This window comes from Aquipseudomonas alcaligenes (assembly GCF_003205495.1).
Lineage (GTDB): Bacteria > Pseudomonadota > Gammaproteobacteria > Pseudomonadales > Pseudomonadaceae > Aquipseudomonas > Aquipseudomonas alcaligenes_B.
The window spans coordinates 186,764-299,148 of the sequence record NZ_QJRX01000004.1 but is presented as its reverse complement, the minus strand read 5'-3'; the positions used below and the strand labels follow the sequence as shown (position 1 = coordinate 299,148).

At 67.6% G+C, this 112,385-nt stretch carries 103 protein-coding genes, 5 tRNA genes and 3 riboswitches (1 of these 111 cut by a window edge); of the genes, 73 read left to right on the top strand and 35 right to left on the bottom strand.

Annotated elements, in window-relative coordinates:
- On the top strand, positions 1–988 hold the end of the coding sequence (locus DMO17_RS09355) for a molybdopterin oxidoreductase family protein (RefSeq protein ID WP_110682214.1). It extends 1,121 nt beyond the left edge of the window; the window shows 988 of its 2,109 coding nt (coding positions 1,122–2,109); the start codon falls outside the window, past its left edge; its stop codon occupies positions 986–988.
- Here the strand turns inward: DMO17_RS09355 and DMO17_RS09350 are convergent.
- A complete protein-coding gene (locus DMO17_RS09350; RefSeq protein ID WP_146224906.1) occupies positions 985–1,722 on the bottom strand; it encodes a substrate-binding periplasmic protein in 738 nt (245 codons plus the stop codon). The genes DMO17_RS09355 and DMO17_RS09350 overlap by 4 nt on opposite strands.
- Before the next feature lie 125 nt (positions 1,723–1,847).
- Here DMO17_RS09350 and grxD point away from each other — a divergent pair, with 125 nt between their 5' ends.
- Positions 1,848–2,177: a Grx4 family monothiol glutaredoxin gene (gene grxD / locus DMO17_RS09345; RefSeq protein ID WP_110682212.1), complete on the top strand. Its 330-nt coding sequence runs from the start codon at positions 1,848–1,850 to the stop codon at positions 2,175–2,177.
- 65 nt (positions 2,178–2,242) lie between these two features.
- Positions 2,243–2,731: a hypothetical protein gene (locus DMO17_RS09340; protein WP_181418758.1), complete on the top strand. Its 489-nt coding sequence runs from the start codon at positions 2,243–2,245 to the stop codon at positions 2,729–2,731.
- Positions 2,732–2,734: 3 nt separating this feature from the next.
- Here the strand turns inward: DMO17_RS09340 and DMO17_RS09335 are convergent, their stop codons facing one another.
- The 3 genes from DMO17_RS09335 to metR form a co-directional block, all read right to left on the bottom strand.
- Positions 2,735–5,851 carry a transglycosylase domain-containing protein gene (locus tag DMO17_RS09335; protein ID WP_110682210.1) on the bottom strand — a complete coding sequence of 1,039 codons (3,117 nt, stop codon included), beginning with the start codon at positions 5,849–5,851 and terminating at the stop codon, positions 2,735–2,737.
- An 85-nt stretch (positions 5,852–5,936) separates the two neighbouring features.
- On the bottom strand, positions 5,937–6,245 hold the full coding sequence (locus DMO17_RS09330; protein WP_146224904.1) for a hypothetical protein: 309 nt from the start codon (positions 6,243–6,245) through the stop codon (positions 5,937–5,939).
- A 60-nt stretch (positions 6,246–6,305) separates the two neighbouring features.
- Positions 6,306–7,226 (bottom strand): transcriptional regulator MetR, encoded by a 921-nt coding sequence (metR, locus tag DMO17_RS09325; RefSeq protein ID WP_110682208.1) that lies wholly within the window; start codon positions 7,224–7,226, stop codon positions 6,306–6,308.
- Positions 7,227–7,336: 110 nt separating this feature from the next.
- Between metR and metE the strand changes: the two genes are divergently transcribed.
- Positions 7,337–9,643 (top strand): 5-methyltetrahydropteroyltriglutamate--homocysteine S-methyltransferase, encoded by a 2,307-nt coding sequence (gene metE, locus DMO17_RS09320; protein WP_110682207.1) that lies wholly within the window; start codon positions 7,337–7,339, stop codon positions 9,641–9,643.
- A gap of 44 nt (positions 9,644–9,687) precedes the next feature.
- On the opposite strand, the gene DMO17_RS09315 is transcribed toward metE, so the two are convergent.
- From DMO17_RS09315 to DMO17_RS09305, 3 genes are all read right to left on the bottom strand, one after another.
- On the bottom strand, positions 9,688–10,296 hold the full coding sequence (locus DMO17_RS09315) for a SprT family zinc-dependent metalloprotease (protein ID WP_258371508.1): 609 nt from the start codon (positions 10,294–10,296) through the stop codon (positions 9,688–9,690).
- The gene (locus DMO17_RS09310) at positions 10,268–10,867 is read right to left on the bottom strand and encodes a Yip1 family protein (RefSeq protein WP_110682205.1); all 600 of its coding nucleotides are present in this window, start codon (positions 10,865–10,867) and stop codon (positions 10,268–10,270) included. The genes DMO17_RS09315 and DMO17_RS09310 overlap by 29 nt, the downstream gene beginning before the upstream one ends.
- A gap of 167 nt (positions 10,868–11,034) precedes the next feature.
- The gene (locus tag DMO17_RS09305; protein WP_110682204.1) at positions 11,035–11,628 is read right to left on the bottom strand and encodes a DNA-J related domain-containing protein; all 594 of its coding nucleotides are present in this window, start codon (positions 11,626–11,628) and stop codon (positions 11,035–11,037) included.
- Between the two features lie 86 nt (positions 11,629–11,714).
- On the opposite strand from DMO17_RS09305, the gene ttcA reads away from it, so the two are divergent.
- On the top strand, positions 11,715–12,542 hold the full coding sequence (gene ttcA, locus DMO17_RS09300; RefSeq protein WP_021699158.1) for a tRNA 2-thiocytidine(32) synthetase TtcA: 828 nt from the start codon (positions 11,715–11,717) through the stop codon (positions 12,540–12,542).
- A 109-nt stretch (positions 12,543–12,651) separates the two neighbouring features.
- On the opposite strand, the gene DMO17_RS09295 is transcribed toward ttcA, so the two are convergent.
- From DMO17_RS09295 to cbiE, 3 genes are read right to left on the bottom strand one after another with little or no spacing between them, the layout of a single operon-like run.
- Positions 12,652–13,365, bottom strand: coding sequence for a (2Fe-2S) ferredoxin domain-containing protein (locus tag DMO17_RS09295; RefSeq protein WP_110682203.1), 714 nt, complete (start codon positions 13,363–13,365; stop codon positions 12,652–12,654).
- Entirely contained in the window at positions 13,362–14,096 is a 735-nt protein-coding gene (locus DMO17_RS09290) for a cobalt-precorrin-6A reductase (RefSeq protein WP_110682202.1), read from the bottom strand. The genes DMO17_RS09295 and DMO17_RS09290 overlap by 4 nt, the downstream gene beginning before the upstream one ends.
- Positions 14,093–15,295 carry a precorrin-6y C5,15-methyltransferase (decarboxylating) subunit CbiE gene (gene cbiE / locus DMO17_RS09285; protein ID WP_110682201.1) on the bottom strand — a complete coding sequence of 401 codons (1,203 nt, stop codon included), beginning with the start codon at positions 15,293–15,295 and terminating at the stop codon, positions 14,093–14,095. The genes DMO17_RS09290 and cbiE overlap by 4 nt, the downstream gene beginning before the upstream one ends.
- A 53-nt stretch (positions 15,296–15,348) precedes the next feature.
- Positions 15,349–15,555, top strand: a riboswitch (cobalamin riboswitch).
- A gap of 96 nt (positions 15,556–15,651) precedes the next feature.
- Between cbiE and cobG the strand changes: the two genes are divergently transcribed.
- From cobG to cobJ, 4 genes are read left to right on the top strand one after another with little or no spacing between them, the layout of a single operon-like run.
- Positions 15,652–16,950: a precorrin-3B synthase gene (gene cobG, locus DMO17_RS09280; protein WP_110682200.1), complete on the top strand. Its 1,299-nt coding sequence runs from the start codon at positions 15,652–15,654 to the stop codon at positions 16,948–16,950.
- A complete protein-coding gene (locus DMO17_RS09275) occupies positions 16,947–17,573 on the top strand; it encodes a precorrin-8X methylmutase (protein ID WP_110682199.1) in 627 nt (208 codons plus the stop codon). Before cobG ends, DMO17_RS09275 begins: the two co-directional genes overlap by 4 nt.
- The gene (locus DMO17_RS09270; protein WP_110682198.1) at positions 17,573–18,313 is read left to right on the top strand and encodes a precorrin-2 C(20)-methyltransferase; all 741 of its coding nucleotides are present in this window, start codon (positions 17,573–17,575) and stop codon (positions 18,311–18,313) included. The genes DMO17_RS09275 and DMO17_RS09270 overlap by 1 nt, the downstream gene beginning before the upstream one ends.
- Positions 18,306–19,964, top strand: a complete 1,659-nt coding sequence (gene cobJ / locus DMO17_RS09265; RefSeq protein ID WP_258371506.1) for a precorrin-3B C(17)-methyltransferase — start codon at positions 18,306–18,308, stop codon at positions 19,962–19,964. Before DMO17_RS09270 ends, cobJ begins: the two co-directional genes overlap by 8 nt.
- 2 nt (positions 19,965–19,966) lie before the next feature.
- On the opposite strand, the gene DMO17_RS09260 is transcribed toward cobJ, so the two are convergent.
- A complete protein-coding gene (locus DMO17_RS09260; protein WP_110682197.1) occupies positions 19,967–20,941 on the bottom strand; it encodes a GlxA family transcriptional regulator in 975 nt (324 codons plus the stop codon).
- Positions 20,942–21,035: 94 nt separating this feature from the next.
- On the opposite strand from DMO17_RS09260, the gene DMO17_RS09255 reads away from it, so the two are divergent.
- Positions 21,036–21,647 (top strand): LysE family translocator, encoded by a 612-nt coding sequence (locus tag DMO17_RS09255; RefSeq protein ID WP_110682196.1) that lies wholly within the window; start codon positions 21,036–21,038, stop codon positions 21,645–21,647.
- A gap of 4 nt (positions 21,648–21,651) precedes the next feature.
- Here the strand turns inward: DMO17_RS09255 and DMO17_RS09250 are convergent, their stop codons facing one another.
- Positions 21,652–22,221 carry a flavin reductase family protein gene (locus tag DMO17_RS09250; RefSeq protein ID WP_110682195.1) on the bottom strand — a complete coding sequence of 190 codons (570 nt, stop codon included), beginning with the start codon at positions 22,219–22,221 and terminating at the stop codon, positions 21,652–21,654.
- A gap of 180 nt (positions 22,222–22,401) precedes the next feature.
- On the opposite strand from DMO17_RS09250, the gene DMO17_RS09245 reads away from it, so the two are divergent.
- Positions 22,402–23,829 carry a mechanosensitive ion channel family protein gene (locus DMO17_RS09245; RefSeq protein WP_110682194.1) on the top strand — a complete coding sequence of 476 codons (1,428 nt, stop codon included), beginning with the start codon at positions 22,402–22,404 and terminating at the stop codon, positions 23,827–23,829.
- Between the two features lie 101 nt (positions 23,830–23,930).
- On the opposite strand, the gene DMO17_RS09240 is transcribed toward DMO17_RS09245, so the two are convergent.
- Positions 23,931–24,440, bottom strand: coding sequence for a ProQ/FinO family protein (locus tag DMO17_RS09240; protein WP_110682193.1), 510 nt, complete (start codon positions 24,438–24,440; stop codon positions 23,931–23,933).
- 306 nt (positions 24,441–24,746) lie between these two features.
- Between DMO17_RS09240 and DMO17_RS09235 the strand changes: the two genes are divergently transcribed.
- Positions 24,747–26,510: a methyl-accepting chemotaxis protein gene (locus tag DMO17_RS09235; RefSeq protein ID WP_181418757.1), complete on the top strand. Its 1,764-nt coding sequence runs from the start codon at positions 24,747–24,749 to the stop codon at positions 26,508–26,510.
- A 156-nt stretch (positions 26,511–26,666) separates the two neighbouring features.
- Here the strand turns inward: DMO17_RS09235 and cobF are convergent, their stop codons facing one another.
- From cobF to cobW, 5 genes are all read right to left on the bottom strand, one after another.
- On the bottom strand, positions 26,667–27,434 hold the full coding sequence (gene cobF, locus DMO17_RS09230) for a precorrin-6A synthase (deacetylating) (protein ID WP_110682192.1): 768 nt from the start codon (positions 27,432–27,434) through the stop codon (positions 26,667–26,669).
- Complete coding sequence (locus DMO17_RS09225) at positions 27,431–28,195, bottom strand: vWA domain-containing protein (protein WP_110682191.1); 765 nt, start codon at positions 28,193–28,195, stop codon at positions 27,431–27,433. The genes cobF and DMO17_RS09225 overlap by 4 nt, the downstream gene beginning before the upstream one ends.
- Positions 28,120–29,121, bottom strand: coding sequence for an ATP-binding protein (locus tag DMO17_RS09220; RefSeq protein ID WP_110682190.1), 1,002 nt, complete (start codon positions 29,119–29,121; stop codon positions 28,120–28,122). Before DMO17_RS09220 ends, DMO17_RS09225 begins: the two co-directional genes overlap by 76 nt.
- 94 nt (positions 29,122–29,215) lie before the next feature.
- Positions 29,216–32,950 (bottom strand): cobaltochelatase subunit CobN, encoded by a 3,735-nt coding sequence (gene cobN / locus DMO17_RS09215; RefSeq protein WP_110682189.1) that lies wholly within the window; start codon positions 32,948–32,950, stop codon positions 29,216–29,218.
- A 1-nt stretch (position 32,951) separates the two neighbouring features.
- Positions 32,952–34,004: a cobalamin biosynthesis protein CobW gene (cobW, locus tag DMO17_RS09210; RefSeq protein ID WP_110682188.1), complete on the bottom strand. Its 1,053-nt coding sequence runs from the start codon at positions 34,002–34,004 to the stop codon at positions 32,952–32,954.
- 96 nt (positions 34,005–34,100) lie between these two features.
- Positions 34,101–34,337: riboswitch (cobalamin riboswitch) on the bottom strand.
- Between the two features lie 94 nt (positions 34,338–34,431).
- Between cobW and DMO17_RS09205 the strand changes: the two genes are divergently transcribed.
- The 19 genes from DMO17_RS09205 to DMO17_RS09115 all read left to right on the top strand — a co-directional run bounded on the left by DMO17_RS09205 (position 34,432) and on the right by DMO17_RS09115 (position 50,214).
- Positions 34,432–34,836, top strand: a complete 405-nt coding sequence (locus DMO17_RS09205; protein ID WP_110682187.1) for a cobalamin biosynthesis protein — start codon at positions 34,432–34,434, stop codon at positions 34,834–34,836.
- A complete protein-coding gene (gene cobM / locus DMO17_RS09200; RefSeq protein ID WP_110682186.1) occupies positions 34,833–35,582 on the top strand; it encodes a precorrin-4 C(11)-methyltransferase in 750 nt (249 codons plus the stop codon). The genes DMO17_RS09205 and cobM overlap by 4 nt, the downstream gene beginning before the upstream one ends.
- Before the next feature lie 46 nt (positions 35,583–35,628).
- Positions 35,629–36,300, top strand: a complete 672-nt coding sequence (locus DMO17_RS09195; protein WP_110682185.1) for a DNA-3-methyladenine glycosylase I — start codon at positions 35,629–35,631, stop codon at positions 36,298–36,300.
- Between the two features lie 32 nt (positions 36,301–36,332).
- Complete coding sequence (locus DMO17_RS09190) at positions 36,333–37,100, top strand: NAD-dependent deacylase (protein ID WP_110682184.1); 768 nt, start codon at positions 36,333–36,335, stop codon at positions 37,098–37,100.
- Positions 37,101–37,169: 69 nt separating this feature from the next.
- On the top strand, positions 37,170–37,781 hold the full coding sequence (locus DMO17_RS09185; protein ID WP_110682183.1) for a C40 family peptidase: 612 nt from the start codon (positions 37,170–37,172) through the stop codon (positions 37,779–37,781).
- 77 nt (positions 37,782–37,858) lie between these two features.
- The gene (locus DMO17_RS09180; protein ID WP_110682182.1) at positions 37,859–38,374 is read left to right on the top strand and encodes a C40 family peptidase; all 516 of its coding nucleotides are present in this window, start codon (positions 37,859–37,861) and stop codon (positions 38,372–38,374) included.
- Complete coding sequence (locus DMO17_RS09175) at positions 38,371–39,033, top strand: class I SAM-dependent methyltransferase (RefSeq protein WP_110682181.1); 663 nt, start codon at positions 38,371–38,373, stop codon at positions 39,031–39,033. Before DMO17_RS09180 ends, DMO17_RS09175 begins: the two co-directional genes overlap by 4 nt.
- A gap of 4 nt (positions 39,034–39,037) precedes the next feature.
- Positions 39,038–39,358 carry a hypothetical protein gene (locus tag DMO17_RS09170; RefSeq protein ID WP_110682180.1) on the top strand — a complete coding sequence of 107 codons (321 nt, stop codon included), beginning with the start codon at positions 39,038–39,040 and terminating at the stop codon, positions 39,356–39,358.
- 32 nt (positions 39,359–39,390) lie between these two features.
- Positions 39,391–39,597, top strand: a riboswitch (cobalamin riboswitch).
- A 109-nt stretch (positions 39,598–39,706) separates the two neighbouring features.
- The gene (cobO, locus tag DMO17_RS09165) at positions 39,707–40,318 is read left to right on the top strand and encodes a cob(I)yrinic acid a,c-diamide adenosyltransferase (protein WP_110682179.1); all 612 of its coding nucleotides are present in this window, start codon (positions 39,707–39,709) and stop codon (positions 40,316–40,318) included.
- Positions 40,319–40,433: 115 nt separating this feature from the next.
- Entirely contained in the window at positions 40,434–41,726 is a 1,293-nt protein-coding gene (locus DMO17_RS09160; protein ID WP_110682178.1) for a cobyrinate a,c-diamide synthase, read from the top strand.
- On the top strand, positions 41,723–42,373 hold the full coding sequence (gene bluB, locus DMO17_RS09155; RefSeq protein ID WP_110682177.1) for a 5,6-dimethylbenzimidazole synthase: 651 nt from the start codon (positions 41,723–41,725) through the stop codon (positions 42,371–42,373). The genes DMO17_RS09160 and bluB overlap by 4 nt, the downstream gene beginning before the upstream one ends.
- Positions 42,370–43,275, top strand: a complete 906-nt coding sequence (gene cbiB / locus DMO17_RS09150) for an adenosylcobinamide-phosphate synthase CbiB (protein WP_110682176.1) — start codon at positions 42,370–42,372, stop codon at positions 43,273–43,275. The genes bluB and cbiB overlap by 4 nt, the downstream gene beginning before the upstream one ends.
- Positions 43,268–44,263 (top strand): threonine-phosphate decarboxylase CobD, encoded by a 996-nt coding sequence (gene cobD / locus DMO17_RS09145; RefSeq protein ID WP_110682175.1) that lies wholly within the window; start codon positions 43,268–43,270, stop codon positions 44,261–44,263. The genes cbiB and cobD overlap by 8 nt, the downstream gene beginning before the upstream one ends.
- On the top strand, positions 44,251–45,702 hold the full coding sequence (locus tag DMO17_RS09140; RefSeq protein ID WP_110682174.1) for a cobyric acid synthase: 1,452 nt from the start codon (positions 44,251–44,253) through the stop codon (positions 45,700–45,702). Before cobD ends, DMO17_RS09140 begins: the two co-directional genes overlap by 13 nt.
- A 91-nt stretch (positions 45,703–45,793) precedes the next feature.
- Positions 45,794–46,315, top strand: a complete 522-nt coding sequence (gene cobU, locus DMO17_RS09135) for a bifunctional adenosylcobinamide kinase/adenosylcobinamide-phosphate guanylyltransferase (RefSeq protein ID WP_110682173.1) — start codon at positions 45,794–45,796, stop codon at positions 46,313–46,315.
- Positions 46,312–47,367 (top strand): nicotinate-nucleotide--dimethylbenzimidazole phosphoribosyltransferase, encoded by a 1,056-nt coding sequence (cobT, locus tag DMO17_RS09130; RefSeq protein ID WP_110682172.1) that lies wholly within the window; start codon positions 46,312–46,314, stop codon positions 47,365–47,367. Before cobU ends, cobT begins: the two co-directional genes overlap by 4 nt.
- Positions 47,364–47,936, top strand: coding sequence for an alpha-ribazole phosphatase family protein (cobC, locus tag DMO17_RS09125; RefSeq protein WP_110682171.1), 573 nt, complete (start codon positions 47,364–47,366; stop codon positions 47,934–47,936). Before cobT ends, cobC begins: the two co-directional genes overlap by 4 nt.
- Positions 47,936–48,673 (top strand): adenosylcobinamide-GDP ribazoletransferase, encoded by a 738-nt coding sequence (locus DMO17_RS09120; protein WP_110682170.1) that lies wholly within the window; start codon positions 47,936–47,938, stop codon positions 48,671–48,673. Before cobC ends, DMO17_RS09120 begins: the two co-directional genes overlap by 1 nt.
- A 152-nt stretch (positions 48,674–48,825) precedes the next feature.
- A complete protein-coding gene (locus DMO17_RS09115; RefSeq protein WP_110682362.1) occupies positions 48,826–50,214 on the top strand; it encodes an amino acid permease in 1,389 nt (462 codons plus the stop codon).
- A gap of 45 nt (positions 50,215–50,259) precedes the next feature.
- On the opposite strand, the gene DMO17_RS09110 is transcribed toward DMO17_RS09115, so the two are convergent.
- Entirely contained in the window at positions 50,260–51,303 is a 1,044-nt protein-coding gene (locus tag DMO17_RS09110) for a metal-dependent hydrolase (protein ID WP_110682169.1), read from the bottom strand.
- 134 nt (positions 51,304–51,437) lie between these two features.
- Between DMO17_RS09110 and edd the strand changes: the two genes are divergently transcribed.
- From edd to DMO17_RS09075, 7 genes are all read left to right on the top strand, one after another.
- Positions 51,438–53,261 (top strand): phosphogluconate dehydratase, encoded by a 1,824-nt coding sequence (gene edd, locus DMO17_RS09105; protein WP_110682168.1) that lies wholly within the window; start codon positions 51,438–51,440, stop codon positions 53,259–53,261.
- Positions 53,258–53,971 carry a 6-phosphogluconolactonase gene (gene pgl / locus DMO17_RS09100; RefSeq protein WP_110682167.1) on the top strand — a complete coding sequence of 238 codons (714 nt, stop codon included), beginning with the start codon at positions 53,258–53,260 and terminating at the stop codon, positions 53,969–53,971. The genes edd and pgl overlap by 4 nt, the downstream gene beginning before the upstream one ends.
- Positions 53,972–54,277: 306 nt before the next feature.
- Complete coding sequence (locus DMO17_RS09095) at positions 54,278–54,700, top strand: YciI family protein (RefSeq protein WP_110682166.1); 423 nt, start codon at positions 54,278–54,280, stop codon at positions 54,698–54,700.
- Positions 54,701–54,709: 9 nt separating this feature from the next.
- Positions 54,710–55,126, top strand: coding sequence for a VOC family protein (locus tag DMO17_RS09090; protein WP_110682165.1), 417 nt, complete (start codon positions 54,710–54,712; stop codon positions 55,124–55,126).
- A gap of 122 nt (positions 55,127–55,248) precedes the next feature.
- On the top strand, positions 55,249–55,677 hold the full coding sequence (locus tag DMO17_RS09085) for an acyl-CoA thioesterase (RefSeq protein WP_110682164.1): 429 nt from the start codon (positions 55,249–55,251) through the stop codon (positions 55,675–55,677).
- Between the two features lie 39 nt (positions 55,678–55,716).
- Complete coding sequence (gene arfB, locus DMO17_RS09080) at positions 55,717–56,130, top strand: alternative ribosome rescue aminoacyl-tRNA hydrolase ArfB (RefSeq protein WP_110682163.1); 414 nt, start codon at positions 55,717–55,719, stop codon at positions 56,128–56,130.
- Between the two features lie 55 nt (positions 56,131–56,185).
- Entirely contained in the window at positions 56,186–57,160 is a 975-nt protein-coding gene (locus DMO17_RS09075) for a sensor domain-containing diguanylate cyclase (RefSeq protein WP_110682162.1), read from the top strand.
- A gap of 190 nt (positions 57,161–57,350) precedes the next feature.
- Here the strand turns inward: DMO17_RS09075 and phnE are convergent, their stop codons facing one another.
- Genes phnE through DMO17_RS09055 form a run of 4 tightly spaced genes read right to left on the bottom strand, consistent with a single transcriptional unit; the run spans position 57,351 to position 60,581 of the window.
- The gene (phnE, locus tag DMO17_RS09070) at positions 57,351–58,118 is read right to left on the bottom strand and encodes a phosphonate ABC transporter, permease protein PhnE (RefSeq protein WP_110682161.1); all 768 of its coding nucleotides are present in this window, start codon (positions 58,116–58,118) and stop codon (positions 57,351–57,353) included.
- A complete protein-coding gene (locus tag DMO17_RS09065) occupies positions 58,115–58,942 on the bottom strand; it encodes a PhnE/PtxC family ABC transporter permease (RefSeq protein ID WP_110682160.1) in 828 nt (275 codons plus the stop codon). Before DMO17_RS09065 ends, phnE begins: the two co-directional genes overlap by 4 nt.
- Positions 58,936–59,733, bottom strand: a complete 798-nt coding sequence (locus DMO17_RS09060) for a phosphonate ABC transporter ATP-binding protein (protein WP_110682159.1) — start codon at positions 59,731–59,733, stop codon at positions 58,936–58,938. Before DMO17_RS09060 ends, DMO17_RS09065 begins: the two co-directional genes overlap by 7 nt.
- Positions 59,730–60,581, bottom strand: a complete 852-nt coding sequence (locus DMO17_RS09055; protein ID WP_110682158.1) for a putative selenate ABC transporter substrate-binding protein — start codon at positions 60,579–60,581, stop codon at positions 59,730–59,732. The genes DMO17_RS09060 and DMO17_RS09055 overlap by 4 nt, the downstream gene beginning before the upstream one ends.
- 163 nt (positions 60,582–60,744) lie before the next feature.
- On the opposite strand from DMO17_RS09055, the gene selD reads away from it, so the two are divergent.
- From selD to DMO17_RS09040, 3 genes are read left to right on the top strand one after another with little or no spacing between them, the layout of a single operon-like run.
- Complete coding sequence (selD, locus tag DMO17_RS09050; RefSeq protein WP_110682157.1) at positions 60,745–61,779, top strand: selenide, water dikinase SelD; 1,035 nt, start codon at positions 60,745–60,747, stop codon at positions 61,777–61,779.
- Complete coding sequence (mnmH, locus tag DMO17_RS09045) at positions 61,779–62,885, top strand: tRNA 2-selenouridine(34) synthase MnmH (RefSeq protein WP_110682156.1); 1,107 nt, start codon at positions 61,779–61,781, stop codon at positions 62,883–62,885. The genes selD and mnmH overlap by 1 nt, the downstream gene beginning before the upstream one ends.
- Positions 62,882–63,238, top strand: coding sequence for a hypothetical protein (locus DMO17_RS09040; RefSeq protein WP_110682155.1), 357 nt, complete (start codon positions 62,882–62,884; stop codon positions 63,236–63,238). Before mnmH ends, DMO17_RS09040 begins: the two co-directional genes overlap by 4 nt.
- Positions 63,239–63,283: 45 nt before the next feature.
- On the opposite strand, the gene DMO17_RS09035 is transcribed toward DMO17_RS09040, so the two are convergent.
- The 3 genes from DMO17_RS09035 to phhA form a co-directional block, all read right to left on the bottom strand.
- The gene (locus DMO17_RS09035) at positions 63,284–64,483 is read right to left on the bottom strand and encodes an amino acid aminotransferase (RefSeq protein ID WP_110682154.1); all 1,200 of its coding nucleotides are present in this window, start codon (positions 64,481–64,483) and stop codon (positions 63,284–63,286) included.
- The gene (locus DMO17_RS09030; protein WP_110682153.1) at positions 64,480–64,836 is read right to left on the bottom strand and encodes a 4a-hydroxytetrahydrobiopterin dehydratase; all 357 of its coding nucleotides are present in this window, start codon (positions 64,834–64,836) and stop codon (positions 64,480–64,482) included. The genes DMO17_RS09035 and DMO17_RS09030 overlap by 4 nt, the downstream gene beginning before the upstream one ends.
- A gap of 174 nt (positions 64,837–65,010) precedes the next feature.
- On the bottom strand, positions 65,011–65,835 hold the full coding sequence (gene phhA / locus DMO17_RS09025; protein WP_258371505.1) for a phenylalanine 4-monooxygenase: 825 nt from the start codon (positions 65,833–65,835) through the stop codon (positions 65,011–65,013).
- A gap of 218 nt (positions 65,836–66,053) precedes the next feature.
- Here phhA and DMO17_RS09020 point away from each other — a divergent pair, with 218 nt between their 5' ends.
- The 21 genes from DMO17_RS09020 to DMO17_RS08915 all read left to right on the top strand — a co-directional run bounded on the left by DMO17_RS09020 (position 66,054) and on the right by DMO17_RS08915 (position 89,201).
- Complete coding sequence (locus tag DMO17_RS09020; protein ID WP_110682151.1) at positions 66,054–67,607, top strand: sigma-54-dependent transcriptional regulator; 1,554 nt, start codon at positions 66,054–66,056, stop codon at positions 67,605–67,607.
- Positions 67,608–67,929: 322 nt separating this feature from the next.
- Positions 67,930–69,885 (top strand): acetate--CoA ligase, encoded by a 1,956-nt coding sequence (gene acs / locus DMO17_RS09010; RefSeq protein ID WP_110682149.1) that lies wholly within the window; start codon positions 67,930–67,932, stop codon positions 69,883–69,885.
- A 477-nt stretch (positions 69,886–70,362) separates the two neighbouring features.
- On the top strand, positions 70,363–71,139 hold the full coding sequence (locus DMO17_RS09005) for an ABC transporter substrate-binding protein (RefSeq protein ID WP_110682148.1): 777 nt from the start codon (positions 70,363–70,365) through the stop codon (positions 71,137–71,139).
- Between the two features lie 114 nt (positions 71,140–71,253).
- Positions 71,254–71,943 carry an ABC transporter permease gene (locus tag DMO17_RS09000; RefSeq protein WP_110682147.1) on the top strand — a complete coding sequence of 230 codons (690 nt, stop codon included), beginning with the start codon at positions 71,254–71,256 and terminating at the stop codon, positions 71,941–71,943.
- Between the two features lie 10 nt (positions 71,944–71,953).
- Positions 71,954–72,652 (top strand): ABC transporter permease, encoded by a 699-nt coding sequence (locus DMO17_RS08995; protein ID WP_110682146.1) that lies wholly within the window; start codon positions 71,954–71,956, stop codon positions 72,650–72,652.
- 13 nt (positions 72,653–72,665) lie between these two features.
- Positions 72,666–73,778, top strand: a complete 1,113-nt coding sequence (locus DMO17_RS08990; protein ID WP_110682145.1) for a succinylglutamate desuccinylase/aspartoacylase family protein — start codon at positions 72,666–72,668, stop codon at positions 73,776–73,778.
- 19 nt (positions 73,779–73,797) lie between these two features.
- Positions 73,798–74,562, top strand: a complete 765-nt coding sequence (gene aotP / locus DMO17_RS08985) for an arginine/ornithine transport ATP-binding protein AotP (RefSeq protein ID WP_110682144.1) — start codon at positions 73,798–73,800, stop codon at positions 74,560–74,562.
- Between the two features lie 16 nt (positions 74,563–74,578).
- On the top strand, positions 74,579–75,565 hold the full coding sequence (gene argR / locus DMO17_RS08980) for a transcriptional regulator ArgR (protein WP_110682143.1): 987 nt from the start codon (positions 74,579–74,581) through the stop codon (positions 75,563–75,565).
- 1,047 nt (positions 75,566–76,612) lie between these two features.
- On the top strand, positions 76,613–77,833 hold the full coding sequence (locus tag DMO17_RS08975; RefSeq protein WP_110682142.1) for an aspartate aminotransferase family protein: 1,221 nt from the start codon (positions 76,613–76,615) through the stop codon (positions 77,831–77,833).
- 151 nt (positions 77,834–77,984) lie between these two features.
- Positions 77,985–79,001: an arginine/ornithine succinyltransferase subunit alpha gene (gene aruF / locus DMO17_RS08970; protein WP_110682141.1), complete on the top strand. Its 1,017-nt coding sequence runs from the start codon at positions 77,985–77,987 to the stop codon at positions 78,999–79,001.
- An 87-nt stretch (positions 79,002–79,088) separates the two neighbouring features.
- Positions 79,089–80,114, top strand: a complete 1,026-nt coding sequence (astA, locus tag DMO17_RS08965; RefSeq protein ID WP_110682140.1) for an arginine N-succinyltransferase — start codon at positions 79,089–79,091, stop codon at positions 80,112–80,114.
- Positions 80,111–81,574, top strand: a complete 1,464-nt coding sequence (gene astD / locus DMO17_RS08960; protein ID WP_110682139.1) for a succinylglutamate-semialdehyde dehydrogenase — start codon at positions 80,111–80,113, stop codon at positions 81,572–81,574. The genes astA and astD overlap by 4 nt, the downstream gene beginning before the upstream one ends.
- Positions 81,574–82,920: an N-succinylarginine dihydrolase gene (gene astB / locus DMO17_RS08955; RefSeq protein ID WP_110682138.1), complete on the top strand. Its 1,347-nt coding sequence runs from the start codon at positions 81,574–81,576 to the stop codon at positions 82,918–82,920. The genes astD and astB overlap by 1 nt, the downstream gene beginning before the upstream one ends.
- Positions 82,921–82,931: 11 nt before the next feature.
- The gene (locus DMO17_RS08950) at positions 82,932–83,216 is read left to right on the top strand and encodes a topoisomerase II (protein WP_110682137.1); all 285 of its coding nucleotides are present in this window, start codon (positions 82,932–82,934) and stop codon (positions 83,214–83,216) included.
- 19 nt (positions 83,217–83,235) lie between these two features.
- Positions 83,236–84,228, top strand: coding sequence for a succinylglutamate desuccinylase (gene astE, locus DMO17_RS08945; protein ID WP_110682136.1), 993 nt, complete (start codon positions 83,236–83,238; stop codon positions 84,226–84,228).
- Between the two features lie 154 nt (positions 84,229–84,382).
- The gene (gene alaS, locus DMO17_RS08940; RefSeq protein WP_110682135.1) at positions 84,383–87,007 is read left to right on the top strand and encodes an alanine--tRNA ligase; all 2,625 of its coding nucleotides are present in this window, start codon (positions 84,383–84,385) and stop codon (positions 87,005–87,007) included.
- 102 nt (positions 87,008–87,109) lie between these two features.
- A complete protein-coding gene (locus DMO17_RS08935) occupies positions 87,110–88,348 on the top strand; it encodes an aspartate kinase (RefSeq protein WP_110682134.1) in 1,239 nt (412 codons plus the stop codon).
- A gap of 184 nt (positions 88,349–88,532) precedes the next feature.
- Complete coding sequence (csrA, locus tag DMO17_RS08930) at positions 88,533–88,718, top strand: carbon storage regulator CsrA (RefSeq protein ID WP_003244478.1); 186 nt, start codon at positions 88,533–88,535, stop codon at positions 88,716–88,718.
- 62 nt (positions 88,719–88,780) lie between these two features.
- A tRNA-Ser gene (locus tag DMO17_RS08925) sits at positions 88,781–88,871 on the top strand.
- Positions 88,872–88,975: 104 nt separating this feature from the next.
- Positions 88,976–89,052 (top strand) — tRNA-Arg (locus DMO17_RS08920).
- Between the two features lie 72 nt (positions 89,053–89,124).
- Positions 89,125–89,201, top strand: a tRNA-Arg gene (locus DMO17_RS08915).
- Between the two features lie 40 nt (positions 89,202–89,241).
- Here the strand turns inward: DMO17_RS08915 and DMO17_RS08910 are convergent.
- Positions 89,242–89,736, bottom strand: coding sequence for a DUF4124 domain-containing protein (locus tag DMO17_RS08910; protein ID WP_110682133.1), 495 nt, complete (start codon positions 89,734–89,736; stop codon positions 89,242–89,244).
- 312 nt (positions 89,737–90,048) lie between these two features.
- Between DMO17_RS08910 and mgtE the strand changes: the two genes are divergently transcribed.
- Positions 90,049–91,491: a magnesium transporter gene (gene mgtE, locus DMO17_RS08905; RefSeq protein ID WP_110682132.1), complete on the top strand. Its 1,443-nt coding sequence runs from the start codon at positions 90,049–90,051 to the stop codon at positions 91,489–91,491.
- Between the two features lie 57 nt (positions 91,492–91,548).
- Here the strand turns inward: mgtE and DMO17_RS08900 are convergent, their stop codons facing one another.
- Positions 91,549–91,875: an Arc family DNA-binding protein gene (locus tag DMO17_RS08900; protein WP_110682131.1), complete on the bottom strand. Its 327-nt coding sequence runs from the start codon at positions 91,873–91,875 to the stop codon at positions 91,549–91,551.
- A gap of 400 nt (positions 91,876–92,275) precedes the next feature.
- Between DMO17_RS08900 and DMO17_RS08895 the strand changes: the two genes are divergently transcribed.
- Positions 92,276–92,352, top strand: a tRNA-Arg gene (locus DMO17_RS08895).
- 113 nt (positions 92,353–92,465) lie between these two features.
- Here the strand turns inward: DMO17_RS08895 and DMO17_RS08890 are convergent.
- From DMO17_RS08890 to mobA, 3 genes are all read right to left on the bottom strand, one after another.
- Positions 92,466–92,542, bottom strand: a tRNA-Pro gene (locus DMO17_RS08890).
- Between the two features lie 90 nt (positions 92,543–92,632).
- Positions 92,633–92,854: a YgdI/YgdR family lipoprotein gene (locus DMO17_RS08885; protein WP_110682130.1), complete on the bottom strand. Its 222-nt coding sequence runs from the start codon at positions 92,852–92,854 to the stop codon at positions 92,633–92,635.
- A gap of 60 nt (positions 92,855–92,914) precedes the next feature.
- Positions 92,915–93,508 (bottom strand): molybdenum cofactor guanylyltransferase MobA, encoded by a 594-nt coding sequence (mobA, locus tag DMO17_RS08880; protein ID WP_110682129.1) that lies wholly within the window; start codon positions 93,506–93,508, stop codon positions 92,915–92,917.
- 67 nt (positions 93,509–93,575) lie between these two features.
- Between mobA and moaB the strand changes: the two genes are divergently transcribed.
- Positions 93,576–94,115: a molybdenum cofactor biosynthesis protein B gene (gene moaB, locus DMO17_RS08875; RefSeq protein ID WP_110682361.1), complete on the top strand. Its 540-nt coding sequence runs from the start codon at positions 93,576–93,578 to the stop codon at positions 94,113–94,115.
- The gene (locus tag DMO17_RS08870) at positions 94,112–95,308 is read left to right on the top strand and encodes a molybdopterin molybdotransferase MoeA (RefSeq protein ID WP_110682128.1); all 1,197 of its coding nucleotides are present in this window, start codon (positions 94,112–94,114) and stop codon (positions 95,306–95,308) included. Before moaB ends, DMO17_RS08870 begins: the two co-directional genes overlap by 4 nt.
- Positions 95,309–95,383: 75 nt before the next feature.
- Here the strand turns inward: DMO17_RS08870 and gliR are convergent, their stop codons facing one another.
- Positions 95,384–96,412: an AraC family transcriptional regulator GliR gene (gene gliR / locus DMO17_RS08865; RefSeq protein ID WP_110682127.1), complete on the bottom strand. Its 1,029-nt coding sequence runs from the start codon at positions 96,410–96,412 to the stop codon at positions 95,384–95,386.
- A gap of 124 nt (positions 96,413–96,536) precedes the next feature.
- Between gliR and DMO17_RS08860 the strand changes: the two genes are divergently transcribed.
- The 6 genes from DMO17_RS08860 to DMO17_RS08835 all read left to right on the top strand — a co-directional run bounded on the left by DMO17_RS08860 (position 96,537) and on the right by DMO17_RS08835 (position 104,146).
- The gene (locus tag DMO17_RS08860) at positions 96,537–98,135 is read left to right on the top strand and encodes an FAD-binding oxidoreductase (RefSeq protein WP_110682126.1); all 1,599 of its coding nucleotides are present in this window, start codon (positions 96,537–96,539) and stop codon (positions 98,133–98,135) included.
- A 1-nt stretch (position 98,136) separates the two neighbouring features.
- A complete protein-coding gene (locus tag DMO17_RS08855) occupies positions 98,137–99,723 on the top strand; it encodes a glycerol-3-phosphate dehydrogenase/oxidase (protein ID WP_110682125.1) in 1,587 nt (528 codons plus the stop codon).
- Entirely contained in the window at positions 99,720–101,279 is a 1,560-nt protein-coding gene (locus tag DMO17_RS08850) for an FGGY-family carbohydrate kinase (RefSeq protein WP_110682124.1), read from the top strand. Before DMO17_RS08855 ends, DMO17_RS08850 begins: the two co-directional genes overlap by 4 nt.
- Positions 101,280–101,339: 60 nt before the next feature.
- Entirely contained in the window at positions 101,340–102,233 is an 894-nt protein-coding gene (gene yegS, locus DMO17_RS08845; RefSeq protein WP_110682123.1) for a lipid kinase YegS, read from the top strand.
- A 114-nt stretch (positions 102,234–102,347) separates the two neighbouring features.
- Positions 102,348–103,274, top strand: coding sequence for a chemotaxis protein CheV (locus DMO17_RS08840; protein ID WP_110682122.1), 927 nt, complete (start codon positions 102,348–102,350; stop codon positions 103,272–103,274).
- Between the two features lie 68 nt (positions 103,275–103,342).
- Positions 103,343–104,146, top strand: coding sequence for an MOSC domain-containing protein (locus DMO17_RS08835; RefSeq protein WP_110682121.1), 804 nt, complete (start codon positions 103,343–103,345; stop codon positions 104,144–104,146).
- A 27-nt stretch (positions 104,147–104,173) separates the two neighbouring features.
- Here the strand turns inward: DMO17_RS08835 and DMO17_RS08830 are convergent, their stop codons facing one another.
- From DMO17_RS08830 to DMO17_RS08820, 3 genes are all read right to left on the bottom strand, one after another.
- Positions 104,174–105,532, bottom strand: a complete 1,359-nt coding sequence (locus tag DMO17_RS08830) for an HlyD family type I secretion periplasmic adaptor subunit (RefSeq protein WP_110682120.1) — start codon at positions 105,530–105,532, stop codon at positions 104,174–104,176.
- A 12-nt stretch (positions 105,533–105,544) separates the two neighbouring features.
- Positions 105,545–107,692, bottom strand: a complete 2,148-nt coding sequence (locus DMO17_RS08825; protein WP_110682360.1) for a type I secretion system permease/ATPase — start codon at positions 107,690–107,692, stop codon at positions 105,545–105,547.
- Positions 107,693–107,762: 70 nt separating this feature from the next.
- Positions 107,763–109,118 (bottom strand): TolC family outer membrane protein, encoded by a 1,356-nt coding sequence (locus DMO17_RS08820; protein WP_110682119.1) that lies wholly within the window; start codon positions 109,116–109,118, stop codon positions 107,763–107,765.
- A 460-nt stretch (positions 109,119–109,578) separates the two neighbouring features.
- Between DMO17_RS08820 and DMO17_RS19530 the strand changes: the two genes are divergently transcribed.
- Positions 109,579–112,385: retention module-containing protein (locus DMO17_RS19530; protein WP_220034071.1), on the top strand; the 2,807-nt coding region annotated here is incomplete at its 3' end.

Below are 112,385 nucleotides of genomic sequence, written 5' to 3'. Positions count from 1 at the left end.
CGAGGAGATGCTCACCCCCGGCGAGGGGCAGATCCGCGCGCTGATAACGGTGGCCGGCAACCCGGTGCTGTCCACCCCCAACGGCCGCCAGCTGGAGCAGGCCCTGGAGGGGCTGGACTTCATGGTCGCGGTGGACCTCTACATCAACGAGACCACCCGTCACGCCGACCTGATCCTGCCGCCCACCGCGCCGCTGGAGCACGACCACTACGACACCACCTTCAACATGTTTGCCGTGCGCAACGTCACCCGCTTCAACGAGGCGGTGCTGGCCAAGCCTGCAGGTGCGTTGGACGACTGGGAGATCTTCGTCGGCCTGGCCCAGGCCTTCGCCGCGAAGAACGGCACCGAGCTGAAGCCGACGATGCCGCCGCAGCAGATGATCGACATGGGCCTGCGCTTCGGCCCCTATGGCGACAAGTCCGAGCACAAGCTCAGCCTGGCGGCGCTGCGCGACGCGCCACATGGCATCGACCTGGGCCCGCTCAAGCCGAACCTGGCGGCGCGCCTTAAGACCGAATCCAAGGCCATCGAGGCCGCTCCCGAGCTGCTGGTCGCGGACCTCGCGCGCTTTGCCGCCGAGCCGCAACCGGCGGCCGGCGAGCTGCTGCTGATCGGCCGCCGCCATGTGCGCAGCAACAACTCCTGGATGCACAACTACCAGCGCCTGGTGAAGGGCAAGCCGCGCCACCAGCTGCTGATGCACCCCGACGATATGGCCGGCAGAGGCCTGAGTGACGGTCAGCGCGTGCGCGTGCAGTCGCGGGTTGGGGTGATCGAGGTGGAGGCACTGGCCAGCGACGAGATGATGCCCGGTGTGGTCAGCCTGCCGCACGGCTGGGGGCATGCCCGGCCCGGCGTGCAGATGGCGATTGCCAGCGCCCAGCCGGGTGCCAGCGCCAACGACCTGACCGATGAGCGCCAGCTCGACGCGGTATCCGGCAACGCGGCGCTCAATGGCGTGCCGGTGCGCGTGGAGGCTGCCTAGAGATCCACTCCGTAGGCGGCGTAGATCCTCTCGATGGTGCCGTTCTGCTTGAGCCGCGCGAGCGCGGCATCCAGCTTGTCCACCCAGGCCGCGTGCCTGGGCTGGATGCGCATGCTGACATCGTAGGAACTGATCACGTCGCCTATTTCCAGCCGCCGGTATTCCACGATCTTGAGCTGGTGATACTGGGCAATGGCCTTGTTGACGATGATCTGGTCGAAGCGTGACTTGGCCAGCATGCTCAGCAGCTGTTGCTCGCTCAGGCCGTTGCGCCGGTCCAACTGCCCGGAAGCGATCAGCGGAGCCAGCTCGGGGTAGGCGTAGCCACGCACCATGCCCACCGACTTGCCGCGCAGGTCCTCGGGATGCCTTACCGGGAAAGCCTTGCCCGGCGCGAAGACCAGGCTGTCGACCACCTTGCCGAAGGGCAGCGAGAAGATTCCCGGGATCTTCTGGTCCTTCACCCAGCCGGGGTAGACGCCGGGCTCGATATCGAGCTTGCCCTCGTTGAACAGCAGGCCGATGCGCGGATAGGGGTAGTACTGCACGTTGAAGCGATCGCCGGTGATCCTCGCCAGCTCGTCGAAGATGTCCTGGTAGATGCCGCGCCTGCCATCCTCGATCATCATCGGCGGGTAGTCGTAGAAACCCACCTCGAAGGTTGCGGCATCCGCAGCCTGCAGGGAGCAGCTTAGGCACAGCGCAGTCAGCGCCTCGATCAACCGCTTCGGCACGGCGCCCGATCCTCCTTCCGGTTTCTCCTCAGCTTAGCCATCCCCGACCCAGGCGCTGGGTCTTTCGTGTACAATCGCGCCACCGCGCCCGGCACAGGTCCGGGAAAGTTCAGACGAGGTGAGTCGTGGATATTATCGATACCATCAAAGAGCAGATCGCCAACAACACCATCCTGCTGTACATGAAAGGCTCGCCGAACGCGCCGCAGTGCGGCTTCTCCGCTCGCGCCGCGCAGGTGGTGATGGCCTGCGGCGAGAAGTTCGCCTACGTGGACATCCTGCAGAACCCGGAAATCCGCGCCAACCTGCCCAAGTACGCCAACTGGCCGACCTTCCCCCAGCTGTGGGTGGCCGGCGAGCTGGTCGGCGGCAGCGACATCATGACCGAGATGTTCGAGAAGGGTGAGCTGCAGACCCTGATCAAGGAAGCCGCCGAGAAGGCCAAGGCCGAGTAAGGCGCTGCGTTGTTTCCGAAAGCCGATGCCTGTGCATCGGCTTTTTTGTGTCCGAGGATTCATGGATGAACAGATTTCTGCTGCTGGGCCTGGCCCTGCTGAGCGCCAGCGCCCAGGCCGACTGCGGCTACCGCCCGCTGGCCATCGCGCCGGAGACGGCCGCGCTTTATGTCGGCGTCGGCGAGCGGGTGCGGGTGGAGTTCGATAACTACAAGCTGGACGGCGAGGTGGACAGCTTTCCCGAGCCGCCGCTGCGTATCCGCCGGGACGCCGCCCTGTGCCAGGTCGACGGTGGCATCTGGCGGCGTGACGGCGTGTATCTGGATCGCGCCGAGCGGCGCCTGCTGGTGCAGAGTTTCAGCGGCTCGGGTGGCGAGCTGACGATCTTCGACACGGCCAGCTGCGCCGAACTGGCGCGCCTCGAGCTACCGGAAGCCAGCTGGGCCCTGCAGGGCGACAGCCTGGTCGTCGGGCGCCAATGCCGCGAGGCGGTGCTGGAACATTGCTCCCTGCGCGAGGTGCATGCCCTGGATGCCGAGTGTCTTCCCGATTGAGGACTACAACAGGCGTACCTGCGTCGCGCCGGGAGGCTGGCTGCAACCGGTCTGCGCAGTCGGCTCCAGATAGGGTGTAAGGAGCGGCGCCATGCCCTTGAGCACCTGCACCGGTAGCGCCGAGGTGAAGCGGAAACCTTCCGCCGCCTGGCCCGGTACGAAGGCGGTGAGGGTGCCGAAGTGGCGCGGCCCCAGGTAGAAGACGAAGGTGGCGGTGCGGTTCATCGCCCGCGAACTCAGCACATGGCCGCCGCGGGTGGTGCTCTCGATGCGGTTGTCGCCGGTGCCGGTCTTGCCGCCGAGCACCAGCGGCGTGCCGTCGGCCAACTGGAAGCTGCCGTGCAGGCGCCGCGCGGTACCGGCTTCGACCACCTGGGAGAGGGCACCGCGCAGGGCCGCTGCTACTTCCGAGGGCAGCACCCGCTGGCCACGCTGGCTGTCCTGCTGCAGTCGCGTTTCATAGGGCGTCCCGGCGGCGAAGTGCAGGCTGTCGATGCGCACGCTGGGCTGGCGGATGCCGTCGTTCTGAATGATGCCCATCAGCTCGGCCAGCGCCGCCGGCCTGTCGCCGGAGCTGCCGATGGCGGTGGCCAGCGACGGCACCAGGTGCTCGAAGGGGTAGCCCAGGCGCTTCCAGCGCTGGTGGATGTCGAGGAAGGCCTCGACCTCCAGCAGGGTGCGGATGCGGCTGTCGCGGGCGCTCTTGTGGCGGGTCTTGAACAGCCAGCCGTAGACCTCCTGGCGCTCCTCGGCGCTGGCCGCCACGGCGTCCTTGAAGCTGGCCTGCGGATTTTCGATCAGGTAGCCGAGCAGCCACAGCTCCAGCGGGTGCACGCGGGCGATGTAGCCCTGGTCCGGCAGGCTCCAGGCGCCGGGGCCATAGTCCAGGTACAGGGCCTGGAGCTTCTTGTCGGTGAGTTTCTCGGTCTTGTCGTTGGCGTGGGCGCGGATGAAGGTGGCGAAGGTCGCCTGGTCCACCTCCGGCATCAGGTAGCGGTGCACCGCGGCCAGGCGCACGGCGGTGGGGCGCAGGCCTTCGAGGAAGGTGTCCAGGCGCTGCTGGGCGCTCTGCCCCTGGTACTTGCGCCAGAAGCGCAGGAGGAAGGTGGTGCCCTCGCGGTCGGCGAAGCGCTTGAGGTAGCCCTCGCGCAGTGGATGCTTGTCGTCCTGCAGCAGCGCCGCGCTGTTGCTGGCGCCGTGGTAGGTGCTGTAGCGCACCAGGTCGCGCAGCAGGCGGATGAAGGGCAGGTTGATCGACTCCTGCAGGGCCACGCGCAGTGTGGGGATGCGTGCGTTGTCCTCGCGCTTGAAGTTGCTGAAGCTGTGCGCGCCGCCGCCGGTGAAGAAGGTCTCGTAGGGGCTGGCCGAATACTTGCGCTCCAGCGCCGCCTCCAGGGTGTCGCGCAGGTTCTGCTCGGGCTTGGCGATCAGCTGGTCGAGCACCCAGCGGCTCAGGTGATCCTGCGCCGCCACCTCGACCTTGCGCAGCGCGTCCACGCTCTGCCCGGCATAGCGCGCATGCAGCTCGGCGATCACTTCCAGGTAGGTGGTCAGCACCCGCAGCTTGGCGGTGGAGCCCAGTTCCAGCTTGCTGCCCTCGTTGAGGTCGAAGGGCTGGTCGGTGCTGTCGGTCTGCACCCGCACCCGCGCGCCATCCGGGCTGCGTTCGAACAGGGTGAAGCTGTAGCGCACCTCGGCGGTCTTCTCCGGCGACAGCAGGCGTTCGCCGAACAGGCCGATCTGCCCGGCGAACTCCGGGTTGGCCAGCTGGCGCAGGTAGGCGCTGGCCTGCTGCTGCAGCTCGGTGTTGAGGGTGCTGGTGGCGGCCAGATCGAGGCGGTCGAGGTCGTACAACGGCAGGTTGAGCAGGCCGGACAGCCGCGAGCGGGCCACGCTGATGCCCTTGTTGCCCTGCACCGGCTGGATCGCCGGGTACTGCTCCAGGTCGCGGAACTGCAGGCGCTGCGCCAGCGCCGCGTCGCGCAGCGCCCAGTCGATCACGCCGCCGCCGGCCAGCACGCGGATATGGCTGTCGGTCAGCGTCTCCAGCTCCTTGCGCCCCTGGGCCAGGTAGTAGGAGGGGCGGCGCTGGGCGATCATCAGGGCCAGCACCTGGCGCAGCGCCAGGCCGCGCTCGGTGCGGCTGGCCAGCGGCGTGCGGGCCGGGTCGAGGAGGGCGTTGACCCGCGCGAAGTCGGCACCGAACCACACGCGCAGGCCGTCGGCCAGGCCGTGCACCTCGCCGTGGCCGGGGGCGGCGGAGAGCGGCACGCTGTTGAGGTAGTCGCGCACGATGCGCTGGCGCGTGGCTAAGGTTTCCGGGCCCTGCTGGTAGGCGCGCACGCTGGCGGACACCATCTGCCGCAGCTTTTCCATGGCCGAGAGGGTCAGGCCGTCGGGCGAGTGGCGGTACTTCTCCAGCTGGGTGGCCAGGGTGCTGCCACCGGCCGACTGTTCCTGCAGGGCGAAGCTCTTGCCGACCTGCGACAGCGCCGCCCTGGCGAAGCGCGGCCAGTCCACCGCCGGGTTGGCCAGTGGCTGGTCGGCAGCGAGCAGGTGGCGGTTCTCGATGAACAGCAGGCTGCTGACCACCAGCGGCGGGATGTCTCTGAACTGCGGGTAGAGCTGCTGCGGGTAGCGGAACAGGTACAGCGGATCGCCGCGGCAGTCGCTGATGGCCAGGCCGGCCTGCATCTTCTCGGCGAAGGGCGGGAAGAAACCGTGGCCGGCGTAGGCGCGCAGGGCATCGGACTGGCGCGCCTGGGCGGTAATCAGGAATTGCCGTTGCTGCAGGCGCTCCAGCAGCAGCGGCAGGTGCGCGTAGCCCAGGCGCTTGTCAAAGGGGCCGTCGCTGGGAAACAGGATGGCCGGGCTCGGGCCGGGCTCGACCCGGTAGCTCAGGCTGGCGGCGTAGCGGCTGAACTCGCGGGCCTGCAGGCGCGCGGTGGTGAGCTCGCGGTAGGCGACTATGCCCAGGGCGATCAGCAGGAGCACCAGCAGTGGCCAGGTCAGGCGGCTCCAGGTGCGTTTGCGGCGGGGCTTTTTCGACGATAACAGCGGCTCAGGGTCGCTCAGGGGGAGCGCGGTCTGGGGTGTTTCTGACTGCCACAGTGAGCCCATGTTCGACTGGCCTGGCTGCTCAGGATCGGTGCTCTTGATCCAAGCTTAGTCGGCGCCGAGGGGGAGGCGGGCTTTTTGTCGTCGACTAGTCGTCATCGCACTCCACCTCTTCCTTGTACTCGTCGAACTTGGCTTCGCGCTTGACCTTGCAGGCGCCGACGCGAAATTCCTCCTTCCACTCGCCGCGCCAGTGCGCGCCGTGGCCGTGTCGGCACTTGATCTCGACCTCGTAGCCATCGTCCTCGAACTCTTCCTTGACCCGGCAGGGGCCGTCGCGGTACTCGGCCTCCCAGTCCCGCTGGCCCTGGGGCCAGCCGCCACGCGCATGATCGGCGAGGGTGGGCAGGCTCAGCAGCAGGCAGGCGGTGCACAGCAGGGGCGGGAAGAGCTTCATGGCGCGGGAACCGGTGGGGGCGTCATGCATTCGACGCCGGCACCGGGAAAAGGTGCCGGCTCAGCCGCGTGCCGCGCTGACCCCCTCGAGGGTGGCGAAGGAGGTGTCCTTGGCGGTGAGCAGGAAGTCGCGCATGAAGGGCGCATCCAGCATGTCGGCGCGGATGCCGGCGTAGAGCGTGGCGAACAGGCCCTTGTCGCCCAGGCGCTTGGCGGTGACGTAGCCGCGCGAGCTGTACTCGTGCAGCGCCCAGTTGGGCAGCCCGCAGACGCCGCGGCCGCTGGCCACCAGCTGCATCATCATCACGGTCAGCTCGGAGGTGCGCACCTGCGCCGGCTCGATGTCGGCCGGTTCGAGGAAGCGGGTGAAGATGTCCAGGCGGTCGCGCTCCACCGGGTAGGTGATCAGCGTCTCGCGCTCCAGGTCCTCGGGCTGGATGTAGGGCCGGCTCGCCAGCGGGTGCTGGTTGGCCACCGCCAGCAGCGCCTCGTAGGTGAACAGCGGCACGTAGGTGATGCCGGGCAGCTCCACCGGGTCGGAGGTCACCACCAGGTCGAGGTCGCCGCGGGCCAGCGCCGGCAGCGGGGCGAAGGAGAAGCCCGAGGCCAGGTCCAGTTCCACTTCCGGCCAGGCGTCGCGGAACTGGTCGATGGTCGGCATCAGCCACTGGAAGCAGCTGTGGCACTCGATGGCCATGTGCAGGCGGCCCGCGGTACCGCCGGCCAGGCGCGCCAGGTCGCGCTCGGCGGCGCGCAGCTGCGGTAGCAGGCTGTCGGCCAGCTGCAACAGGCGCAGGCCGGCGCTGGTGAAGCGCACCGGTTTGGTCTTGCGCACGAACAGCTGCATGCCCAGGCGCTCCTCCAGCTCCTTGAACTGGTGGGACAGCGCCGACTGGGTCAGGTGCAGGCGCTCGGCGGCTTCCACCAGGCTGTCGGCTTCGCGCAGGGCGTGCAGGGTCTTGAGGTGGCGCAATTCCAGCATGAGCGAATCTCAATGAATGAAATTTGTGATGATCAAGAATATGTTGAGTTTGTCTCATGGAGTGGTCGCTGTCGAGAATGTGCGCCATTGACCTGCAAGGAGACAGACAGATGGCACTGGCCCACAACCTCGGCTTTCCCCGCATCGGCCGCGACCGCGAACTGAAGAAGGCCCTGGAAGCCCATTGGCAGGGCGAGCTCGACGAAGCCGGCCTGCGCGCCGTCGGCCGCGAGCTGCGCGCCGCGCACTGGCAGCTGCAGAAGGACGCCGGCATCGAGCTGCTGCCGGTGGGCGACTTCGCCTGGTACGACCAGGTGCTGACCCACTCGCTGATGTTCGGCGTGATCCCCGAGCGCTTCCGGCGGCACGGCGCCCAGCCGACCCTCGACACCCTGTTCGGCATGGCCCGTGGGGTTTCTCGGAACAAGAGCAGCCAGAACAGCTGCTGCGGCGGTGTCCACGCCCAAGAGCTCACCAAGTGGTTCGACAGCAACTACCACTACCTGGTCCCCGAATTCTCCGCCGATCAGCAGTTCAGCCTGAGCTGGGAGCAGCTGTTCGAGGAAGTGGAGGAGGGCCTGGCCCTGGGGCACGCCCTCAAGCCGGCGCTGATCGGCCCGCTGACCTACCTGTGGCTGGGCAAGTGCAAGGGCGGCGAGTTCGACCGCCTCGAGCTGCTCGAACGCCTGGTTCCGGTCTACGGCGAGATTCTCCAGCGCCTGGCCGGGCTGGGCATCGACTGGGTGCAGATCGACGAACCGATCCTGGCGCTGGACCTGCCGCAGACCTGGAAGAACGCCTTCGAGCGCACCTACAACCTGCTGCAGCGCGAGCCGTGCCGCAAGCTGATCGCCACCTACTTCGCCGGCCTGGAGGACAACCTCGGCCTGGCCGCCGGCCTGCCGGTGGACGGACTGCACATCGACCTGGTGCGCGCCCCGGAGCAGTTCCCAGCCATCCTCGACCGCCTGCCGGCCTACAAGGTGCTGTCGCTGGGCGTGGTCGACGGTCGCAACATCTGGCGCAGCGACCTCGACCAGGCCCTGGGGCTGCTGCGCGAAGCCCACGAACGCCTCGGTGCACGCCTGTGGTTGGCGCCCAGCTGCTCGCTGCTGCACGTGCCGGTCGATCTGCGCCGCGAGGACCGGCTGGATGCCGAGCTGAAAAGCTGGCTGGCCTTCGCCGTGCAGAAATGCGCGGAAGTCGCCGTGCTGGCCCGCGCCCTGCGCGAGCCGCAGGATCCCGAGGTGCGTGCCGCGCTACTCGCCAGTCGCGCGGCACGGGGCAGCCGCGCCTCCTCGTCGCGCATCCACAAGCCGGCGGTGCAGGAGCGCCTGGCGGCGATTCGTCCCGAACACAGCCGGCGCCCGTCGCCTTTCGCCGAGCGCAGCGTGCGGCAGCGTGCACGGCTCAGGCTGCCGCTGTTTCCCACCACCACCATCGGCTCCTTCCCGCAGACTCCGGCCATCCGCCTGGCGCGCCAGGCGTTCAGGGCCGGCAAGCTGTCGGTAGCCGCGTACACCGAGGCCATGCACAGCGAAATACGCCATGCAGTGACGCTGCAGGAGCAGCTGGGACTGGACGTGCTGGTGCACGGCGAGGCCGAGCGCAACGACATGGTCGAGTACTTCGCCGAACAGCTCGACGGCTACGCCTTCACCCGCTTCGGCTGGGTGCAGAGCTACGGCTCGCGCTGCGTGAAGCCGGCGCTGATCTATGGCGACCTGTCGCGCCCGCGACCGATGACGGTGGACTGGATTCGCTACGCGCAGGGCTGCACCGACAAGCCGATGAAGGGCATGCTGACCGGCCCGGTGACCATGCTGATGTGGTCCTTCGCGCGCGACGACATCCCCCGCGAGCAGCAGGCGCGCCAGCTGGCCCTAGCCATCCGCGACGAGGTAGTGGACCTGGAGGCGGCCGGCATCAGGGTCATCCAGATCGACGAGGCGGCCTTCCGCGAGGGCCTGCCGCTGCGCAAGGCCGGTTGGCAGCACTACCTGGACTGGGCCACCGAGGCGTTCCGCCTGTGCGCCTCGGGGGTGCGCGACGAGACGCAGATCCATACCCACATGTGCTACAGCGAGTTCAACGACGTGATCGAGTCCATCGCGGCGATGGACGCCGACGTCATTACCATCGAGACCTCGCGCTCGGATATGCAGTTGCTGGAGGCCTTCGAGCGCTTTGACTACCCCAACGAGATCGGCCCCGGCGTCTACGACATCCACTCGCCGCGGGTGCCGGACCGCGCCGAGATGGTGCGCCTGATGAAGAAGGCCGCCCGACGGGTGCCGGCTGAGCGCCTGTGGGTCAACCCGGACTGCGGCCTGAAGACCCGTGGCTGGGCGGAGACCGAGGCGGCGCTGGTCAACATGGTGGCGGCGGCCAGGCAGCTGCGCGCCGAGTTGGCCTGAGCGCCGACAGCCGAGCGAGGCCGCTTCGCGGGTGGCGGCGGGGACTACTCGATGCGCTGCTCGCCGCTGAACACCAGGGTCGTCCGGCAGCGCCGGCAGAAGTAGCGGCGCCCCTGGGCCACCAGGCGATGGCGCTGGCTGGAGAAGGGGAACTCGCCGTCCGGGCACTGGCACAGGTAGAGGTAGCGGGTGCTCTTGCGCCGGCCCACCTCGTAGTGGTGGCAGCGCTCCGGCGGCAGCTCGTAGACCCCGCGCATGATCAGCTGCCATTCCTCGCCATGTGGCTGGATGCGCGGGCCGAACAGCTGGTACGCGACCAGATGGGCGACTTCGTGGGCCACCGTCTGCTTGAGGAAGTGCTCGCGGTTTTCCGCATAGAGCTTGGGGTTGAAGCGCAGCAGGTTTTCCTGCAGGTGGGCGACGCCGGCCTTCTGCCCGCGCAGCTTGAAGCTGACTTCGGGGCGTGGGAAGCGGCGCTTGAAGAAGTCTTCGGCCAGCTGGTAGCAGGCTTCGACGCGTGCGTGGAGAAGTTCGGGCATGGCGTGATTATGCCGGGCCGAGGCGCGGCATAAAACACGAAGCCGCCCGAAGGCGGCTCCCTGTGGCGGCAGGCCGGGTTTCCAATCAGCTGGTGTAGACAGGCCCCACGCCAAAGCCCCAGAGGATCACCGAGCAGGCGATCATCGCCACCAGCACCACCAGGCCCACGGCCAACACCGAGCTGGAGAACATGAAGCCCTCGTCTTCGGGGATGCCCATGAAGGTGGGGATACCGGCATACAGCAGGTAGACTGTGTAGCAGATGGCCGCGGTGCCGACGAACATGCCCAGCCACAGGCTCGGGTAGAGCGCGGCGACCCCGCCGATGAACAGCGGCGTGGCGGTGTAGGCGGCGAAGACCACGCACTGGGTCAGGGTCGGGTTGGAGTCGTAGGTGCGCGCCATCCAGTGGATGAAGGCGCCCATCACGGCCACGCCGGCGAGCATCGCCAGGTAGGACATGATGGTCATCTGCAGCGCGCTGGCCGCGGTGAGCTTGACCGGGTCGCCATCGCCGACCGTCCAGCCCACCTCGGTGGTGCCGAAGTAGGCGCAGATCGCCGGTATGGCCGCGAGAATCAGGACGTGGGTCAGGTACATGTGGCTGATGGTTTCTTCCTCGCCACGGATTTCCTGCCACTCTTGGTCGGGATGGGTGAAGAGCCCCCAAACATGGTGGATCATGCAGACACCTCCTCTTTTTATTGTCGATCGCCCCCGAGCGTAACGCCCGGTACGCGTGCTCAGCGTCACCGGGTGCAGGCCGAACTTACTGCGACCGTATGCCGCAGTATAGGAGAAGGGCGCAGCCCGCGTGAGCCGCGGCTTTAGAGCGAATCGCTCTCTAAGAGTCAGCCGTAATAGCGCTGCAGTATTTCCATCGCCAGGTTGATCGACTGCAGGCGCTCGGTGCTGCCGCCGCGGTCCGGGTGGTGCTGGCTCACCAGCTGGCGGTAGCGCAGCTTGATGCTGGCGAGGTCGAGCGGCCGGTCGCCGTCCAGTTCGAACAGCTCCAGAGCCGCGCGTTTCTCGTCACCGCCCTGCATGCGCGTCCAGAAGCTGGCCAGCAGCTTCTCCACGTCGCGCTCGGTGGTGTCGCGCAGGTGCTGCAGGTCGAGGTAGTAGTCGCGCAGCGGATCGTGCTCGGCCAGTGCCACGCTGCCGGGGCGCCAGGGCTGTAGCTGCACGCACAGCGGGCTGATGTGCAGGTGGGCCTCCTGGCGGCCCCAGAGGTGCTCGCGCAACCGGTACAGGGCGTTGAACAGCAGGAAATGGGTGCGGAACAGCACCAGCTTGTCGGCCAGTTCCAGGTGCGGGATATGCGTGGAGCGGCGCGCCTTGAGCTGCTGGATCAGCTGGAACTCGCTGATGCCGGCGGGCGCGGCGCGCAGCAGTTCGTGCAGTTGCTCGGCAAGGTCGAGGGCGGGGTCGAGGTCGTTGTTCATCGGCTGAGCCTAACACGGGCTGCCGCGAGCCGGCTTTGTGCGTAAAATAGCCAGCTTTTCGCCTTCACCCCGGATTCTCCAGCACCATGCCCAGCACCCTCTCGGTCAACCAGAACAAACTGCAGAAGCGCCTGCGCCGCCAGGTCGGCGAGGCCATTGCCGACTTCAACATGATCGAGGACGGCGACAAGGTGATGGTCTGCCTGTCCGGCGGCAAGGACAGCTACACCATGCTCGACGTGCTGCTGTACCTGCAGAAGGTGGCGCCGATCCAGTTCGAGATCGTCGCGGTGAACATGGACCAGAAGCAGCCTGGCTTCCCCGAGCACGTGCTGCCGGCCTATCTGGAGTCCATCGGCGTGCCGTACCACATCATCGAGAAGGACACCTACTCGGTGGTGAAGGAGAAGATCCCGGAGGGCAAGACCACCTGCTCACTGTGCTCGCGCCTGCGCCGCGGCACCCTGTACACCTACGCCGACGAGATCGGCGCGACCAAGATGGCGCTCGGTCACCACCGCGACGACATCCTCGAGACCTTCTTCCTCAACATGTTCTACGGCGGCACGCTGAAGGCCATGCCGCCCAAGCTGCTGTCCGACGATGGGCGCAACGTGGTGATCCGCCCGCTGGCCTACTGCAGCGAGAAGGACATCGAGGCCTACTCGGTGATGAAGGAATTCCCGATCATCCCGTGCAACCTGTGCGGCTCGCAGGAAAACCTGCAGCGCCAGGTGGTCAAGGAAATGCTCACCGAGTGGGAGCGCAAGAGCCCGGGCCGCACCGAGATCATGTTCCGCGCCCTGCAGAACGTGGTGCCGTCGCAGCTGGCCGACCGCAACCTGTTCGACTTCCAGAGCCTGAAGATCGACGACAGCGCCACGCCGCGCTTCCTCGATGTGATGAACCTGTGAGTGTGCGCCCTCTCCCATTTATGGGAGAGGGCGCTGTCTCCCCGCGTGGGTCGTCCCATAGGTAGGGCGGGTGAAACCCGCGTAACCCACACGCCGGTTTCACCCAAGATCATGCGCGCATGATCAGCTCGGGTACCGCGCGCTCCTCGACGAAGCGCTGCTGCACCAGGCACCTCACCTCGGCCGCATCGCGGATGCGGTACCACTCGCCGCTCGGGTAGACACTCAGGGTCGGCCCCTGGTCGCAGGGGAACTGGCACTGGGTGCGGGTGATATGCACGCCGTCCACGGTTTCCAGCCGACCGGCCGCCTTCAGCTCCTCGCGCAGCAGCTTCCATAGCGGCAGGGCGCCGCGCCGGGTGCAGCGCGGGCCGTTGCACAGCAGCACGCGGTAGCGGTGCGGCGGGATGCACGACCAGCTGTGACTGGCCGGCAGCTGCGGCACCTCCACGCAGCCCAGATGCTTGTCCGGCTGCTGGATCAGTTTGGCCAGCGCCACCACGTCCTCGTTATTGCCTGCGCAGGCGAACAGCTGATCGGCACGCTCGCCGGCCAGGGCCTGCAGCTCGCCGCGCAGCCAGTCCAACTGCGGGCTGCTGCCTAACGGGTCGAGATCGACGAGCAATAGTGGCAGCTCGTTAGCGTTCAGGCATTCGCGCACCCGCGCCCAGAGCTCGTCGTAGCCAGCGCCGGTATCGAACAGATCCTCCAGCACGGCAGCGCCGAATTGTTCGCTGAACTGGCGGCGGGTCAGCTCGGCGAAGCTGCCATGCTTGAGGTCGGGGCCGGCGAACAGCACGCGGGCGTAGATTGCGGTCTTCATCGGAAATCTCGGAGCAGCGGCTGCAGGGCCTGCCACAGGGTGTCGGGATCGGCGAAGCTGCGCTCCACCTCAGGCAGTTCGGGGCGTGCCAGCAGCAGTACCGGCAGGCCGCGCTCGCGGGCGACCTGCAGCTTGGCCTCGGTGGCATGGCCACCGCTGTTCTTGCTCACCAGCACATCGAAGCCCTCGGTGGCGAACAGCGCGCGTTCGTCCTCGAGGGTGAAGGGGCCGCGCGCGGCAATGCAGCGGGCACGTGGGTGTTCGAGCTGGGCGTCGAGCAGGCGCAGGGTCCAGTGCTGGTGCGCGGGAATCTCGTCGAGATGCGCCAGCGGCTCGCGGCCGAGGGTGAAGAAGGGCTTGGCGAAGGGTTCCAGCGCCTGGATCAGCGCGGCCCAGTCGGCCACCACGCGCCAGTCGTCGCCAGGCTGCGGCTGCCAGCCTGGACGGCGCAGCGCCCAGCAGGGCACGCCGGCCAGGCGCGCGGCCGCAGCGGCATTGGCGCTGATTTGCGCGGCATAGGGGTGGGTGACGTCCAGCAGCAGGTCGAAACCTTCGCTGCGAATAAAGTCGGCCAACCCTTCGGCACCGCCAAAGCCACCGACGCGCACCCGGCAGCTCAGATCCTCCGGCACCTTGCCCAGCCCGGCCAGGCTGTACAGGTGCTCGGGGCCCAGGCGGCGGGCCAGGCGCAGTGCATCGCCGACGCCGCCGAGCAGCAGCACGCGGGTCATGGCTTGTGCACGTGCAGCAGGGTGATCGGCAGGGCGCTGCGCCAGGTTTCGAAGTCGCCCAACGGCTGGGCCTGGGCCACGGCGATGCGGGTCAGCTCGCCGCCGTGCCGCTCGCGGAAGGCCACCAGAGCCGCCTCGCTCTGCAGGGTCACGGCATTGGCGACCAGCCGGCCGCCCGGTTTCAGCATCTGCCAGCACTGCTCCAGCACGCCGGGCACGGTGACGCCGCCGCCGATGAAGATGGCATCGGGGAATTCCAGGCCGGCCAGGGCCTGCGGCGCCTCGCCGGCCACCAGTTGCAGCTGCGGCACGCCGAGGGCATCGCGGTTATGGGCGATCAGCTGCTGGCGGCCGGCATCGGCTTCGATGGCGATGGCGCGGCAGCGCGGGTGGCTGCGCAGCCACTCGATGCCGATCGAGCCGCAGCCGGCGCCGACATCCCACAGCAGCTCGCCGGGGCGCGGCGCCAGGCGGGCCAGGGTGATGGCGCGCACGTCGCGCTTGGTCAGCTGGCCGTCGTGGCGATAGGCATCGTCAGGCAGGCCGATGGTCAACGGTAGCGGCTGCACGCCGGTGTCGGCCCTGCACTCGACGGCCAGTAGATTGAGTGCGGCCACTTCCTCCAGGCTCCAGCTTGCTGCCAGGCCATCGATACGCCGCTCGTGCGGGCCGCCCAGGTGTTCCAGCACGCTCAGGCGGCTGGCGCCGAAGCCGCGTTCGCGCAGCAGGGCGGCGATGGCACCCGGGCTGCTGCCGTCATTGCACAGGATCAGCAGACGCTGGCCGTCGTGCAGATGGCGGGCGACGGCGGGCAGCGGGCGCGCCACCACCGACAGCAGGGGCACGTCCTGCAGCGGCCAGCCCAGGCGGGCAGCGGCCAGGGAATAGGAGGAGGGCGCCGGCAGCACCCGCATCTCGCCTCCATCGACCTGCCGCGCCAGGCTGGCGCCGATGCCGAACAGCATGGGGTCGCCGCTGGCCAGTACGCAGGTCGGTGTGCCGCGTCGCTGCAGCACGGGTTCGAGGCTGAAGGGGCTGGGCCAGGTCTGGCGCGGGGCGCGGATGCACGACGGCAGCAGGTCGAGCTGGCGCGGCGCGCCGACAATGCATTCGGCCTCCAGCAGCGCGCGCCGCGCCGCCTTGCCCAGGCCGGCGTAGCCGTCTTCGCCAATGCCCACCACTGTCAGCCAGGCCGTCATGCAGCTCTCCTTGCGGTGACGCGCGGGCTTGGCCCGGCGCCGGAAAAAGCGGGCATAATAGCGCCTTCGTCGGTGCCCGGCCCCTCCAGGGGAGCCAATGGGCCTAAGAGGGAACATGGGTGAGCCTCCGCTCCAACCATGGCTGCCCCCGCAACTGTAAGCAGCGAGTCGCTCCGCACACACGCCACTGAGCAATCGGGAAGGCCGCGCCGCGATGATGACCTGCCAGCCAGGAGACCTGCCGACGACGCAGTCGCGAGTGCCAACATCGGGCGGGGTGTACCGATGCCAAGGAATCGCCCTGCCCGGGTGATGCCTCCGGTTTGGTCGCCGCGTCGTTTGTTGTCGGTGACCGCATGCAGCCAGTTGCTCCTGCCGCGTCTTTGTTGCGTCCCTCGGCTTGCCCGGGGTTATGGCGTGTCGTGCCCGCACGTGATGGCGGCATCTGCCGCGTCAAGCTGCCCGGCGGGCTGCTGACCAGCGCCCAGGCCCGCGCCGTGGCCGAGGCCGCGCGGCTCTACGGCAGTGGTGTGCTGGAGCTGACCAACCGCAGCAACCTGCAGCTGCGCGGTGTGCCCGAGGAGTGCCAGGCACCGCTGGTGCAGCACCTGCTGGCCGCCGGCCTCGGTCCGCGCAACCCGGCCGCCGACGACGTGCGCAACCTGCTGCTCAGCCCGGCGGCCGGGCGCGATCGCAGCGCACACCTCGATACCCGCCCGTTGGCCGCACGCCTGCTGGCGCTGCTGGAAAATACGCCTGAGTTTCACGGCCTGTCCGCCAAGTTCGCCCTCCAGCTGGACGGCGGCGAGGCCCTGGCGATGCTCGACCATCCCCACGACCTGTGGCTCAGCGCCCTGCCCGGCGGTACGCACCTGGCCTTCGGCCTGGCGGGTTGCCCGGGCGACGCCGCCCTGGGCGTGATTTCGCTGGCACAGGCGGAGCCGCTGGTGGATGCCGTGCTGCGGCTGTTCCTGCAATTGGCCGGCGGGCACACCCGGATGCGCCAGCTGCTGGCCGAGCTGCCGGTGGAGCAGTTCCTCACGCGCTTGCCGTTTGCCCCGGAGCGCGCGCTGCCGCCCTTGGCGCGCACCCGCCACGAGGGCCCGCCGCTGGGCGTGCATGTCCAGGCGCAGCACGGGCTGGTCATGCTGCTGGCCGGCGCGCCGCTGGGCCGGCTGGAAGCCGTCCAGCTGTGGGCCCTGGCCGACTTGGCCGACACCGAGGGCAGCGGTGAGCTGCACCTCACGCCCTGGCAGGGCGTGCTGCTGCCGGATGTGCCCGTTGCCCGCCAGGCCATCGTGGCGCAAGCCTTGAATGACATCGGCCTGCTGCTGGATGACCGCGCGCCGCTGGCGCGGATGCTCGCCTGCAGCGGCAGCGCCGGCTGCGCCAAGGCCGGCGCGGACACCAAGGCCGATGCCCAGCGTCTGGCCGAGCGCCTTGGCCCCAATGGACCGGCCCAGGTGCACCTGAGCGGCTGCCCGCGCAGTTGCGCCGCCGCCCATGTCGCGCCCTACACGCTGCTGGCCCAGCCCGGCGGCCGCTATGACCTCTATTGCCGCGAGCAGGGCCAGGCCGGATTCGGCCGCCTGCTGGCGACGTCCCTCGATATCGACCAAGCCGGCGAGTGCCTCGCCGCAGGAAATTCCGAATGATCGATTACATCCGCGATGGTCAGGAGATCTATCGCCAGTCCTTCGCCACCATCCGCGCCGAGGCCGATCTCGCGGCCATCCCGGCCGACCTGGAAAAGCTCGCGGTACGGCTGATCCACGCCTGCGGCATGGTCGACGTGGTGCAGGACCTGCGCTTCTCGCCCGGTGCCGGCGCCGCCGGCCGCGCGGCCTTGGCCAATGGGGCGCCGATCCTCTGCGACGCGCGCATGGTCGCCGAGGGCATCACCCGCGCGCGCTTGCCGGCGAACAACCCGGTGATCTGCACCCTGAACGAGGCGGACGTGCCGCAGCTGGCCCGTGACCTCGGCAACACCCGTTCGGCGGCGGCGCTGGAGCACTGGCGCGAGCATCTGGACGGCAGCGTGGTGGTAATCGGCAATGCGCCGACCGCGCTGTTCTACCTGCTGGAAATGCTCGACGCCGGCGCGCCGAAGCCGGCGCTGATCCTCGGCATGCCGGTGGGCTTTATCGGCGCCGCCGAATCCAAGGACATGCTGGCCGCCGACAGCCGCGGCGTGCCCTACGTGATCGTGCGTGGCCGCCGCGGCGGCAGCGCCATGGCCGCCGCCGCCGTCAACGCCCTGGCCACGGAGGTGGAGTGATGAGGGGACGTCTGCTCGGCCTTGGCGTCGGCCCCGGCGATCCGGAGCTGATCACCTTGAAAGCCCTGCGCCTGCTGCAGTCGGCGCCGGTGGTGGGCTACTTCGTGGCCAAGGCCAAGGCCAGCAAGGGCCAGGGCGGCAACGCCTTCGGCATCATCGAACAGCACCTCACCGACGCTCAGCGCCGCCTGCCGCTGGTCTACCCGGTGACCACCGAGAAGCTGGAGCCGCCGCTGACCTACGAGGATGTGATCGCCGACTTCTACGACACCTGCGCTGTGCAGATCGCCGCCGAGCTGGATGCCGGCCGCGACGTGGCGGTGATCTGCGAGGGCGACCCGTTCTTCTACGGCTCCTACATGTACCTGCACGACCGCCTGGCCGAGCGCTATGAGGCCGAGGTGGTGCCCGGCGTGTGCTCGATGCTCGGCTGCGCCTCGGTGCTGGGCACGCCGCTGGTGTATCGCAACCAGAGCTTGAGCGTGCTCTCCGGCGTGCTGCCGGAGGAGGAACTGGAGCAGCGCCTGCGCACTGCCGAGGCCGCCGTGGTGATGAAGCTCGGCCGCAACTTCGACAAGGTGCGCCGCGTGCTGCAACGCCTCGGCCTGGCCGAGCGTGCGCACTACGTGGAGCGCGCGACCATGGACAACCAGCAGATAGTGCCGCTGGAGCAGGTCGACCCGCTGGCCTCGCCGTACTTCTCGATGATCCTGGTGCCGGGGGAGAAGTGGCGTGGCTGAGTTCGTGAATCCCGCCGCCATCGTGATCCTCGGCGCCTCGGCTCTAGAGACCGCGCGCCGCGTGCAGCAGCGTTATCCTGCGGCGCGCATCCACGGCCTGGCCGGGCGGGTGGAGGCGGTCGACGAGCCCTACCGCGAATTCGCCGAACACCTGCGCGGCCTTTACCGCGCCGGCACGCCGATCATCGCCCTGTGCGCCGCCGGCATCGTGATCCGCAGCCTGGCTTCGGCCCTGGTGGAGAAGGGCATGGAGCCACCGGTGCTGGCCCTGGCCGAAGACGGCAGCGCCGTGGTGCCGCTGCTCGGCGGCCTGGCCGGGGTCAACCGCCTGGCCCGCGAGCTGGGCGACTGGCTGGCGGTGGCGCCGGCAATCACCACCAGTGGCGAGCTGCGCTTCGGCACCTGCCTGCTCGACCCGCCAGTTGGGTATGCCCTGGCCGATCTGGAACAGGGCAAGCGCCTGGTCAGCGACCTGCTCGGCGGCGCGCGCCTGCGCGTCGAGGGCGAGGCGCCCTGGCTGGTGCAGGCCGACCTGCCGCTGCATACCGAGGGCGAGCGCTGCCTGCGCATCGATGTGGCCGCCGCCAGCGACGACGATGCGCTGCTGATTCATCCGCGGCGGGTGCTGGCGCGTTGTGCCGAGCCTTCCGCCAAGGGTGTTCGCGCCGCCCTGGCCGACGCCGGCCTGGCCGAGGCTGCTCTGGCCGCGCTGCTGGTCGAGGGAGAAGGGCGCGCGTTGCCCAGCGCCGAGCAGGCCGCCGCCGAGCTGAAAGTACCGCTGCGCTTTATCGACTCGACGGCCGCACTGCCGCCGGCCTGCTACGAAGCGCCGGGGCTGAGTCTGCATCTGGCCGCGAGTCCCGAGTCCGCTGCCGACTTGGGCCGCCCACGTGGCCGCCTCAGCGTGGTCGGTATCGGCCCCGGCTGCGCCGAGCTGCTGGCCCCGGTCGTGCGCCGCGTGCTGGATGAGGCCGAGGATGTGCTCGGCTACGAGACCTACGTGACCATGGCCGGCCCCTATCGCGAAGACCAGCGCCTGCACGCCAGTGACAACCGCGAGGAGCTGCAGCGCGCCGCCCATGCCTTCGAGCTGGCCGCGCAGGGGCGCCGCGTGGTGATGGTGTCCTCCGGCGACCCCGGCGTATTCGCCATGGCTGCCGCGGTGATGGAGGCGCTGGAGGCTTCCGGCGATGCGCGCTGGCAGGGCGTGGAGCTGGAAGTGCTGCCTGGCATTTCCGCCGCGCTGGCCACCGCCGCCCGCGCCGGCGCGCCGCTGGGCCATGACTTCTGCCTGATCTCCCTGTCCGACAACCTCAAGCCCTGGGCGGTGATCGAGAAGCGCCTGCAACACGCCGCTGCCGCCGACCTGGCCATGGCCTTCTACAACCCGATCTCCAAGGCCCGCCCCTGGCAGCTCGGCCGCGCCCTCGACCTGCTGCGCCAGCACCGCGAACCGCAGACCCTGGTGGTGCTCGGCCGCGACATCGGTCGCCCGGCCGAGGCCCTGCGTGTGCTCACCCTTGGCGAGCTGACCCCGCAGCTGGTGGACATGCGCACCCTGGTGATCATCGGCTCCAGCCAGACGCGCCGCTTCCCGCGCCAGGGCGGCGGCGAGTGGGTGTACACGCCGCGCTGGTATCCGCAGGCCTGAGATCAGGCCTCGGCGGCGCGTGCCTGGCGTCGGAACGCCGCCGGGCTGCTGCCGAAGCGCTGGCGGAACAGGCGACCCAGGTGACTGGCATCGCTGGCGCCGATCTCGTCGGCGAGCAGCGCCAGGCCGTGGCTGGAGTTGAGCAGGCGCCAGCGCACGTGCTGCAGGCGTAGCTCCTGCCAGTATTCATGCGCGGTCATGCCTTGGCTGGCGCGGAACAACCGGTCCAGCTGGCGCCGGCTGAGGCCGATGCCGGCGGCCAGCTGCTCGACGCTACCGCCGGCCAGGCCATGGCGCATCAGGGCGATGGCGCGGTCGACATGGCGTGCGCTGGCCAGGGTGGTGTCCAGCGAGCGCAGCGAGTGTTCGCCACTGCGTGTCTCGTCCACCAGCATGTCGGCCAGTCCCTTGAGCGCCCGCGTGCGCCCGCTGCCGCGGGCCAGCAGCTCCACCGCCAGGTCGATGGCGGCGGTGCCGCCGGCGCAGGAGATGCGCGCGCCGTCCAGGCAGTACAGGCGCTCGCGGGCCAGGCTCACGCGCGGGAAGGCGGCGCGGAACTCCGCCGCGTGGCGCCAGTGCACGGCCACCCGGTGGCCGTCGAGCAGGCCACAGGCGGCCAGGAGGAACACGGCATTGTCGATCGCCACCAGCTTCACCCCGGCGCGCACGGCCTGCTGCAACAGCGGGCGGTACAGCGGTGCCAGCGCGGCGGTGGCCTCGGCGGCGCGCCCGCCGAACAGCACCAGGTAGTCATGCTCGGCCAGCTGCACGTCGGCCGGCGTGGCCTCGATGCGCACGGCCGCGCCGCTGCTGGAGGTGACATGGCCGGGGGCCAGGCCGAGCAGGGTCCAGGCGCAGTAGCGCTGGCGGCTGTAGTCCTCGTCGTCGGCACTGAAGCGCAGCTTGTCGAGGAAGCCGCCGAAGGGCAGCAGGGCGAACTCCGGCAGCGGCAGGAGGAGGAAGCGCAGGTCGGGCATGGGGTTGTCCAGATTGATCCGCCAGATGTCCAGAATCTACCGCAGTCTGGCCAGCTGGTCTGCCTAGACTGGCCGCGTTTCCCGGAGATTCACCATGGCTTTCGACCTCTGGCTGATCTATCTCGTCGCCACCCTCGGCCTGGCCCTGACGCCCGGCCCCAACAGCCTGCTGGCGCTGACCCACGGCGGCCTGTACGGCGCCCGCCATGCCCTGGCCACCATCCTCGGCGGGGTAGTCGGTTTCAGCCTGCTGATCGCCCTGGCCATGTTCGGCCTCAGCGCGCTGCTCAAGGCCGCGCCGGCCGCGCTGCTGGCGCTCAAGTGGCTGGGCGGCGCCTACCTGGTGTGGCTCGGCGTGCAGCTGTGGCGAACCCCGGCGCTGCTGCCCGGGCTGGCGGTCGAGGCACCGCTGCCACCCGCCCATGCGCTGTTTCGCCAGGGCCTGCTGTCGGCCCTGTCCAACCCCAAGGTGATCCTGTTCTACGGCGCCTTCCTGCCGCAGTTCCTCGATCCGCAGCGCGGCCTGCTCGGCCAGTTCGTGGTGATGGCGGCGACCTTCGCCGTGGTGGAGTTCCTGGTCGAGCTGGCCCTGGCCCTGCTGGCTTTCCGCGTGCGTCCCTGGCTGCAGCGTGGCGGGCGCGCCTTCAACCGCTGCTGCGGCCTGCTGTTCGTGCTGCTCGGCCTGGCCCTGCCGCTGGCCCGCTGAGCCCTCAGGCCTTGAGCGCCTCGCCGATGGCGTAGAAGTGCCCGCCGGCCACATGGTGCAGGCTGCGCCAGGCCGGGTCGGCCTCCTCGAAGTGCCAGCGGCCGTCGCGGAACACTCGCTCGTCTGCCCAGGCGCCGACTATCTCGCCGATGAACAGGTCGTAGGCATTCTGGTTGTGTGGTTCGGCGATCAGCTGGCAGGCCATCCAGGCCGAGCAGCCGGCGACGAAGGGCAGGTCGTGGCCGGGCATCTCGAACAGCTCGACGCCGGCCTTGGCCAGCTTGTCCGGGTCGTCCCTGAGGCTGTGGTTACCGACCGCGTTGGTCAGCTGCAGCTGGGCGGCGGTCGGCACCTGGATGACGAAGCGGCCGCTGCGTTCGAGCAGTTCGCGGGTGCGGGTGGCCTTGTCCAGCACCACGGTGAGCTTGGCTGGGGAGAAGTCGAGGACGCAGGCCCAGGCGGCGGCCATGACGTTGTCGACGCCTGCGTGGCGGGCGGAGACCAGGACGGTGGGGCCGTGGTTGAGGAGGCGATAGGCCTTGGCGAGGTCGACCGGTTTTTGCTGGGGATTCATGTCTGTTGCTCCGAACTGCGGGATGGGGCGATGCTCGCCTGCCGAGCCAGGGTTCGGCAATGGCCTGCGTGGTGCAACCTGTGTGCGCGAGCATGATCGGTAGGCCAGGCAGTCCATTCATCTTTGCCGGCAATCCAGTCATGCTTACGGCATTGTCCCTTTCCCGCGGTGGAGCCCTCCATGCTTGCACTGATCGCCCAACACCCCCTCACCATCGGCGTCGGCCTGCTGCTCGCCGACCTTGCGTGCTGGCGCCTGCTACCGGCCGAGGCCAAGGTCTTGCGGGTGCTGCTGCGCCTTGCAATCTTCATCGCTTACAGTCTGGTGATTATCGGCGCCGGGATGAGCCCGCTGCAGCCGCCGCCGTGGAGCGAGCCGGCGCTGAACATGCTCGGCTCGGTATTGGGCATCGCCTGGTGGCTGCTCTGTGCACGCACCCTGGCCGTGGTGCTCGGCGTGTTGCTGATGCCACGCAGCGGCCACACCGGGCGCCTGCTGCAGGACGTACTGGGGGCGGTGATCTTCCTCGCGGCCATAGTCGCGGCGGCGGCCTACATCATGCAGCTGCCGGTCAAGGGCCTGCTGGCCACCTCCGGGGTGGTCGCCATCGTCATCGGCCTGGCCCTGCAGAACACCCTGGGCGACGTGTTCTCCGGCATCGTGCTGAACACCACCAAGCCCTACCGCCTGGATGACTGGGTGTCGATCGACGGCATCGAAGGCAAGGTGATCGAGATCGACTGGCGGGCCACCCATCTGCGCACCAGCCAGGGCAGCACCGTGGTGATCCCCAACTCGGTGGCGGCCAAGACCAAGGTGCTCAACCTCAATCGCTCCACCGATATCGATAACGTCAGGCTGAGCATCAGCGTGCCGGCCCAGGTGCGGCCACGCCTGGTGCTCGACGCCCTCGATCGCACCCTGCAGGGTGTCAGCGCGCTGCTGCAGACGCCCAAGCCGAAGGTGTCGATCAAGAGTTCCGACCTGACCACGGTGGAGTACGAAATCAGCGCCTTCGTCGGCGCCGGCAGCAGCTCGAGCGAGGTGCGCAACCAGCTTTTCGACCTCGCCCACCGACACCTGCAGGCCGCTGGCATCCTGCGTGGTGCGTTGCTTGCCGATGTACCGCGCAGCCGCCAGCGCGCCTTGCTCGACGACGTGAAGATCTTCCGTACGCTGAGTGCCGAGGACAAGGACCGACTGGCCGAGCTGCTGGTGGAGCAGACCTTCAGCAAGGGGCAGGTGGTGCTGGAAGTCGGCGAAGTCAGCGAGCAGCTGCTGCTGATCGGTACCGGTGTCATCTCGGCAGCCGTGCCCAATGGCAGCGAATTGATCGAGGCTGGCCGCATGGGGCCTGGCGAGGTCATGGGTGAACAGGGCGCCACCTTCGGCACGCCGTCGGAGGCGCGTTTCACTGCGCTCAGTTCGGGAGTGCTCTACTGCCTCGGCAAGGAATCGCTGCAGGCCTGCCTGGAGCAGCGCAGCGAGGTGGGCAATGCGCTGGCCAAGTTGCAACGCTTCCGCCAGCAGGCCAGTGCCTCGCTGCTGGAGCAGAAGCCCGTGACGATCAAGAAGGGCAAATTTCTCAGCTGGCTGCACCGCTCTTGACGGCAGGCTCCAAGCCGCTACGCCGGCCCCGCAGATCGCGCCCCTACCGCCTCAGGAGCTGGCTTGCAGTCACTCGCGCGCCTTGCCTGTGACGGAGATCGTTAATCCACGACCTGTTCCGCAGCGGTATCGGCGGCGGGGGCCTGGGTATGCTCTTTCGGCTTGGACTGCGCACGTCGCGCCTGTCCGCGCTGGCGCTTTACCTGCTGCTTCGCATGCAGCGCCTGGGCGGCCGTGACGGCACCGGCTACCTGGCCGTGCAAATCCAGGCGTGGCGCATTCTCCGTCATGCTTGCCCAGTAGCGACTTCCCCGGCACCAGGTGGCGAGGCCCAGCTTGAGCTGTTCGCTGGAGATGCCGAGGAGTTCAAGGTGTTGCTCGGCATCCTTGAGGATGCCTTCCTTGAGCGGAACCTTGGGGGCCGGATTGACCGGGAAGGCCAAGGGAAAGTGCTTCTGCAAGCGCCAGATCGCTTCTACCGCAGGATCTTGCTCACGAGGCTTGGCTTGCGGGGAAGACTTCCGCTTGTCCTGCTTCTTGTTATCAGTGGTTATCTGTGCCTTTTCAGCCCGCAAGCGATCGCGTAGCTCAGCTAGTTGCTCAAAACCCATTGTTCAGTTCGCCGCCTCGAGGTTGATTCGTGGCGCAAGGTTACCCTATGGCGTCTTTTGGCACAGCCTGATGGCTCATGGTATTTGACCGTTGCGGGCTGATAGGGGGGTAGGCGGCCTCTGGCCGGATAACGACGCCCGAGGATTGGCAGGGGCGATAGTCATCGGCCGATGGCTCGTGCTCGCGGCAGCCCCTCAGCCAAGTGCTGCCGACGAGAACATCTAGACTTGGCAGACGGGGCTTATGTTCGCCTCCGGCTTGCCGTTAAACAAAAAGCAGAATTATCCGGATGGTTAGGAACCTAGATGCTCAATCTATTTCGTAAAAGATCTGCCTTGGATGTGATGGATGCTATCGAGCAGACGCAGGGGGTCATCGAGTTCGATCTTGACGGCAAAATAATTCGAGCCAACCAGAAGTTTCTGGGCTTGTTGGGCTATTCGCTCGACGAAGTGCGTGGCCGCCATCACAGCATCTTCGCCACCCCCGAATACGCCCGGAGCCCGGAGTACCGCGCCTTCTGGCAGGATCTGCGGGAAGGCAGGCCTCAGACTGGAGAGTTCAAGCGGCTCAGCAAAAGCGGGGAGCCTGTTTGGATTCAGGCAACCTACACCCCGATTATTCGTGGCGGCAGGGTCCAGCGGATCATCAAGTTTGCCACCGACGTTACCGCCCAGGTGATCGAGGGCGCCCGCATTCGCGCGCAGATGGAGGCCATCAATCGCTCACAGGCGGTTATCGAGTTCGGCCCTGACGGCACGATTCTCGAAGCCAACGAAAACTTCCTCAATCTGATGGGCTATTCCCTGGCAGAGATTCGCGGCAAGAAGCACCAGATTTTCGTCCGTGAGTCCGAGCGCACATCCAGGTCTTACGCCGAATTCTGGAACAAGCTGCGTGCCGGCAACTTCGAGACAGCCGAGTACGAGAGGATCACCAAGAGTGGCCGCCCCGTCTGGATTCATGCCACCTACAACCCCATTTGCAACTCCGATGGCGAGGTTGTGCGAGTCATCAAATTCGCCAATGACATCACCGCCGAGGTTTTGCGCAATCAGGAGTTCAAGCTGCTCTCCCTGGTCGCCAACGAGACCGACAACTCCATCGTCATCACCAACAAGGATGGCTTCATCCAGTATGTGAACCAGGGTTTCACCAAGCTAACCGGCTACAGCCTGGATGAAGTGGTGGGGAAGAAACCGGGTAACTTCCTGCAGGGGCCGGCCACTGACATGCAAACCGTCGCGCAGATCAGGGATGATCTGCGTAACAACCGGCCCATTTATAACGAGATCCTGAACTACGGGAAAACGGGCGAGCATTACTGGATTTCGCTGGCGATCAATCCCATTTTCAACGCTGCAGGTGAGGTTGAGCAGTACATCTCAATCCAGGCCAATATCACCCAAACCAAGGAGCTGTCCCTTGAGTCGGAAAAGCGCTTTGAAGCTATCAGCGTCACCAATGCTGTAGCCGAATGGGGAACTGATGGCTTGATGTACTCGGCCAACGGTTACCTGGTGCAGCACCTGGGTTTCCAGCAGGCATCGGAGCTGCTGCGCCTCAAGCTCAACCTGCGCGATATCCTGGGCGGCGAAGTCTTTTCGAGACTGCTCAAGGGTGAGCAATACGCTGGCGGTTATACGATCCCGGGCAAGGATGGGCGCTCCATCCAATTCAGCGGGGCCGTCTGCCCAATCACCGATTCGGTTGGCAGGATTCAGCGCCTGGTCAGCTACGGCATCGACGAGCAGGCCAAGCATGATGCCTCGCTGGTCACGGATCGCGAGATGCGCCTTGTACAGGAGTCGAGCACCCAGATCGCCAACATCATCGCAACGATCAACTCGATCACCCAGAGAACCAACCTCCTGGCCTTGAATGCCGCCATTGAGGCGGCCAGGGCCGGTGAATCCGGACGCGGCTTCGCCGTGGTCGCCGATGAGGTTCGCAAGCTCGCCCAGCAGTCCGCCGATTCGGCAACAGAGATCACCCAGCTGGTTACCGAAAGCACCGAGCGGATCGACCGCTTGAGCGCCTCCCTGAATGCCTTGCTGTCCTCATCGTAGAGGCTGGCTCTTGCGCCTATGTGCCTATCGCCTCATCTGGCTTCTGATCTGGCCGCGGCGACCAACTGAATCGCACAAGCTTTGGTAGCCATTGGATGGTTGCTTCTGGCCTTACCGCTCTAGGAACGGCGCTGTCGGCAGTCGTGCTAGGGCCGTTCACGCCTGCGCGGGTCCGCTCCTACGCAGCAGGTAGCTATCCATGATCCACCCATTGCGCTCCCGCGCCTGCGCGCGCGTCGCCGCAATCCGCTCCGCCACCTCATCCAGCGCCCCGGCAATCAGGATCTCGTCCGCCGTACCAACGTACGCCCCCCAGTAGATCTGCAGGCCTTGGCCGACGAAGTGCAGGTAGGTGTCCTTGGCGTCGAGCATCACCGCCACGCTGTCCACGCCCAACGGCCAGCCCTCGGCGAGCAGGCGGCCGGTGGTGATTTCCACGGCGCGGCCGATCTGGTTCAGCGGTATGCGGTGGCGGGCGGTGAGGGCCTGCAGGCTGGTGATGCCGGGGATCACATCGAAGCTCAGGTCGCTGCGCGCGCTAGCGATGGCCTCGACGATGCGGATGCTGCTGTCGTACAGCGAAGGGTCGCCCCAGACCATGAAGGCGGCCGTCTCGCCATCGCTCATCTGCTCGTCGATCAGCTGCTCGAACACCGCCTGCTTGTCGCGGTTCAGCTCGTCCACGCTGGCGCGGTAGTCGGCGGCGTCGCGCTCGCGTTCCGGTTGTTGGCCTTCGGCGAAGCGTGGGCTGTGGCCACCCAGGAAGCGCTCGCAGATTTCCCGGCGCAGGGCGTTGAGCTTGTGTTTGGCCGGGCCCTTGTCCATCAGGAAGATCACATCGCTGCGGCGCAGGGCCTTGAGCGCCTGTTGGGTGATGTAGTCCGGGTCGCCGGCGCCGATGCCGACCAGCAGCAGTTCTTTCATGGTCTGTTCCAGATAGGCGCGCGGCTCGGCGCCAGTTCGTCGATATGGTGGTAGTCGGCGCCCAGCGCGTCGGCCAGCTGGCGGGCGCTGCCGAGGCGGATGGGCGCGCGCTCGATGTCCAGCAGCAGGGCGGGGCAGGGTAGCGCGGTAAGTTTCGGCCAGTCGCGCAGGCGGCCGTCGGTGAGCAGCAGCAGACGCTGCTGTTCGCCCGGCTTGTGGCGCTGGCGGCGCGCTAGCCAGGGCGTGGCCAGTTGCAGGGCCTCGATGATTGGGGTGCCGCCGCCGGCGCCGAGCTGGTGCAGCCAGGCGTGCAGCTCAGGCGATGCCTTCTGCCCTTGCCACAGCCAGCGGGCCTCGGCGCCGCCGGCTTCGAGCACGGCCAGGCGCGCGCGCTGGCGGTAGGCGCTGGCGAACAGCTCGGCTAGCAGGCCCTTGGCCTGGGCCAGGGCGCCATGGCGGCGGGTGCTGGCCGAGGCGTCGACGATCACCAGCCATAGTTCGCCTGGGCGCAGGCGGCGGGCATGCCAGTGCAGGTCGGCGCGGTGGCGCGGGCGGCCGTGAGCGAGGGTCGCCGGCCAGTCGATGCGCGTGGGCGTGCCGCTGCCGCGTGCACCGTTGCGTCCGCCTTGGGCCTGGCCGGGTAGGGGGAGGGCATCCGCGCCTGGGGCCTGGCGCGGGCGGATGCTCAGGGCTTTTTTGGCCAGGTTGGCGGCTCGCGCCGTTCGCTGACGGCCACGGCCTGCGGCGGCAACGCACCCCATTGGCCTTTGCCCTGCTGCTGTTCAGCGGGTTGCTGGGCCTGGTTCGATGCCGGCGGCTGGCTGGCGGCCGGCGGCGTGTGTTCGCGGCGGCGATGGGCGAGGACGAAGGGCTCCAGGGCGTCGATGTCCTGCGCCTCGATCTGGTTGGCGCCGCGCCAGGCGGCGTGGGCACGGGCGCCGCGCAGCCACACCAGGTCGGCGCGCAGGCCGTCCACGGCGGCGGCGAAGCAGCGCTGGGCGATGGCGTCCAGGCTGGCGTCGTCCAGCGGGATATCGCGCAGGCGTTGGCGGGCATCCCTACAGCGCTGGCGCAGGGCGTCCTGCTCGTTCTGCCACTGGGCGAGGAAGGTTTCGGGGGCGTCGTCGAAGGCCAGGCGGCGGCGGATGATCTCGGCGCGCTGGGCCGGCTCGGGCGTGCCGCCGAGCTGCACCTTGAGGCCGAAGCGGTCGAGCAGCTGCGGGCGCAGCTCGCCTTCCTCGGGGTTCATGGTGCCGATCAGCACGAAGCGCGCCGGGTGGCTGTGCGACAGGCCATCGCGCTCGATGTGGTTGATGCCGCTGGACGCGACATCGAGCAGCAGGTCCACCAGGTGGTCGGGCAGCAGGTTGACCTCGTCGACGTAGAGCACGCCGCCGTGGGCATTGGCCAGCACGCCGGGGGAGAAGCGCACGCGGCCCTCGCCGAGCGCGGCATCCAGGTCGATGCTGCCGACGATGCGTTCCTCGCTGGCGCCCAGCGGCAGGGTGACGAAGCGCCCGCCGTCGAGCAGGTCGGCCACTCCGCGCGCCAGGGTGGACTTGGCCATGCCGCGCGGGCCTTCGATCAGCACGCCGCCCAAGGCGGGATCGATGGCGGCCAGACACAGGGCCAGCTTGAGCGCGTCGGCGCCGACGATGGCGGCGAGAGGGAAATGGGGTGCGGTCATGGCAGGTAGCCCTTGGACAGAGAAGCTCGATGTGGGCCGGATAAAATCCGGGTGGTGCAATCCCGGATTGCATCCGGGCCACGGGGTGGAAGACTCATGATTCCTCCGCATCCAGCAGCAGGTTTTCCAGCTGCGCCCGGTACTCGCCGGTCTGCTGCCAGAGGCCGCGCTGCTGGGCCTCCAGCAGGCGTTCGAGCATGTCCTGCAGGGCGCCGGGGTTGTGCTGCTGGATGAAATCGCGGGTGTCCCTGTCCAGCAGGTAGGCATCGGCCAGCAGGACGTACTGGTGATCGTCGACCAGCTCGCTGGTGGCGTCGAAACCGAACAGGTAGTCGACCGTGGCGGCCAGCTCGAAGGCGCCCTTGTAGCCGTGGCGCTTCATCCCGGCGATCCACTTGGGATTGACCGCGCGGGCGCGTACCACGCGGTTCAGTTCTTCCTTGAGGGTGCGGATGCGCGGGTTGTCCGGCTGGCTGCTGTCGCCGAAGTAGCTGGCCGCCTTGGCCCCGCGCAGGGTCTCGACCGCCGCCAGCATGCCGCCCTGGAACTGGTAGTAGTCGTTGGAATCGAGAATGTCGTGCTCGCGGTTGTCCTGGTTGTGCAGCACCGCCTGCAGCTGCTGCAGGCGCTCGGCGAACTGCGCACGGGCGGGCAGGCCCTCGGCGCCCTGGCCGTAGGCGTAGCCGCCCCAGTTCAGGTAGACCTCGGCCAGATCTGCGCGGGTCTGCCACAGGCGTTCTTCCACCGCGTTCTGGATGCCGGCGCCATAGGCTCCCGGCTTGGCGCCAAAGATGCGCCAACCGGCCTGGCGGCGTGCCTCGACCGGGTCCAGGCCCTGGTCCTGATGGCTCAGGGTTTCCTGCCAGACGCGGGCGGCCAGCGGGTTCATGTCCTCCGGCTCGTCCAGTTCGGCCACGGCCTGCACGGCCTGATCGAACAGGCGGATTAGGTTGGCGAAGGCGTCGCGGAAGAAGCCGGACACGCGCAGGGTCACGTCCACCCGTGGGCGGCCGAGCTGTTCCAGCGGCAGCACCTCGATGCGCTCGACCCGCTGGCTGCCGGCCTGCCACACCGGGCGCACGCCGAGCAGGGCCAGGGCCTGGGCGATGTCATCGCCGCCAGTGCGCATGGTCGCCGTGCCCCATACCGACAGGCCCAGGCGCTGCAGATGCTCGCCCTCGTCCTGCAGATGGCGCTCGAGCAGGCGCTCGGCGCTCTGCACGCCGATGCGCCAGGCGGTGGGGGTGGGCAGGTGGCGCACGTCCACCGAATAGAAGTTGCGTCCGGTCGGCAGCACGTCCAGGCGCCCGCGACTGGGTGCGCCGCTTGGCCCCGGCGGTACGAAGCGGCCCTGTAGCGCGGCGAGCAGGCCGTTCATCTCTGCATCGCCGCAGGCGTCCAGCAGCGGGGCTATATGGTCGCGCAGCTCGTTCAGCACTGCGGCGCTGGCCGGGCCGGGCGCGGGCGAATCGGGCTGCTCGATCAGTTGCAGGGCGAGCAGTTCCAGGCGCTCGCGGGTGTCGCCGCGGCTGCGCCAGGGCTCATCGCTCAGCGCCTGCAGACAATCCGGGCGTGGGCCGTTCCAGGGTTCGGCCGGCTCGCCACCCAGCGGGTCGAAGTCCAGAGCCAGGTCCTGGGCCAACGCGCGCAACAGGCTGGCATGCCGGCCCTGGCCGTCGCCACGGGGGATGCGCACCAGGGAGAGCAGGGTGTCGCGGCGCAGGCACCCGCTCGGCGACTCGCCGAAACAGTGCAGGCCGTCGCGGATCTGCGATTCCTTGAGGTCGCACAGGTAGGCGTCCAGCTGCGGCAGCCAGCTCTCCGGGTCGTCGTTGACCTGCAGGCCCAGCTCGCGGTCGAGGCTGGCCTCGCGCACCTTGCGCTGGATCTCGCTGCGCAGCTCCACGGCGCGGCGCGGGTCGAGCTGGCTGGCCTCGTAGTACTCGTCGGCCAGGCGCTCCAGGTCGCGCAGCGGGCCGTAGCTCTCGGCGCGGGTCAGCGGCGGCATCAGGTGATCGAGAATCACCGCCTGGGTGCGGCGCTTGGCCTGGGCGCCTTCGCCGGGGTCGTTGACGATGAATGGGTAGAGATTGGGCAAGGGACCCAGGATCGCGCTCGGCCAGCAGGCCTCGGACAGGCCGACGCTCTTGCCCGGCAGCCACTCCAGGTTGCCGTGCTTGCCGACATGGATCAGCGCGTCGACGGCGAACGCCATGCGCAGCCAGCAATAGAAGGCCAGATAGCCGTGCGGCGGCACCAGGTCCGGGTCGTGGTACACCGCCGCGGCGTCCAGCTGATATCCGCGCGCCGGCTGGATGCCGACGAAGGTCAGGCCGAAGCGCAGGCCGGCGACCATCAGGCGGCCGCTGCGGTACATCGGGTCCTGTTCGGGCGGGCCCCAGCGCTCCAGCACGGCGCGCTGGTTGGCCGCGGGCAGGCTGGCGAACCAGCGCTGGTAGTCGTCCAGCGCCAGGCTCTGGGCGCAGGGGCGCAGGTCGAGGTTGTCGAGGTCGTTGGTCACGCCGCCGAGCAACTGGTGGATCAGCGCGGTGCCGTCGGCGGGCAGGCCTTCGACCGGATAACCCTGCTGCTGCAGGGCACGCAGGATATTCAGCGCGGCGGCCGGGGTGTCCAGGCCGACGCCATTGCCGATGCGGCCGTCGCGAGTCGGGTAGTTGGCCAGGATCAGGGCGATGTGCTTGTCGGCGTTGGCCTTGGCGGCGAGGCGGGTCCAGCGCAGCGCCAGCTCGGCGACGAAGTCCATGCCCGGCAGGTGCGGGCGGTAGCGCACCACGTCGCTCTGGCTGCGCTCGCTGCGCGCTGCCACCCCCTTGAAGGTGATCGGACGGGTGATCAGGCGGCCGTCCAGTTCGGGCAGGGCGATATGCATGGCCAGGTCGCGCGAGCCCAGGCCCTGGGCGCTGGCCTGCCACTGCTCCTCGCTGTCCAGGGCGCAGAGCGCCTGCAGCACCGGCACGTCACGCCTGAACGGTCGCGCTTGTGGCGCTTCCGGGTTGGATTGGGCGAAGCCGGTGGTGTTGAGGATCACCTCCGCATCGGTCTCATCCAGCCAGGCCTCGACCTGGACCAGGCATTCGGCTTCCTTGAGGCTGGCCACGGCAATCGGCAGCGGGTTGAGCCCCTGGGCCTGCAGGCGCTGGCAGAAGACGTCGACGAAGGCGGTGTTCCCGGCCTGCACCTGGGCGCGGTAGAACAGCAACGCCGCCACCGGCCGGCCGGGCTGCCAGTCGGCGCGCCAGTGATCCAGGGTTGTCTCAGCATGGCGCGGGTGATGGATCAGCGTGCGCGGCAGGGCGCGCGGCTCGCTCCACGGGTAGTCGCGCTGCAGCCAGCGGCTGGCGATGCAGTGCAGCAGATGGCGGGCATTGTCCGCACCGCCCTGGCGCAGGTACTGCCACAGGCGCTGGCTGTCCTCGCTCGGCACGTTGCTCAGTTCGCTCAGCTCGGGATCGGCGCGGTCGTCGCCCGGCACCAGGATGATGGTGGCGCCCAGGCGGCCCAGCTCGACCACACGTTCGATGCCGTAGCGCCAGTAGCTGACGCCGCCGTGCACCGAGATCAGGATGACCCTGGCGTGGCGCAGCACCTGCTCGACGTAGAAATCCACCGAAGCATGGTTGGGCAGCTGCGCCGGGCTGGCCAGACGCAGGCTGGGGAAATCCGCGGGCAGCTCGCGCGCCACCTCGGCCAGCAAGGAGAGGTGCGAGTCACCGGTGCAGAGGATCACCAGCTCGGCCGGGGTCTGGCCGAGGTCGGCGATGCTGTCGGCTGGCAGGGTGACGCCGGCCTGGGCGCGCAGCAGGTGCATGTCAGCCGGCCAGGGCGGCCTTCAACTCCGCCTCAATGGCGGTGCGATCGAGGCTCTGGCCGATCAGCACCAGGCGGCTCTGCCGCGCTTCATCGGCGCCCCAGGCACGGTCGAAGTGGCGGTCGAAGCGCTGGCCGACGCCCTGCACTAGCAGGCGCATGTCCTTGCCGGGAATGGCTGCGAAGCCCTTGACGCGCAGGATGCCGTGCTTGGCCACGGCCTCCTTCAGGGCGGCCAGCAGGCGCGCTTCCTCGGCTTCCGGCAGCACCAGGTCGAAGGCGTCGAATTCGTCGTGGTCGTGGTCCTCGTCTTCCTCGTCGTGATGAGTGCGCCGGCTGTCGATATGCAGCTCGGTCTCGCAGTTCAGGCCCAGCAGCACCTCCAGCGGCAGCTCACCGCCCTGGGCCTCGATCACCTTGACCGCTGGCGGCAGCTCCTCGGCCACTTCGGCGCGCACGGCGGCCAATGCATCGGCATCCAGCAGGTCGGTCTTGTTCAGCAGCACCAGGTCAGCGCTGGCCAGCTGGTCGGCGAACAGCTCGTGCAGCGGCGATTCGTGGTCCAGGTTCGGGTCCTGCTTGCGCTGGGCGTCCACCTCCTCGGGGAAGGCGGCGAAGGTGCCGGCGGCCACGGCCGGGCTGTCGACCACGGTGATCACCGCATCCACGGTGCAGGCGGTGCGGATTTCCGGCCAGTTGAAGGCCTGTACCAGCGGCTTGGGCAACGCGAGTCCCGAAGTCTCGATCAGGATATGGTCCAGCTCGCCGCGGCGTGCCACCAGCTCGCGCATCACTGGGAAGAACTCTTCCTGCACGGTGCAGCACAGGCAGCCGTTGGCCAGCTCGAAGATGCGGCCCTCGGCTTCTTCCTCGCTGCAGCCGATGGAGCACTGCTTGAGGATGGCGCCGTCGATGCCCAGCTCGCCGAACTCGTTGACGATCACCGCGATGCGCCGCCCGCCCGCGTGGCTCAGCAGATGACGCAGCAGGGTGGTTTTGCCGGCACCGAGAAAGCCGGTGACGATGGTGACGGGGAGTTTGGCGAGAGTGTGCATGGCGGCCCTGCTGCGTCGGGAAAATGGACGGATGGGCAGGGCGGGGCTCCCGCAGGCGAGCGAGGGCCGAACACCACCGGATCACCCCGCCCGGTTGTCGAACACTTTCACGAGGCAGGTCTCCTGGCTCACGGCGTGAGCCCGAAAGCCTCCTGCGATCTCTGGCGAGATCATAGGGGGCTCGGGCTCTATCCTTCGCCTTCCCACCCGTCAGGGCAGTGGCATGTCGAAGGACGTCATCCGTTCACAGTTGCGGGGGCAGCCAGGGCATGAACCCTGTTCCCTCTTAGCTTCTTCGCCGGGCGAAGAAGAACCTCGGAAAGGGCGCAAGGCTACGCAGCGACCGGGAAGCGGTCAACCGCGCGGTTGACCGGCGTGGGCTTGCGTGCTGAGCTACGCGGCCTTTTGGCTCGCAGCGGGAGTGCCCATGCCGATTCGCCTGATCGCCGGGTTCGGCTGCCGGCGCGGTTGTCCGGTGGACGAACTGCAGGCGCTGCTGCTGCAGTCCCTGGCCGCCCACGGCCGGCAGCTGGACGAACTGGTCGGGCTGGCCAGCAGCGCGCACAAGCGTGGCGAGCCTGGCCTGCAGGCCCTGGCCGAACGCCTGGGACTGCCGCTGGAGCATGTAGCGGCCGAGGCACTGCAGGCATTCGCCGGGCAGGCCGAGGCCAAGCCGCTGACCCAGCAAGTGGCCGGCAGCCCGGCGGTGGCCGAGCCCAGCGCCCTGGCCGCCGCTACGCGCCTGGGGCGGGCGCAGCTGCTCGGCCCGCGCCTGCGCAGCGCCAATGCCACCTGCGCCCTGGCGCGCATCGATTCGGAGCCCTGTGCATGACCGTCTATTTCATCGGCGCCGGCCCCGGCGACCCCGAGCTGATCACCGTCAAGGGCCAGCGCCTGATCCGCAGCTGCCCGGTGATCCTCTATGCCGGCTCGCTGGTGCCGGCGGCCGTGCTCGATGGCCACCAGGCCGAGCGGGTGGTGAATACCGCCGAACTGCACCTGTCGCAGATCATCGCGCTGCTGGCCGAGGCCCATGCGCGAGGCCAGGATGTGGCCCGCGTGCATTCCGGCGACCCCTCGCTGTATGGCGCTATTGGCGAGCAGATTCGCGAGCTGCGCGCGCTTAATATTCCGTTCGAAATCGTCCCCGGCGTGACCGCGACCGCCGCCTGCGCGGCGCTGTTGGAGGCCGAGCTGACCCTGCCGGAGGTGGCGCAGACGGTGATCCTCACCCGCTACGGGCACAATTCGCCGATGCCGGCGGGGGAGGAGCTGGGCGCCCTGGCCAGCCACCGCGCGACCCTGGCAATCCACCTCGGCGTGCAGCACCTGCCGCGCATCATCGACGAGTTGCTGCCGTACTACGGCGCCGATTGCCCGATCGCCGTGGTGCATCGCGCCAGCTGGCCCGACCAGGACTGGGTGCGCGGCACCCTGGCGGACATCGAGGCGCGGGTGGCGGTGAAAGGCTTTCGCCGCACCGCGCTGATTCTGGTCGGGCGGGTCCTGGCCACGGACGATTTCGCCCAGTCGGCGCTGTATGCCGAGGCAACGCGCCATCTCTATCGCCTGGACTGAGCCCGCGTGCGTCGGGCAACCTTCACGGCTGCAAGGGAGATCAAGCATGCGTGACTATCAATGGCTCCACGAATACTGCCTCAACCGCTTCGGCTCGGCCGCGGCGCTGGAGGCGCGCCTGCCGCAGCCCCGCTCCGACGCCGAGCTGCGTGCACTGAGTGATGATCGCTACCTGTCGCTGCTGGCGCTGCGGGTGTTCCGCGCCGGCCTCAAGCACAGCCTGGTCGACGCCAAATGGCCGGCCTTCGAGCAGGTGTTCTTCGGCTTCGATCCGGAGAAGGTGGTGCTGATGGGCGCCGAGCATCTGGAACGGCTGATGCAGGATGCGCGGTTGATTCGTCACCTGGGCAAGCTCAAGAGTGTGCCGCGCAATGCCCAGTTCATCCTCGATGTGCGCCAGGAAAAAGGCAGCTTCGGCGCGCTGATCGCCGACTGGCCGGTGACCGATATCGTCGGCCTGTGGAAGTACCTGGCCAAGCATGGCAACCAGCTCGGCGGCCTGTCGGCGCCGCGCTTCCTGCGCATGGTCGGCAAGGACACCTTCATCCCGACCGACGACATGGTCGCCGCGCTCAAGGCCCAGCAGATCATCGACAAGGCGCCGACCAGCCAGAAGGACCTGGCCCTGGTGCAGGCCGCCTTCAACCAGTGGCACGCGCAGAGCGGCCGGCCACTGTGTCAGTTGTCGGTGATGCTGGCGCATACGGTCAACCACTGACAAAGCCGCTTTGTGACCCGACGAGGCAACCCATGCAACAGGACATTCTCCGCGTCGCCCAGGCCATCCAGAACGCCGAGCGCATCCTGGTCATCAGCGGTGCCGGTCTCTCGGCCGACTCCGGGCTGCCGACCTATCGCGGCCTCGGCGGGCTGTACAACGGTCTGACTGCCGAGGGCCTGCCGATCGAGGCGGCGCTGTCCGGGCCGATGCTGCAGCGCGATCCGGCGCTGTGCTGGAAGTACCTGGCACAGCTGGGCGAAGCCTGCCTGGGTGCGGCGCCGAATGCCGGGCATGCCGCCATCGCCGAGCTGCAGCGGCGCAAGCCCGGTTGCTGGGTGCTGACGCAGAACATCGACGGCTATCACCGTGCCGCGGGTTCGCCGGTGGAGCGCCTGATCGAGATCCACGGCGAACTGGCGCCGCTGTACTGCCAGTCCTGCGGGGCCGAGGACCCGCAGCTGGCCGAGCACCTGCGCCGTCCGTTGCCGCCGCGCTGTGCACAATGCGGGGGCGTGCTGCGCCCGCCGGTGGTGCTGTTCGAGGAGATGCTGCCCGAGGATGCCATTGGTCGGCTTTATGGCCAGGTGCGCCAGGGCTTCGAGGTGGTGATCGCGGTGGGCACCACGGCAAGCTTCCCCTATATCGTCGAGCCGGTGCTGGAAGCCCGCAGGAACAAGGGTTTCACCGTGGAAGTGAATCCGCAGCACACCGATATCAGCCGCCTGGTGGATGTCCGTTTGTCGGGAAGGGCGTCAGACGTTTTGCCGGAACTACTGAGTCACATTTCCGGGCATTGAATTTGCAAATCACGTCGACAGACGGCATAGTCGCCCACCAATAAAAACCAGACAGACACGGTCGTGCCCATGCTCAAGCGCTTCGCACCCCTCGTGCCCATTGCACTCACAGCCCTGCTGGCGGCCTGCGCCAACCAGGCGCCGCAGTCCCAGATGGATCTGGCCCAACAGGAGCCACAGCCGCCGGTCGAGTACATGACCGACGAGCAGATGGCCGACTTCACGGACGATCAGCCCTACGAACTGCCCTCGCTGGCGGACAGCATCCTCAGCCAGGGGCTGTCGCTGGTCGGCACCAAGTACCGTTTCGGTGGCACGTCGATCAAGACCGGCTTCGACTGCAGCGGCTTCATCGGCTACCTGTTCAGGGAAGAGGCCGGCCTGCAGCTGCCGCGCTCGACCCGCGAGATGATCAACCTCGACGCACCGCTGGTCTCGCGTGACGAGCTGGAACCGGGCGACCTGATCTTCTTCAACAACCGTGGTCGCGGCCGCGTCAGCCACGCCGGCATCTACCTGGGCGATGACCAGTTCATCCATTCCAGCAGCAGCCGCAGCGGCGGCGTGCGCATCGACAGCCTGGAAGACAGCTACTGGAAGCGCAGCTACATGGAAGCCAAGCGCGTGCTGGCCCTGGCTCCGGAGCAGTCGGGCGCCGCCCCCGCAGCGCTGCATCGCTGATCCGCCATGGGCGTGGGCCTTGCGCCCACGCCCATGAGCCGGCAGAGTAGGGCGCATCCCGGCCAGGACGCCCGCCCATGCATTTCAAGGCTCGCCTTTCCCTGCTAGCCCTCGCCGCGCTGCTCACCGCCTGCGCCGGCAACCCTCCCGCCGAAGAACCCAGCAACCCCTTCCCGATCGTGGATGGCAGTGCCGACGACGTGCTGATCAGCGCCATCGGCCTGGTCGGCACGCCGTATCGCTACGGCGGCAATACCCCGGAGAGCGGCTTCGACTGCAGTGGCCTGATCGGCTACGTCTACCGCAACTCGGCCGGCATCGCCCTGCCGCGCTCGACCCGCGAGATGATCCATGTGCGCGCGCCCAGCGTCGGGCGTGACCAGCTGCAGAGCGGCGATCTGGTGTTCTTCGCCACCAATGGCGGTGGCCAGGTCAGCCATGCCGGCATCTACGTCGGCGAGGGGCGCTTCGTGCATGCGCCGTCCAGCGGCGGCACCGTGCGCCTGGACTACCTGAGCCAGGCCTACTGGCAGAAGAGCTACCTGGGCGCCAAGCGGGTGCTGGCCGCCCGTCAGCTGGCGCGCCAGCCATGACCAACCGCACGCTGAATCTCGACGACGCCCTCTACCAGTACCTGCTGGACGTCTCCCTGCGCGAGTCGCCGCTGCTCAAGCGCCTGCGCGAGGAAACCGCGCAGCTGCCCATGGCGCTCTGGCAGATCGCCCCCGAGCAGGGCCAGTTCATGGCCCTGCTGGTGCAGCTGACCGGCGCCCGCCGGATTCTCGAGATCGGCACCTTCACCGGCTACAGCGCGCTGTGCATGGCCCAGGCCCTGCCGGCGGACGGTCGCCTGATCTGCTGTGACCTGCCCGGCGAGTACAACGCCATCGCCGAGCGCTACTGGTACGAGGCGGGCGTGGCCGAGCGCATCGAGCTGCGTCTGGCGCCGGCGCTGGAGACCCTCAATGCGCTGGAGCGCGGCGGCCAGGCCGAGAGCTTCGACCTGATCTTCATCGATGCCGACAAGGCCAACTATCCGGTGTACCTGGAACATGCCCTGGTGCTGGTGCGCCAGGGCGGGCTGATCCTGTTCGACAACGTGCTGTGGAGCGGCCGGGTGCTGGAGCCGAACCCGGAAAGCCAGGACACCCGCGCCATCCAGGCGCTCAACCGCGGCCTGCGCCGCGACACGCGCATCGACCTCAGCCTGCTGCCGCTGGGCGATGGCCTGACCCTCTGCCGCAAGCGCTGAGGCCATGGCCGAGACGATCCGCCTGCCGCCACAGCCGGAGGCCTGCGAGCTGTGTGCCCGCCGGCTGCCGCTGACCCGCCATCACCTGATTCCCAAGGCCCTGCACGACAAGCCCTATGTGCAGAAGCGCTTCGCCAAGGCCGAGCGCATCACCGCCACCCTGTGGGTCTGCCGCGCCTGCCACAACCAGATCCACCGGCTGTTCGACGAAAAGGAGCTGGCGCTGACCTTCAACAGCCGCGAGGCCCTGCTGGCCGACGAGCGCCTGCGCACCTTCGTCGCCTGGCTGGCGAGCAAGCCGGCCGGTTTCACCCCGCGCTTCTGAGCGCGCGTTGACGCTCCCGCCCCCAGCCTCTACCCTGCGCGCCTGCAACAGGTGCCCCCGCCATGCGTGGCCGAGGGGTGAAACAGGGAAGCCGGTCCATTCAAGCCGGCGCTGCCCCCGCAACGGTAGGTGAGACAAGGGTCGCCTACGCCACTGTGCTGCGGCACGGGAAGGCGCGACCCGCAGGCCGCATGGCCTGGCTCACGAGCCCGGAGACCGGCCTGTCGCGCTTCCACGGCATTGCGGCGGGCTTTGCGGGTGGGCAGGGCCCGTGGCCCTTCCTGCGTGCGTCCGTCTTCTGCCTTTCGACACCCAATGCCTGGCCCCGGGGCCGGACAGGAGAGCGGCATGGCCGAATCGGCAGAACGCGACGCCCGCCACCAGGCGCGCATGCAGCGCAAGAAAGCCCTGATCGACGCGAAGATCGCCCAGGCCCAGGATGAATACGGCCTGCTGCTGGTGCACGCCGGCAACGGCAAGGGCAAGAGCAGCTCGGCGTTCGGCATGGTCGCCCGCGCCCTCGGCCACGGCATGAAGGTCGGCGTGGTGCAGTTCATCAAGGGTGCCGCCAGCACCGGCGAGGAGGCCTTCTTCCGCCGCTTTCCCGATGAGGTGCAGTGGTTCGTGATGGGCGAGGGCTTCACCTGGGAGACCCAGGACCGCCAGCGCGACATCGCCATGGCCGGCGAAGCCTGGCAGGTGGCGCAGCGCCTGCTGGCCGATGACAGTATCGGCCTGGTGGTGCTGGACGAGCTGAACATCGCCCTCAAGTACGGTTACCTGCAGCTCGACCCGGTGCTCGCCGACATCGAGGCGCGGCCGCTGCTGCAGCACGTGGTGGTGACCGGGCGCGGCGCCCTGCCTGAGCTGGTCGAGGCGGCGGACACGGTGACCGACATGACGCTGGTCAAGCATGCCTTCAAGGCCGGAGTGAAGGCGCAGAAGGGGGTCGAGTTTTGAATTACTACCCTCTCCCCAGCCCTCTCCCGCACGCGGGAGAGGGAGATACGAACCTCAAGCTTTCGCGTACTACTCCCCTCTCCCATTTATGGGAGAGGGGCCGGGGGAGAGGGCAATGACCACTCGCAGTTGCCCGGCCCTGCTGATCGCCGCGCCCGCCTCCGGCCAGGGCAAGACCACCGTCACCGCCGCCCTGGCGCGCCTGCACCGCCGTGCCGGTCGCCGCGTGCGGGTGTTCAAATGCGGCCCGGACTTCCTCGATCCAATGATCCTCGCCCGCGCCAGCGGCGCGCCGGTGTACCAGCTGGACCTGTGGATGGTCGGCGAGGACGAGTGCCGGCGTCTGCTCGGGCAGGCGGCGCAGGAGGCCGACCTGATCCTCATCGAAGGCGTCATGGGCCTGTTCGACGGCCAGCCCTCGGCCGCCGACCTGGCGCGCCGCTTCTGCGTGCCGGTGCTCGGGGTGATCGACGCCGGCGCCATGGCACAGACCTTTGCCGCTCTGGCCTACGGCCTGGCGCATTTCCAGCACAGCCTGCCGTTCGCCGGGGTGCTGGCCAACCGCACCGGCAGCGAGCGCCACAACGGCATCCTGCAGGCCAGCCTGCCGGCCTCGATCCCCTGGTTCGGCGGCCTGCCGCGCTCGGCGGCGCTGGAGCTGCCACGCCGCCACCTGGGGCTGATCCAGGCCGAGGAGCTGGCCGACCTCGATACGCGCCTGGACGCCGCTGCCGATGCCCTGCTGGCCAGCGCCGGTGAGGTGCTGCCCGAGCCGGTGAGCTTCGCCGCCGCGGACGACCCGTGCATCGAGCCGCTGTTGGCTGGCGTGCGCATCGGCGTGGCGCGCGACACCAGCTTCGCTTTCCTCTACCAGGCCAACCTCGACCTGTTGCGCGCGCTGGGCGCCGAGCTGTGCTTCTTCTCGCCGCTGACCGACGCGGCGCTGCCGGCCGTCGACAGCCTCTACCTGCCCGGTGGCTATCCCGAGCTGCACCTGCAGGCGCTGGCCGGCAACCGGCCGATGCTGCAGGCCATTCGCGCGCACCATGACGCCGGCAAGCCGAGCCTCGCCGAGTGCGGCGGCATGCTCTACCTGCTCGAGGCCCTGGCCGACAAACAGGGCGCCAGCGCCGAGCTGCTCGGCCTGCTGCCCGGCAGCGCGCGCCTGCAGCCGCGCCTGGTCGCGCTGGCCCTGCAGCAGGTGGAGCTGCCGGAAGGGACCTTGCGCGGGCATACTTACCACCATTCCGTGCTGGACTGCGCCCTGGCGCCGCTGGCCCGGGGCGTTTGCCCGAATGGCAAGCCGGTGGCCGAGGCGGTTTATCGCCTGGGGCGCCTGACCGCCTCCTACATCCACTTCTACCTGCCGTCCAACCCACGGGCGGCGGCCGAGCTGTTGCTGCCATGACCGATCACGCCTTCAGCCCCGAGGAACGCGCCGCGGTGTACCGCGCTATTGCCGAGCGCCGCGACATGCGCCATTTCGCCGGCGGCGAGGTGGCCCCGGAGCTGCTGACCCGGCTGCTGCAGGCGGCGCACCAGGCACCGAGCGTCGGCCTGATGCAGCCCTGGCGCTTTATCCGCATCACCCGGCCCGAACTTCGGGACGCCATCCATGGCCTGGTCGAGGCCGAGCGGGTGCGCACCGCCGAGGCCCTGGGCGAGCGCAGCGACGAGTTCATGCGGCTCAAGGTCGAGGGTATCCGCGACTGTGCCGAACTGCTGGTGGCGGCCCTGATGGACGGGCGCGAGGCCCATGTGTTCGGCCGTCGCACCCTGCCGCAGATGGACCTGGCCTCGCTCGCCTGCGCCCTGCAGAACCTCTGGCTGGCGGCGCGCGCCGAGGGCCTGGGGATGGGCTGGGTGTCGCTGTTCGATCCACTCGAACTGGCGCAGTTGCTGGGCATGCCGGCGGGTAGCCAACCGGTGGCGGTGCTCTGCCTGGGCTCGGTGAGCGAGTTCTACGACAAGCCGATGCTGGTGCAGGAAGGCTGGGCCCGCGAGCAGGCGCTGGACGAGCTGGTGTTCAGCGACCAGTGGGGGCAGCGCTCGTGAGTGTCGCACTGTCCGCCCTGGCCGGCGTCGGCCTGGATGCCTGGCTCGGCGAGCCGCGGCGCTGGCACCCGCTGGTGGGCTTCGGTCACCTGGCGCAGCGCATCGAGCAGCGCCTCAATTCGGGCGGGCGCGGCTGGCGCAGCCACGGTGTCAGCGGCTGGTGCCTGGCGGTGCTGCCGCCGGTGCTACTGGTCTGGCTGTTGAGCCTGAGCAGCCTGGGCTGGCTGGTCGACATCCTGATGCTGTATTTCGCCCTCGGTCTCAAGAGCCTCGCCCAGCATGCGCTGCCGGTGGCGCAGGCGCTGCGCCTGGGCAATCTCGACGAGGCGCGGCGCCGCGTCGGCTACCTGGTCAGCCGCCGCACCGCCGAGCTGGATGCCTGCGGCGTGGCCCGCGCCGGCACCGAGTCGGTGCTGGAGAATGGTGCCGACGCGGTGTTCTCTTCGCTGTTCTGGTTTGCCGTGCTGGGCGCGCCGGGCGTGCTGCTGCACCGCCTGAGCAATACCCTGGACGCCATGTGGGGCTATCGCAACGAGCGCTTCGAGCGCTTCGGCTGGGCTGCGGCAAAGATCGACGATGTTCTGAACTATATGCCGGCGCGTCTGGTGGCTCTGACCTACGCGCTGCTGGGCCGTACCGCTACGGCCCTGCGCTGCTGGCGGCGCCAGGCACCGCAGTGGGACAGCCCCAATGCCGGCCCGGTGATGGCCGCCGGCGCCGGCGCCTTGCAGGTGCAGCTGGGCGGCGCGGCCATCTACCACGGCGTCGAGGAGCTACGCCCGCAGCTGGGCGAGGGGGCGCCGGCGCGGGCGCGCGATATCGAGCGCGCGCTCAATCTGGTCTACCTCGGTGTGCTGCTGTGGCTGGTCGGGCTGGTCATTGGGGAGTTGTACCTTGCTTGAGCATGGCGGACGGCTGCGCGCCGCGGCGCAGCGCTACGGCATTGCCGTGGCGGACTGGCTTGACCTGTCCACCGGCATCGCGCCCTATGGCTGGCCGCTGCCGCCGATCCCGGCCGACGCCTGGCAGCGCCTGCCGGAGCAGGACGATGGCCTGGAAGCGCTGGCCCGCGATTACTACGGCGCCGCCGCGCTGCTGCCGGTGGCCGGCTCGCAGGCGGCGATCCAGGCCCTGCCGCGCCTGCGCCGCCCCGGCCTGCGCGTCGGCGTGGTGTCGCCGGCCTATGCCGAGCACGCACTGGCCTGGCGCCGCGAGGGGCACCTGGTGCAGGAGCTGAGCGAGGGCGCGGTGGAGCGTTCGCTGGAGCGCTTCGACGTGCTGCTGGTGATCAACCCGAACAACCCCAGCGGGCGGCTGATCGAGCGCGAGCGCCTGCTCCGCTGGCATGCGCGCCTGGCCGAGCGCGGTGGCTGGCTGCTGGTGGACGAGGCGTTCATGGACTGCACGCCCGAGCACAGCCTGGCCGCCGAGAGCCAGCGGCCGGGGTTGATCGTATTGCGCTCGTTCGGCAAGTTCTTCGGCCTGGCCGGCATCCGCCTGGGCTTCGTTCTGGCCGAACAGGCGCTGCTCGATCACCTCGGCGAGCAGCTTGGCCCCTGGACCGTCAGCGGCCCGGCTCGTGCGGTGGCCAGTGCCTTGCTGGCCGACGGCCAGGGCCAGCAGCGCCAGCGTGAGCGTCTGTCTGGCGACGGCCTGCGCCTGGCCGTGCTGCTCAGTGCTCATGGTCTGGCGCCGGCTGGTGGCACGGCACTGTTCCAGCTGGTCGGCCACCCGCACGCCGTCGGGCTGCACGGCTACTTCGCCCGCCGCGGCATCCTGCTGCGCCTGTTTGCCGAGAGCCGCTGCCTGCGTTTCGGCCTGCCGGCCGACGAGGCCGGCTGGCAGCGCCTGGAGCAGGCGCTGCAGGAGAGACCCGCATGGCCACTCTGATGATCCAGGGCACCACCTCGGATGCCGGCAAGAGCACCCTGGTGACCGCCCTGTGCCGCTGGCTCAAACGCCAGGGCGTCAGCGTGGTGCCGTTCAAGCCGCAGAACATGGCGCTGAACAGTGCGGTGACCGCCGACGGCGGCGAGATCGGCCGCGCCCAGGCGGTGCAGGCCCAGGCCGCGGGCCTGGCGCCGCACACCGACATGAACCCGGTGCTGCTCAAGCCCAACTCCGATACCGGCGCCCAGGTGATCATCCAGGGCCGCGCCATCGGCAACATGCACGCGGTGGCCTACCACGACTACAAGCAGGTCGCCCGCGCGGCGGTGCTCGAATCCCATGCGCGCCTCGCCGCGCAGTACCCGGTGGTGATGGTGGAGGGCGCCGGTTCGCCGGCCGAGATCAACCTCAGGGCCGGCGACATCGCCAACATGGGCTTCGCCGAGGCGGTGGACTGCCCGGTGCTGCTGATCGCCGATATCGACAAGGGCGGGGTGTTCGCCCACCTGGTCGGCACCCTGGAGCTGCTCTCGCCGAGCGAACAGGCGCGGGTCAAGGGCTTCGTGATCAACCGCTTCCGCGGCGACATCGCCCTGTTGCAGCCGGGGCTCGACTGGCTGGAAGCGCGTACCGGCAAGCCGGTGCTCGGCGTGCTGCCGTACCTGCTGGACTTCCACCTGGAGGCCGAGGACGCGGTGCAGGTGCTGCAGCCGGACAAGGACCGCGAAGTGTTGCGCGTGGCGGTACCGGTGCTGCCGCGCATCAGCAACCACACCGACTTCGACCCGCTGCGCCTACACCCGCAGGTGGACCTGCAGTTCATCGGCCCCGGTCAGGCGATACCACCGGCCGACCTGATCATCCTGCCCGGCTCGAAGAGCGTGCGCGCCGATCTGGCGCGCCTGCGCGAGCACGGCTGGGACGCCGCCATCGCCCGCCACCTGCGCTACGGTGGCAAGGTCCTCGGCATCTGTGGCGGGCTGCAGATGCTCGGCACGCGCATCGACGATCCCCAAGGCCTGGAAGGCCCGGCCGGCAGCAGTGCGGGTCTCGGCCTGCTCGACTACGCCACCGTGCTGGAGCCGGAAAAGCAGCTGCGCAATGTGCGTGGCCGCCTGAGTCTGGGCGAGCTGGACGTCAGCGGCTACGAGATCCATGCCGGAGTCAGCTCCGGCCCGGCGCTGGCTACGCCCGCCGTGCGCCTGGACGATGGCCGCAGCGACGGGGCCCTCAGCGCCGACGGCCAGGTCATGGCCACCTATCTGCACGGTCTGTTCGAGGCGCCTGCCGCCTGCGCCGCGCTGCTCGCCTGGGCGGGCCTGCGCGAGGCGCGGCAAGTGGATTACCATGCGCGCCGCGAACGTGACATCGAGCGCCTGGCCGACCTGGTCGAGGCGCATCTGGATACCCAAAGGCTCCGCGCATTGTGCGGGCTTTAGTTGTTGTGGGAGCGGCCTTGGCCGCGATGGGGTCGACTGCAAAGCATCGCGACCAAGGTCGCTCCCACTGGCTCTCCAATAGGATTTTCCTATGCTCGAACTGATCCTCGGCGGCGCCCGCTCCGGCAAGAGCCGCCTGGCCGAGCGGCTGGCCGCGGGCAGCGGCCTGGCCGTGACCTACATCGCCACCAGCCAGGCGCTGGACGGCGAGATGAGCGCGCGCATCCACCACCACCGCCAGCGTCGTCCGGCCGACTGGGGCCTGGTGGAGGAACCCCTCGAACTGGCCCGCGCCCTGCGCGACAATGCTGCCCCCGGCCGCTGCCTGCTGGTCGACTGCCTGACCCTGTGGCTGACCAACCTGCTGATGCTGGACGACGACACGCGCCTGGCCATGCAGCGCGATGCCTTTCTCGAGGTGCTGGCCGAGCTGCCCGGGCGCATCATCCTGGTCAGCAACGAGACCGGGCTGGGCGTGGTGCCGCTGGGCGAACTGACCCGGCGCTATGTCGATGAGGCTGGCTGGCTGCACCAGGCCGTGGCCGAACGCGCCGAGCGGGTGCTGTTCACCGTCGCCGGCCTGCCCATGCTGCTCAAAGGAGAGCCGCTATGACCGCTTCACCCTGGTGGCAGCAGACCTGCCGCCAGCCCGACGCCGCCGCCGAGGCCGCTGCCCTGGCACGCCAGGCGCAGCTGACCAAACCGCGCGGCGCCCTCGGCGCGCTGGAGGCGCTGGCCGTGCGCCTGGCCGCCCTGCAAGGGCGCGAGAGGCCGGCCATCGAGCGGCCGCAGCTGGCGCTGTTTGCCGGCGATCACGGCGTGGTCGCCGAAGGCGTGTCCGCCTACCCGCAGGCGGTGACCGCGCAGATGCTCGGCAATTTCGTCGCCGGCGGCGCGGCGATCAGCGTGCTGGCCCGCGAGCAGGGCGTGCCGCTGCGCCTGGTCGACCTCGGCACTATCGATACGTCGCTCGAGTTGCCCGGCGTGCGCCACCTGCGCCTGGGCGCCGGCACCGCCAACTTCGCGCTGCAGCCGGCGATGACGGTGGCGCAGTGTGCGGCTGCCCTGCAGGCCGGTCGCGACACCCTGCAGCAGGTGCTGGCCGAGGGCTGCGACCTGTTCCTGGCCGGCGAGATGGGTATCGGCAACACCAGCGCCGCCACGGCCCTGGCCTGTGCCCTGAGCGATCTGCAGCCGGCGCAGCTGACCGGCCCCGGTACCGGCCTGGACGGCGCCGGCGTGGGCCGCAAGCTGGCCGTGATCGAACGTGCCCTGGCCCTGCACCGGGAGCACCTTACGGACCCCGCAGAGGCCCTGCGCCGGGTCGGCGGCTTCGAGCTGGCGGCGCTGGCCGGTGCCTACCTGGCCTGTGCCCAGGCCGGCGTGCCGGCGCTGGTCGACGGCTTTATCTGCACGGCCGCCGCGCTGTGCGCCGTGCGCCTGAACCCCGGCGTGCAGCCCTGGCTGCTGTTCGCCCATGCCGGCGCCGAGCCGGGCCACGCCGCGCTGCTGGCTGAACTGGAGGCCGTCCCGCTGCTCGACCTCGGCCTGCGCCTGGGCGAGGGCAGCGGCGCGGCGCTGGCGCTACCCCTGATCAAACTGGCCTGCGCGCTACATGGCGGCATGGCTACCTTTTCTGAAGCCCTGGTTGAGGACAAACAATGACGCTTTCCCTGGACATGTTGCGCCACGGCGTAACCGATGGCGGCCCCGGTTTCCGTGGCAGCAGTGACGACGCCCTGACCGAGCAGGGCCGCCAGCAGATGCGGCTGGCCCTGGCCGGCAAAGGCGGCTGGGACCTGGTGATCAGCTCGCCACTGCAGCGCTGCGAGAGCTTCGCCCGCGAGTTTGCCGAGGCCAATGGCCTGCCGCTGCGCATCGAGGACGACCTGCGCGAGCTGCACTTCGGCGCCTGGGAAGGGCGCAACTCGGCGCAGGTGCTGCTCGAGGACCCGGAGGCGCTCGGCCAGTTCTGGAACGATCCCTATCACTTCACCCCGCCCGAAGCAGAGCCGGTACGCGACTTCGCCGCACGCGTGCTCGGCGCCGTCGAGCGCCTGCAGGCCGAGCTGGACGGCCAGCGCGTGCTGCTGGTGACCCATGGCGGCGTGATGCGCCTGCTGCTGGCGCGCGCGCGCCAGCTGCCGGAAAACCAGCTGCTGCAGGTGGAAGTGGGCTACGGCGCAATGCACGGCCTGCAGGTCGAGCCGGGTCTGCAACTGACCGAAGCCTGATGCTGCCAACGCCCGCGCTGATCGCCCTGCAGTTCCTGACCCGCCTGCCGGTGCGCCTGCCCGGCATGCCGGAGCCCGAGCAGATCGGCCGCTCGCTGCTCTGGTATCCGCTGGTCGGGGTGCTGCTCGGCGGCCTGCTGCTGGCGCTGCACGGGCTGCTGGGTGATACGCCGGCACTGCTCCAGGCGGCCATCCTGCTGGCCGTCTGGGTTGGCTTGTCCGGTGGCCTGCACCTGGACGGCCTGGCCGATACGGCCGATGCCTGGATCGGCGGGCATGGCGATCGCCAGCGCACGCTGGACATCATGAAGGACCCGCGCAGCGGGCCGATCGCCGTGGTCGTGCTCCTGCTGGTGCTGCTGCTCAAGTTCGCCGCCCTGGTGGTGGTGCTGGGGCAGGGCGCCTGGGCCGGTCTGTTGCTGGCGCCCTGGCTGGGCCGGGCGCTGCTGCCACTGCTGCTGCTGACTACCCCTTACGTGCGTGCCGGTGGCCTGGGCGCTGCGCTGGCCGAGCATCTGCCGCGCCAGCCACTGCCGTGGGTATTGGCTGTACATGCTCTGGCCATGCTGCTGCTGGGCTGGAGCGCAGTGCTGGCACTGGGCGCCGCCGTGCTGGTGTTCTGGCTGCTGCGCCGCGCATTCGTTGTGCGCCTGGGCGGCACCACCGGCGACACGGCCGGGGCCCTGGTCGAGCTGGGCGAGTGCGCGGTGCTGCTGGGCCTGGCGCTGCTCGGCTAGGCGGTCGCCGCCGGCCGGGGTGTATACTGCGCGGCGCCCGCCGCACGGTGGGCGGCAGTTTCCGCGGGATCACGAGTCCGGCGGCTCTTTCGACAGACAGGTGACCCCATGCCTTGCACTTGCCTTGCCCTCCGCCAGCCCCGGAGCCTTCGCTGATGTCCGAACATCTGCACACCGGCCCGCTCAAGCGCGGCCTGAAGAATCGCCATATCCAGCTGATCGCCCTCGGCGGCGCCATCGGCACCGGCCTGTTCCTCGGCTCGGCCGGGGTGCTGCAGAGCGCCGGGCCGTCGATGATCCTCGGCTACGCCATCGGCGGCTTCATCGCCTTCCTGATCATGCGCCAGCTCGGCGAGATGATCGTCGAGGAGCCGGTGGCCGGCTCCTTCAGTCACTTCGCCCATAGCTACTGGGGGCCGTTCGCCGGCTTCCTCTCCGGCTGGAACTACTGGGTGCTCTACGTGCTGGTGGGCATGGCCGAACTCACGGCGGTGGGCAAGTACGTGCAGTACTGGTACCCGGAGATTCCCACCTGGGCCACGGCCGCAGCCTTCTTCGTGCTGATCAACCTGATCAACCTGGTCAACGTCAAGGCCTTCGGTGAGACCGAGTTCTGGTTCGCCATCATCAAGGTGGTGGCCATCGTCGGCATGATCCTGCTTGGCGGCTACCTGCTGCTCAGCGGCGCCGGCGGCGAGCAGGCCAGCGTCAGCAACCTGTGGAGCCATGGCGGCTTCTTCCCCAACGGGGTGTCCGGACTGGTGATGATGATGGCCATCATCATGTTCAGCTTCGGTGGCCTGGAACTGGTCGGCATCACCGCCGCCGAGGCCGACCAGCCGAAGACGGTGATCCCCAAGGCGATCAACCAGGTGGTCTACCGCATCCTGATCTTCTATATCGGCGCGCTGACCATCCTGCTGTCCCTGTACCCCTGGGATGACCTGGTCAAGACCCTGACCAGCGGCGGCGATGCCTACGGCAGCAGCCCCTTCGTGCAGATCTTCTCGCTGATCGGCGAGGACACCGCCGCCCACGTGCTCAACTTAGTGGTGCTGACCGCCGCGCTGTCGGTCTACAACAGCGGCGTGTACTGCAACAGCCGCATGCTCTACGGCCTGGCCGAGCAGGGCGATGCGCCCAGGGCGCTGATGAAGGTCAACGCCCGTGGCGTGCCGGTGCTGGCCATCGGCCTGTCGGCGGCGGTGACTCTGCTCTGCGTGCTGGTCAACTACCTGGCGCCGCAGAGCGCGCTGGAACTGCTGATGTCGCTGGTGGTGGCCTCGCTGGTGATCAACTGGGCGATGATCAGCTACTCGCACCTGAAATTCCGTAAGGCCATGCGTGCCAAGGGCGTGGAACCGAGCTTCAAGGCCTTCTGGTTCCCCTTCGCCAACTACCTGTGCCTGGCCTTCGTGCTGTTCATCCTCGGCGTGATGCTGATGATCCCGGGCATCCAGGTGTCGGTGTACGCCATCCCGTTCTGGATCCTGTTCATCTGGGGCTGCTACCGCATCAAGCTGGCGGCGGCCAGGGGCTGAGCGGATCAGCTGGAAAAAAGCCCGGCACTGCCGGGCTTTTTGCATTCAGGGCTGCTGGCTCAGGGTGTTGGCCCAGCTCAGCAGCTGGATCGGCTCGCCCTCGTCCCAGATGCGTTGCCAGAGGGTCAGCAGGTGCTGGGGTTCGCCACGGCTGAAGGGCAGGCGCTCGACCTGCGGCAGCGGTTGCCAGCGGCCGTCGCGGCGCTCGGCGAAGACGAAGCGGAAGGGGTGGAAGCCGGTCATGCCCAGGCGCAGGTCGGTCACGATCAGCCGGTCGCCGATCTGGTCGTAGCGCAGCACGCCGTGGGTGAACCACTGCAGGCGCTGGTGCTGCGGCGAGTGGCGCAGCACCCTGGCCAGCTCGGCGCCGCGGGGAATGCGCTCCAGGCGCGGCGGCGCGTCGTCCAGCCAGCCGACCAGGGCCTCGTGGTAGTCGTTGCCCTCTATGACGATGACCCGCCACAGCAGGCTGTTGAACGGGGTCGGCGTGCTGAACAGGGCCTCGGCCTGGATGCCGCGCTGGGCCAGCACCTGCTCCACGCGCTGCTCGGCCATCCACTTGCCGGCGACGCTGAAGCCCAGGTACAGGCTGGACAGGCACAGTGCCGAGATCGCCAGCCACTGCGGCCGATCGCGCAGGCCGCGCCACATGCCGACGCCCACCGCCACCAGCAGCGGCAGGGTGTACAGCGGATCGATGATGAACACCGAGGACCAGGCCACCGGCGGCGGGGTGAAGGGCCACAGCAGCTGGGTACCGTAGCTGGTGAATGAGTCCAGCAAGGGATGGGTGATCAACACCAGCCACAGGGTCAGGAACAGTCGTCGCGCCGAATAGCCGGGGTTGGGACGCAGCTTGCGGATCAGCAGGGTCAGGACCAGGGCCAGGGCGCTGAGCACCAGCAGCGAGTGGCTGAAGCCGCGGTGGTAGGTCATGTCGGCCACGGCGTCGCCGTAGTCGATGACCACATCGAGGTCCGGCAGGGTGCCGAGCATGGCGCCGTAGAGCAGGGCGCGGCGGCCCTGCCAACGGCCGAGCAGGGCGCCCTGGAGGCTGGCGCCGAGTACTGCCTGGGTGATCGAGTCCATGTCGTCGCTCGCGGGGGGAAGTCCAGGCGGCTAACTTAGCGCCGCCTGCGGCGGGCGGCAGCCGGGAAATTCCGACGAAAGATTTCAGCCGCCTGCGGGGGTAAAGTGTGCGTATGCAACAGAGGAGCCTTGCGATGCATCCCCGCGTACTGGAAGTCACCCAGCGCCTGATCGAGCGCAGCCGCGCCACCCGCCAGCACTACCTGGCGCTGATCGCTGCGGCCGCTGCCCAGGGGCCGCAGCGCGGCAAGCTGCAATGCGCCAACTTCGCCCACGGCGTGGCCGGTTGCAGCAGCCACGACAAGCAGACCCTGCGCCTGCCCGATGCGGCCAACGTGGCCATCGTGACCGCCTACAACGACATGTTGTCGGCGCACCAGCCCTACGAGCGCTTTCCCGCGCTGATCAAGCAGGCGCTGCACGAGGTTGGCTCGGTCGGCCAGGTGGCGGGCGGGGTGCCGGCCATGTGCGACGGCGTGACCCAGGGCGAGGCGGGCATGGAGCTGAGCCTGGCCAGCCGCGAGGTGATCGCCATGAGCACCGCCGTGGCGCTGTCGCACAACATGTTCGATGCCGCGCTGTGCCTGGGCGTGTGCGACAAGATCGTCCCCGGCCTGCTGATCGGCGCGCTGCGCTTCGGCCACCTGCCGACCCTGTTCGTGCCGGCCGGGCCTATGCCCTCCGGGCTGTCGAACAAGGAAAAGGCTGCCGTGCGCGAGCGCTTCGCCGAGGGCAAGGCCAGTCGCGACGAACTGCTCGAGTCCGAGATGAAGGCTTATCACGGCCCCGGCACCTGCACCTTCTACGGCACCGCCAACACCAACCAGATGCTGATGGAAGTGATGGGCCTGCACCTGCCCGGCGCTTCCTTCGTCAACCCCGGCACGCCGCTGCGCGACGCCCTGACCCGCGCGGCAGCGCAGCAGGCGGCGCGTCTGACGCGCCAGGGTGGGCACTACCTGCCGCTGGGGCAGCTGGTCGACGAGCGTTGCCTGGTCAATGCGGTGGTGGCACTGCACGCCACCGGTGGCTCGACCAACCATAGCCTGCACCTGCCGGCCATCGCCCAGGCCGCCGGCATCCAGCTGACCTGGCAGGACATGGCCGAGCTGTCCGAGGTGGTGCCGACCCTGGCCCACGTCTATCCCAACGGCAAGGCCGACATCAACCACTTCCACGCCGCCGGCGGCACCGCGCTGCTGATCCGCGAGCTGCTCGACGCCGGCCTGCTGCACGAGGATGTCGCCACCGTGGCCGGTCCCGGCCTGCGTCGTTACACCGAGGAACCCTTCCTTGACGGCGAGCGCCTGGTCTGGCGCGCGGGCGCCACGGCCAGCCTGGACGAGAGCATCCTGCGCCCGGCGGCACGGCCGTTCTCGCCCGAGGGCGGCTTGCGCCTGCTCCAGGGCAACCTGGGGCGCGCAGTGATGAAGGTCTCCGCCGTGGCTGTGGAGCATCAGGTGGTGGAGGCGCCGGCGCGGGTGTTCCACGACCAGGCCGAACTGGCCGCTGCCTTCCAGGCCGGCGAGCTGGACCGCGACCTTGTCGCCGTGGTGCGCTTCCAGGGCCCGCGCTGCAACGGCATGCCCGAGCTGCACAAGCTCACGCCGTTCCTCGGCGTGCTGCAGGAGCGTGGCTATAAGGTCGCGCTGGTCACCGACGGGCGCATGTCCGGCGCCTCGGGCAAGGTCCCTGCGGCCATCCACGTCTGCCCCGAGGCTTGCGATGGTGGCCCGCTGGCGCGCGTGCGCGACGGTGACCCGATCCGCGTCGACGGGCGCACCGGTGAGCTTCGCGTGCTGGTCGATGCCGCCGAGTTCGCCGCCCGCGAACTTGTAGCGCCGCCGCCGCCGGCCAGCGGCAGCGGTCGCGAGCTGTTCGCCTTCATGCGCGCCGGGTTCAGCAGTGCGGAGCAGGGCGCCAGCGTGTTCTCCGCCAGCCTGGCGACGCTGCAATGAGCCTGGCATCGCTGCAGATACCGCTCGGCGTGCCGGGCTACCAGTACGACAGCGCCGCGCAGATGGCCGAGGCCCTGGCGCAGCGCATCGCCGAGGCCCTGCGCCAGGCGCTGGGCGAGCGGGGGCGGGCGCTGTTGCTGGTCTCGGGCGGGCGTAGCCCCGTCGCCCTGTTCGAGCGCCTGGCGCGCGAGCCGCTGCCCTGGAAGCAGGTGCTGGTGAGCCTGGTCGATGAACGCTGGGTGGCACCCTCACATCCCGACAGCAACGAGGCGTTGGTGCGCCGTCACCTGCTGCAGGGGCCGGCGGCCGAGGCCTGTTTCGTCAGTCTGTACCAGCCTGCGGCGAGCCATGCGCAGGCCGCCGAACTGGCCGAGGCCCGTCTGGCCGGGCTGCCGTCGGCCGACGTGTTGCTGCTGGGCATGGGCGACGACGGGCATAGCGCCTCGCTGTTTCCCGCCAGCCCCAACCTTGCCGAGGCCCTGCGCGAGGACTGCCCGCATCGGCTGCTGCCGATGCGCGCGCCGAGCGCGCCGGTCGAGCGCCTGAGCCTGACCCTGCCCCCCCTGCGCGCCGCGCGTCTGGCGCTGCTGGCCATTCAGGGCCAGCCCAAGCTGACGACGCTGGCCCGCGCCCTGCAACCGGGGCCGGCCGAGGAGCTGCCGATCCGCGCACTGCTGCGTCCGCCGTTGCAGATCCACTGGTGCCCGTAGCCCGGATGCAGTCCGGGGAAGCTGGTGACTCCGTCCCCGGATTGCATCCGGGCTACAGGGTTCGCCGGGTATCCCCTCTCCCGTTTACGGGAGAGGGTCAGGGAGAGGGGCTCTTTGTCAGCGATCACCCTCTCCCCCGGCTCCTCTCCCATGGCTGGGAGAGGGGAGCCAGTGGCCCGGATGCAATCTGCGATGGGTTGACCATTCGGTTGAAATTTTTTTCGTCCCCCTGTCGATCTGCTTGACTGTCGTTCGACCAATGGACAGACCCGCCACTGTGGCGGGCGCCAATCAGGGAGAAAGACGATGCGATTCATGGTGATAGTCAAGGCCACCGAGGACTCCGAAAACGGCGTGATGCCCAGCGAGGAGCTGCTGGCGGCCATGGGCAGGTACAACGAGGAGCTGGTCGCGGCCGGCATCATGAAGGCCGGCGAGGGCCTGCACCCGAGCAGCCGCGGCGTGCGCGTGCGCTTCTCCGGCGCCAACCGCAGCGTGATCGACGGTCCCTTCGCCGAGACCAAGGAGCTGATCGCCGGTTTCTGGCTGTGGGAAGTGGCTTCCCTGGCCGAGTGCATCGAGTGGGTCAAGCGTTGCCCCAATCCCATGCCGGGCGACTCGGAGATCGAGATCCGCCAGATCTTCGAGGCCGAGGACTTCGGTGCCGAGTTCACTCCCGAGCTGCGTGAGCAGGAAGAACGCCTGCGTGCCCGCATCGCCGCGGAATAGGAGAGCGCGATGAACATCCATGCCTACCTGATCTTCGACGGCCAGTGTGCCGAGGCCTTCCGCTTCTACGCCGAGGCCATCGGCGGCGAGCTGCAGCTGATGTCCTTCGCTGACAGCCCGGTCTGCGCTGACGTGCCGCCCGAGCACCGCGAGCGCACCATGCACGCCTGCCTGAGCCGCGACGGCCAGCTGCTGATGGGCTCCGACACCATGCCGGGACAGCCCTACGAGGGCATCAAGGGTTGCCACATCTCGCTGCAGGCCGAGGACATGGCCCTGGCCGAGCGCCTGTTCCAGGCCCTGGCGGCCGGTGGCCAGGTGCAGATGCCGCTGCAGCGCACCTTCTGGGCCGAGGGCTTTGCCATGCTCAGCGACCGCTTCGGCGTGCCCTGGATGATCAACTGCAGCGGCGATTGCCAGGTCTGAGCAAAGGCGGGGCGGCTTGCCGTCCCGCCGCGTCTGCGCCGCTTTTTTGCGCCGCATCTGCTGCTTTCGCCAGGGGGAGCGCGGCGCCTAGGCTTGTTCCAGCCACCACGAGGAGCCGCGCCATGACCCGCTTCGATTTCCAGGTGACCTGGGCCGACCTGGACCCCAATGCCCACCTGAAGAACTCGCGCTACCAGGACTACGCCGCCCAGGCCCGCTTCCTGTTCCTGGCCGGCGCCGGCTTCACCCCGCAGGCCTTCGCCGAGGCGAGGATCGGCCCGGTGGTGTTCGAGGACCGCATCGAGTACCGCAAGGAGTTGCGTCTGCTGCAGCCCTTCAGCGTGTCGGTACAGGTCGGTGCGCTGTCCGCGGACGGCAGCAAGTTCACCATGCTCAGCGAGGTGAACAACGCCAAGGGCGAGCTGTGTGCCCGCCTGACCACCAGCGGCGCCTGGTTCAGCCTGGAGACGCGCCGCGTCAGCGTGCCGCCGCCGGCGCTCAAGGCGGCCATGGAGGCGGCCGAGCGCAGCGAGGATTTCCGCTGGCTTTGACGCTATGCTGGGTGCCCATCCCTCGCGGCGCCCGTAGCCATGCTGGTGATTTCCAACTCAGTCCACCTGCCCGATGACGAGATCGAGCTGAGCTTTATCCGCGCCCAGGGTGCCGGCGGGCAGAACGTGAATAAAGTCTCCAGCGCCGTGCACCTGCGTTTCGACAGCCAGGCCTCTTCCTTGCCGCCGTTCTACAAGGAGCGCCTGCTGCAGCTGCGCGACAGCCGTATCACCGAAGGTGGCGTGGTGATCATCAAGGCCCAGCAGTACCGCACCCAGGAGCAGAACCGGCTTGACGCCCTGGAGCGCCTGGCCGAGCTGATCCGCAGCGCCGGCAAGAGCGAGAAGGCGCGCCGCCCGACCAAGCCGACTCTGGGCTCGAAGAAACGCCGCCTGGAGGGCAAGGCCAAGCGCGGGGCGATCAAGGCCGGGCGCGGCAAGGTGGACTTCTAGGGCCGCTCCGGCATAGCCTCGCAGCTAACTCCATCTCGCGAGCGAAAGGCCGGTCATGAGCGATCCCCTTCAGGCGGCGCAAGCCGACAGTGCCGTATACAAGACCCTGCTGGAGTCGACCCGGGCCATTCCCTGGAAGATCGACTGGCAGACCATGACCTTCGCCTACATCGGCCCGCAGATCGAGCAGCTGCTCGGCTGGCCGCAGCACAGCTGGATCAGCGCCAACGACTGGGCCGAGCGCATCCACGAGGAAGATCGCGACAAGGTGGTCAACTTCTGCATCGCCCAGTCGCAGTCGGGCATCGACCACGAGGCCGACTACCGCGCGCTGACCCGCGACGGCGACTACGTGTGGATCCGCGACGTGGTGCATGTGGTGCGCAACGCCGCCGGCGAGCCCGAGGCGCTGATCGGCTTCATGTTCGACATCAGCGAGCGCAAGCGCACCGAGGAGCAGCTGCTGGCGCTGCAGAAGCAGCTGGAGGAGTTCTCCTACAAGGACGGCCTGACCGGTATCAACAACCGACGCATGTTCGACTCGATCATGGAGATCGAGTGGAGCAACGCCCAACGCACCCGCCGGCCGCTGTCGCTGATCCTGCTGGATATCGACTTCTTCAAGCAGTTCAACGACCACTACGGGCATATCCAGGGCGACGACTGCCTGCGCCGCGTGGCCCTGACCCTCGGCCAGGCGGCGACCCGCCCGCGCGACTGCGTGGCGCGCTATGGCGGCGAGGAGTTCGTCCTGGTGCTGCCGGAAACCGATGCCCACTCGGCACAGAAGGTGGCCGAGCGCTGCCGTCGGCTGATCGGCCAGCTGCAGATTCCCCACGAGCAGTCCAACGTCGCCCCCCTGCTGACCATCAGCCTGGGCGTCGGCACCATAGTGCCGGAGGCGCAGGACTCGCCGCTGGCCTTCATCGAGGCGGTGGACCGCCTGCTCTACCAGGCCAAGCAGCAGGGCCGCGACCGCCTGCTGCATGGCCACTGTGGCAGCGGCGAGGCGGGGGCCTGCCAGGTGTAGGGTGGGTTAGTCGCCTGGCGGTGCGGCGGGTTGTGGCGATGGAGGCCGGCCTGCAGGCTCAGAGTAGCCCGGATGCAATCCGGGACCGCAGCGGCCTGTTTCCCGGATTGCATCCGGGCTACGGCCATGTGCCTGCGTAGGGCTTTTGCTCCCTCTCCCGTTTACGGGAGAGGGGCGGGGAGGGGTGCGTTCAGGCCCGCACCCAGCGTTGCCGCGTCCAGCCGCTCAGGGCGTCGACCGCGAACACCAGCACCAGCATGGCCAGGATCACCGTGCTGGCCTGCGCTTCCTGGAACAGGCTGAGGCTGACGTAGAGCATCTGCCCCAGGCCGCCGGCGCCGACGAAGCCGAGCACGCTGGCCATGCGGATGTTGTTCTCCCAGCGGTACAGCGAGTAGGCCAGCAGCTGCGGGAACAGGTTGGGCAGGGTGCCGTAGCAGAAGGCCGCGAGCTGGCTGCCCCCCTGCAGGCGGATCGCCTCGGCCGGTGCCTTCGGGGTGTTTTCCAGGGCCTCGGCGAACAGCCGCCCGAGTACCCCCGCCGTATGCAGGGCCAGGGCCAGGGTGCCGGCATTCGGGCCGAGGCCGGCGGCCAGCACCATCAGCGCCGCCCACACCAGTTCCGGAATCGCCCGCAGGCCGTTGAGCAGCAGGCGCGTGACGCTCTGCGCCAGCAGGCCGAAGCGCCCGGCCGCCGGCAGCGCCAGGAGCAGGCCGAGGGCGGCGGCGAGCAGGGTGCCGAGGGCCGACATGGCCAGGGTCTCCAGGGCGCCGCGGCCGATGGCGGCCAGGTGCCCGGCGCTCAGGTCCGGCTGCAGGAAGCGCACCACGTACTCGCCCATGTGCGCCAGGCTGCCGGCGCCGAACAGGGCGCCGAGGTCGAGCCCCAGGTAGGCGAAGGAGGCGATCACCGCCAGCACAATGGTGGCGACCAGCGCCAGGTTGACCAGCCGGCTCATGCCAGCCTCCCGCGCAGCAGGCGGCTGAGGCCATCGGCCAGCAGCACCAGCAGGAGGAAGGTCAGCAGCATGCTGGCCACCTCGCCGCCGGCGAACATGCGCAGCGACAGGTCGATCTGCTGGCCCAGGCCGCCGGCGCCGACGAAGCCCATCACCACCGAGGCGCGGATCGCGCATTCCCAGCGGTACACGGTATAGGACACCAGCTCCGAGGCGGCATTGGGCAGGATGCCGTAGACGAAGGCGGCCAGCCGGCCGCTGCCGCCCTGCAGCAGGGCGTGCATGGGGCGCTGGTCGACCGACTCGAAGATTTCCGCATAGACCTTGCCGAGCATGCCGGCGTAGGTGATGGCGATGGCCAGCACCCCGGCGGTGGGGCCGAGGCCGACGGCACGCACGAACAGCAGGGCCCAGACGATTTCCGGCACGCTGCGCAGGAAGATCAGCAGGCCGCGTACCGGCCAGCGCAGCGCCTGGCCCAGCGCACTGGGACGGCCGCCGCGCGAGGCTGCCGACAGCGACAGCGCACGGCTGGCGGCCAGACCGGCGGGAATCGCTACCAGCAGTGCCAGGGCCATGCCGGCGGTGGCGATGGCCAGGGTCTGCAGGGTGGCGTCGAGCAGCAGTTGGAGGAACTCCGGGGTATGCGCCGGTGGCCAGAAGGCGGCGACGAAGCGGCCCATCTCGCTCTGGCTGTCGGCGGCCAGCAGCACGCCCGGGTTCAGCTCGGCGAGCTGGATGCCCGGCCACAGCAGTGCCACGGCCAGCACGGTCAGCAGCAGGCGGGGCAGGGCGGCGGGGTCGCGGCGGTCGGCGCTCAGCATCGCGGGATCTGCAGGGTCAGGCTCACTGCCGGCGCCTGTGGCGACACCAGCTGTTCGTTGGCGTAGAGGGCGTCGAGCAGATCCTGGCTGACTTCGCTGGCCGGGCGGTCGAAAGCGATCTGTCCTTCACGTACCCCGACGATGCGCGGGAAGTGCGCCAGGGCCAGGTCCACCGCGTGCAGGCTGGCGACCAGGGTCACGCCACGCGCCTCGGCATGCCGGCACAGCACGGAGAGGGTGTGGTCGGCCAGCACCGGGTCCATCGCCGACACCGGCTCGTCGGCCAGCAGCAGCTCGGGGTCCTGGTACAGCGCGCGGGCGATGCCGACGCGCTGCAGCTGGCCACCGGAGAGCTGCTGGCACTGGGCGAACAGCTTGTCGGCCAGGTCCAGGCGGGCGAGCACCTCCCTGGCGCCGGGAACATCGACGGGGTGCAGCAGGTTCAGCAGGCTTTTGCCCAGCCCCCACTGGCCAAGCTTGCCGGCCAGCACCGCGGTCACCACCCGCTGCCGCGGCGGCAGCGGTGGCGCCTGGTGGATCAGGCCGATGCGCGTGCGCAGGCGCTGGCGGGCGCTGGCGGGTAGGCGCCAGGGATCGGCGCCCAGCAGCTCGACGCTGCCGCTGCTGGGCGGCAGCGCGCTGGCCAGCAGACCCAGCAGGCTGGACTTGCCGGCGCCGGAAGGGCCGATGATGGCCACCCGCTCGCCGCTGGCAATGTTCAGCTCCACGCCGCGCAGGGCGTGGACGCCATTACCGTGCTGCAGGTGCGCGCCGGTCAGGCGCAGGCTCATTTCAGCAGGTCGGCGGCGCGGGCGGCGTCTTCGATGCCCTTGTAGTTCTCGGGCTTGGTGTCGATGAAGCGGGAGGCGGCCTGCAGGTCGAGGATCGCCTTGTGTTCCGGGTTGGCCGGGTCGAGGGCGAGGAAGGCGGCCTTGATCTTGGCGGTCAGGTCCGCATCGAGGGTGCCGCGCACGGTCCAGTTGTAGTCGTAGTAGGCCGGGGTGGTGGCGAAGACTTTCACTTTATTGGTGTCGACCTTGCCAGCGGCGACCAGCTTGTCCCACACGCTGGCGTTGAGCACGCCACCGTCGACCTTGCCGGCCTGGACCCAGGCGGCGGTGGCGTCATGCGCACCGGAGTAGCCGACGCGGCTGAAGAAGGTTTCCGGCTTGATCCCGTCCTGCAGCATGAAGTAGCGCGGCATCAGGCTGCCGGAGGTGGAGGACACCGAGCCGAAGGCGAAGCTCTTGCCCTTGAGATCGGCCAGCGACTTCACGTCCGGGTTGGCGCTGATGAACTTGCTGGTGAACTGGGCGTCCTGCTCGCGCTGCACCAGCGGGATGGCGTTGCCGGTCTTCAGGCGTACCTGAACGAAGGTGAAGCCGCCCAGCCAGGCCAGGTCCAGGCGGTCGGTGGCCAGGGCCTCGACCACGGCCGGGTAGTCGGCGACCGGGACGAACTCGACCTTCATGCCCAGCTCTTTTTCCAGGTAGGCGCCCAGCGGCTTGAACTTGCGCAGCAGTTCGGTGGGGGCCTCGTCGGGGATGGCACTGACGCGCAGCACGTCGGCGGCCTGGGTCAGAGTGGCGGACAGGGACAGGGCGATACCAGCGGCGAGCGCCAAGGTGCGCTTGAGCATGGAAAGTTCTCCGGTTCAATGGCGGAAAAAATTCAAAAGGCCGGCGCCGGGGCGGCGGCATTTCGTTGGGAGGGTAAAGAGCGCGGCGATTATACGGGGGGCGAGCGCAAAGAGCAGCTTTGCTAGAATCCGCGCCTGTTTCCGATTTGCCGAGAACGTTGCGATGAGCGAGCCGATCCGTTTGACCCAGTACAGCCACGGTGCCGGCTGCGGCTGCAAGATTTCCCCCAAGGTGCTGGAGGTGATCCTCGCCGGCAGCGGCGCGCAGAACCTTGACCCGAAGCTCTGGGTCGGCAATGCCTCGCGCGATGACGCGGCGGTTTATGCGCTGGACGAGGAGCGCGGGGTGGTGTCGACCACCGACTTCTTTATGCCGATTGTGGATGACCCGTTTGATTTCGGGCGGATTGCCGCGACCAATGCGATCAGCGACATCTACGCCATGGGCGGCGACCCGCTGATGGCCATCGCCATCCTCGGCTGGCCGGTGAATGTGTTGCCGCCGGAAGTGGCCCGCGAGGTGATCCGTGGTGGCCGCGCCGTATGCGACGCCGCCGGTATCCCGCTGGCCGGCGGCCACTCGATCGACGCGCCGGAGCCGATCTTCGGCCTGGCCGTGACCGGCGTGGTCGAGAAGAAGCACATGAAGCGCAACGACACCGCCACGGCGGGCTGCAAGCTGTACCTGAGCAAGCCGCTGGGCATCGGCATCCTCACCACCGCCGAGAAGAAGGCCAAACTGCGCGCCGAGGATGTCGGCCTGGCGCGCGACTGGATGTGCACCCTGAACAAGCCGGGTGCGCGCTTCGGCAAGCTGGCCGGGGTCACGGCGATGACCGACGTTACCGGCTTCGGCCTGCTCGGTCATCTGGTGGAGATGGCCGATGGTGCGGGCCTGACCGCTCAGCTCGATTACGCCGCCGTGCCGCGCCTGCCGGGCGTCGACTACTACCTGGCTGAGGGCTGCGTGCCGGGCGGCACCCTGCGCAACTTCGACAGTTACGGCGAGAAGATCGCGCCGATTTCCGAGGACCAGCGCAACCTGCTGTGCGACCCGCAGACCAGCGGCGGCCTGCTGATCGCCGTCAGCCCTGAGGGCGAGGCCGAGTTCCTCGCCGTGGCCGCCGAGCTGGGCCTGAGCCTGGCGCCCATCGGTCAGCTGGTTGCACGACAGCGTTACGCGGTAGAGGTGCTGTGATGCGCGACAACACGGCCGACTACCGCGACATCTTCCTCAACGACCTGCCGATGATGGACATGCGCGCCCCGGTGGAATTCACCAAGGGCGCCTTCCCCAACGCCATCAGCCTGCCGCTGATGACCGACATCGAGCGACAGAAGGTCGGTACCTGCTACAAGCAGAAGGGCCAGCAGGCGGCCATCGAGCTGGGCCACCAGCTGGTCTCCGGCAAGGTCAAGGCCGAGCGCGTCGAGGCCTGGGCGGCCTTCGCCAGGGCCAACCCCAACGGCTACCTGTACTGCTTCCGTGGCGGCCTGCGCTCGCAGATCGTCCAGCAGTGGCTTGCCGACGCCGGCATCGACTACCCGCGGGTGATCGGTGGCTACAAGGCCATGCGCAGCTTCCTGATCGAGACCCTCGACAGCGCGGTGGCCGAGTGCGACTTCGTCATCGTCGGCGGCATGACCGGCACCGGCAAGACCGAGGTGATCGCCGCCCTGGACCACAGCATCGACCTGGAAGGCCACGCCAACCACCGTGGCTCCAGCTTCGGCAAGCGCGCCACCGGCCAGCCGGCGCAGATCGACTTCGAGAACCGCCTGGCCATCGACCTGCTCAAGCGCCGCGCGCGCGGCCAGCAGCAGTTCGTGCTGGAGGACGAGAGCCGCCTGATCGGCACCTGCTCGCTGCCGCTGTCGCTGCACCAGGGCATGCAGGAGTTTCCGCTGGTGTGGCTGGAGGACAGCGTCGAGGATCGCGTCGAGCGCATCCTGCGCGACTACGTGATCGACCTGGCCGCCGAGTTCCTCGCCGTGCATGGCGAGGAGCAGGGCTTCGCCCTGTTCGCCGCGCGCCTGCTGCAGAGCATGGACAACATCCAGAAGCGCCTGGGCGGCGAGCGCCATGCGCGTCTGCGCGCCATCCTGGCGCAGGCACTGGACGAGCAGGCGCGCAGCGGCGCGGTGGACCTGCACCGGGCCTGGATCGAGGCGCTGCTGAACGAGTACTACGACCCGATGTACGTCTACCAGCGCGAGAGCAAGGCCGCGCGCATCGAATTCGCCGGCGAGCACGCTGCCGTGCTGGCCTATCTGCGCGACCGCGCATCACGGAGCAAGGCATGAAACTCAAAGACCACCCGGACGCCCTGGACTGCACCCTGTACCGCCCGGACGAGAACGACCCGGACGCCGAGGAGCTGGAGCTGGGCGACGGCCACGTGCTGTTTGAGGGGCCTTTCGCGGCGCCGGCCGAGTGGGATGCCGCCGAGCGCGAGGACTATTTCGACGGCAGTGACCCTGCGCTGTTCTTCACCGCCCGCATCGAGAGCCCGGCCAAGGCCGACAGCAACGACTTCTTCGTCGCCGAGCCCGGTGACTATGTGGCGGTGATGCGTGGCCTGCAGGTGGAGATGTACTACGTCTACGACCGCGCCGATGCCAGCTATGTGCTGATCCGCGACGATCAGCTGGACTGAGTGCCGCCCGTGATGAAAAGCGCCGCCCTCGGGCGGCGTTTTCGTTCAGGCCTGACAGACCTTGGCGATGGCCCCGGCCAGGTAGTCCAGGCGCGCCTCGCTCATCCCCGCCACGCTGGCGCGACCACTGCTCACCAGATACACGCTGAACTCGTCGCGCAGGCGTTGCACCTGCTCTGGTGTCAGGCCGGTGTAGGAGAACATGCCGCGCTGCTCGGCGATATGCGCAAAGCGCTCGGCCAGGCCGTGCGGGCGCAGGGCCTCGACCAGACCCGTGCGCAGGTCGGCCACGCGCCGACGCATGGCGTCCACCTCATCGGTCCACAGGGACTTCAGCTCGGCATCGCCGAGTATCTCGGCCACCACTGCCGCACCGTGGGACGGCGGAGTCGACCACAGGTTGCGCGCCAGAAAGGCCAGCTGGCTGCGAATATCGATCAGTTTCTCGACGTTATCCGCCCGCACGATCAGCGCGCCGGTGCGTTCGCGATAGAGGCCGAAGTTCTTCGAGCAGGAGCTGGTGACCAGCAGTTCCGGCAGTTCGGCGGCGAACAGGCGCACGGCCCAGGCGTCTTCGTCGATGCCGTCACCGAAGCCCTGGTAGGCGAAGTCGATCAGTGGCAGCAGCTCGCGCGCCTTGACCACCTCCAGCACGCGCTTCCAGTCGCGCGGGGCGAGGTCGAAGCCGGTGGGGTTGTGGCAGCACGCGTGCAGCAGCACCACATCGCCCTTGGGCAGGTGGGCGAGGGCGGCGAGCATGGCCTCGACGTTGAGGCGGTTGTCCGCGCCGACATAGGCGTAGTGGCCGACCTTGAGGCCGCAGGCGGCGAACAGCGTCTCGTGGATCGGCCAGGTCGGGTCGCTGAGCCAGATGCCTCTACCCGGAAGATTCCTGGCGATAAATTCGCCGGCCAGGCGCAGGGCGCCGGTGCCGCCGGGCGTCTGGGTGGCGCCGAGCAGGCCATCGGCGAGCAGCGCGTTACCGTTGCCGAAGCATAGCTCCAGCAGGCGTTCGCCGAACTCCGGTGCGCCGTGGCCGCCGATGTAGGTCTTGCTGGTTTCGCCATCGATCAGGCGTTGCTCGGCCAGCTTCACGGCGCGCGGGATGGGCGTCAGACCGGAGGCGTCCTTGTATACGCCGACGCCCAGGTCGAGCTTGGCCGGGTTACCATCGGCGCGATAGGCGTCGAGCAGGCCGAGAATGGGATCGCCCGGCACCCGGGCGATGGCGGTGAAGTGGCTCACTTGCGCCCCTCGGCTGCGGCGGCCAGCACATCGGTGCGCGCGGCCATGATGAAGTCGTTGCGGTGCAGACCTTTCATCTCGTGGCTCCACCAGGTCACGGTGACCTTGCCCCACTCGGTGAGCAGGGCCGGATGATGGCCGACTTCCTCGGCGATGGCGCCCACCGCGTTGGTGAAGGCCAGGGCATGGCGGAAGTTCTTGAACAGGTACTGGCGCTCCAGCTCCATGTGGCCGTCGCGTACTTCGATGTTCCAGTCGGGGATCTCGCGGATCAGCGTGGCCAGCTCTTCTTCGCTGACATGGGGGGCGTCGGCGCGGCAGGCTTCGCATTGGGCTTGGGCAAGGCTGGTCATTTCGGGCTCCTTGGATAGTCGAGATCAGAGCATAGAAGGTGAGGGGGTTGTCGATCAGTTCCCTCTCCCGCTTGCGGGAGAGGGGTAGGGCGGCCCGCGTAGGGAGAGGGTGATGTCAGGTTCGACCCTCTCCCCCAGCCCCTCTCCCATCAATGGGAGAGGGGGAGTTAAAGCCTACGCCGCCTTGGGCGGGAACTTCGGCGCGTGCAGGCCGAGGGTCATGGCCTGTTGCACCAGGCCCATGATGTCCTCCTGGGCCAGCTGGAACAGGCGCTTGAGGTCCGGCAGGACGAAATACAGCGGTTGCAGGATATCGATGCGGTAGGGCGTGCGCATGGCCTCCAGCGGGTCGAAGGGCTGGTGCTCGGGCGCACCGGACAGGCTGTAGACCGTCTCTTTGGGCGAGGAGAGGATGCCGCCGCCGTAGATGCGTCGGCCCTGAGGCGTATCGACCAGGCCGAATTCGATGGTCATCCAGTACAGCCGCGCCAGGTACACGCGCTGTTCCTTGCTCGCGGCCAGGCCGAGCGTGCCGTAGGTGTGGGTGAATTCGGCGAACCAGGGATTGGTCAGCAGCGGGCAGTGACCGAAGATCTCGTGGAAGATGTCCGGCTCCTGCAGGTAGTCCAGCTCTTCCGGGGTGCGGATAAAGGTGGCGACCGGGAAGCGCTTGCTGGCCAGCAGCTCGAAGAAGGTCTGGAAGGGAATCAGCGCCGGCACCTGGGCCACGCTCCAGCCGGTGGTGGCGTTCAGCACCTTGTTGATCTCGCCGAGCTGGGGAATGCGATCGGCAGGCAGGCCGAGCTGTTCGATGCCGTCGAAGTATTCCTGGCAGGCGCGGCCTTCCAGCACCTTCATCTGCCGGGTGATCAGGGTGTTCCACACCTGATGCTCGCTGTCCGAGTAGTGGATGAAGCCGCTCTCGTCCGGTTGCCGAGCCACGTACTGCGTGCCTTTCATGCAGGTCTCCCGCTGGGCTGTTGTTTTTGTCTGGGACAAGGGATACCGCCGATGGCGCAACCTGAGGAGGGGCTGGCAACCGCGTCGAGGCAGCAGGTGTGGGTTTTTTCGTAAAGAATTGATTACGACTGTGTGGAAATGACAGATGGCGACCTTGTTGCTGGTCCTGGCTGTCACATATTCTTGACGAAAAATGACGGCCGCCTTGCGAAAACTCGGCCGCTCCCGCCCGACAATCAAAATTCAAGGGGCTCCGCGTGCGCATCAAAGTCCACTGCCAGAACCGCGTCGGCATCCTGCGCGACATCCTCAACCTGCTGGTCGACTACGGCATCAACGTCGCCCGCGGCGAAGTGGGCGGCGAGCAGGGCAACGCCATCTACCTGCACTGCCCGAACCTGATCAACCTGCAGTTCCAGGCGCTGCGCCCCAAGCTGGAGGCCATCCCCGGGGTGTTCGGCGTCAAGCGCGTCGGCCTGATGCCCAGCGAACGCCGCCACCTGGAGCTCAACGCGCTGCTCGGCGCGCTGGATTTCCCGGTGCTCTCCATCGACATGGGCGGCAGCATCGTCGCCGCCAACCGCAGCGCGGCGCAGCTGCTTGGCGTGCGCGTCGACGAGGTACCGGGCATGGCCCTGTCGCGCTATATCGAGGACTTCGACCTGCCCGAGCTGGTGCGCGCCAATAAGGCGCGGATCAACGGCCTGCGGGTCAAGGTCAAGGGCGACGTGTTCCTCGCCGACATCGCGCCGCTGCAGTCCGAACACGACGAGAGCGAGGCGCTGGCCGGCGCCGTGCTGACCCTGCACCGCGCCGACCGCGTCGGCGAGCGCATCTACCACGTGCGCAAGCAGGAACTGCGCGGCTTCGACTCGATCTTCCAGAGCTCCAGGGTGATGGCCGCCGTGGTGCGCGAGGCTCGGCGCATGGCGCCACTGGACGCGCCGCTGCTGATCGAGGGCGAGACCGGCACCGGCAAGGAACTGCTGGCGCGCGCGTGCCACCTGGCCAGCCCGCGCGGCCAGTCGCCGTTCATGGCGCTGAATTGCGCGGGGCTGCCGGAATCCATGGCCGAGACCGAGCTGTTCGGCTACGGCCCCGGCGCCTTCGAGGGCGCGCGCCCGGAAGGCAAGCTCGGCCTGCTCGAGCTGACCGCCGGCGGCACGCTGTTCCTCGACGGCGTCGGCGAAATGAGCCCGCGCCTACAGGCCAAGCTGCTGCGCTTCCTGCAGGACGGCTGCTTCCGCCGCGTGGGCAGCGACGAGGAGGTGTACCTGGATGTGCGGGTGATCTGCGCCACCCAGGTCGACCTGTCCGAGCTGTGCGCCAAGGGCGAATTCCGCCAGGACCTGTATCACCGCCTTAATGTGCTCAGCCTGCATATCCCGCCGCTGCGCGAGTGCCTGGACGGCCTGGCGCCGCTGGTCGAGCACTTCCTCGATTCGGCCAGTCGGCAGATCGGCTGCCCGCTGCCCAAGCTGGCGCCGCAGGCCTTCGAGCGCCTGGCCCACTATCACTGGCCGGGCAACGTGCGCCAGCTGGAGAACGTGTTGTTCCAGGCCGTGTCGCTGTGCGACGGCGGGACGGTGAAGGCCGAGCATATCCGTCTGCCGGACTACGGTGCGCCGCAGCCGCTGGGCGATTTCTCCATCGACGGTGACCTCGATGCCATCCTCGGCCGCTTCGAGAAAGCGGTGCTGGAGCGCCTGTACGCCGAGCATCCGAGCAGTCGCCAGCTGGGCAAGCGCCTGGGGGTGTCGCATACCACCATCGCCAACAAGCTGCGCCAGCACGGCCTGGGCAAGGAGTAAGGCTACGACCTTGGTGCAATGGCCACGTGGCGGGCGAGGGCGTACAAAGTGCGCATCCGGCTCCTGCGATACCCGGATGCGTTTCTGACATTCCTTCCCCGGAATGAATTGGCGGGCGACCCTAGGGTCGCCCTTTTTTTATGTCCGCCCCGCGTGCCGGTGCGGGGCGTCGTCGGCAGGGGTTCCCGGCGTTGCCGGGCACGCTTCTTCGCGGCCGAGACCATGGTCGTAGAGCGGTAAGACCATGGTCGAATGGCCCCACGGGGTGTCGGGGGATACAAAAGGCAGCATACAAAAACAACCGCCCCACCGAGGTATCCCCATGACTGCTGCTTCCCTCTATCCGGTCCGCCCCGAGGTGGCCGCCAACACGCTGACCGACGAAGCTACCTACAAGGCGATGTACCAGCAGTCGGTGATCAACCCGGACGGTTTCTGGCGCGAGCAGGCCAAGCGCATCGACTGGATCAAGCCGTTCACCAAGGTCAAGCAGACCTCCTTCGACGACCACCATGTCGACATCAAGTGGTTCGCCGACGGCACCCTCAACCTCTCGGCCAACTGCCTGGACCGTCACCTGGAAACCCGTGGCGACCAGATCGCCATCATCTGGGAAGGCGACGACCCGTCCGAGCACCGCGAAATCACCTACCGCGAGCTGCACGAGCAGGTGTGCAAGTTCGCCAACGCCCTGCGTGGCCAGGACGTGCACCGTGGCGACGTGGTGACCATCTACATGCCGATGATCCCGGAAGCGGCGGTGGCCATGCTGGCCTGCGCGCGCATCGGCGCCATCCACTCGGTGGTGTTCGGCGGCTTCTCGCCGGAGGCCTTGGCCGGACGCATCATCGACTGCAAGTCGAAGGTGGTGATCACCGCCGACGAAGGCGTGCGCGGCGGCAAGAAGGTCCCTCTGAAGAGCAACGTCGACGACGCGCTGACCAACCCGGAAACCGCCAGCGTGCAGAAGATCATCGTGGTCAAGCGCACCGGCTCGGCGATCAAGTGGAACCAGCATCGCGACATCTGGTACGAGGACCTGATGAAGGTCGCAGGCTCCACCTGCGCACCGAAGGAAATGGGCGCCGAGGAGCCGCTGTTCATCCTCTATACCTCCGGCTCCACCGGCAAACCCAAGGGCGTGCTGCACACCACCGGCGGCTACCTGGTGTATGCCTCGCTGACCCATGAGCGGGTGTTCGACTACCGTCCGGGCGAGGTGTTCTGGTGCACCGCCGACATCGGCTGGGTCACCGGCCACACCTACCTGATCTACGGCCCGCTCTCCAACGGCGCCACCACCCTGATGTTCGAAGGCGTGCCGAACTACCCGGACGTCACCCGCGTGGCCAAGATCATCGACAAGCACAAGGTCAATATCCTCTACACCGCGCCCACCGCCATCCGCGCCATGATGGCCGATGGCAAGGCCGCGGTGCAGGGCGCCGACGGCTCCAGCCTGCGCCTGCTCGGTTCGGTCGGCGAGCCGATCAACCCCGAGGCCTGGCACTGGTACTACGAGAATGTCGGCCAGGGCCGCTGCCCGATCGTCGATACCTGGTGGCAGACCGAGACCGGCGCCTGCCTGATGACCCCGCTGCCGGGCGCCCATGCGATGAAGCCGGGTTCCGCCGCGCGGCCGTTCTTCGGCGTGCAGCCGGCCCTGGTGGACAACCTGGGCAACATCATCGACGGCCCCGCCGAGGGCAACCTGGTGATCATCGACTCCTGGCCGGGCCAGGCGCGCACCCTGTACGGCGACCACGACCGCTTCGTCGATACCTACTTCAAGACCTTCAAGGGCATGTACTTCACCGGCGACGGCGCGCGCCGCGACGAGGACGGCTACTGGTGGATCACCGGGCGGGTGGACGACGTACTCAACGTCTCCGGCCACCGCATGGGCACCGCCGAGATCGAGAGCGCCATGGTCGCCCACCCGAAAGTCGCCGAGGCCGCCGTGGTCGGCGTGCCGCACGACATCAAGGGCCAGGGCATCTACGTCTACGTCACCCTGAACGCCGGCGAGGAGCCGTCCGAGCAACTGCGTCAGGAACTGAAGAACTGGGTGCGCAAGGAGATCGGCCCGATCGCCTCGCCGGACGTCATCCAGTGGGCTCCGGGATTACCGAAGACCCGCTCGGGCAAGATCATGCGCCGCATCCTGCGCAAGATCGCCGTCGCCGAATACGATGCCCTCGGCGACATCTCCACGCTGGCCGATCCCGGCGTGGTCCAGCACCTCATCGACACCCATCGCACCATGCAGGCCGCCTGACCGGGCGGCTTCGCGGACGTGCACGACCCCGGCCACAAGCCGGGGTTTGTTTTTTGGGTGGCGGCGAACCGATGTAACCTCGCTGTAACACTGGGCGCCAATTCGGGGCGAGAGGGAACACTCCGGCCGTTTGAGGAAGCGCTGCAGCCCGGGAAAGATCGAGGAATGCCTCGTATCTACTGGGTTTCGCGGATGTGGCTCGACTATTGCTTTGTCTATCGGCTGTGCTTTTTTGTCTCGCTGGTCACGTTTTGGCTGACCTGTCAATACGGCTTCGATGCCGGTCCTGTGCTTCTGTAATTTGTTGTCGCTTTGAGGAAATATCGACCTACCCCCGGTCGATAGAATGCCGCCCACTTGGCCAACCCTCTTGCCATGCTGTTGCAGCCGGCAAAGACGGTGACACTTTCTACAATTCACCCTGGCCATGGCGAACTTCATTCTGCCAAACGCTGTACCCATTCGAAGGAGCACAAGATGAAGAAGATCGTACTTCTCGGCGCGCTGGCGCTGAGCGCTTTCAGTGCGCTGGTTCAGGCAGAAGACAAACCCCTGCGCATCGGTATCGAGGCGGCCTACCCGCCCTTCGCCTACAAGACCCCGGAAGGCAACATCACCGGCTTCGACTACGACATCGGCAACGCCCTGTGCGAGGAGATGAAGGTCAAGTGCCAGTGGATCGAGCAGGAGTTCGACGGCCTGATCCCGGCCCTCAAGGTGCGCAAGTTCGATGCCGTGCTGTCGTCGATGAGCATCACCGAAGAGCGCCTGAAGTCCGTGGACTTCACCAACAAGTACTACCACACCCCCGCCAAGCTGGCGATGAAGGCCGGTACCGAGATCAAGGACCCGCTGGTCGACCTGAAGGGCAAGAAGGTCGGCGTGCAGCGCGCCTCCATCTACGACCGCTACGCCACCGAGGTGTTCGCCCCGGCCGGTGTGGAAGTGGTGCGCTACAGCTCGCAGAACGAGATCTTCCTCGACCTGGCCGCCGGCCGCCTGGACGCCACCCTGGCTGACGTGGTCAACATCGATGACGGCTTCCTCAAGACCGACGCCGGCAAGGGCTTCGCCCTGGTGGGCCCGGACTACACCGACGAGAAGTACTTCGGCAACGGTGCCGGCATCGCGGTGCGCAAGGGCGACACCGCCACTGCCGAGAAGATCAATGCCGCCATCGCCGCCATCCGTGCCAACGGCAAGTACAAGGAAGTGCAGGACAAGTACTTCCAGTTCAACGTCTACGGCGAGTAACGCCGTCCCATCCATCCTCCCCGGAGTGGGGAGGGTGGGTGTCGCGGGGCCCAGTGCCTGCGCCTCCAGCCCTCGCTGAGGGCCTCCTCCTGTGTGTTCCAGAGGATAGATTCCATGTTCAACGGCTACGGCTCGACCATTCTCGACGGTGCCTGGCTCACCGTGCAGCTGGCGCTGTTCTCGATGGCGGTGGCCATCGGGCTCGGCCTGCTTGGCGCGGCCTTCCGCCTGTCGCCCCTGAAATGGCTGGCGCTGATGGGCGAAACCTATGCCACCGTGATCCGCGGCATTCCCGATCTGGTGCTGATCCTGCTGATCTTTTACGGCGGCCAGGATCTGGTGAACCGCATTGCCCCGCTGGTGGGCTATGAGGACTACATCGACATCAATCCCTTCGTGGCGGGTGTCGGTACCCTGGGCTTCATCTACGGCGCCTACCTGTCGGAAACCTTCCGCGGCGCCTTCATGGCCATCCCCAAGGGACAGGGCGAGGCCGGTATGGCCTACGGCATGAGCCCGCTGCGGGTGTTCTTCCGCATCCTGGTGCCGCAGATGGTGCGTCTGGCCATTCCCGGCGTGACCAACAACTGGCTGGTGCTGGTCAAGGCCACCGCGCTGATCTCCCTGGTCGGCCTGCAGGACATGATGGCCCGCGCCAAGAGCGCCGGCGACGCGACCCGCGAGCCGTTCACCTACATCCTGCTGGCCGCCGCCATCTACCTGGCGCTGACCAGTGTGTCGCTGCTGGTGCTGCGTTACCTCGAACGCCGCTATTCGGTCGGCGTCAAGGCCATGGAAATCTGAGGGAGCCGCCATGCTTTTCGACTACAACGTGGTAATCGACAGCCTGCCGCTGTATTTCGGCGGTGTGCTGGTCACCCTCAAACTGCTGGTGATCTCCCTGGCCCTGGGCCTGCTCGCGGCCGTGCCGCTGGCGATGATGCGGGTGTCCAAGCAGCCGCTGATCAACTTCCCGGCCTGGCTCTACACCTACGTGATCCGTGGCACGCCGATGCTGGTGCAGCTGTACCTGCTGTACTACGGCCTGGCCCAGTTCGAAGCGGTGCGCGAGAGCTTCATGTGGCCCTATCTGTCCGATGCCACCTTCTGCGCCTGCCTGGCCTTCGCCATCAACACCAGCGCCTATAGCGCCGAGATCCTTGCCGGCAGCCTCAAGGCCACCCCGCATGGCGAGATCGAGGCGGCCAAGGCCATGGGCATGTCGCGCGCCAAGCTGTACCGCCGCATCCTCCTGCCGTCTGCGCTGCGCCGTGCGCTGCCGCAGTACAGCAACGAGGTGATCATGATGCTGCACACCACCAGCCTGGCCTCGGTGGTGACCCTGATCGACATCACCGGCGCGGCCAAGACCGTCAACTCGCAGTACTACCTGCCGTTCGAGGCCTACATCACTGCCGGCCTGTTCTACCTGGTGCTGACCTTCGTCCTGGTGCGCCTGTTCAAGCTGGGTGAGCGTCGCTGGCTGGCCTACCTGGCCCCGCGCAAGCACTGAGGTCACGACGAGCATGCAACGTATCGACCACATCCTGCCCTGGGGCTGCCCCGGCACCGAGCGCAAGCTCAGCCTGTTCCGCTTCGGTGCGGGTGAGCGCAAGGCCTACATCCAGGCCAGCCTGCACGCCGACGAGCTGCCGGGCATGCGCGTGGCGGTGGAGCTCAAGCGCCGTCTGGCCGAGCTGGAAGGGCAGGGGCGCCTGACCGGGGTGATCGAGCTGGTGCCGGTGGCCAACCCCATTGGCCTCGGCCAGATGCTCCAGGCCACCAGCCAGGGGCGTTTCGAGCTGGGCAGCGGCAAGAACTTCAACCGCGACTTCGCCGACCTGGCCGAGCTGGTCGCCCCCGCCCTGGATGGGCGCCTGGGTGCCGATGGCGCGGCCAACGTGCGGCTGATCCGTCAGGCCATGCTGGCCGCGCTGGACGGCCTGGCGCCGGCTGGCTCCGAGCTGCAGGGCCTGCAGCGCCTGCTGCTCCGTCATGCCTGCGACGCCGATGTGGTGCTCGACCTGCACTGCGACTTCGATGCCGTGGTGCACCTGTACATGATCCCGCAGCAGGCCGCGGCCTTCGCCGGCCTGGCGGCGCGCCTGGGTGCCGGCGCCGTGCTGGTGGCCGAGGACACCGGCGGCAGCTCCTTCGACGAGGCCTGCTCCATGGCCTGGCTGCGCCTGGCGCGGCGCTTCCCCGAGGCCGTGGTACCGCTGGCCTGCCAGGCGGCGACCGTGGAGCTGGGCGGCATGCTGGATACCGAGCGCGAACGGGCCATGGCCAGCGCCGAGGGCATCCTCGCCTTCCTCGCCGAGCAGGGCCTGATCAGCGGTGACTGGCCGGCCGCGCCGGCGCCCAGCTGCCAGCCGACACCCTTCGCCGGTGCGCAGTACGCCTACCCGCCGCACGCCGGCGTGGTCAGCTTCCTGCAGCCGGTCGGCGCCCGCGTCGAGGTGGGCGATCCGCTGTTCGAAGTCATAGATCCGCTGGAGGACCGCCACAGCATCGTGCGTGCGTCCACTTCCGGCGTGCTGTATGTGCGCGAGCGCCTGCGCTTCGCCCAACCCGGACTCTGGCTGGCCAAGGTGGCCGGCCAACAACCCATCCGTCAGGGTCGCCTGCTGAGCGACTGAGCCAAACGAGAGCCCAACCATGTACAAACTCGAAGTTCAGGATCTGCACAAACGCTACGGCGACCACGAAGTGCTGAAAGGCGTGTCCCTGGCCGCCAAGGCCGGCGACGTGATCAGCATCATCGGCTCCAGCGGCTCGGGCAAGAGTACCTTCCTGCGCTGCATCAACATGCTCGAGCAGCCGCACGGCGGCAAGATCCTGCTCAACGGCGAGGAGCTCAAGCTGGTGGCCAACAGGGACGGCGCGCTCAAGGCCGCCGATGCCAAGCAGCTGCAGCGCATGCGCTCGCGCCTGTCCATGGTGTTTCAGCACTTCAACCTGTGGTCGCACATGAGTGCCCTGGAGAACGTCATCGAGGCGCCGGTGCACGTGCTCGGCGTGCCGAAGAAGGAAGCCCTGGAGAAGGCCGAGCACTACCTGGCCAAGGTCGGCGTGGCACACAGGAAAGACGCGTATCCGGCGCACATGTCCGGCGGCGAGCAGCAGCGCGTGGCCATCGCCCGCGCCCTGGCCATGGAGCCGGAAGTCATGCTGTTCGACGAGCCGACCTCGGCGCTCGACCCCGAGCTGGTCGGCGAAGTGCTCAAGGTGATGCAGGACCTGGCCCAGGAAGGCCGCACCATGGTGGTGGTGACCCACGAGATGGGCTTCGCCCGCGAGGTGTCCAACCAGCTGATCTTCCTGCACAAGGGCCTGGTGGAAGAAACCGGCTGCCCGAAGACGGTGCTGGCCAACCCGCAGTCGGATCGCCTCAAGCAGTTCCTTTCCGGCAGCCTGAAGTAAGCACTAGACTGCCTCCATGACTTCGACTGCCCACTGCATCGCCTTCCTGATCTGGCCGGAAACCAGGCCCATGACCCTGGCCCTGGCCGAGGAGGCCCTGCGCGTGGCGCAGCGCGTTCACCCGGAGGTGTCCTACGAGCTGCGTTTCCTCCAGGCCGAAGCGCCTGCCGAGGGGAGCTGGCGTCTGCCTGGCGAGCCCTGGGCCGGGCGCCTGGAAGGCTGCAGCAAGCTGTTCCTGCTGGCCGACGAGCCGCCGGCGCAGATGGCCTCGACCCTGGCCTCGGCCCTCAAGCAGCTGGCCCGCAGTGGCATCGCCATCGGTGGCCTGTCCGCCGGTGTCTACCCGCTGGCCCAGCTCGGTCTGCTCGATGGCTACCGCGCCGCCGTGCACTGGCGCTGGCAGGACGACTTCACTGAGCGTTTCCCCAAGGTGATCGCCACCAGCCACCTGTTCGACTGGGACCGCGACCGTCTCAGCGCCTGCGGTGGCCTGGCCGTGCTCGACCTGCTGCTGGCGGTGCTGGCCCGCGACCACGGTGCCGAACTGGCCGGCGCGGTGAGCGAGGAATTGGTGGTCGAGCGCATCCGCGAGGGCGGCGAGCGCCAGCGCATTCCGCTGCAGAACCGCATCGGCTCCAGCCATCCCAAGCTGACCCAGGCGGTGCTGCTGATGGAGGCCAACATCGAGGAGCCGCTGACCACCGACGAGATCGCCCAGCATGTCTGCGTGTCGCGGCGTCAGCTGGAGCGCATCTTCAAGCAGTACCTCAATCGCGTGCCCAGCCAGTACTACCTGGAGCTGCGCCTGAACAAGGCGCGCCAACTGCTGATGCAGACCAGCAAGTCGATCATCCAGATCGGCCTGTCCTGCGGCTTCTCCTCCGGTCCGCACTTCTCCAGCGCCTACCGCAACTTCTTCGGGGCGACCCCGCGAGAAGATCGCAATCAGCGGCGTAGTGCCAGTCCGTTCGAGATTGCGCCGGCCTCCGTGGAGCGTGGCTGAGGTTAGCGATTAGCGTTAGTTCGGCTGTTTTGGTGCCGCTGCTGCTTATCGCACTGTTCGATGCTTCTGTTCCGCCCTGCTGGGCGGGTCACTTTTTCCAGTCGCGGAAAAAGTAACCAAAAACGCTTGCCCCCGACATCCGGCCCCGCCTGCGGCGGGGTTCCCTCACTCCATCATCGCTCCACGGGCACGCCGCGAAGGGCCATCCCTGGCCCATCGCGTCTCTCGCGGCATCCATGCCGCTCAACCCCTTCCGCAATGATTCCGTTCGGCCTCCTGAAGGGGGCGTTTGGAGTTGCCTGAAAGTTTTGCATTCCTTTCTTGATGGTTCCCACGCTCCGTTTGGGAACCCTTCCCGTGATGCTCGGCGTCACAGACGTTGCCTGCAGCACAAAACAAGCAATGGGCGCAGAGCGCCAAAGGCTGCATTCCCACACGAAGCGTGGGAGCGATTAACGCGCAATGCGCGCAGCGCCAAGAAAAACCACCAAGCACCTCGGAGCCCGAGCCCCCGTCAGGAGGCCGAGTGGAGGTGTTGCGCAGGGGGGCGAGCCGCAAGGATGTGGCGAGAGGCTTAAAGGGGCAGGGATGCCTCTTGTGCGCCGACCCCCCGGAGCGGCGCCGGAGGGAGGGGAGTCGAGCGTAGCGAGACCCGGATGTCGGGGTGGCCTTCTCTTTGGTTACTTTCTCTTGGCCAGACAAGAGAAAGTAACTCGCCGTGCAAGGCGAAATCGGTAGTTGGTGCCGAGGAAAGTGTTGCGATCAGGCTGTTGAGTGCGTGCCCGGTCCCTGGGGCAATATCCGCGCAAAGCCTGACGTGGTTCTACAAGGGTTTTTCGTAGGGCAGCGAAATACCCCGATCCCCCCGCGCAGCGTTTAAACTGCGCAATTCCGGAGCTTTCTGTCGCATTGCCGAAAGCCCCCGAAAACCGCGGGTTGCCGCTGTAAGAAGTTGTCGCATGGCGACAATGCGGGCCCGTGGGCAGCCCCTACAATCCTTCCATCACCCGCCATTGAGTGCGGTGTTCCTTGTTCAGGAGAGCCCCGATGTCCGTTCAGCACGATCCGGTGCAACGCGCCGATTTCGATCAGTATCTGGTCCCCAACTATGCCCCCGCCGCCTTCGTTCCGGTGCGCGGCCTGGGCTCCCGAGTCTGGGATCAGGGCGGTCGCGAGCTGATCGACTTCGCCGGCGGCATCGCCGTCAATGCCCTCGGTCACTGCCATCCGGCACTGGTCAAGGCGCTGACCGAGCAGGCCAACACCCTGTGGCACATCTCCAACGTGTTCACCAACGAGCCAACCCTGCGTCTTGCCCACAAGCTGGTCGATGCCACTTTCGCCGAGCGCGTGTTCTTCTGCAACTCCGGCGCCGAGGCCAACGAGGCCGCGTTCAAGCTGGCCCGTCGCGTCGCCCATGACCGCTTCGGCCCGGAGAAGTGCGAGATCATCGCCGCGATCAACAGCTTCCACGGTCGCACCCTGTTCACCGTCAGCGTCGGAGGCCAGCCCAAGTATTCCGATGGCTTCGGGCCGAAGATCGAGGGCATCACCCATGTCCCGTACAACGACCTGGAGGCGCTGAAAGCCGCCATTTCCGACAAGACCTGCGCCGTGGTGCTGGAGCCGATCCAGGGCGAAGGCGGTGTGCTGCCGGCCGACAAGGCCTACCTGGAAGGCGCCCGCGCCCTGTGTGACCAGCACAATGCGCTGCTGGTGTTCGACGAGGTGCAGAGCGGCATGGGCCGCAGCGGCGAGCTGTTCGCCTACATGCACTACGGCGTCACCCCGGACATCCTCTCCAGCGCCAAGAGCCTGGGCGGCGGTTTCCCCATCGGCGCCATGCTCACTACCACCGACCTGGCCAAGCACCTGGCCGTCGGCACCCACGGCACCACCTATGGCGGCAACCCGCTGGCCTGTGCGGTGGCCGAGGCGGTGCTGGATATCGTCAATACCCCGGAAGTGCTGGCGGGCGTCAAGGCCAAGAGCGCCGACTTCCGCCAGCGCCTGCAGGCGATCGGCGAGCAGTACGGCATCTTCACCCAGGTGCGCGGCCTCGGCCTGCTGCTCGGCTGCGTGCTGAGCGACGCCTGGAAGGGCAAGGCCAAGGCCGTGCTCGATGCCGCCGCCGCCGAGGGCGTGCTGGTGCTGCAGGCCAGCCCGGACGTGGTGCGCTTCGCTCCCAGCCTGGTGGTGGAGGAGGCCGACATCGTCGACGGCCTGCAGCGCTTCGAGCGTGCCGTGGCCAAGCTGGTCCAGGGCTGATGCCCGCAGGGCGGCGCAGGAAGCGCCGCCCGATTTTCAGGATGAAGGGTTCCATGCGTGATCGGGCACTGCTCCGATCTTTCTCCAGAGGGCTGCCTCAGGCCTTTTGGAGCTTTTATTCGAACGGCGCTTTTGTCGAAAGGAGAAGGCCATGCTGGTGATGCGCCCCGCGCAGATGTCCGATCTTGCCGAAGTGCAACGCCTGGCTGCGGACAGCCCGGTGGGTGTCACTTCGCTGCCGGATGATTCGGGCCGACTGAGCGACAAGATCGCCGCATCGGAGGCCTCCTTCGCCGCCGAAGTCAGCTTCAACGGCGAAGAGAGCTACTTCTTCGTCCTCGAGGATTCGGCCAGCGGCAAGCTGCTCGGTTGCTCGGCCATAGTCGCCTCGGCCGGTTATTCCGAGCCCTTCTACAGCTTCCGCAACGAGACCTTCGTGCACGCCTCGCGCGAGCTGAAGATCCACAACAAGATCCACGTCCTCTCGCTGTGCCACGACCTCACCGGCAACAGCCTGCTGACCAGCTTCTACGTGCAGCGCGAGCTGGTCGACACGCCCTTCGCCGAGCTCAACTCGCGTGCCCGCCTGCTGTTCATGGCCGCCCACCCGGAGCGCTTCGCCGATGCGGTGGTGGTGGAAATCGTCGGCTACAGCGACGAGAACGGCGACTCGCCGTTCTGGGACGCGGTCGGCCGCAACTTCTTCGACATGAGCTACACCGAGGCCGAGCGCCTGTGCGGGCTGAAGAGCCGCACCTTCCTCGCCGAGCTGATGCCGCACTACCCGATCTACGTGCCGCTGCTGCCGGACAGCGCCCAGGAAGCCATGGGGCAGGTCTACAGCCGTGCCCAGGTGACCTTCGACATCCTGATGCGCGAAGGCTTCGAGACCGACCACTACATCGACATCTTCGACGGTGGCCCGACCCTGCATGCGCGCACCTCGGGCATCCGCTCCATCGCCCAGAGCCGCGTGGTGCCGGTGCGCATCGGCGAGCCGGGCAAGGGCGGGCGCCAGTACCTGGTGAGCAACGGCCAGCTGCAGGACTTCCGCGCCATCATCGCCGATCTCGACTGGGTGCCCGGCAAGCCGGTGACCCTGAGCCTGGAGGCCGCCGAGGCCCTGGGTGTGGGCGAGGGCGCCAGCGTCCGGCTGGTGGCGGTTTAAACCAACGCGACAGGTTGCCGGCGGCGGCCTGTCTGAACTGAAGCCCGTGGCGCGTGGCCGCGGGTTTGCAGCTGATCCGGAGGATCCATGATCGTTCGTCCCGTCCGTAGCGCCGACCTGTCCGCGCTGATCGACCTGGCCCGCAGTACCGGCACCGGCCTGACCACCCTGCCGGCCAACGAGGAGCGCCTGGCGCACCGGGTCGGCTGGGCGGAGAAGACCTTCCGTGGCGAGGCCGAGCGTGCCGACGCCGACTACCTGTTCGTTCTGGAGGATGACGACGGCAAGGTCGTCGGTATCTCCGCCGTGGCCGGCGCCGTCGGCCTGCGCGAGCCCTGGTACAACTACCGGGTCGGTCTCACCGTCAGCGCCTCGCAGGAGCTGAAGATCCACCGCGAGATCCCCACCCTGTTCCTGGCCAACGACCTGACCGGCAACTCCGAGCTGTGCTCGCTGTTCCTGCATGCCGGCCACCGCAGCGGCCTCAACGGCCGCCTGCTGTCCAAGGCGCGCTTCCTGTTCATCGCCGAGTTCCGCGAGCTGTTCGGCAACAAGGTGATCGCCGAGATGCGCGGCATGTCCGACGAGAACGGCCGCTCGCCGTTCTGGGAGAGCCTGGGCCGGCACTTCTTCAAGATGGAGTTCAGCCAGGCCGACTACCTCACCGGCGTCGGCAACAAGGCCTTCATCGCCGAGCTGATGCCCAAGTTCCCGCTCTACACCTGCTTCCTCTCCGAGGAGGCCCGCGCCGTCATCGGCCGCGTCCATCCGGACACCGAGCCGGCGCTGGCCATGCTCAAGGGCGAGGGCTTCAGCTACCAGGGCTATGTCGACATCTTCGACGCCGGCCCGGCCATCGAGGTGGAGACCGACAAGATCCGCGCCGTGCGCGACAGCCAGACCCTGGTGCTGGCCGTCGGCACCCCGGGCGACGATGCCACCCCCTACCTGATTCACAACCGCAAGCGCGAAGACTGCCGCATCACCGCCGCGCCGGCGCGCGCCGCCGCCGGCACCCTGGTGGTCGACCCGCTGACCGCCAAGCGCCTGCAGCTCAGCGCCGGCGCCCAGGTGCGCGCCGTACCGCTGTCGGCCAAGGAGAGCAAGCAATGACCACCCATTACATCGCAGGCCAGTGGCTGGCCGGGCAGGGCGAGGCCTTCGACTCGCTCAACCCGGTGACCCAGGAAGCCGTGTGGCGCGGCCAGGGCGCCAGCGCCGCGCAGGTCGAGCAGGCCGTCGCCGCCGCCCGTGCCGCCTTCCCGGCCTGGGCCCGCCGCCCGCTGGAGGAGCGCATCGCCATCCTCGAGCAGTTCGCCGCCACCCTGAAGAAGCATGCCGACGAACTGGCCCGTACCATCGGCGAGGAAACCGGCAAGCCGCTGTGGGAGTCCGCCACCGAGGTGACCAGCATGGTCAACAAAGTCGCCATCTCCGTGCAGAGCTACCGCGAGCGCACCGGCGAGAAGAGCGGTCCGCTGGCCGACGCCACCGCCGTGCTGCGCCACAAGCCGCATGGCGTGGTTGCCGTGTTCGGCCCCTACAACTTCCCCGGCCATCTGCCCAACGGCCACATCGTGCCGGCGCTGCTGGCCGGCAACGCGGTGGTGTTCAAGCCCAGCGAGCTGACCCCCAAGGTCGCCGAGCTGACGGTCAAGTGCTGGATCGAGGCCGGCCTGCCGGCCGGCGTGCTCAACCTGGTGCAGGGCGCCCGCGAGACCGGCGTGGCCCTGGCCGGCAGCGCCGGCATCGACGGCCTGTTCTTCACCGGCTCCAGCCGCACCGGCAACCTGCTGCACAGCCAGTTCGCCGGCCGCCCGGACAAGATCCTGGCGCTGGAGATGGGTGGCAACAACCCGCTGGTGGTGGAGGAGGTCAAGGATGTCGACGCCGCTGTCTACACCATCATCCAGTCCGCCTTCATCTCCGCCGGGCAGCGCTGCACCTGCGCGCGCCGCCTGCTGGTGCCTGTCGGTGCCTGGGGCGACGCCCTGCTGGCGCGCCTGGTGGCGGTGGCCTCGACCCTCAAGGTCGGTGCCTTCGACGAGCAGCCGGCGCCCTTCATGGGTTCGGTGATTTCCCTGGCCGCCGCCGAGCACCTGCTCAAGGCCCAGCGCCACCTGGTCGACAAGGGCGCCGAGGTGCTGCTGGAGATGATCCAGCCGGTACCGAACGCCGCGCTGCTGACTCCCGGCATTCTCGACGTGACCCGGGTGGCCGAGCGCATCGACGAGGAATTCTTCGGCCCGCTGCTGCAGGTGATCCGTTACGACGGCTTCGATGCCGCCATCGCCGAGGCCAACAACACCCAGTACGGCCTGGCCGCGGGCCTGCTGTCCGAGTCCGCCGAGCGCTACCAGCAGTTCCTCATCGAGAGCCGTGCCGGCATCGTCAACTGGAACAAGCAGCTGACCGGCGCCGCCAGCAGTGCGCCGTTCGGCGGCGTGGGTGCCTCCGGCAACCATCGCGCCAGCGCCTACTACGCGGCCGATTACTGCGCCTATCCGGTCGCCTCGCTGGAAAGTGAAACCCTGAGCCTGCCTGCCACCCTGACCCCGGGAGTGAGTCTGTGATGTCCGCCTATGAAATGAACTTCGACGGCCTGGTCGGCCCGACCCACAACTACGGTGGCCTGTCCTACGGCAACGTGGCGTCGCAGAGCAACAGCCAGGCGGTGTCCAATCCCAAGGAGGCCGCCAAGCAGGGCCTGGGCAAGATGAAGGCGCTGATGGACATGGGCTTCAAGCAAGGCGTGTTCGCCCCGCAGGAGCGCCAGGACGTCGCCGCCCTGCGCAGCCTGGGCTTCACCGGCAGCGATGCCGAGGTGATCGCCAAGGCCGCCAAGGAAGCCATGCCGCTGCTGGCCGCCTGCAGCTCGGCCTCCAGCATGTGGACCGCCAACTCCTGCACCGTCAGCCCCAGCGCCGACACCGCGGACGGCCGCGTGCACTTCACCGCCGCCAACCTCAACTGCAAGTTCCACCGCTCGATCGAGCACCCGACCACCAGCCGCGTGCTGCGCGCCATGTTCAGCAATGAGCAGCACTTCGCCCACCACGCCGCGCTGCCGGCGGTGAGCCAGTTCGGTGACGAGGGCGCGGCCAACCACACGCGCTTCTGCAAGAGCTACGGCGAGGCCGGTGTGGAGTTCTTCGTGTTCGGCCGCAGCGCCTTCGACAGCCGCTTCCCGGCCCCGCAGCGCTACCCGGCGCGGCAGACCCTGGAAGCCTGCCAGGCGGTAGCCCGTCTGCATGGCCTGGGTGACGAGGGTGTGGTTTACGCCCAGCAGAACCCGGCGGTGATCGACCAGGGCGTGTTCCACAACGACGTGATCTCGGTGGGCAACGGCGAGGTGCTGTTCTACCACCAGGACGCCTTCCTCGACACCGACAAGGTGCTGGCCGAGCTGGGCGACAAGCTGGCCCGCCGCGGCGGCAACTTCCAGGCCGTGCGCGTGCCTGGCAGCGCGGTGAGCGTGGAGGATGCGGTCAAGTCCTACCTGTTCAACAGCCAGCTGCTGACCCGCGCCGACGGCAGCATGCTGCTGGTGGTGCCGGAGGAGTGCCGCAACAACGCCAACGTGTGGAACTACCTGAGCGAGCTGACCAGCGGCAACGGCCCGATCCGCGAGGTGAAGGTGTTCGACCTCAAGCAGAGCATGCAGAACGGCGGTGGCCCGGCCTGCCTGCGCCTGCGCGTGGCGCTCAAGGAGCAGGAGCTGGCGGCGGTCAATCCGGGCGTGGTGATGACCCCCGAGCTGTTCACCACCCTCAACGCCTGGGTCGACAAGCACTACCGCGACCGCCTGGCCGAAAGCGACCTGGCCGACCCGCAACTGCTGATCGAGTGCCGCACGGCATTGGATGAACTGACGCAGATCCTTAAACTGGGCTCCGTCTACCCCTTCCAACTCGCCTGAGAGCCTTGACCATGTCCGACGCCCTGCAACTCATCCTCGAAGATACCGACGGCACCCAGCTGGAAACCTCCTGCACCCGCTTCGCCGTCGTCTGGCAGGGCAAGGAAGTGTGGATCCAGGCGGTCGGCGACCAACTGCTGATCGGCGTGGACGTGGAGGAGGGCGACACCGAGTACGCCAACCTGCTGCTGCGCCCGCAGGCCACCAACCTGGTCGGCCTGCAGCTGGAAATGGAGCCGGCGGACCTCGCCGGCGACGACGAGGATCATGTGCACGGTCCCGACTGCAATCATTGAGCCCGACTGAGGTAATCCCATGCTCGCCCTCGGCAAACTGCTCGAACTGACCCTGGCCGGCCGCGAGCCGACCGAGAAGATTCAGCTGACCCGCGAGGGCGCGCGCCTGCACTGGCTGGGCGAGGGCGTGCTGGAAGTGACGCCCACTGCTCAGGATGACAGCGGCCTCGACCTGCTGTTGTCGGCCGGCATCCACGGCAACGAGACGGCGCCGATCGAGCTGCTCGACCGCCTGCTGCAGGCCATCGCCTCCAGCCAGCTGATGCCCAGGGCGCGCATCCTGTTCCTGCTCGGCAACCCTGAGGCCATGCGTCGTGGCGAGCGTTTCGTGGAGCAAGACATCAACCGCCTGTTCGACGGCCGCCACGAGCAGAGCAGCGGCTTCGAGGCGCTGCGCGCCAACGAGCTGGAGCGCCATGCCGCCGCCTTTTTCAGCAAGGACGGCCGGGCGCGCCTGCATTACGACCTGCATACCGCGATCCGTGGCTCGAAGATCGAGCAGTTCGCCCTCTATCCCTACGTCGAGGGTCGCCAGCACTCGCGCGCCGAGCTGGCGCGCCTGCGCGCCGCCGGCATCGACGCCGTGCTGCTGCAGCGCAAGACCGGAATCACTTTCAGCTCTTACACCTACGCGCGCCTGGGCGCCGAGGCCTTCACCCTAGAGCTGGGTAAGGCGCGGCCGTTCGGACAGAACCAGCAGGTCAACCTCGACCTGCTGGAGAAGCGCCTGTGCGAGCTGGTGGAAAACCGCGAGCCGCAGACCGACTCGCTGGATGGCATGCAGCTGTTCGCCGTGTCGCGCGAGGTGATCAAGCACAGCGATGCCTTCAAGCTGCACCTGCCGGCCGACATCGAGAACTTCACCGAGCTGGAGCAGGGGTTCCTCCTGGCCGAGGACATCGCCGGTACCCGCTGGCTGGTGGAGGAGGAGGGCGCGCGCATCATCTTCCCCAATCCCAAGGTCAAGAACGGCCTGCGCGCCGGCATCCTGATCGTCCCCACCTCGCTCTGATACCGCTCTGCGTGGCGGATTCGGGTCACAAGGTGGCCCGATAGAGGCTTTCTATCCAAATTCCCCGCAAACGGGCTGTCCCTGCAGCGCCGGGCCGATATAATGCGGCCCTTTGCCGGCGTTTGCCGCGCTGTCGTTTGCCTGGATGAAATCAATGAAAAGCGCAGAAATCCGTGAAGCCTTCCTCCGCTTCTTCGAAGAGAAGGGGCACACCCGCGTCGCCTCCAGTTCGCTGATCCCGGCGAACGACCCGACCCTGCTGTTCACCAACGCCGGCATGAACCAGTTCAAGGACTGCTTCCTCGGCCTGGAGAAGCGTGCCTACACCCGCGCCACCACCAGCCAGAAGTGCGTACGCGCTGGCGGCAAGCACAACGACCTGGAAAACGTCGGCTACACCGCGCGCCACCACACCTTCTTCGAGATGCTGGGCAACTTCAGCTTCGGCGACTACTTCAAGCGTGATGCCATCACCTACGCCTGGGAGTTCCTGACCAGCGACAAGTGGCTGAACCTGCCGAAGGAGAAGCTCTGGGTCACCGTCTACGCCACCGACGACGAGGCCTACGACATCTGGACTCAGGAAGTCGGCATCCCGGCCGAGCGCATGGTGCGCATCGGCGATAACAAGGGCGCGCCGTACGCCTCCGACAACTTCTGGGCCATGGGTGATACCGGCCCGTGCGGCCCCTGCACCGAGATCTTCTACGACCACGGCGAGCACATCTGGGGCGGCCCGCCCGGCTCTCCGGAGGAAGATGGCGACCGCTACATCGAGATCTGGAACAACGTGTTCATGCAGTTCAACCGCACCGCGGACGGCGTGCTGCACCCGCTGCCGGCGCCCTCCGTGGACACCGGCATGGGCCTGGAACGCATCAGCGCCGTGCTGCAGCACGTCAACTCGAACTACGAGATCGACCTGTTCCAGAGCCTGCTCAACGCCGCGGCCAAGGCCATCGGCTGCGCCAACGAAGGCCAGGCCTCGCTGAAGGTCGTCGCCGACCATATCCGTTCCTGCGGCTTCCTGATCGCCGACGGCGTGACCCCGTCTAATGAAGGCCGTGGCTACGTGCTGCGCCGCGTCATCCGCCGCGCCTGCCGCCACGGTAACAAGCTGGGCGCCAAGGGCAGCTTCTTCTACCAGATCGTCGCCGCGCTGGTGGCCGAGATGGGCGAAGCCTTCCCCGAGCTGAAACAGCAGCAGGCGCATATCGAGCGCGTGCTGAAAACCGAGGAAGAGCAGTTCGCCAAGACCCTGGAGCAGGGCCTGAAGATCCTCGAGCAGGACCTGGCCGAACTCAAGGGCAGCGTCATTCCCGGCGACGTGGTGTTCAAGCTGTACGACACCTATGGCTTCCCGGTCGACCTGACCGGTGACATCGCCCGTGAGCGCGAGCTGACCCTCGACGAGGAAGGCTTCGAGCGCGAGATGGAGGCCCAGCGCGAGCGCGCCCGTTCCGCCAGCTCCTTCGGCATGGATTACAACAGCCTGGTCAAGGTCGACAGCGACACCGTCTTCCTCGGCTACCAGGGCACCAGCGGCAGCGGCAAGATCGTTGCCCTGTTCAAGGCCGGCGCCGCCGTCGACAGCCTCGCCGAGGGCGAGGAGGGCGTGGTGGTGCTGGACCAGACCCCGTTCTACGCCGAGTCCGGCGGCCAGGTCGGTGACTGCGGTTACCTTGAGAGCGCCGGCGTGCGCTTCGATGTGCGCGATACCACCAAGGCCGGCGGCGCCTTCCTGCACCACGGCGTGGTAGCCAAGGGCGGCCTGTCCGTCGGCACTTCGCTGAAGGCCGAGGTCGACGCCTCGGTACGCCAGGCTACTGCGCTGAACCACTCCGCGACCCACCTGCTGCACGCCGCGCTGCGCCAGGTGCTGGGCGAGCACGTGCAGCAGAAGGGCTCGCTGGTCGACAGCCAGCGCCTGCGCTTCGACTTCAGCCACTTCGAGGCGATCAAGTCCGAGCAGCTGAAGGCCCTGGAAGAGCTGGTCAACGCCGAGATCCGCAAGAACTCCGCGGTCGAGACCGAGGAGACCGATATCGAGACGGCCAAGGCCAAGGGTGCCATGGCGCTGTTCGGCGAGAAATACGGCGATGACGTGCGCGTGCTGACCATGGGCGGCGGCTTCTCCGTCGAGCTCTGTGGCGGTACCCATGTCTCGCGTACCGGCGACATCGGCCTGTTCAAGATCACCAGCGAAGGCGGCGTGGCCGCCGGCGTGCGTCGTATCGAGGGTGTCACCGGTGCCGCGGCGCTGGCCTGGCTCAACGGTGCGGAAGAGCAGCTGAAGGAAGCCGCCGCACTGGTCAAGGGCAGCCGCGACAACGTGCTGGACAAGCTGTCCGGCCTGATCGAGCGCAACCGCCAGCTGGAAAAGGAGCTGGAGCAGCTCAAGGCCAAGGCCGCCAGCGCCGCCGGCAACGACCTGGCCGGTTCAGCCGTGGAGGTCAAGGGCGTCAAGGTGCTGGCCGCGCGTCTCGATGGTCTGGACGGCAAGGCCCTGCTGGCCATGGTCGACCAACTGAAGAACAAGCTGGGCAGCGCGGTGATCCTGCTCGGCGGTGTATTCGAGGACAAGGTGGTGCTGGTTGCCGGCGTCACCCAGGATCTGACCGCCAAGCTCAAGGCCGGCGACCTGATGCGTCAGGCTGCCGCCGCCGTGGGTGGCAAGGGCGGTGGTCGCCCGGACATGGCTCAGGGTGGTGGCGTCGATGCTGGCAAGCTGGACGAGGCGCTGGCGCTGGCGGCGACCTTCGTCGAACAAGGCGCCTAAAGGCGGCGAAAGCAGGGCCCGCAGTGCGTCCGGCGGGCCTTGGCAGTGTGACCCGATGCGGGTTTAATGGGCGCCCTTCGAGGAATCAGGCGGCTTTTTGACATGGCTTTGATCGTACAGAAGTTTGGGGGCACCTCAGTCGGCACCGTGGAGCGTATCCAGCAGGTGGCCGAGAAGGTGAAGAAATTCCGCGAGCGCGGCGACGACATCGTCGTCGTGGTTTCCGCCATGAGTGGCGAGACCAACCGCCTGATCGACCTCGCCAAGCAGGTCAGCGACGGCCAGCCGGTCCCGCGCGAGCTGGACGTGATGGTTTCCACCGGTGAGCAGGTGACCATCGCCCTGCTGGCCATGGCCCTGATCCAGCGCGGCGTGCCGGCGGTGTCCTACACCGGCAACCAGGTGCGCATCCTCACCGACAGCGCGCACACCAAGGCGCGCATCCTGCAGATCGACGACCAGAAGATCCGTGCCGACCTCAAGGCCGGCAAGGTCGTGGTGGTCGCCGGCTTCCAGGGGGTGGACGAGCAGGGCAACATCACCACCCTCGGTCGTGGCGGCTCCGACACCACCGGCGTGGCCCTGGCCGCGGCCCTGAAGGCCGACGAGTGCCAGATCTACACCGACGTCGACGGCGTCTATACCACCGACCCGCGCGTGGTGCCCAAGGCTCAGCGCCTGGACAAGATCACCTTCGAGGAGATGCTGGAAATGGCCAGCCTCGGCTCCAAGGTCCTGCAGATCCGCTCGGTGGAGTTCGCCGGCAAGTACAACGTCCCGCTGCGCGTGCTGCACAGCTTCCAGGAGGGTCCGGGCACCCTCATTACCCTTGATGAAGAGGAATCCATGGAACAGCCGATCATCTCCGGCATCGCCTTCAATCGCGACGAAGCCAAGCTGACCATCCGTGGCGTGCCGGATATCCCCGGCGTGGCCTTCAAGATCCTCGGTCCGATCAGTGCCGCGAACATCGAAGTGGACATGATCGTGCAGAACGTGGCGCACGATAACACCACCGATTTCACCTTCACCGTGCACCGCAACGACTACAACAGCGCCAAGGCCGTGCTGGAAAATACCGCGCGCGAGCTGGGTGCCCGCGAGGTGATTGGCGATACCAACATCGCCAAGGTTTCCATCGTCGGTGTCGGCATGCGCTCCCACGCAGGCGTCGCCAGCCGCATGTTCGAGGCTCTGGCCAAGGAAACCATCAATATCCAGATGATCTCTACCTCCGAGATCAAGGTCTCCGTGGTCATCGAGGAGAAGTACCTGGAGCTGGCCGTGCGCGCCCTGCACACCGCCTTCGACCTGGACGCTCCGGCCCGACAGGCCGAGTAATGCTCTACCCGAAAGGCGCGGCGATCCGCGCCTTTCGCTTTTTTGGCCGGTTTGGCGGGGAACTTTCCTTTTGTCCGGGCTGGTCAATACTTGGGTGAAGGCGTCGCACTTGATATGCGCGGGGCTGCCACCATTTTATTTCTGCAGACTGTTGTCCCGTAATTGAATCCGTAAGGAGAAAGGAATGCTGATTCTGACTCGCCGGGTCGGAGAGACCCTGATGGTGGGTGATGATGTCACCGTCACCGTGTTGGGCGTGAAAGGTAATCAGGTGCGCATCGGCGTCAATGCTCCGAAGGAAGTCGCCGTGCACCGCGAAGAGATCTACCAGCGCATCCAGAAAGAGAAAGGCGACGAACCAAGCCACTAATTTTTCTCGAAATTTTGGCTTTGCAAACGGGGAAAACATGGTTATCATGCGCCCCGTGTTGCGGAGAGGTGGCCGAGTGGCCGAAGGCGCTCCCCTGCTAAGGGAGTACACCTCAAAAGGGTGTCGGGGGTTCGAATCCCCCCTTCTCCGCCATATTCACAACCTTGGTTGTGTTTGCGCTAAGTCCGATAAGTTATTGAGCTGATTCGGAAAAGTGCTTGACCTGGCGGTTAAGATCACTAAAATGCGCAGCCCACGCACTCATAGCTCAGCTGGATAGAGTACCCGGCTACGAACCGGGCGGTCGGAGGTTCGAATCCTCCTGAGTGCGCCATATTAGAATGGCTTGCAGCGATGCAAGCCATTTTGCTTCAACCAGCGGTGATCTGGTCTAAAAGCGCCACACGCACTCATAGCTCAGCTGGATAGAGTACCCGGCTACGAACCGGGCGGTCGGAGGTTCGAATCCTCCTGAGTGCGCCATACAGCAAAAGGCTCGCAGCGATGCGGGCCTTTTGTCTTTTCAGCGTTTGCCCTTCACGCAGCCCGACTCGTCGAAGCTCACCTGGCGGCGATTGCCCTTCTCGTCGGCATAGTGGTAGCGGGTCTGGCCGTTGTTGCTGGTGACCTTGTCCGGTTTGCCCAGGGCATTCTCCACGTCGCGCTGGCTCATGCCGCTGCGAATCTGCTGGCGGATAACCGCGCGCCGCCGCTCGCTGCTGCTGAGTGCCTCGCCGCAGGTGCTCTGCGAGGTGCCTGTCGTGGCTACCACCTGCAGTCCGCTCTTCGTCTTGTCTTTTGCTGGGCTGCGTTTCTTGCCGGTTTTGCCCAGGGGGACGGCCTTGCCTTGCCCGGGTGTCGGGTTGTGCGCTTCCTGCAGCTTCTGCTCTGCGTGTTCCGGGCAGCCGTGCAGGGTGTAGGTGATATGGCCTTTAGCGTCTTCGCAGCGGTAGACGGTGGAAGCGCTTGCCTGAGGGAGCAGGAGTGCGCAGATTCCAGCGCAGATCAGTCGCAGCATGGTTCGTCCTCCTTGACGATTGCCGGCTTCATCCTAGCTCGGCTTTTCTGCCTCGCCAGCGTGTCCTGTGATGCAGTGCATGCGTCGGAAAAATAGCTTGGGACCTGCTCTAGGAAATCGCTGCAAGCGTTTGTTCTGAGCCTGATTTTGTCGCTTCGGGGCTGGGGCTGGTGCTATCATTGTTGTGTCAGCCCCGCCGGGGCTTGTGGATAGCCACCATGGACTTACCCAGTAGTTACTCAAATTCCCTTTCGCCCGATCTGACTGATTGAGCCCCGCGGCGCGCCCTGCTGCTGGGGTGGAGCGTGCCGTATGACTGAAGTAGAAGCCAAAAAGCCGCAAGAGAGCCTGCAGGACCGCCTAGCCCAGGTTGTCGATCTGCTGCACCGCCACAAGGTGGTGGAAAACCTGACCCACCGTCAGGAAGGCCAGCACCACGATCTGGTGGAAAACCTGGTCCACCGGCAGAACCTCGCAGAGCTGCAGCGCAAGCTCGATGAGCTGCACTCCGCCGACGTCGCCCATATCCTCGAAGCCCTCCCGCTCGGTGACCGCCTGACCGTATGGCAGCTGGTCAAGGCCGAGCGCGATGGCGACATCCTGCTGGAGGTGTCCGACGCGGTCCGCGAGTCGCTGATCGCGGACATGGACGACCACGAGATCCTGGCTGCCGCCAAGGAGATGGATGCCGACGAGCTCGCCGACCTGGCGCCCGAGCTGCCGCGCGACGTGGTCCTCGAGCTGATGGAGTCGCTGGACGCCCAGCAGCGCGAGCGGGTGCGCTCGGCACTGTCCTACGAGGATGACCAGGTCGGCGCGCTGATGGACTTCGAGATGGTCACCATCCGCGAGGACGTCAGTCTGGAGGTGGTGCTGCGCTACCTGCGCCGCCTCAAGGAGCTGCCGGGCCACACTGATAAGCTGTTCGTGGTCGACTACGACGGCGTGCTCAAGGGCGTGCTGCCGATCAAGCGCCTGCTGGTCAACGATCCGGACAAGCAGGTCGGCGAGGTGATGGCCAGCGATCCGGTGAGCTTTCAGCCGGACGAGGATGCCCACGATGCGGCGCAGGCTTTCGAGCGCTATGACCTGATCTCAGCCCCGGTGGTGGACAAGGATGGCAAGTTGATCGGACGTCTGACCATCGACGAGATGGTCGACCTGATCCGCGAGGAGAGCGAGAGCGAAGTGCTGAACATGGCCGGTCTGCGCGAGGAGGAAGACATCTTCGCCTCGGTGTGGAAGTCGGTCGGTAACCGCTGGGCCTGGCTGGCCATCAATCTGGTCACCGCGTTCCTGGCGTCGCGGGTCATCGGTCTGTTCGAGGGCTCCATCGAGAAGCTGGTGGCGTTGGCCGCCCTGATGCCGATCGTGGCGGGTATCGGTGGCAACTCGGGTAACCAGACCATCACCATGATCGTGCGTGCCCTGGCGCTGGATCAGGTCAGCACCGGCAACACTTCGCGCCTGCTGCGTAAGGAGCTCGGGGTCGCGCTGATCAACGGCGTGCTCTGGGGTGGGGTGATAGGCGCCGTGGCCTATGGTCTGTACGGTAGCTGGTCGCTGGGCCTGGTGATGACCGCCGCCATGACGCTCAACCTGCTGCTCGCCGCATTGATGGGGGTGTTGATTCCCATGACGCTGATGCGTACGGGGCGTGATCCGGCCATGGGGGCCAGCGTGATGATCACGGCGATGACCGACAGCGGTGGCTTCTTCATCTTCCTTGGGTTGGCCACCCTGTTCCTGCTGTAGGGGGTAGAAATGAAAAAGCCGGCTGATGCCGGCTTTTTTGTGTCTGGCTGGTGGAAATCAGGCCTCTTCGCTGGCCATTTCCACGTCGTGGGCGATCAGGGCGACCAGGGCGTTCTGCTGGCGGCGCGAGAGTTGGCGGAAGCGCTGCAGCAGTTCGCGCTCGTGCAGGGACAGCTCGGGGCTGTCCAGGCGCAGGTTCAGCTCGTCACCCAGAGCATCTTCCTGGAACAGGCTCTGTTCCAGGCGAGCGATGATCTCCGAGTTCATGCTGCGGTGATGATTACGCGCCACGTCGGCAATGCGTTCACGCATACCGTCGGGCAGGCGGACTACGAATTTGTCAGCCGTGCGGCTGGAATAGATGGCCTGTTTCATAGGGCGTATACATTAAACCGGTTAGTTCAGGAAAGCGATGCTGGCATTCAGCTACTGAATTGTCACTGCTTTGACCATGATAGGCACTAGCCGTTCAGTCGGTAACCGCATCGGTTCGTTTAGTCGGTCGACTATTTGACGCCAATTACGTGTCGAATTGTGGGCCGAATACAGGCGCTTTGCCAGCACCAGTTGTCTGAAATGTGTCCAGATAGGCATATCTGATGTACCGGTCAGTATCCGTGCCTGCGGGAAGCCGCGTGCTTGAGCTCCTGCCCTGACTTCTACGGCAGGTTGCTGCAGATTCGCCCAGGGACGAATTTCGTACCCAGCCCTCTGGCGAAGCACATGACAAAACGCCCCTCGCTCGTTAACATGCCGCCCGGCCGCAGGGGAGCCTGCGCCGCATGTCCCAGTAGCTCAATTGGATAGAGCATCCCCCTCCTAAGGGGAAGGTTGGAGGTTCGACCCCTCTCTGGGACGCCAGAATGCCCAAAGCCCGCAGCCATTGAGGCGTGCGGGCTTTTTCATGGCGTGGAAACGAAAAAAACCGGCCGCCAGGGCCGGTTTTTTCAATCGACTGATGTCGACTCGGGAATTGGTCGGAGCGACTGGATTCGAACCAGCGACCTTCTCGTCCCGAACGAGACGCGCTACCAAGCTGCGCTACGCTCCGAAGGATGGCGCGCATTCTACCGAAAAAGTTTTGCTGCACAAGGGGTTAGCTGAAAAGTTTTTTTGCCCCACGTCCCTGTGGGCTGCCGCGTCAGAGTTCCTTGACGGTAATGACCTGATCCTTGTTGATCTTCGCGGGTTTGCCGTCGAGCTGTTCGAACTCGTAGAAGCCCGAGTCCTCGTCGAATTCCGGGGTGTCCACGGTCTGGATCTGGCTGCCGTCGTTGAGGGTGATCACGCTGGGGGTCGAGCAGCCGGCGAGGGCAATGAAGCCGAGGCTGGCGAAGAGGATGGGCAGCTTCCGTCGGTTCATGGGTAACTCCTTGAGTTGCGAGTGAGTACCGTTGGTCTGACGGAATCCTGCGGCTCAAGTTCAACCCGGTGTGGTTTGTGACAGCAGTTGCGGGGTATTCAGATTGGCCAGGCGTGGGTCGTCCAGGGCGCAGCGGCAGGCGCGCGCATCCAGGTGCAGCAGGGTGCGCAGAGGGCTGCGTTCACCTTTTTGCCACTCCTCTTGCAGCCGTCCAAGTGCAGACCTGGGCAGCAGGCAGAACATGGGCTGCCACTGCTCGTCCTGCTTCACCATTACCGGCTTTGCCGGGTTGTCTTCTGCCGTTTCGCGCAGCGCCTGCAGCAGGGCGTGATCAATCAATGGGGCGTCACAGGGCAGCACCAGAAGCCAGTCATGGCGGGCGGCGCCGAGGCCGGCGAGGATGCCGGCCAGCGGCCCGGGGAAATCGCTCTCGGCATCGCTCACCAAGCGGTCGGCGTAGGCCGCGTAGCGCTCGGCGTTGCGATTGCAGGAGATGATCAGGTCGTCGGTCAGTGGGCGTACCACCCGGTGCAGATGGGCGATCAGCGGCTGGCCGCGCCATTCGATCAGGCCCTTGTCGCGCCCGCCCATGCGCTGGCCACGGCCGCCGGCGAGCAGCAGGATGGAGCAGGGGGGCAGGTGCGGGCGGGGCATGGCGGGCGCTCTGGTGCGGGGCCTGTGGTATAACACCGGCCAGTTTTCGCCACAACCGGACCACGCCATGAGCCACAAGGCCGAGGCGGCTTTCGTGCCGCTGAACATCGCCGTTCTTACCGTCAGCGATACCCGAACCCTGGACACCGACACTTCCGGCCAGCTGTTCGTCGATCGCCTCAGCGCCGCTGGCCATCACCTGGCCGCGCGGGTGCTGCTCAAGGACGATCTCTACCGCATCCGCGCCCAGGTGGCGCAGTGGATCGCCGAGGATGAGGTGCAGGTGGTGCTGATCACCGGCGGCACCGGCTTCACCGGCCGCGACAGCACGCCCGAGGCCGTGGCCTGCCTGCTGGACAAGCAGGTGGATGGCTTCGGCGAGTACTTCCGGCAGATTTCGGTGGCCGATATCGGTACATCCACCATGCAGTCGCGCGCCCTGGCCGGCCTGGCCAACGGCACCCTGGTGTGCTGCCTGCCGGGCTCGACCAATGCCTGCCGCACCGCCTGGGACGGCATCCTCGGCGAGCAGCTGGACAATCGCCACCGGCCCTGCAACTTCGTCCCGCACTTGAAGCAGGCTGTGCCCTGCGAGAGCCGCGGATGAGCCTGCTGCCGGTCGAGGACGCACTGGGGCGCCTGCTGGCGCTGGCCGAGGCGGCGCCGATCGATGCACGCGAGATCGTTTCGCTGGCCGCTGCCGATGGACGTGTGCTGGCCACCGAGTTGGTCGCCGGTCTCGACCTGCCGCCCTGGCCAAACAGTGCCATGGATGGTTACGCCTTGCGTCTGGCCGACTGGCAGGGCGAGCCGTTGCCGGTGAGCCAGCGCATCCTTGCCGGCCAGGCCCCGGAACCGCTGCAGCCGGGCAGCTGTGCGCGCATCTTCACCGGCGCGCCGCTGCCGGCGGGCGCCGACACGGTGGAAATGCAGGAGAACGCCGAGACTCTGGCCGATGGCCGGGTGCGCTTCCTTGAGTCGATCAAGGTCGGGCAGAACGTCCGGCCCCAGGGCCAGGAGACCCGTGCCGGTGAGGTGGTGCTGCCGGCCGGCACTCGCCTGGGGCCGGTCGAGCTGGGCCTGGCTGCCTCGCTCGGTTGTGCCGAGCTGAGCGTACGGCGCAAACCGCGGGTGGCGGTGGTGTCGACCGGCGATGAGCTGGTCGAGCCCGGCCAACCGCTGGGCCCGGGGCAGATCTACAACAGCAACCGCAGCCTGCTGTGCGCCTGGCTGCAGCGCCTGGGCTGCGAGGTGCACGACGCCGGCATCCTGCCGGACGATGCGCAGCGCACCCGCGAGGCGCTGGCCGCTCTGGGCGACGCCGACCTGATCCTCTCCACCGGTGGGGTATCGGTCGGCGAGGCCGATCACCTCGGCCAGGTGCTGCGCGAGGAGGGTGAGCTGGCCCTGTGGAAGCTGGCGATCAAGCCGGGCAAGCCGCTCACCTGCGGACACTTCCGTGGCGTGCCGGTGCTCGGCCTGCCGGGTAATCCGGCCTCGACCCTGGTGACCTTCGCCCTGCTGGCCAGGCCCTACCTGTTGCGCCGCCTCGGCGTGCAGCGCGTCGTGCCTCTGAGCGTCGAGGTCGCGGCCGGCTTCTCTTGGAGCAAGCCGGGCAAGCGCCGCGAGTACCTGCGCGCGCGCCTGGAGAACGGCCGCGCCGTGCTCTACCCGAACCAGAGTTCCGGCGTACTGCGCAGCGCGGCCTGGGCCGATGGCCTGGTGGAGGTGCTGGAAGAGCGAGCCTATGGCGAAGGCGATGTGCTGCGCTTCATTCCGCTGAGCGAAGTGTTGGGCTAGGTCCAAGGCGCGGGTTTCACCCACCCTGCAGACGCCGAGTAGAGCGGGTGAAGCCCGCTCAGCCGATGCAGCAGTTTAGAGCGGCGCGCCCTTGCGCCGCTCGCGGTACTCGCCCGGGGTCATGCCGGTCCAGGCCTTGAAGCTGCGGTGGAAGGAGCGCGATTCGGTGAAGCCGAGGTAGCTGGCGATGTCCTGGATCGCCAGGTCGCTGCGCAGCAGGTAGTGCTCGGCCAGTTCCTGGCGCAGCTGGTCGAGAATTTCCTGGTAGCTGGTGCCGGCCTGTTGCAGGTGGCGCTGCAGGGTGCGCACCGTCATGTGGAATTTCTCGGCGACCTTTTCCTTGCGCGGCAGGCCGTCCTTGAGCAGCAGGCGCAGGGCGTTCTTCACCCGTTGCGGTAGCGGCTCGTTGTCGTCCAGGCCGGCCATCATGGTCAGCGCGTGTTCTTCCAGGGTGCGCAGCAGGTTGGCGTCGGCCTGGCGCAGGGGAATGGCCAGGTAGTCCAGCGGCACCAGCAGGGCGTTGCACGGCTGGCCGAAGCGTACCGGGCAGCCGAAGAAGGCCTCGTAATCCTCCTGCGGCGCCTCGGCGGGGCGCTCATGCTCCAGCCAGACCTCGCGCGGCGACCTGTCCATGTCGGCGATCCAGCGCGCGTAGAGCATCCACGAGGCCAGCACGTTCTCCACCATATGGCGGCGGATGCCGGCGCTCTCGTGGCGGCAGTTCCAGATCAGCCTTACGTGGTCACCGGCCATCTCCAGGCGGCTGGTGCCCATGTCACCGACCAGCTTCTCGTAGGGCACGATGCGGCTCATGGCCTCGCCCAGGGTCGCGCAGTTCATGGTGATGTAGCCGAGCACACTCCAGGAGCCCGGCTGCACGTAGCGCGCCGAATGCAGGCCGAACAGCGGGTCGCCGGACACCTGCATCAGGTGCTGCAGCAGACGCTCGTGGGCCTCGCTGGGGATGCGTCGGCCGTTGTCGGCCAGGTCTTCGAGGGTCACGCCAGCGGCGCGGCGCGCGGCCTCCAGGTCCAGGCCGAGGGCTTCGGCATGGCGCAGGTACTTGAGCAGGGCGGGAACCGAGGTATAGCCGAGGGTCAGCATGGTTTTCTTGTTGTTCTGCTTGTCATGATTGGCGACAGCCGCTGGCCCGATCCGACAGTGACCGGCGCGGGCGGCTGGCTAGTATAGGCAGCCATCGAGAATGACCGGAATAGTGGGAGCACGCATGCGACGTTGGAATGGATGGGGCGACGAGGCCACCGTGGTGGAGCTGCCGGCGCATGGCGCGGCCTTCCTGGAGAACCTGGTCGGCACCGGGCAGCGCCTGAAGGATGCCACCCTCGAACAGGTGCTGGCGCGAGTGCCCGAATCGCGCCTGAGCCTGCGCCACCCGCTGATCAGCGTCGATGCCGAAGTGCGCGTGCGCCACGCCCGCGGCCAGAGCCTGCCGGACTGGCTGGCCATGCGTTCCGGCGAGTTCGGCGTGTTCCCCGACGGCGTTGCCCTGCCGGAAACCGCCGCGCAGATCCGCGAGCTGCTGGCCTGGGCCAGGGAGCAGGACGCCATCGTCATCCCCTACGGCGGCGGCACTTCGGTGGCTGGGCATATCAACCCGGTCGAGTCCGCCAAGCCGGTGCTGACCCTGTCGCTGGAGCGCATGACCCAGCTGCTCGACCTCGACGAGCAAAGCCAGATCGCCACCTTCGGCCCTGGCGCCAACGGCCCGCAGGTGGAAGCGCAGCTGCGCGCGCGCGGCTATACCCTCGGCCACTTCCCGCAGTCCTGGGAGCTGTCCACCCTCGGCGGCTGGGTCGCCAGCCGCTCCAGTGGCCAGCAGTCGCTGCGTTACGGGCGCATCGAGCAGCTGTTCGCCGGCGGCAAGGTCGAGACCTTCGCCGGCACCCTGGAGATCCCCACCTTTCCGGCCTCGGCCGCTGGCCCCGACCTGCGCGAGCTGATCCTCGGTAGCGAGGGCCGCTTCGGCGTGATCTCCGAGGTCAAGGTGCGCGTCACCAAGCTGGCCGAGCAGGAGAAGTTCTTCGCCGTGTTCCTGCCCAGCTGGCAGCAGGCCCTGGCCGGCATCCGCGCCCTGGTGCAGGCACGTATCCCGCTATCCATGCTGCGCCTGTCCAACGCCATCGAGACCGAGACCCAGCTGGCCCTGGCTGGCCATCCGGAACAGATCGCCCTGCTGGAGAAGTACCTGGCCCTGCGCGGCGCGCGCGCCGGCAAGTGCATGCTGACCTTCGGCGTCACCGGCAACCGCAGCCAGAATGCGCTGTCGGTGAAGCAGGCGAAAAAGCTGCTGAAGGGCTTCGGCGGCGTGTTCACCGGCACCCTGCTGGGCAAGAAATGGGCGGAGAACCGCTTCCGCTTCCCCTACCTGCGCCACGGCCTGTGGGAGGCCGGCTACGCGGTGGATACCCTGGAGACGGCCACCGACTGGAACAACGTCGACCACCTGCTGAACCAGGTCGAGGCCAGTCTGCGCCAGGGCCTGGCGGAGGAGGTCGAGCGGGTCCACGTTTTCACCCACCTGTCGCACGTCTACGGCCAGGGTTCGAGCATCTACACCACCTACGTGTTCCGTCCGGGCGACTGCTACGAAACCACCCTGGCGCGCTGGGCCAAGCTCAAGCAGGCCGCCAGCCGGACCATCGCCGCCAACCGCGGTACCATCAGTCACCAGCATGGCGTCGGGCGGGATCACGCGCCGTACCTGGTGGCTGAGAAGGGCGAACTGGGCATGGCGGCGCTCAAGGCCATGGCGCAGCATTTCGATCCGGAGCAGCGCCTGGCTCCGGGCGTCCTCCTGGAAGACTGAAATGGCCTGGAACGCCACCTGGCGTGAGGCCGCGCTGCCCGAGCTGGCGGCGCGCGACTGGGACCTGATAGTGGTCGGCGGCGGCATCAGCGGCGCCGGTATTCTGCGCGAGGCGGCGCGGCGTGGCTGGAGCTGCCTGCTGCTGGAGCAGCGCGACTTCGCCTGGGGCACCTCCAGCCGTTCGTCGAAGATGGTCCACGGCGGCCTGCGCTATATCGCCAAGGGCCAGCTGGGCCTGACCCGCGATTCGGTGCGCGAGCGCCAGCGCCTGCTCGGCGAGGCGCCGGGGCTGGTCGATGCGCTGCCGTTCCTGTTCCCGCATTACCGCGGCAAGTTTCCCGGCCCCCGGGTGTTCGGTGGCCTGCTCGGCGTGTACGACGCCCTGGCCGGCCAGCGCCTGCACCGCTACCACCCGGCCGCCGAGCTGCGCTACCTGGCGCCGGGGCTGAACGACGCCGAACTGCTCGGCGGCACCCTGTTTACCGATGCGGTCACCGATGACGCGCGCCTGGTCATGCGCGTGCTGGGCGAGGCACGGGCCGAGGGCGGCGAGGCGCTCAACGGCCTGCGCGTGGTCGAACTCAGTCGCGATGGCGAGCGGGTGAACGGCCTGGTCGCCGAGGATAGCGAGAGTGGCCAGCGTTTCAGCTTCCGTGCCTGCGCCGTGGCCCAGGCCACCGGCGCCTGGGCCGATGAGCTACGGCAGAATACGGGCCTGGAACATATCCGCCCGCTGCGCGGCAGCCACCTGCTGCTGCCGGCCTGGCGCCTGCCGGTAGCCCAGGCCATCAGCTTTATGCACCCCGAGGACCAGCGTCCGGTGTTCGTTTTCCCCTGGGAGGGCGCCACGGTGATCGGCACCACCGATCTGGACCATGGCGAGGCGCTGAATCGCGACGCGCGGATCACGGAGGATGAGGTGGAGTACCTGCTGGTGGCCTGCGCCAGCGTGTTCCCGCATGCCAAGGTCGGTCGCGCCGACGTGCTGTCTACCTGGGCCGGCGTGCGCCCGGTGGTCAGCGAGGGCGAAAGCACCGGCAAGAAGCCGTCGGATGAGAAGCGCGAGCATGCCCTGTGGGTCGAGCCCGGCTGCGTGACCCTGGCCGGCGGCAAGCTGACCACCTTCCGCCTGCTCGCCCTGGAGGTGCTGCGCGCCTGCGCGCCGATGCTCGGGCGCGAGGTGGCGGATGTGGGGCAGGCGGTATTCCATGCCGCGCCGCCGCTGGCACTGCCCGGCTTGAGCTTGAGCCAACAGCGCCGGCTGGCCGGTCGCCATGGCCGCGCGCTGCCGCGCCTGGCCGAGCTGATCGGTGAGTTGGGTAGCGAGTGCATCGGCGCCAGCACCACGCTGTGGGCCGAACTGGCCCTGGCCTGCGACGACGAGCTGGTGCTGCAACTGGACGACCTGCTGCTGCGCCGCACCCGCATCGGCCTGTTGCTGGCGGGCGGCGCCGAGGCCGAGCTGCCGCGCATCCGCGCCCTGTGCCAGCCGCGCCTGGGCTGGAGCGATGCGCGCTGGGAAGAACAACAACAACGCTATCTGGCGCTATGGCGCCAGTGCTACAGCCTGCCGGGTGAATCTTCGTGAGCGAACAACGCTATCTGCTGGCCATCGACAACGGCACCCAGAGCGTGCGCGCGCTGCTCTTCGACCTGGCCGGCAACCTGGTCGGCAAGGGCAAGGTGGAGCTGGAACCCTACTATTCCGAGCATCCCGGCTGGGCCGAGCAGGATCCGGAGTACTACTGGCGCAGCCTCGGCGAGGCCTGCCGGCAGCTGTGGGCCAGCGTCGACATCGACAGGAGCCAGATTGCCGGTGTGTCGCTGACCACCCAGCGCGGCACCCTGATCAATGTCGACGAGGCCGGCCAGCCGCTGCGCCCGGCCATTCTCTGGCTCGACCAGCGCAGGGCCGAAGTCGCAGGCAGCATCAAGGGCCCCTGGGGCTGGCTGTTCAAGCTGATCCGCGAAGAGGAGACCATCGACTACTTCCGCAGCCAGGCCGAGGCCAACTGGATCACCCAGCAGCAGCCGGAAATCTGGGCGCGCACGCACAAGTTCCTGCTGCTCTCGGGTTTTCTCACCCATCGCCTGTGCGGCCGCTTCGCCGACTCGGTGGGCAGCTGCGTGGCCTACCTGCCGTTCGACTACAAGCGCCTGTGCTGGGCCAAGCCGAGCGACTGGAAGTGGCAGGCCATCCCGGTGCGCCCGGACATGCTGCCGGAGCTGGTCAAGCCGGGCGAGCGCATCGGCGCGATCAGCGCCGAGGCCAGCGCCCACACGGGGATTCCCGAGGGTCTACCGCTGATCGCCGCTGCCTCGGACAAGGCCTGCGAGGTGATCGGCGCCGGCGGCGTGGAGCCGAGCACGGCCTGCCTGTCCTATGGAACCACGGCGACCATCAACACCACCCGCAGCCAGTACCTGGAGACCATTCCACTGATCCCGCCGTACCCGGCGGCGATTCCCGACCACTACAACACCGAGGTCATGGTGTTTCGCGGCTTCTGGATGGTCAGCTGGTTCAAGGAGCAGTTCGGCCATGCCGAGCGCCAGCGCGGCCTGGAGCTGGGCGTGGAGGCCGAGACCCTGTTCGACGAGCTGGTGGAGAGCGTGCCGCCGGGCTCCATGGGCCTGATGCTGCAGCCGTTCTGGTCGCCGGGCATCCGCGAGCCGGGGCTGGAGGCCAAGGGCTCGATCATCGGCTTCGGCGACGTGCACACCCGCGCGCATCTCTATCGCGCCATCCTCGAGGGCCTGGCCTATGCCCTGCGCCAGGGCCGCGAGAAGATCGAGCAGCGTTCCGGCACGCGTATCGAGCGCCTGCGCATCTCCGGCGGCGGCTCGCAGAGCGACGCGGCCATGCAGCTGACCGCCGACATCTTCAACCTGCCGGCCGAGCGCCCGCACCTGTACGAGACCTCCGGCCTTGGCGCGGCCATCGACTGCGCCGTCGGCCTCGGTTTGCACCCGGATTTTCCCACCGCCATCGCCGCCATGACCCGCGTCGGCAAGGTGTTCCAGCCCAACCCGCAGGCGGTGGCGGTGTACGAGCGGCTGTACCGCGAGGTCTACCTGCGCATGTACAAGCAGCTCAGGCCGCTGTACCGCAGCATCCGCGAGATCACCGGCTACCCGGCCTGAGGCACTTCCTGCCGCAACCCCCAGTCTGCATATACTCAGGCGACGGGCGAAGGAGGGCGCATGGGCGGACGCAAGGCATGGCTGATCCTGCATGGCAAGCAGGCGCAGAACGAGGAGGTGCGCGCCGCCGTGATGGCGTTGCGCGAGCGCGGCTGGCAATTGGCCGTGCGCCTGACCTGGGAGGGAGGGGATGCGGCGCGCCTGGTGCAGGAGGGGCTGGCCGCCGGCTATTCCACCCTGATCGCCGGTGGTGGTGACGGCACCCTGCGTGAAGTGGCGGAGGCCCTGGCGCTGGCCGGCGGCCAGGCCAGTCTGGCGCTGCTGCCGCTGGGCACCGCCAACGACTTCTGCCGCGCCGCCGGCATCCCGCTGGTGCCGGACGAGTCCCTGGCCCTGCTGGAGAGGCCGCCACAGCGGATCGATCTGGGCGAGGTGGATGGCCAGCTGTTCCTCAACATGGCCACCGGCGGCTTCGGCTCCAGGGTCACCGCCAATACGTCCGAAGAGCTTAAGAAACTGCTCGGTGGCGCCGCCTATTTCCTCACCGGGTTGACGCGCTTCTCCGAGGTGCACTCGGCCTTCGGGCGCTTTCGCGGGCCGGATTTCGCCTGGGAGGGCGACTTCCTCGCCCTGGGCATCGGCAACGGTCGCCAGGCCGGCGGCGGCCATGTGCTCTGTCCACAGGCGCTGGTGAACGACGGCCTGCTCGACATCTGCATAGTGCCGGCGCCGCAGGACGTGGTCGGCACCCTGGGCACGCTGCTGTCCGGTGGGGTGCTGGGGCTGGAGACGGTGTCGCTCAGTGCGCGCCTGGCCTGGCTGGAAATCGATGCGCCGGAAGGGCTGGACATCAACCTCGATGGTGAACCGCTGGAGAGCCGCCACCTGCGTTTCGCTGCGCGTGCCGCAGCCTTGTCCGTGCACCTGCCGGAGTCTTCGCCGCTGCTCGGGTAGGGCGGCTGGCGCGGTCCGCGCCCGTGCGGCATGATGGCGCCAGGCCATACCCTGCAGTTTGCGTGCAAGCGGCCGATAGAGGCTAGACTCGATACAGTCATGAGGAGCAGTTAGATGGCCGGCATTCTCGATACAGTGGACCAGCGCACCCAACTGGTGGGTGAGAACCGTCTGGAAATCCTCATGTTCCGCCTGGCCGGGCGCCAGCTGTTCGCCATCAACGTGTTCAAGATCCAGGAAGTATTGCAGCTGCCCAAGCTGACCCTGATGCCGCACCGCCACCCGCATGTCTGCGGCGTGGTCAGCCTGCGCGGGCAGACCCTGCCGGTGATCGACCTGTCCCAGGCCATCGGCATGCGTCCGCTGACGCCCAACGAGAACAGCACCATCATCGTCACCGAGTACAACCGCTCGGTGCAGGCGTTCCTGGTCGGCGGTGTGGATCGCATCCTCAACCTCAACTGGGAGTCCATCCTGCCGCCGCCCGGCGGAGCGGGGCGCCAGCACTACCTGACCGCCATCACCAAGGTGGACGATCAGATCGTCGAGATCATCGATGTGGAGAAGGTGCTGGCGGAAATCGCCCCGATGAACACCAAGGTCTCCGAGGAAAAGCTGGCCGAGCCGCTGCTGTCCAAGGCCATCGGCCGCGAGGTGCTGCTGGTGGACGACTCCAGCGTGGCCCTCAACCAGCTGCGCGATACCCTGACCCAGCTGGGCATCCGCCCGCACACCGCCAGCGACGGTCTCAAGGGCCTGCAGCAATTGAAGAAGTGGGCCGATGCCGGTGAGAACATGACCGACAAGCTGCTGATGGTGTTCACCGACGCGGAGATGCCGGAGATGGACGGCTATCGCCTGACCACCGAGATCCGCAACGACCCGCGCCTGAAGGACCTCTACGTGGTGCTGCACACCTCGCTGTCCGGCAGTTTCAACGATGCCATGGTGAAGAAGGTCGGCTGCGACAACTTCCTCTCCAAGTTCCAGCCGGACAAGCTGGTCGACGTGATCCTCGATCGCCTGCGTCGCGACGCCTGATCGCCAGGCTTGAGTGGCCGGCGTCCTCCCCGTATAACCGGCATTCACGATCCAAGGATGCCGGTCCCATGCAACTCTCCGCCCTCTACCGTTACCCGCTCAAGTCCGCCCGTGGCGAGAGTCTGAGCAGTTCGCCCCTGGAGGCGCTGGGCCTGCGCGGCGACCGGCGCTGGATGCTGGTGGAGCCCGAGAGCGGGCGCTTCCTGACCCAGCGCCTGCTGCCGCAGATGAGCCAATTGAGCGCGCTGTACAACGCCACGGGCGGCCTGAGCCTGAGCGCGCCCGGGCATGGCCGCCTGGAGGTGGCGCTGCCCGATCCCGAGGCGGACCTGCGTGGCGTGACCGTCTGGCGCGACAGCCTGCGTGTGCCGGATGCCGGCGATGCCGCGGCCGAGTGGCTGAGCGCCTTTCTCGGTCGGCCCTGCCGCCTGGTGCAGGTGCCCGAGGCGCGCGCCCGCCAGGTCGATACCGGCTACGCCCAGCCCGGCGACAAGGTGGCCTTTTCCGATGGGTTCCCGCTGCTGCTGATCGGCCAGGCCTCGCTGGACGACCTCTCCGCGCGGGTCGGCCGGCCGCTGGAGATGCTGCGTTTTCGCCCCAACCTGGTGATCGAGGGCAGCGCGCCCTATGCCGAGGACGGCTGGAAGCGCATCCGCATCGGTACCATCGAGTTCGAGGTTGCCAAGGGCTGCAGCCGCTGCATTCTCACCACCATCGACCCGCAGACCGGCGAACGCAACGCCGACCGCGAGCCGCTGACCACCCTGAAGACCTATCGCGAGCGCGACGGTGATGTGTACTTCGGGCAGAACCTGTTGCCGCGCGGCACCGGCGAGCTGCGCCTGGGCATGCCGGTCGAGGTGCTGGAGTAGCCGCGCAGCGCTCTCCGGCGCTTCCCTTCAGCGCTCGCGCAGGGCTTCGGAGCGGGCCTTGAGCACCGGCTTGAGCAGGTAGTCCAGCACGCTCTTCTGCCCGGTGACTATGTCCACGGTGGCGACCATGCCGGGGATGATCAGCAGCGGGTGTTCCTCGGTGCCCAAATGGCTCTTGTCGGTGCGCACCTGGATCAGATAGAAGCTGTTGCCTTCCTCGTCGGTGATGGTGTCGGCGCTGATCACTTCCAGCTTGGCCTTCAGCCCACCGTAGATGGTGAAGTCATAGGCGGTGAACTTGACCATGGCCTTCTGCCCGGGGTGCAGGAAGGCCACGTCCTGCGGCCGCACCTTGGCCTCGATCAGCAGGTTGTCCTCCAGCGGCACCACCTCGACCATCGGATCGCCGGGCTGCACCACGCCGCCGATGGTGTTGACCTTGAGCAGCTTGATCACCCCGTAGACCGGCGAGATCACCGTGGTGCGGCTGACCCGGTCCTCGATGGCCACGCTGGTGGAGGTGATCTTCTTCAGTTCGGTGCGGACCTCGTTGAGCTCCTTGAGCGCCTCGGTGCGGAAAGCCAGGGTCGATTCGTTGAGCTTGCTCTCGATTTCCTGCATGGCCGCCTCGGCCCTGGGAATGGCCAGGTTGGTGGCGTCCAGCGAGCCGCGCACTTCCACCGCGCTGCGGCGCAGGCGCAGGATCTCCACCTCCGAGATGGCGCCCGTGCCCACCAGCGGTTGCGACATGTTCAGCTCCTGCTGGAGCAGCCCCAGGCTGGAACGATACTGCTGGGCCTTGGCGCGGAACTCGGCCAGCTCCTGGGTCTTCTGCCGCAGCTGTTCGCGCAGGGTGTTCTGCTCGCTGTCCAGGCGCTGCTGGCGCGAGCGGTACAGGGCCATCTCGTCCTCGGCCAGCTGCGGCGCCTGCTTGACCAGGTCCTCCGGCAGGGCGATGGGGCGTCCTTCGGCCTCGGCACTGAGGCGCTCGACCCGCGCCAGCAGGGCCAGGCGGTCGGCCTCGGTTTCCCCACGGTTGGAAATGAAACGGGTGGCGTCCAGGCGCAGCAGCACGTCGCCCTTGTTCACCACCTGGCCCTCGCGCACGAAGATTTCCGTGACTATGCCGCCTTCCAGGTTCTGGATGACCTGTACCTTGCTGGAGGGGATGGCCTTGCCTTCGCCGGTGGTGACTTCCTCCAGTTCGGCGAACTTGGCCCAGATCAGCGCCGCCAGCAGGCAGGCGGTCACCGACCAGACGGTGGCGCGGGCCAGCCAGGGCGAGTCCTCGAGGATGGCGCCGTCCACTTCCGGCATGAATTCGGTGTCCTGCTTCTGCCGCTTCAGGCTGCCGAAGTAGTCGCGCAGGGATTGGGCGAGTTCCATGGGGGTCTCCCGCTACACCGCCGCCGGGCCGACACGGCCCTTGCGCAGGGCGTCGATCACCGCTTCCTTGGGGCCATCGGCGACTATGTGGCCGTAATCCATCACGATCAGGCGTTCGACCAGGCTGAGCATGGACGTCCGGTGGGTGATCAGCAGCAGGGTCTTGCCCTGCGACCAGCTCTGCAGGCGGTTGCGCAGGATGTCCTCGCTGGTGTTGTCCATGGCACTGGTGGGTTCGTCCAGCAGCAGGATCGGCGGGTCCAGCAGCAGTGCGCGGGCCAACAGTACGGCCTGACGCTGGCCGCCGGAAAGCAGCTGGCCGCGCTCGCCCACCGGACGGTCGAAGCCCTGCGGGTGCTGGCGGGCCAGCTCGGTGACGCCGGCGAGCTCTGCTACCTCCAGCATGCGCGCGTCGCTGACGTAGCGTGCCCCCAGCGTCAGGTTGTCGCGCAGGCTGCCGGCCAGCAGCGGCAGGTCATGGGCGACGTAGCCGATCTGGTGGCGCAGGTCGGCCACGTCGAGCTGGCGCAGGTCCAGGCCGTCGAGCAGGATCTGGCCTTCGTCCGGGGTGTAGAAATTCATCAGCAGGCGCGCCAGGGTGCTCTTGCCCGAGCCGCTGCGGCCGATGATGCCGACCCGTTCGCCGGCGGCCATGTGCAGGCTGACCTTGCTCAGCGCCGGGGTGCTCTGCCCGGGGTAGCTGAAGCTGACCTGGCGCACGTCCAGCGCCCCCTTGAGGTGAGTGCGTTCCAGCGGGCGCTGCTTGGGCTGGCGCTCCTGGGGCAGTGCCATCAGGGCGTCGGTGCTGGTCATGGTCAGGCGCGCCTGCTGGTAGCGGGTGATCAGGCCGGCGATCTGGCCCAGGGGCGCGAGTACCCGGCTGCCGAGCATGTAGCAGGCGACCAGGGCGCCGACGCTGAGGTTGCCGGCGATGATGATGTAGACCCCGGAGACTATGGTGGCCATGCCGGCAAACTGCTGCAGGAACATGGTGCCGTTGGTGGCCAGGGAGGCGAGGAAGCGGGCGTGGCTGTCCAGGCGGGTGAGCGCGCCATGGGTCTTCTCCCAGTGGTGCTGGCGCTCGCTCTCGGCGCTGCACGCCTTGAGGGTCTCCAGGCCGCCGAGGGTCTCGATCAGCAAGGCCTGGCGTTCGGCACCGAGCGCCAGGCTCTTCTCCACCGTATCGCGCAGGCGCGCCTGGATGATCAGGGCGAACAGCGCGGTGATCGGGAAGGCCAGCAGCGGGATCACCACCAGCCAGCCACCGAGCAGGCCGATGACCAGGATCATCAGCAGCGAGAAGGGCAGGTCGATCAGGCTGGTGAGGGTGACCGCGGTGAGGAATTCGCGCAGGCCCTGGAAGTCGTGGATGCTCTGGGCGAAACCACCGACCGTGGCGGGCCGGGCTTTCATCGACATGCCAGTGATGCGCTCGAACAGGGTGGCGGACAGCACCACGTCGGTCTTCTTGCCGGCCACGTCCAGCAGGTAGGCGCGCAAGACCCGCAGCAGCAGCTCGAAGCCGGTACCGATGAACAGGCCGATGGCCAGCACCCAGAGGGTCGAGGTGGCCTGGTTGGGCACCACCCGGTCGTAGGTCTGCATGACGAACAGCGGCACCATCAGGCCGAGCAGGTTGATCAGTAGGCTGGCCAGTACGGCGTCGGTATAGAGCCAGCGCGACAGCTTGAGCGTGTCGCGGAACCAGGCCTCGACCCTTGGCACCAGCGGCGTGCGGGTGTCTTCCAGCTCATGCTGTGGCTTGGCGAAGAAGGCCTGGCCGCTGTACTCGATGGCCAGATGCTCGCGGTTGACCCACTGCTCGCCGCCATCGGCCTCGCAGGGCAGGATCTGCATCTGGTTCTTCGGGCCGATCTTGCGCAGCACGGCGCTGCGGCCGTCCTTCAGGAGCAGCAGAACCGGCAGGTTCAGCGGCGAGATGGCCTCCAGCTCGCGCCGCAGGATGCGTCCCTGCAGGCCGGCGCGCGCCGCCGCCCGCGGCAGCAGCTCGGCGCTCAGGCGCTGTTCGGGCATCGGCAGGCCGGCGGTCAGGCTGGCACGGCTGGCCGAGCATTCGTGCAGGTTGCAGAGGATCAGCAGGCCGTCCAGCAACGGGTCGTCGTGACTCTGCCGCTGGTCGTCGGAGGGTCTCCGTTCCATGGTGGTCAAGGTCACTACTCCTGAGCAGTTGCCCGGGGCCGGCGGCCACCGGGCAACGACTTCGCCGGTATTACTGCATGTCCGGCAGGCGGGCCTCGCTCTTCACTTCGGTGAGGGCTACAGCTTCGGCCGGGACTACGACGTTCTGCTTCTTCAACAGCTCGCCCATGGCGGAGATGACGCGGTACATGGAGAACTCTTCGGTGTAGCGCACCTCGGTGTAGCGGCGGTTGGCGGTGAAGAGTTCGTTCTCGCTGTCCAGCAGGTCGAGCAGGGTGCGTTGACCGAGGCTGAACTGTTGCTGGTAGGCCTCGCGCACGCGCGAGGTGTAGTCGGCATAGTCACGGGCCTTGGGGGTCTGCAGACGGGCGTTTTCCATGGCGTTCCAGGCCAGGGCCAGGTTCTCGTTGAGCACCCGCAGGGCGTTGTTGCGGATGTCCATGGACTGGTTGATCTTGTGCGCGGCGCCCTGCAGGCGGGCCTTGTCACGCATGCCGTTGAACAGGTTGTAGTTCATCACCACGGCGGCGCGCCAGGTGTTGTAGTGGCCCTCGTCGCCCTGGACGTTGTCATCGGCGGTAGTGGCCAGTTCCAGGTCGAAGCGCGGATAGAAGGGCGCCTTGGCCACTTCGTACTGCTTCTCGGCGGCGTGCACGTCGGCCTGGGCGGACTTCAGGTAGGGGTTGTTGTCCATCACCGTCTGCCGGGCCATGTTGATGTCTTCCGGCAGCTCGCCCTTGACCGTGGCCGGTTGTTCCAGCTCGTCCGGCATGCGCCCGGTGGCACTGAAGAAGTTGGCCTGGGCGTCGGCCAGGTTGACCTGCTCGGTGTAGAGGTTGTTCTCCGCCAGGGCCAGACGTGCCTCGGACTGGTCGAGGTCGGCGGTGCTGCCGACGCCACGCTCGCTACGCAGGCGGATCTGGTCATGGATGCGCTGGTGGGCCTGCAGGTTGTTCTCCGCCAGGCTCACCATCTCGCGGCGCTTGAGCACGTCCAGGTAGACCTCGACGGTGCGCAGGGCCAGGCTCTCGGAGGTGCCGAGGACGTAATAGGCGCGGGAGTTGACCACCGACTCGGTGCGGGCCACTTCGTTGGGCGTATTGAAGCCGTCGAAGAGCATCTGCCGCAGGCGCAGCTCGGCATCGCGGTAATTGAGAGTCTCTTTATTGTGGTCGCCAAGGGCACGCGTGCTCGGACTGTCGGTCTGCTCGCGGCCGTAGCCGACCAGCAGATCGACGGTGGGCAGGTAGCCACCTCTGGCGATCTTCACATCCTCGTCGGCCGAGAGACGATCATTCATGCTGGCGTGCAGCTCGGGATGATTGTCGATGGTGCTCTGGATGGCTTCCGAGAGCGTCATGGCCTGGGCCTGAGCACAGGCCATGGCCAGCAGGATACTGCTGCAGAGCGGTGTAAGAACGCGCATGAGATGCTTCTCCTTATTTGTATGCTCGGTTCCTGTCGCCAAATAAATGACGCTTTTGCCCGGAAATCTGTTCCAGGTCTGTAACATCACAGCTAAGAACATTCACAAGCGTAGCTAAGAAAAAATCCTCACAAGGTTTATGAGGAAAAAGTCTTATGCACTCTGTGAGAACGGGCACATTGTTTCTTCCGTAAGCCGCGAAAAACGAGGCCTTCAGGCCCTTTCGCAGTTAAGACGGATGGTCAATCGCAGTTTGGAGCATAAGGGGCGGGGATGTTCTGAGGGAGTGATCCGGTGCAGTTGGGGCGACACTTTTTTGTCGCATTGCAATTTTCAGGTTTATTGCACCGCGCGAATTCATTCAGTTCTTCTTCGTACGCAATCCCGGGTTCGAAAGGTGGTTTGGCCCTTTTGAAACGTGTCGGCGGTGGTCGGCAGCTGTAGTGCGGAGGAAGGAATCATGGCTACTTTGATTGGTGTCGTCAGTCAGGTTGTCGGCGAGGTCTTTGCGGTAGCCGGCGATGGAACGCGTCGACCGCTAGTCGAAGGCGATCGTGTCTATGCCGGCGAGCAACTGGTTACTGGTGCAGGCGGCGCGGTTGCGGTCACTCTCACCAATGGTGAGGTTCTCACCCTCGGGCGCGACAGCAGCCTGAACCTCAATGAGCAGATGCTGGCTGGTGGCGATGGGCAGACGGCCCAGCCGCAGGAGCAGGAATCCGCCGCTCCGTCGGACAGCGACCTGACCGATGTCGAGCAGCTGCAGGCCGCAATCGAAGCCGGCGTCGACCCGACCCTGGAGGGCGAGGCGACTGCCGCCGGTCCGGGAGCCGGTGGTGGCGGTGGCGCCGGTGGCGTAGGTGGTGGCCACAGCTTTGTGCTGCTGGGCGAGGTCGGTGGTGCGCTGGATCCGGTAATCGGCTTCCCGACTGCGGGGTTCAACACCGGCCCCGAGTTTCCCGATGCCGAGCCCATAGTGGATCCGGAACCCGCGCCGGCGGTGCCCGTCGATGGCCTGCCGACTGCTGAGGGGGCCACAACTGAGGTTGACGAAGATGGTGATCCCTCGGCACCTGGTCTGGCTGAGCGGAACACAGGAGGGTCGGGTGATTCCGATGCACCGAGCCAGGTCTCTGGGGCGCTCAACTACAGCTTCGGCCCCGACGGCCCCGGTAGCTTCACCTGGAATGCACCGAATCTCGCGGCCATACAGTCGCAAGGCCATCCACTGTCCATCGAGATCAGTGGCGACGGGCAGACCCTCATAGCGTTCTACATCCTCCCGGGTGACGGCGAAGGCGAGGACATACGGGTCGATGTATTCGAAGTGGCCAATGCAGGCGGTACCTATACCTTCACTCTGTTCGAGCCCTTGGACCACCCCGTGGTGGGCACCGAGGACGAGTTACTGCTGCAAATTCCCTTTACCGTCACGGACAGTGATGGGGATGCTGCCAGTGCCACGCTGAGCGTGACGGTGGACGACGACACCCCGCAGCTGGCGCTGTACCGCGGCGAGGGCGAGTACATTCCACGGATCAATGGACTGGTGCACGAGGATGCTCTTACTAAGAGCCCGCCGGACGGTGAGTACGAACTGTTCATGCTGCCGCCACTGGCGCTGGATGCCCCGCACGAAGGTAATAACGAGGACACTGACCCGATTGGCTCCGATGCCGACCCGGATCAGACCGTTACTTTCAGTAGTCATACTTCCCCCTACACCCCGCCACTTAGTTTTCTGGTCGACTTCGGCGCAGACCGCATCGGTAGCTTCGGCCTGGTGGACACGACTACCGCCAACCTTGTGCTCGGTGCGCAAGGGCTGAAATCGGGTGGGGTCTCCCTGATCTACGAAGTGACCGAATATGATGACGGCGGTGATCCGCCGAGCCTGCTGTACACCGAGTTGGTCGCCTACAAGGGCGAAGGTGGCATCCCGATCTTCACCCTGCAGGTGGAGGCCGATGGCCACTTCACCTTCACTCTCCAGGGCCCTATCGACCATCCGCAGCAGGATGGCAACGACAGCGAACTGTGGGAGTACTTGGGCGAAGGTGAGGAGTCCTACTTCGGCATCGACTTCACTCATGTGCTCACTGCGACCGACTTCGACGGCGATCCGGTGGCGGAATTTCAGGGCGACTCCATCGACGGCCTGTTTGTCATCAACATTGAGGACGACGTGCCGCGGCTGGTGGGCAGTGATAACCAACGTCCGACCGTGACTGGAACTGTGCATGACGACGCGCTGACCTTGTGGTCTGGCGAGGGCGCCCCGCCGGCAGCGCCGTACGAGGGCAACAACGAGGACGGTGATCCGGTCGGCAGCGATGCCAACCCTGCGCAGACCCTGGTGGCCTCGGGCGGAGAGGGTTCGCTGAGTGCGCTGGTGAACTTCGGTGCCGATGGCCCCGGTGCTTTCAGCCTGATCGACATCGAGGGCGAGGGCGGTGCAGCTGAGGCTGCCCTGGCATCGCTCACTGTTCAGGGCCTGAAGTCAGGCGGGGAAGAGTTACAGCACCGCATGGACGGCGGAGTGCTGGTGGGTTACGTCGAGGGTACCGAAGCCGGTGACTATGACGTGTTCAGCCTGCAAGTGAACGGCGACGGCAGCTGGACCTTTACCCTGCTCGGGCCGATCGACCATCCGAAACCCGATGGCGATGACAGCGAGTTGCTGAGTGATGACGAAGGCCTGCCGATCGACTTCTCTGGCGTTCTGGCGGCCACCGATGGCGATGGCGACCCGCTGGTGGGTGGATTCCCGTCGGGCAGTTTCGTGATCGATGTCGAGGACGATGTGCCGGTGCTGGCCGGCAGCGAAAACCAGCGCCCGGTGGTATCCGGCCTGGTGCATGACGACGCGCTGACCTTGTGGTCTGGCGAGGGCGCCCCGCCGGCGCCGCCGTACGAGGGCAACAACGAGGACGGTGATCCGGTCGGTAGCGATGCCAACCCCGCGCAGACCCTGGTGGCTTCGGGCGGAGATGGCTCGCTGAATGCGCTGGTGAACTTCGGTGCCGATGGCCCTGGTGATTTCAGCCTGATCGACATCGAGGGCGAGGGCGGTGCAGCTGAGGCTGCCCTGGCATCGCTCACTGTTCAGGGCCTGAAGTCAGGCGGGGAAGAGTTACAGTACCGCATGGACGGCGGAGTGCTGGTGGGTTACGTCGAGGGTACCGAAGCCGGTGACTATGACGTGTTCAGCCTGCAAGTGAACGGCGACGGCAGCTGGACCTTTACCCTGCTCGGGCCGATCGACCA

Bases quoted from the DNA above. Each gene is read 5' to 3' on its own strand.
- DMO17_RS09340 (WP_181418758.1), top strand. From the start codon at position 2,243: ATGAACAGATTTCTGCTGCTGGGCCTGGCCCTGCTGAGCGCCAGCGCC.
- DMO17_RS09335 (WP_110682210.1), bottom strand. From the start codon at position 5,851: ATGGGCTCACTGTGGCAGTCAGAAACACCCCAGACCGCGCTCCCCCTG.
- DMO17_RS09330 (WP_146224904.1), bottom strand. From the start codon at position 6,245: ATGAAGCTCTTCCCGCCCCTGCTGTGCACCGCCTGCCTGCTGCTGAGC.
- metR (WP_110682208.1), bottom strand. From the start codon at position 7,226: ATGCTGGAATTGCGCCACCTCAAGACCCTGCACGCCCTGCGCGAAGCC.
- metE (WP_110682207.1), top strand. From the start codon at position 7,337: ATGGCACTGGCCCACAACCTCGGCTTTCCCCGCATCGGCCGCGACCGC.
- DMO17_RS09310 (WP_110682205.1), bottom strand. From the start codon at position 10,867: ATGATCCACCATGTTTGGGGGCTCTTCACCCATCCCGACCAAGAGTGG.
- DMO17_RS09305 (WP_110682204.1), bottom strand. From the start codon at position 11,628: ATGAACAACGACCTCGACCCCGCCCTCGACCTTGCCGAGCAACTGCAC.
- ttcA (WP_021699158.1), top strand. From the start codon at position 11,715: ATGCCCAGCACCCTCTCGGTCAACCAGAACAAACTGCAGAAGCGCCTG.
- DMO17_RS09295 (WP_110682203.1), bottom strand. From the start codon at position 13,365: ATGAAGACCGCAATCTACGCCCGCGTGCTGTTCGCCGGCCCCGACCTC.
- DMO17_RS09290 (WP_110682202.1), bottom strand. From the start codon at position 14,096: ATGACCCGCGTGCTGCTGCTCGGCGGCGTCGGCGATGCACTGCGCCTG.
- cbiE (WP_110682201.1), bottom strand. From the start codon at position 15,295: ATGACGGCCTGGCTGACAGTGGTGGGCATTGGCGAAGACGGCTACGCC.
- cobG (WP_110682200.1), top strand. From the start codon at position 15,652: ATGCAGCCAGTTGCTCCTGCCGCGTCTTTGTTGCGTCCCTCGGCTTGC.
- DMO17_RS09275 (WP_110682199.1), top strand. From the start codon at position 16,947: ATGATCGATTACATCCGCGATGGTCAGGAGATCTATCGCCAGTCCTTC.
- DMO17_RS09270 (WP_110682198.1), top strand. From the start codon at position 17,573: ATGAGGGGACGTCTGCTCGGCCTTGGCGTCGGCCCCGGCGATCCGGAG.
- DMO17_RS09260 (WP_110682197.1), bottom strand. From the start codon at position 20,941: ATGCCCGACCTGCGCTTCCTCCTCCTGCCGCTGCCGGAGTTCGCCCTG.
- DMO17_RS09255 (WP_110682196.1), top strand. From the start codon at position 21,036: ATGGCTTTCGACCTCTGGCTGATCTATCTCGTCGCCACCCTCGGCCTG.
- DMO17_RS09250 (WP_110682195.1), bottom strand. From the start codon at position 22,221: ATGAATCCCCAGCAAAAACCGGTCGACCTCGCCAAGGCCTATCGCCTC.
- DMO17_RS09245 (WP_110682194.1), top strand. From the start codon at position 22,402: ATGCTTGCACTGATCGCCCAACACCCCCTCACCATCGGCGTCGGCCTG.
- DMO17_RS09240 (WP_110682193.1), bottom strand. From the start codon at position 24,440: ATGGGTTTTGAGCAACTAGCTGAGCTACGCGATCGCTTGCGGGCTGAA.
- DMO17_RS09235 (WP_181418757.1), top strand. From the start codon at position 24,747: ATGCTCAATCTATTTCGTAAAAGATCTGCCTTGGATGTGATGGATGCT.
- cobF (WP_110682192.1), bottom strand. From the start codon at position 27,434: ATGAAAGAACTGCTGCTGGTCGGCATCGGCGCCGGCGACCCGGACTAC.
- DMO17_RS09225 (WP_110682191.1), bottom strand. From the start codon at position 28,195: ATGGGGTGCGTTGCCGCCGCAGGCCGTGGCCGTCAGCGAACGGCGCGA.
- DMO17_RS09220 (WP_110682190.1), bottom strand. From the start codon at position 29,121: ATGACCGCACCCCATTTCCCTCTCGCCGCCATCGTCGGCGCCGACGCG.
- cobN (WP_110682189.1), bottom strand. From the start codon at position 32,950: ATGCACCTGCTGCGCGCCCAGGCCGGCGTCACCCTGCCAGCCGACAGC.
- cobW (WP_110682188.1), bottom strand. From the start codon at position 34,004: ATGCACACTCTCGCCAAACTCCCCGTCACCATCGTCACCGGCTTTCTC.
- DMO17_RS09205 (WP_110682187.1), top strand. From the start codon at position 34,432: ATGCCGATTCGCCTGATCGCCGGGTTCGGCTGCCGGCGCGGTTGTCCG.
- cobM (WP_110682186.1), top strand. From the start codon at position 34,833: ATGACCGTCTATTTCATCGGCGCCGGCCCCGGCGACCCCGAGCTGATC.
- DMO17_RS09195 (WP_110682185.1), top strand. From the start codon at position 35,629: ATGCGTGACTATCAATGGCTCCACGAATACTGCCTCAACCGCTTCGGC.
- DMO17_RS09190 (WP_110682184.1), top strand. From the start codon at position 36,333: ATGCAACAGGACATTCTCCGCGTCGCCCAGGCCATCCAGAACGCCGAG.
- DMO17_RS09185 (WP_110682183.1), top strand. From the start codon at position 37,170: ATGCTCAAGCGCTTCGCACCCCTCGTGCCCATTGCACTCACAGCCCTG.
- DMO17_RS09180 (WP_110682182.1), top strand. From the start codon at position 37,859: ATGCATTTCAAGGCTCGCCTTTCCCTGCTAGCCCTCGCCGCGCTGCTC.
- DMO17_RS09175 (WP_110682181.1), top strand. From the start codon at position 38,371: ATGACCAACCGCACGCTGAATCTCGACGACGCCCTCTACCAGTACCTG.
- DMO17_RS09170 (WP_110682180.1), top strand. From the start codon at position 39,038: ATGGCCGAGACGATCCGCCTGCCGCCACAGCCGGAGGCCTGCGAGCTG.
- cobO (WP_110682179.1), top strand. From the start codon at position 39,707: ATGGCCGAATCGGCAGAACGCGACGCCCGCCACCAGGCGCGCATGCAG.
- DMO17_RS09160 (WP_110682178.1), top strand. From the start codon at position 40,434: ATGACCACTCGCAGTTGCCCGGCCCTGCTGATCGCCGCGCCCGCCTCC.
- bluB (WP_110682177.1), top strand. From the start codon at position 41,723: ATGACCGATCACGCCTTCAGCCCCGAGGAACGCGCCGCGGTGTACCGC.
- DMO17_RS09140 (WP_110682174.1), top strand. From the start codon at position 44,251: ATGGCCACTCTGATGATCCAGGGCACCACCTCGGATGCCGGCAAGAGC.
- cobU (WP_110682173.1), top strand. From the start codon at position 45,794: ATGCTCGAACTGATCCTCGGCGGCGCCCGCTCCGGCAAGAGCCGCCTG.
- cobT (WP_110682172.1), top strand. From the start codon at position 46,312: ATGACCGCTTCACCCTGGTGGCAGCAGACCTGCCGCCAGCCCGACGCC.
- cobC (WP_110682171.1), top strand. From the start codon at position 47,364: ATGACGCTTTCCCTGGACATGTTGCGCCACGGCGTAACCGATGGCGGC.
- DMO17_RS09120 (WP_110682170.1), top strand. From the start codon at position 47,936: ATGCTGCCAACGCCCGCGCTGATCGCCCTGCAGTTCCTGACCCGCCTG.
- DMO17_RS09110 (WP_110682169.1), bottom strand. From the start codon at position 51,303: ATGGACTCGATCACCCAGGCAGTACTCGGCGCCAGCCTCCAGGGCGCC.
- edd (WP_110682168.1), top strand. From the start codon at position 51,438: ATGCATCCCCGCGTACTGGAAGTCACCCAGCGCCTGATCGAGCGCAGC.
- pgl (WP_110682167.1), top strand. From the start codon at position 53,258: ATGAGCCTGGCATCGCTGCAGATACCGCTCGGCGTGCCGGGCTACCAG.
- DMO17_RS09095 (WP_110682166.1), top strand. From the start codon at position 54,278: ATGCGATTCATGGTGATAGTCAAGGCCACCGAGGACTCCGAAAACGGC.
- DMO17_RS09090 (WP_110682165.1), top strand. From the start codon at position 54,710: ATGAACATCCATGCCTACCTGATCTTCGACGGCCAGTGTGCCGAGGCC.
- DMO17_RS09085 (WP_110682164.1), top strand. From the start codon at position 55,249: ATGACCCGCTTCGATTTCCAGGTGACCTGGGCCGACCTGGACCCCAAT.
- arfB (WP_110682163.1), top strand. From the start codon at position 55,717: ATGCTGGTGATTTCCAACTCAGTCCACCTGCCCGATGACGAGATCGAG.
- DMO17_RS09075 (WP_110682162.1), top strand. From the start codon at position 56,186: ATGAGCGATCCCCTTCAGGCGGCGCAAGCCGACAGTGCCGTATACAAG.
- phnE (WP_110682161.1), bottom strand. From the start codon at position 58,118: ATGAGCCGGCTGGTCAACCTGGCGCTGGTCGCCACCATTGTGCTGGCG.
- DMO17_RS09065 (WP_110682160.1), bottom strand. From the start codon at position 58,942: ATGCTGAGCGCCGACCGCCGCGACCCCGCCGCCCTGCCCCGCCTGCTG.
- DMO17_RS09060 (WP_110682159.1), bottom strand. From the start codon at position 59,733: ATGAGCCTGCGCCTGACCGGCGCGCACCTGCAGCACGGTAATGGCGTC.
- DMO17_RS09055 (WP_110682158.1), bottom strand. From the start codon at position 60,581: ATGCTCAAGCGCACCTTGGCGCTCGCCGCTGGTATCGCCCTGTCCCTG.
- selD (WP_110682157.1), top strand. From the start codon at position 60,745: ATGAGCGAGCCGATCCGTTTGACCCAGTACAGCCACGGTGCCGGCTGC.
- mnmH (WP_110682156.1), top strand. From the start codon at position 61,779: ATGCGCGACAACACGGCCGACTACCGCGACATCTTCCTCAACGACCTG.
- DMO17_RS09040 (WP_110682155.1), top strand. From the start codon at position 62,882: ATGAAACTCAAAGACCACCCGGACGCCCTGGACTGCACCCTGTACCGC.
- DMO17_RS09030 (WP_110682153.1), bottom strand. From the start codon at position 64,836: ATGACCAGCCTTGCCCAAGCCCAATGCGAAGCCTGCCGCGCCGACGCC.
- acs (WP_110682149.1), top strand. From the start codon at position 67,930: ATGACTGCTGCTTCCCTCTATCCGGTCCGCCCCGAGGTGGCCGCCAAC.
- DMO17_RS09005 (WP_110682148.1), top strand. From the start codon at position 70,363: ATGAAGAAGATCGTACTTCTCGGCGCGCTGGCGCTGAGCGCTTTCAGT.
- DMO17_RS09000 (WP_110682147.1), top strand. From the start codon at position 71,254: ATGTTCAACGGCTACGGCTCGACCATTCTCGACGGTGCCTGGCTCACC.
- DMO17_RS08995 (WP_110682146.1), top strand. From the start codon at position 71,954: ATGCTTTTCGACTACAACGTGGTAATCGACAGCCTGCCGCTGTATTTC.
- DMO17_RS08990 (WP_110682145.1), top strand. From the start codon at position 72,666: ATGCAACGTATCGACCACATCCTGCCCTGGGGCTGCCCCGGCACCGAG.
- aotP (WP_110682144.1), top strand. From the start codon at position 73,798: ATGTACAAACTCGAAGTTCAGGATCTGCACAAACGCTACGGCGACCAC.
- argR (WP_110682143.1), top strand. From the start codon at position 74,579: ATGACTTCGACTGCCCACTGCATCGCCTTCCTGATCTGGCCGGAAACC.
- DMO17_RS08975 (WP_110682142.1), top strand. From the start codon at position 76,613: ATGTCCGTTCAGCACGATCCGGTGCAACGCGCCGATTTCGATCAGTAT.
- aruF (WP_110682141.1), top strand. From the start codon at position 77,985: ATGCTGGTGATGCGCCCCGCGCAGATGTCCGATCTTGCCGAAGTGCAA.
- astA (WP_110682140.1), top strand. From the start codon at position 79,089: ATGATCGTTCGTCCCGTCCGTAGCGCCGACCTGTCCGCGCTGATCGAC.
- astD (WP_110682139.1), top strand. From the start codon at position 80,111: ATGACCACCCATTACATCGCAGGCCAGTGGCTGGCCGGGCAGGGCGAG.
- astB (WP_110682138.1), top strand. From the start codon at position 81,574: ATGTCCGCCTATGAAATGAACTTCGACGGCCTGGTCGGCCCGACCCAC.
- DMO17_RS08950 (WP_110682137.1), top strand. From the start codon at position 82,932: ATGTCCGACGCCCTGCAACTCATCCTCGAAGATACCGACGGCACCCAG.
- astE (WP_110682136.1), top strand. From the start codon at position 83,236: ATGCTCGCCCTCGGCAAACTGCTCGAACTGACCCTGGCCGGCCGCGAG.
- alaS (WP_110682135.1), top strand. From the start codon at position 84,383: ATGAAAAGCGCAGAAATCCGTGAAGCCTTCCTCCGCTTCTTCGAAGAG.
- DMO17_RS08935 (WP_110682134.1), top strand. From the start codon at position 87,110: ATGGCTTTGATCGTACAGAAGTTTGGGGGCACCTCAGTCGGCACCGTG.
- csrA (WP_003244478.1), top strand. From the start codon at position 88,533: ATGCTGATTCTGACTCGCCGGGTCGGAGAGACCCTGATGGTGGGTGAT.
- DMO17_RS08910 (WP_110682133.1), bottom strand. From the start codon at position 89,736: ATGCTGCGACTGATCTGCGCTGGAATCTGCGCACTCCTGCTCCCTCAG.
- mgtE (WP_110682132.1), top strand. From the start codon at position 90,049: ATGACTGAAGTAGAAGCCAAAAAGCCGCAAGAGAGCCTGCAGGACCGC.
- DMO17_RS08885 (WP_110682130.1), bottom strand. From the start codon at position 92,854: ATGAACCGACGGAAGCTGCCCATCCTCTTCGCCAGCCTCGGCTTCATT.
- mobA (WP_110682129.1), bottom strand. From the start codon at position 93,508: ATGCCCCGCCCGCACCTGCCCCCCTGCTCCATCCTGCTGCTCGCCGGC.
- moaB (WP_110682361.1), top strand. From the start codon at position 93,576: ATGAGCCACAAGGCCGAGGCGGCTTTCGTGCCGCTGAACATCGCCGTT.
- DMO17_RS08870 (WP_110682128.1), top strand. From the start codon at position 94,112: ATGAGCCTGCTGCCGGTCGAGGACGCACTGGGGCGCCTGCTGGCGCTG.
- gliR (WP_110682127.1), bottom strand. From the start codon at position 96,412: ATGCTGACCCTCGGCTATACCTCGGTTCCCGCCCTGCTCAAGTACCTG.
- DMO17_RS08860 (WP_110682126.1), top strand. From the start codon at position 96,537: ATGCGACGTTGGAATGGATGGGGCGACGAGGCCACCGTGGTGGAGCTG.
- DMO17_RS08855 (WP_110682125.1), top strand. From the start codon at position 98,137: ATGGCCTGGAACGCCACCTGGCGTGAGGCCGCGCTGCCCGAGCTGGCG.
- yegS (WP_110682123.1), top strand. From the start codon at position 101,340: ATGGGCGGACGCAAGGCATGGCTGATCCTGCATGGCAAGCAGGCGCAG.
- DMO17_RS08840 (WP_110682122.1), top strand. From the start codon at position 102,348: ATGGCCGGCATTCTCGATACAGTGGACCAGCGCACCCAACTGGTGGGT.
- DMO17_RS08835 (WP_110682121.1), top strand. From the start codon at position 103,343: ATGCAACTCTCCGCCCTCTACCGTTACCCGCTCAAGTCCGCCCGTGGC.
- DMO17_RS08830 (WP_110682120.1), bottom strand. From the start codon at position 105,532: ATGGAACTCGCCCAATCCCTGCGCGACTACTTCGGCAGCCTGAAGCGG.
- DMO17_RS08825 (WP_110682360.1), bottom strand. From the start codon at position 107,692: ATGGAACGGAGACCCTCCGACGACCAGCGGCAGAGTCACGACGACCCG.
- DMO17_RS08820 (WP_110682119.1), bottom strand. From the start codon at position 109,118: ATGCGCGTTCTTACACCGCTCTGCAGCAGTATCCTGCTGGCCATGGCC.